The 115343-nt window shown below is 73.1% G+C and carries 95 protein-coding genes, 2 tRNA genes and 3 pseudogenes (1 of these 100 running past the window's edge); 59 read left to right on the top strand and 41 right to left on the bottom strand.

The genetic code is table 11. From position 1 onward, the window contains the following. The first annotated feature begins 121 nt into the window (after positions 1 to 121). Positions 122 to 1567 (top strand): glycosyltransferase 87 family protein, encoded by a 1446-nt coding sequence (locus tag ACVMYR_RS04540; RefSeq protein WP_077935325.1) that lies wholly within the window; start codon positions 122 to 124, stop codon positions 1565 to 1567. Here ACVMYR_RS04540 and ACVMYR_RS04535 read toward each other — a convergent pair. The 4 genes from ACVMYR_RS04535 to moaC form a co-directional block, all read right to left on the bottom strand. Then, on the bottom strand, positions 1554 to 1979 hold the full coding sequence (locus ACVMYR_RS04535; RefSeq protein WP_091276250.1) for a molybdenum cofactor biosynthesis protein MoaE: 426 nt from the start codon (positions 1977 to 1979) through the stop codon (positions 1554 to 1556). The genes ACVMYR_RS04540 and ACVMYR_RS04535 overlap by 14 nt on opposite strands. A gap of 20 nt (positions 1980 to 1999) precedes the next feature. After that, positions 2000 to 3262 carry a molybdopterin molybdotransferase MoeA gene (locus tag ACVMYR_RS04530; protein WP_431892921.1) on the bottom strand — a complete coding sequence of 421 codons (1263 nt, stop codon included), beginning with the start codon at positions 3260 to 3262 and terminating at the stop codon, positions 2000 to 2002. 68 nt (positions 3263 to 3330) lie between these two features. Next, positions 3331 to 3801, bottom strand: coding sequence for a MogA/MoaB family molybdenum cofactor biosynthesis protein (locus tag ACVMYR_RS04525; protein WP_043963628.1), 471 nt, complete (start codon positions 3799 to 3801; stop codon positions 3331 to 3333). Continuing rightward, the gene (moaC, locus tag ACVMYR_RS04520) at positions 3798 to 4289 is read right to left on the bottom strand and encodes a cyclic pyranopterin monophosphate synthase MoaC (RefSeq protein ID WP_431892919.1); all 492 of its coding nucleotides are present in this window, start codon (positions 4287 to 4289) and stop codon (positions 3798 to 3800) included. Before moaC ends, ACVMYR_RS04525 begins: the two co-directional genes overlap by 4 nt. A gap of 597 nt (positions 4290 to 4886) precedes the next feature. On the opposite strand from moaC, the gene ACVMYR_RS04515 reads away from it, so the two are divergent. The 5 genes from ACVMYR_RS04515 to ACVMYR_RS04495 all read left to right on the top strand — a co-directional run bounded on the left by ACVMYR_RS04515 (position 4887) and on the right by ACVMYR_RS04495 (position 10672). Beyond that, the gene (locus ACVMYR_RS04515; RefSeq protein ID WP_396789194.1) at positions 4887 to 7409 is read left to right on the top strand and encodes a putative bifunctional diguanylate cyclase/phosphodiesterase; all 2523 of its coding nucleotides are present in this window, start codon (positions 4887 to 4889) and stop codon (positions 7407 to 7409) included. Beyond that, the gene (locus tag ACVMYR_RS04510; RefSeq protein WP_457121149.1) at positions 7406 to 8731 is read left to right on the top strand and encodes a glycosyltransferase 87 family protein; all 1326 of its coding nucleotides are present in this window, start codon (positions 7406 to 7408) and stop codon (positions 8729 to 8731) included. Before ACVMYR_RS04515 ends, ACVMYR_RS04510 begins: the two co-directional genes overlap by 4 nt. 58 nt (positions 8732 to 8789) lie before the next feature. After that, positions 8790 to 9425, top strand: coding sequence for a phosphoribosyltransferase (locus ACVMYR_RS04505; RefSeq protein ID WP_228987071.1), 636 nt, complete (start codon positions 8790 to 8792; stop codon positions 9423 to 9425). 22 nt (positions 9426 to 9447) lie between these two features. Next, the gene (locus ACVMYR_RS04500) at positions 9448 to 9846 is read left to right on the top strand and encodes a TFIIB-type zinc ribbon-containing protein (RefSeq protein ID WP_091275929.1); all 399 of its coding nucleotides are present in this window, start codon (positions 9448 to 9450) and stop codon (positions 9844 to 9846) included. Between the two features lie 106 nt (positions 9847 to 9952). Then, positions 9953 to 10672, top strand: a complete 720-nt coding sequence (locus ACVMYR_RS04495; protein WP_077935332.1) for a maleylpyruvate isomerase N-terminal domain-containing protein — start codon at positions 9953 to 9955, stop codon at positions 10670 to 10672. A 55-nt stretch (positions 10673 to 10727) separates the two neighbouring features. On the opposite strand, the gene dnaB is transcribed toward ACVMYR_RS04495, so the two are convergent. After that, positions 10728 to 12947 carry a replicative DNA helicase gene (gene dnaB / locus ACVMYR_RS04490; RefSeq protein ID WP_457121148.1) on the bottom strand — a complete coding sequence of 740 codons (2220 nt, stop codon included), beginning with the start codon at positions 12945 to 12947 and terminating at the stop codon, positions 10728 to 10730. 400 nt (positions 12948 to 13347) lie between these two features. Between dnaB and ACVMYR_RS04485 the strand changes: the two genes are divergently transcribed. Further along, on the top strand, positions 13348 to 15093 hold the full coding sequence (locus ACVMYR_RS04485) for a hypothetical protein (protein ID WP_457121147.1): 1746 nt from the start codon (positions 13348 to 13350) through the stop codon (positions 15091 to 15093). A 220-nt stretch (positions 15094 to 15313) separates the two neighbouring features. Here the strand turns inward: ACVMYR_RS04485 and rplI are convergent, their stop codons facing one another. From rplI to rpsF, 4 genes are all read right to left on the bottom strand, one after another. Then, a complete protein-coding gene (gene rplI / locus ACVMYR_RS04480; protein WP_077935333.1) occupies positions 15314 to 15760 on the bottom strand; it encodes a 50S ribosomal protein L9 in 447 nt (148 codons plus the stop codon). 14 nt (positions 15761 to 15774) lie between these two features. Further along, positions 15775 to 16014: a 30S ribosomal protein S18 gene (rpsR, locus tag ACVMYR_RS04475; RefSeq protein ID WP_007073789.1), complete on the bottom strand. Its 240-nt coding sequence runs from the start codon at positions 16012 to 16014 to the stop codon at positions 15775 to 15777. 41 nt (positions 16015 to 16055) lie between these two features. Beyond that, on the bottom strand, positions 16056 to 16586 hold the full coding sequence (locus ACVMYR_RS04470; protein ID WP_176734099.1) for a single-stranded DNA-binding protein: 531 nt from the start codon (positions 16584 to 16586) through the stop codon (positions 16056 to 16058). Positions 16587 to 16665: 79 nt separating this feature from the next. Next, entirely contained in the window at positions 16666 to 16956 is a 291-nt protein-coding gene (gene rpsF, locus ACVMYR_RS04465) for a 30S ribosomal protein S6 (RefSeq protein ID WP_043960965.1), read from the bottom strand. Positions 16957 to 17523: 567 nt separating this feature from the next. On the opposite strand from rpsF, the gene ACVMYR_RS04460 reads away from it, so the two are divergent. Continuing rightward, complete coding sequence (locus ACVMYR_RS04460) at positions 17524 to 18315, top strand: deoxyribonuclease IV (protein ID WP_431892906.1); 792 nt, start codon at positions 17524 to 17526, stop codon at positions 18313 to 18315. Then, complete coding sequence (locus ACVMYR_RS04455) at positions 18312 to 20429, top strand: hypothetical protein (RefSeq protein WP_457121146.1); 2118 nt, start codon at positions 18312 to 18314, stop codon at positions 20427 to 20429. The genes ACVMYR_RS04460 and ACVMYR_RS04455 overlap by 4 nt, the downstream gene beginning before the upstream one ends. Before the next feature lie 75 nt (positions 20430 to 20504). Here the strand turns inward: ACVMYR_RS04455 and ACVMYR_RS04450 are convergent, their stop codons facing one another. Together ACVMYR_RS04450 and ACVMYR_RS04445 are read right to left on the bottom strand one after the other, a co-directional pair. After that, positions 20505 to 22019 (bottom strand): glycosyltransferase family 87 protein, encoded by a 1515-nt coding sequence (locus tag ACVMYR_RS04450; RefSeq protein WP_396789200.1) that lies wholly within the window; start codon positions 22017 to 22019, stop codon positions 20505 to 20507. A 159-nt stretch (positions 22020 to 22178) separates the two neighbouring features. Further along, a pseudogene (locus tag ACVMYR_RS04445) lies at positions 22179 to 22957 on the bottom strand (transposase family protein). Positions 22958 to 23267: 310 nt separating this feature from the next. On the opposite strand from ACVMYR_RS04445, the gene ACVMYR_RS04440 reads away from it, so the two are divergent. Further along, on the top strand, positions 23268 to 23423 hold the full coding sequence (locus tag ACVMYR_RS04440) for a hypothetical protein (protein ID WP_396789201.1): 156 nt from the start codon (positions 23268 to 23270) through the stop codon (positions 23421 to 23423). A 168-nt stretch (positions 23424 to 23591) separates the two neighbouring features. On the opposite strand, the gene ACVMYR_RS04435 is transcribed toward ACVMYR_RS04440, so the two are convergent. The 3 genes from ACVMYR_RS04435 to ACVMYR_RS04425 form a co-directional block, all read right to left on the bottom strand. After that, the gene (locus ACVMYR_RS04435; protein ID WP_396789339.1) at positions 23592 to 23942 is read right to left on the bottom strand and encodes a peptidase inhibitor family I36 protein; all 351 of its coding nucleotides are present in this window, start codon (positions 23940 to 23942) and stop codon (positions 23592 to 23594) included. A 366-nt stretch (positions 23943 to 24308) separates the two neighbouring features. Then, the gene (locus tag ACVMYR_RS04430; protein ID WP_457121145.1) at positions 24309 to 27224 is read right to left on the bottom strand and encodes a transglycosylase domain-containing protein; all 2916 of its coding nucleotides are present in this window, start codon (positions 27222 to 27224) and stop codon (positions 24309 to 24311) included. A 191-nt stretch (positions 27225 to 27415) separates the two neighbouring features. Beyond that, positions 27416 to 27889 (bottom strand): DUF5318 domain-containing protein, encoded by a 474-nt coding sequence (locus tag ACVMYR_RS04425; protein WP_077935339.1) that lies wholly within the window; start codon positions 27887 to 27889, stop codon positions 27416 to 27418. A gap of 175 nt (positions 27890 to 28064) precedes the next feature. On the opposite strand from ACVMYR_RS04425, the gene ACVMYR_RS04420 reads away from it, so the two are divergent. The 3 genes and pseudogenes from ACVMYR_RS04420 to ACVMYR_RS04410 form a co-directional block, all read left to right on the top strand. After that, complete coding sequence (locus ACVMYR_RS04420) at positions 28065 to 28703, top strand: PadR family transcriptional regulator (RefSeq protein ID WP_043960972.1); 639 nt, start codon at positions 28065 to 28067, stop codon at positions 28701 to 28703. Positions 28704 to 28726: 23 nt separating this feature from the next. Further along, positions 28727 to 29806, top strand: coding sequence for an inositol-3-phosphate synthase (locus ACVMYR_RS04415; RefSeq protein ID WP_077935340.1), 1080 nt, complete (start codon positions 28727 to 28729; stop codon positions 29804 to 29806). Positions 29807 to 29894: 88 nt separating this feature from the next. After that, positions 29895 to 30023, top strand: a pseudogene (locus ACVMYR_RS04410) (XRE family transcriptional regulator); the annotation flags it as partial. A gap of 149 nt (positions 30024 to 30172) precedes the next feature. Here ACVMYR_RS04410 and ACVMYR_RS04405 read toward each other — a convergent pair. Next, positions 30173 to 30658 carry a methylated-DNA--[protein]-cysteine S-methyltransferase gene (locus tag ACVMYR_RS04405; RefSeq protein WP_457121144.1) on the bottom strand — a complete coding sequence of 162 codons (486 nt, stop codon included), beginning with the start codon at positions 30656 to 30658 and terminating at the stop codon, positions 30173 to 30175. 98 nt (positions 30659 to 30756) lie between these two features. On the opposite strand from ACVMYR_RS04405, the gene ACVMYR_RS04400 reads away from it, so the two are divergent. Beyond that, complete coding sequence (locus tag ACVMYR_RS04400; protein ID WP_178066976.1) at positions 30757 to 31278, top strand: SigE family RNA polymerase sigma factor; 522 nt, start codon at positions 30757 to 30759, stop codon at positions 31276 to 31278. Then, a complete protein-coding gene (locus ACVMYR_RS04395; RefSeq protein ID WP_396789206.1) occupies positions 31275 to 32390 on the top strand; it encodes a TolB family protein in 1116 nt (371 codons plus the stop codon). Before ACVMYR_RS04400 ends, ACVMYR_RS04395 begins: the two co-directional genes overlap by 4 nt. Before the next feature lie 29 nt (positions 32391 to 32419). Here ACVMYR_RS04395 and ACVMYR_RS04390 read toward each other — a convergent pair whose 3' ends face one another. Next, the gene (locus ACVMYR_RS04390; RefSeq protein ID WP_431892894.1) at positions 32420 to 33187 is read right to left on the bottom strand and encodes a hypothetical protein; all 768 of its coding nucleotides are present in this window, start codon (positions 33185 to 33187) and stop codon (positions 32420 to 32422) included. A 356-nt stretch (positions 33188 to 33543) separates the two neighbouring features. Between ACVMYR_RS04390 and ACVMYR_RS04385 the strand changes: the two genes are divergently transcribed. Together ACVMYR_RS04385 and ACVMYR_RS04380 are read left to right on the top strand one after the other, a co-directional pair. After that, positions 33544 to 34089, top strand: coding sequence for a hypothetical protein (locus ACVMYR_RS04385; protein ID WP_091276266.1), 546 nt, complete (start codon positions 33544 to 33546; stop codon positions 34087 to 34089). 41 nt (positions 34090 to 34130) lie between these two features. Beyond that, entirely contained in the window at positions 34131 to 35642 is a 1512-nt protein-coding gene (locus tag ACVMYR_RS04380; protein WP_077935346.1) for a flotillin family protein, read from the top strand. Positions 35643 to 35801: 159 nt separating this feature from the next. On the opposite strand, the gene ACVMYR_RS04375 is transcribed toward ACVMYR_RS04380, so the two are convergent. Both ACVMYR_RS04375 and ACVMYR_RS04370 read right to left on the bottom strand, forming a co-directional pair. After that, positions 35802 to 37877: a S8 family serine peptidase gene (locus ACVMYR_RS04375; protein ID WP_228986594.1), complete on the bottom strand. Its 2076-nt coding sequence runs from the start codon at positions 37875 to 37877 to the stop codon at positions 35802 to 35804. Positions 37878 to 38118: 241 nt separating this feature from the next. After that, positions 38119 to 39579, bottom strand: coding sequence for a CCA tRNA nucleotidyltransferase (locus ACVMYR_RS04370; protein ID WP_077935348.1), 1461 nt, complete (start codon positions 39577 to 39579; stop codon positions 38119 to 38121). A 126-nt stretch (positions 39580 to 39705) separates the two neighbouring features. Here ACVMYR_RS04370 and murJ point away from each other — a divergent pair, with 126 nt between their 5' ends. The 7 genes from murJ (at position 39706) to ACVMYR_RS04335 (ending at position 48206) form a co-directional block, all read left to right on the top strand. Next, a complete protein-coding gene (gene murJ / locus ACVMYR_RS04365; protein WP_077935349.1) occupies positions 39706 to 41451 on the top strand; it encodes a murein biosynthesis integral membrane protein MurJ in 1746 nt (581 codons plus the stop codon). A 469-nt stretch (positions 41452 to 41920) separates the two neighbouring features. Beyond that, positions 41921 to 43525: a protein kinase family protein gene (locus ACVMYR_RS04360; protein WP_457121143.1), complete on the top strand. Its 1605-nt coding sequence runs from the start codon at positions 41921 to 41923 to the stop codon at positions 43523 to 43525. Between the two features lie 43 nt (positions 43526 to 43568). Beyond that, a complete protein-coding gene (sigM, locus tag ACVMYR_RS04355; RefSeq protein ID WP_043960985.1) occupies positions 43569 to 44351 on the top strand; it encodes an RNA polymerase sigma factor SigM in 783 nt (260 codons plus the stop codon). Beyond that, on the top strand, positions 44348 to 45319 hold the full coding sequence (locus ACVMYR_RS04350; RefSeq protein WP_457121142.1) for a hypothetical protein: 972 nt from the start codon (positions 44348 to 44350) through the stop codon (positions 45317 to 45319). Before sigM ends, ACVMYR_RS04350 begins: the two co-directional genes overlap by 4 nt. A 212-nt stretch (positions 45320 to 45531) precedes the next feature. Then, positions 45532 to 46485 (top strand): thioredoxin-disulfide reductase, encoded by a 954-nt coding sequence (gene trxB, locus ACVMYR_RS04345; protein ID WP_353900085.1) that lies wholly within the window; start codon positions 45532 to 45534, stop codon positions 46483 to 46485. Between the two features lie 77 nt (positions 46486 to 46562). Then, the gene (gene trxA / locus ACVMYR_RS04340) at positions 46563 to 46886 is read left to right on the top strand and encodes a thioredoxin (RefSeq protein WP_043960991.1); all 324 of its coding nucleotides are present in this window, start codon (positions 46563 to 46565) and stop codon (positions 46884 to 46886) included. Positions 46887 to 47036: 150 nt separating this feature from the next. Continuing rightward, positions 47037 to 48206, top strand: a complete 1170-nt coding sequence (locus ACVMYR_RS04335; RefSeq protein WP_077935353.1) for an N-acetylmuramoyl-L-alanine amidase — start codon at positions 47037 to 47039, stop codon at positions 48204 to 48206. A 54-nt stretch (positions 48207 to 48260) separates the two neighbouring features. Here ACVMYR_RS04335 and ACVMYR_RS04330 read toward each other — a convergent pair whose 3' ends face one another. After that, the gene (locus tag ACVMYR_RS04330) at positions 48261 to 48926 is read right to left on the bottom strand and encodes a GNAT family N-acetyltransferase (RefSeq protein WP_077935354.1); all 666 of its coding nucleotides are present in this window, start codon (positions 48924 to 48926) and stop codon (positions 48261 to 48263) included. Positions 48927 to 49232: 306 nt separating this feature from the next. Here ACVMYR_RS04330 and ACVMYR_RS04325 point away from each other — a divergent pair, with 306 nt between their 5' ends. Beyond that, positions 49233 to 50549 carry an aminotransferase-like domain-containing protein gene (locus ACVMYR_RS04325; protein ID WP_077935355.1) on the top strand — a complete coding sequence of 439 codons (1317 nt, stop codon included), beginning with the start codon at positions 49233 to 49235 and terminating at the stop codon, positions 50547 to 50549. A gap of 7 nt (positions 50550 to 50556) precedes the next feature. Beyond that, on the top strand, positions 50557 to 51555 hold the full coding sequence (locus ACVMYR_RS04320) for a D-alanine--D-alanine ligase family protein (RefSeq protein ID WP_457121141.1): 999 nt from the start codon (positions 50557 to 50559) through the stop codon (positions 51553 to 51555). A 117-nt stretch (positions 51556 to 51672) separates the two neighbouring features. Here ACVMYR_RS04320 and ACVMYR_RS04315 read toward each other — a convergent pair. The 9 genes and pseudogenes from ACVMYR_RS04315 to rpmH all read right to left on the bottom strand — a co-directional run. Further along, positions 51673 to 52270 (bottom strand): annotated as a pseudogene (locus tag ACVMYR_RS04315) (hypothetical protein); the annotation flags it as partial. 2853 nt (positions 52271 to 55123) lie between these two features. Next, positions 55124 to 56152 carry a ParB/RepB/Spo0J family partition protein gene (locus ACVMYR_RS04310; protein ID WP_077935358.1) on the bottom strand — a complete coding sequence of 343 codons (1029 nt, stop codon included), beginning with the start codon at positions 56150 to 56152 and terminating at the stop codon, positions 55124 to 55126. A 27-nt stretch (positions 56153 to 56179) separates the two neighbouring features. Then, positions 56180 to 57523 (bottom strand): AAA family ATPase, encoded by a 1344-nt coding sequence (locus ACVMYR_RS04305; protein ID WP_457121140.1) that lies wholly within the window; start codon positions 57521 to 57523, stop codon positions 56180 to 56182. A 263-nt stretch (positions 57524 to 57786) separates the two neighbouring features. Then, positions 57787 to 58566, bottom strand: a complete 780-nt coding sequence (rsmG, locus tag ACVMYR_RS04300; protein WP_457121296.1) for a 16S rRNA (guanine(527)-N(7))-methyltransferase RsmG — start codon at positions 58564 to 58566, stop codon at positions 57787 to 57789. A gap of 136 nt (positions 58567 to 58702) precedes the next feature. Next, on the bottom strand, positions 58703 to 59293 hold the full coding sequence (locus ACVMYR_RS04295) for a Jag family protein (RefSeq protein WP_077935360.1): 591 nt from the start codon (positions 59291 to 59293) through the stop codon (positions 58703 to 58705). A gap of 213 nt (positions 59294 to 59506) precedes the next feature. Then, entirely contained in the window at positions 59507 to 60490 is a 984-nt protein-coding gene (gene yidC, locus ACVMYR_RS04290; RefSeq protein ID WP_457121139.1) for a membrane protein insertase YidC, read from the bottom strand. A 3-nt stretch (positions 60491 to 60493) separates the two neighbouring features. Continuing rightward, positions 60494 to 60781: a membrane protein insertion efficiency factor YidD gene (gene yidD / locus ACVMYR_RS04285; RefSeq protein WP_077935362.1), complete on the bottom strand. Its 288-nt coding sequence runs from the start codon at positions 60779 to 60781 to the stop codon at positions 60494 to 60496. Beyond that, the gene (gene rnpA, locus ACVMYR_RS04280) at positions 60778 to 61194 is read right to left on the bottom strand and encodes a ribonuclease P protein component (RefSeq protein WP_077935363.1); all 417 of its coding nucleotides are present in this window, start codon (positions 61192 to 61194) and stop codon (positions 60778 to 60780) included. The genes yidD and rnpA overlap by 4 nt, the downstream gene beginning before the upstream one ends. 36 nt (positions 61195 to 61230) lie before the next feature. Then, positions 61231 to 61368: a 50S ribosomal protein L34 gene (gene rpmH, locus ACVMYR_RS04275; RefSeq protein WP_074478258.1), complete on the bottom strand. Its 138-nt coding sequence runs from the start codon at positions 61366 to 61368 to the stop codon at positions 61231 to 61233. 620 nt (positions 61369 to 61988) lie between these two features. Here rpmH and dnaA point away from each other — a divergent pair. From dnaA to ACVMYR_RS04250, 5 genes are all read left to right on the top strand, one after another. Next, positions 61989 to 63884: a chromosomal replication initiator protein DnaA gene (dnaA, locus tag ACVMYR_RS04270; protein WP_457121138.1), complete on the top strand. Its 1896-nt coding sequence runs from the start codon at positions 61989 to 61991 to the stop codon at positions 63882 to 63884. Positions 63885 to 64767: 883 nt separating this feature from the next. Continuing rightward, positions 64768 to 65901, top strand: a complete 1134-nt coding sequence (gene dnaN, locus ACVMYR_RS04265; protein WP_077935364.1) for a DNA polymerase III subunit beta — start codon at positions 64768 to 64770, stop codon at positions 65899 to 65901. A 40-nt stretch (positions 65902 to 65941) separates the two neighbouring features. Next, positions 65942 to 66814, top strand: a complete 873-nt coding sequence (gnd, locus tag ACVMYR_RS04260) for a phosphogluconate dehydrogenase (NAD(+)-dependent, decarboxylating) (RefSeq protein ID WP_077935365.1) — start codon at positions 65942 to 65944, stop codon at positions 66812 to 66814. A gap of 16 nt (positions 66815 to 66830) precedes the next feature. Further along, on the top strand, positions 66831 to 67964 hold the full coding sequence (gene recF / locus ACVMYR_RS04255; RefSeq protein WP_396789212.1) for a DNA replication/repair protein RecF: 1134 nt from the start codon (positions 66831 to 66833) through the stop codon (positions 67962 to 67964). Positions 67965 to 68007: 43 nt separating this feature from the next. Next, entirely contained in the window at positions 68008 to 68640 is a 633-nt protein-coding gene (locus ACVMYR_RS04250; RefSeq protein WP_439709564.1) for a DciA family protein, read from the top strand. Between the two features lie 151 nt (positions 68641 to 68791). On the opposite strand, the gene ACVMYR_RS04245 is transcribed toward ACVMYR_RS04250, so the two are convergent. Continuing rightward, positions 68792 to 69346 (bottom strand): hypothetical protein, encoded by a 555-nt coding sequence (locus tag ACVMYR_RS04245; RefSeq protein WP_043961011.1) that lies wholly within the window; start codon positions 69344 to 69346, stop codon positions 68792 to 68794. 517 nt (positions 69347 to 69863) lie between these two features. Here ACVMYR_RS04245 and gyrB point away from each other — a divergent pair. The 7 genes from gyrB (at position 69864) to ACVMYR_RS04210 (ending at position 78409) form a co-directional block, all read left to right on the top strand. Then, on the top strand, positions 69864 to 71810 hold the full coding sequence (gene gyrB / locus ACVMYR_RS04240) for a DNA topoisomerase (ATP-hydrolyzing) subunit B (protein WP_077935373.1): 1947 nt from the start codon (positions 69864 to 69866) through the stop codon (positions 71808 to 71810). A gap of 237 nt (positions 71811 to 72047) precedes the next feature. Then, positions 72048 to 75722, top strand: a complete 3675-nt coding sequence (gyrA, locus tag ACVMYR_RS04235) for an intein-containing DNA gyrase subunit A (RefSeq protein WP_457121295.1) — start codon at positions 72048 to 72050, stop codon at positions 75720 to 75722. A 3-nt stretch (positions 75723 to 75725) separates the two neighbouring features. Then, positions 75726 to 76640: a DUF3566 domain-containing protein gene (locus ACVMYR_RS04230; RefSeq protein WP_091276030.1), complete on the top strand. Its 915-nt coding sequence runs from the start codon at positions 75726 to 75728 to the stop codon at positions 76638 to 76640. A gap of 152 nt (positions 76641 to 76792) precedes the next feature. Beyond that, positions 76793 to 76866, top strand: a tRNA-Ile gene (locus ACVMYR_RS04225). Between the two features lie 43 nt (positions 76867 to 76909). Further along, entirely contained in the window at positions 76910 to 77038 is a 129-nt protein-coding gene (locus tag ACVMYR_RS04220) for a DLW-39 family protein (protein WP_218107428.1), read from the top strand. Between the two features lie 43 nt (positions 77039 to 77081). Then, positions 77082 to 77154, top strand: a tRNA-Ala gene (locus ACVMYR_RS04215). Between the two features lie 97 nt (positions 77155 to 77251). Further along, the gene (locus ACVMYR_RS04210; RefSeq protein WP_396789216.1) at positions 77252 to 78409 is read left to right on the top strand and encodes an erythromycin esterase family protein; all 1158 of its coding nucleotides are present in this window, start codon (positions 77252 to 77254) and stop codon (positions 78407 to 78409) included. A 9-nt stretch (positions 78410 to 78418) separates the two neighbouring features. Here ACVMYR_RS04210 and ACVMYR_RS04205 read toward each other — a convergent pair whose 3' ends face one another. Further along, entirely contained in the window at positions 78419 to 79186 is a 768-nt protein-coding gene (locus ACVMYR_RS04205; RefSeq protein WP_457121137.1) for an HAD-IA family hydrolase, read from the bottom strand. 103 nt (positions 79187 to 79289) lie between these two features. On the opposite strand from ACVMYR_RS04205, the gene ACVMYR_RS04200 reads away from it, so the two are divergent. Beyond that, positions 79290 to 80255, top strand: a complete 966-nt coding sequence (locus ACVMYR_RS04200; RefSeq protein ID WP_229405847.1) for an L-threonylcarbamoyladenylate synthase — start codon at positions 79290 to 79292, stop codon at positions 80253 to 80255. A 90-nt stretch (positions 80256 to 80345) separates the two neighbouring features. Here ACVMYR_RS04200 and ACVMYR_RS04195 read toward each other — a convergent pair whose 3' ends face one another. Continuing rightward, positions 80346 to 84824, bottom strand: a complete 4479-nt coding sequence (locus tag ACVMYR_RS04195; RefSeq protein WP_457121136.1) for an HAD-IC family P-type ATPase — start codon at positions 84822 to 84824, stop codon at positions 80346 to 80348. Between the two features lie 248 nt (positions 84825 to 85072). On the opposite strand from ACVMYR_RS04195, the gene ACVMYR_RS04190 reads away from it, so the two are divergent. The 5 genes from ACVMYR_RS04190 to ACVMYR_RS04170 all read left to right on the top strand — a co-directional run bounded on the left by ACVMYR_RS04190 (position 85073) and on the right by ACVMYR_RS04170 (position 88999). Further along, positions 85073 to 85333: a hypothetical protein gene (locus ACVMYR_RS04190; RefSeq protein ID WP_176734101.1), complete on the top strand. Its 261-nt coding sequence runs from the start codon at positions 85073 to 85075 to the stop codon at positions 85331 to 85333. A gap of 281 nt (positions 85334 to 85614) precedes the next feature. Then, positions 85615 to 87024 carry an MFS transporter gene (locus tag ACVMYR_RS04185; protein WP_396789344.1) on the top strand — a complete coding sequence of 470 codons (1410 nt, stop codon included), beginning with the start codon at positions 85615 to 85617 and terminating at the stop codon, positions 87022 to 87024. A gap of 185 nt (positions 87025 to 87209) precedes the next feature. Beyond that, the gene (locus tag ACVMYR_RS04180) at positions 87210 to 87995 is read left to right on the top strand and encodes an SDR family oxidoreductase (RefSeq protein WP_457121135.1); all 786 of its coding nucleotides are present in this window, start codon (positions 87210 to 87212) and stop codon (positions 87993 to 87995) included. Between the two features lie 37 nt (positions 87996 to 88032). Next, positions 88033 to 88227, top strand: coding sequence for a hypothetical protein (locus ACVMYR_RS04175; protein WP_074475710.1), 195 nt, complete (start codon positions 88033 to 88035; stop codon positions 88225 to 88227). 211 nt (positions 88228 to 88438) lie between these two features. Then, positions 88439 to 88999 carry a YbaK/EbsC family protein gene (locus ACVMYR_RS04170; protein ID WP_457121134.1) on the top strand — a complete coding sequence of 187 codons (561 nt, stop codon included), beginning with the start codon at positions 88439 to 88441 and terminating at the stop codon, positions 88997 to 88999. A 69-nt stretch (positions 89000 to 89068) separates the two neighbouring features. On the opposite strand, the gene ACVMYR_RS04165 is transcribed toward ACVMYR_RS04170, so the two are convergent. The 4 genes from ACVMYR_RS04165 to ACVMYR_RS04150 form a co-directional block, all read right to left on the bottom strand. Further along, the gene (locus ACVMYR_RS04165) at positions 89069 to 89695 is read right to left on the bottom strand and encodes a DsbA family protein (RefSeq protein ID WP_396789220.1); all 627 of its coding nucleotides are present in this window, start codon (positions 89693 to 89695) and stop codon (positions 89069 to 89071) included. A 20-nt stretch (positions 89696 to 89715) separates the two neighbouring features. Next, positions 89716 to 90144, bottom strand: coding sequence for a SufE family protein (locus tag ACVMYR_RS04160; protein WP_077935383.1), 429 nt, complete (start codon positions 90142 to 90144; stop codon positions 89716 to 89718). A gap of 92 nt (positions 90145 to 90236) precedes the next feature. After that, positions 90237 to 90662 carry a CBS domain-containing protein gene (locus ACVMYR_RS04155; RefSeq protein ID WP_043961031.1) on the bottom strand — a complete coding sequence of 142 codons (426 nt, stop codon included), beginning with the start codon at positions 90660 to 90662 and terminating at the stop codon, positions 90237 to 90239. Positions 90663 to 90720: 58 nt separating this feature from the next. Then, positions 90721 to 92490: a proline--tRNA ligase gene (locus ACVMYR_RS04150; RefSeq protein ID WP_457121133.1), complete on the bottom strand. Its 1770-nt coding sequence runs from the start codon at positions 92488 to 92490 to the stop codon at positions 90721 to 90723. Positions 92491 to 92708: 218 nt separating this feature from the next. Here ACVMYR_RS04150 and ACVMYR_RS04145 point away from each other — a divergent pair, with 218 nt between their 5' ends. From ACVMYR_RS04145 to ACVMYR_RS04130, 4 genes are all read left to right on the top strand, one after another. Then, a complete protein-coding gene (locus ACVMYR_RS04145; RefSeq protein WP_077935385.1) occupies positions 92709 to 93476 on the top strand; it encodes an SGNH/GDSL hydrolase family protein in 768 nt (255 codons plus the stop codon). Between the two features lies 1 nt (position 93477). Beyond that, positions 93478 to 93924: an imidazolonepropionase-like domain-containing protein gene (locus tag ACVMYR_RS04140; RefSeq protein WP_077935386.1), complete on the top strand. Its 447-nt coding sequence runs from the start codon at positions 93478 to 93480 to the stop codon at positions 93922 to 93924. A 46-nt stretch (positions 93925 to 93970) separates the two neighbouring features. Then, a complete protein-coding gene (locus ACVMYR_RS04135; protein ID WP_091276064.1) occupies positions 93971 to 94873 on the top strand; it encodes a sulfurtransferase in 903 nt (300 codons plus the stop codon). A 95-nt stretch (positions 94874 to 94968) separates the two neighbouring features. Beyond that, on the top strand, positions 94969 to 96615 hold the full coding sequence (locus ACVMYR_RS04130; RefSeq protein ID WP_396789224.1) for an esterase/lipase family protein: 1647 nt from the start codon (positions 94969 to 94971) through the stop codon (positions 96613 to 96615). A gap of 9 nt (positions 96616 to 96624) precedes the next feature. On the opposite strand, the gene ACVMYR_RS04125 is transcribed toward ACVMYR_RS04130, so the two are convergent. Next, positions 96625 to 97011 carry a DUF7144 family membrane protein gene (locus tag ACVMYR_RS04125; protein ID WP_396789225.1) on the bottom strand — a complete coding sequence of 129 codons (387 nt, stop codon included), beginning with the start codon at positions 97009 to 97011 and terminating at the stop codon, positions 96625 to 96627. 110 nt (positions 97012 to 97121) lie between these two features. Then, positions 97122 to 97274, bottom strand: a complete 153-nt coding sequence (locus ACVMYR_RS04120; RefSeq protein ID WP_457121132.1) for a hypothetical protein — start codon at positions 97272 to 97274, stop codon at positions 97122 to 97124. 326 nt (positions 97275 to 97600) lie between these two features. Here ACVMYR_RS04120 and ACVMYR_RS04115 point away from each other — a divergent pair, with 326 nt between their 5' ends. From ACVMYR_RS04115 to ACVMYR_RS04105, 3 genes are all read left to right on the top strand, one after another. Then, complete coding sequence (locus tag ACVMYR_RS04115; RefSeq protein ID WP_457121131.1) at positions 97601 to 99388, top strand: HSP90 family protein; 1788 nt, start codon at positions 97601 to 97603, stop codon at positions 99386 to 99388. 9 nt (positions 99389 to 99397) lie between these two features. Then, complete coding sequence (locus ACVMYR_RS04110; RefSeq protein ID WP_457121130.1) at positions 99398 to 102235, top strand: hypothetical protein; 2838 nt, start codon at positions 99398 to 99400, stop codon at positions 102233 to 102235. A 71-nt stretch (positions 102236 to 102306) separates the two neighbouring features. Next, positions 102307 to 102930, top strand: coding sequence for a TetR/AcrR family transcriptional regulator (locus ACVMYR_RS04105; protein ID WP_077935391.1), 624 nt, complete (start codon positions 102307 to 102309; stop codon positions 102928 to 102930). Positions 102931 to 103154: 224 nt separating this feature from the next. Here ACVMYR_RS04105 and ACVMYR_RS04100 read toward each other — a convergent pair whose 3' ends face one another. Then, on the bottom strand, positions 103155 to 103385 hold the full coding sequence (locus tag ACVMYR_RS04100) for a hypothetical protein (protein WP_228986590.1): 231 nt from the start codon (positions 103383 to 103385) through the stop codon (positions 103155 to 103157). Positions 103386 to 103447: 62 nt separating this feature from the next. After that, complete coding sequence (locus tag ACVMYR_RS04095; protein ID WP_457121129.1) at positions 103448 to 103726, bottom strand: hypothetical protein; 279 nt, start codon at positions 103724 to 103726, stop codon at positions 103448 to 103450. 269 nt (positions 103727 to 103995) lie between these two features. Between ACVMYR_RS04095 and ACVMYR_RS04090 the strand changes: the two genes are divergently transcribed. The 4 genes from ACVMYR_RS04090 (at position 103996) to ACVMYR_RS04075 (ending at position 107678) form a co-directional block, all read left to right on the top strand. Next, positions 103996 to 104760, top strand: a complete 765-nt coding sequence (locus ACVMYR_RS04090) for a DUF5753 domain-containing protein (RefSeq protein ID WP_457121128.1) — start codon at positions 103996 to 103998, stop codon at positions 104758 to 104760. Beyond that, entirely contained in the window at positions 104757 to 104942 is a 186-nt protein-coding gene (locus ACVMYR_RS04085) for a DUF397 domain-containing protein (RefSeq protein ID WP_457121294.1), read from the top strand. Before ACVMYR_RS04090 ends, ACVMYR_RS04085 begins: the two co-directional genes overlap by 4 nt. A gap of 231 nt (positions 104943 to 105173) precedes the next feature. Beyond that, the gene (locus ACVMYR_RS04080; protein ID WP_457121127.1) at positions 105174 to 106511 is read left to right on the top strand and encodes an acetyl-CoA carboxylase biotin carboxylase subunit; all 1338 of its coding nucleotides are present in this window, start codon (positions 105174 to 105176) and stop codon (positions 106509 to 106511) included. Positions 106512 to 106757: 246 nt separating this feature from the next. After that, the gene (locus tag ACVMYR_RS04075; RefSeq protein WP_077935413.1) at positions 106758 to 107678 is read left to right on the top strand and encodes a hydroxymethylglutaryl-CoA lyase; all 921 of its coding nucleotides are present in this window, start codon (positions 106758 to 106760) and stop codon (positions 107676 to 107678) included. A 146-nt stretch (positions 107679 to 107824) separates the two neighbouring features. Here ACVMYR_RS04075 and ACVMYR_RS04070 read toward each other — a convergent pair whose 3' ends face one another. Beyond that, a complete protein-coding gene (locus tag ACVMYR_RS04070) occupies positions 107825 to 108400 on the bottom strand; it encodes a snapalysin family zinc-dependent metalloprotease (protein ID WP_396789231.1) in 576 nt (191 codons plus the stop codon). A 217-nt stretch (positions 108401 to 108617) separates the two neighbouring features. Between ACVMYR_RS04070 and ACVMYR_RS04065 the strand changes: the two genes are divergently transcribed. The 3 genes from ACVMYR_RS04065 (at position 108618) to ACVMYR_RS04055 (ending at position 114280) form a co-directional block, all read left to right on the top strand. Then, complete coding sequence (locus tag ACVMYR_RS04065; protein WP_396789232.1) at positions 108618 to 110150, top strand: acyl-CoA carboxylase subunit beta; 1533 nt, start codon at positions 108618 to 108620, stop codon at positions 110148 to 110150. A 165-nt stretch (positions 110151 to 110315) separates the two neighbouring features. Next, positions 110316 to 111470, top strand: coding sequence for an acyl-CoA dehydrogenase family protein (locus ACVMYR_RS04060; RefSeq protein ID WP_457121126.1), 1155 nt, complete (start codon positions 110316 to 110318; stop codon positions 111468 to 111470). A 158-nt stretch (positions 111471 to 111628) separates the two neighbouring features. Then, positions 111629 to 114280 carry an ATP-binding protein gene (locus ACVMYR_RS04055; RefSeq protein WP_457121125.1) on the top strand — a complete coding sequence of 884 codons (2652 nt, stop codon included), beginning with the start codon at positions 111629 to 111631 and terminating at the stop codon, positions 114278 to 114280. 201 nt (positions 114281 to 114481) lie between these two features. Here the strand turns inward: ACVMYR_RS04055 and ACVMYR_RS04050 are convergent, their stop codons facing one another. Further along, complete coding sequence (locus ACVMYR_RS04050; RefSeq protein WP_077935404.1) at positions 114482 to 114982, bottom strand: MarR family winged helix-turn-helix transcriptional regulator; 501 nt, start codon at positions 114980 to 114982, stop codon at positions 114482 to 114484. A 101-nt stretch (positions 114983 to 115083) separates the two neighbouring features. On the opposite strand from ACVMYR_RS04050, the gene ACVMYR_RS04045 reads away from it, so the two are divergent. After that, on the top strand, positions 115084 to 115343 hold the start of the coding sequence (locus ACVMYR_RS04045; protein WP_077935405.1) for a YceI family protein. Its footprint extends 322 nt past the window's final position; the window shows 260 of its 582 coding nt (coding positions 1-260); its start codon is at positions 115084 to 115086; its stop codon lies off the right edge, out of view.

Raw genomic sequence — 115343 nt, 5'->3', positions numbered from 1 at the left:
AAAACCAGTGTGGGATCGGACACGGTCGCATAACGCGGGAGGCATCAACGTGAGGCGCCGTTCTAGGCTCCGTGCTGGACCTGGACGGGCAGGACGACCTTGGTATGGGGGTGGCCACGACGTGCCGGCGACCGTCGGACGACGGATGGACCGCCTCGCTCCGGTCCGTCGCGCGACCCGTGGGGTGGACCGCAGGACGGCGGTGCGCGCCGGTGTGATCGCCACCGTCGCGTACGCGGCGTGGCTCGCGATCGGCGCCTTCGGGCGGCCGTACAACTTCTTCGACATGAAGATCTACCACGGCGCGGTGGTGTGGTGGGCGAACGGCAACGAGCTGTACGAGTTCATCGCCCCCTCCACCACGCTCGGCTTCACCTACCCCCCGTTCGGCGCGCTGGTGATGCTGCCCATGGCGCTGGTGCCCGTCAACGTCGCCGGTTGGCTGAACGCCGTGGCCAGCATCGGCGCGCTGGCCCTCGTCCTGGCCGGTCTGCTGCGGCCGATCGTCGACCGGCTGGGCTGGCCGTTGTGGTACACGGTGGGCATCGCGACGCCGATGGCGATCGCCATCGAGCCGGGGCGCGAGACCCTCGGCTACGGGCAGGTCAACCTGCTGCTGTTCGCCCTGATCATGGCCGACCTGATCGGGCTGCGCTGGCGGGCCCGGCGGGGCACCCGGTTCGACGACGCGGCCGGGCCGCTGCGGCGGTTCGTGTTCAGCGGGGCGTGGGCCGGGGTCGGCATCGGCCTGGCCACCGCCGTCAAGCTGACCCCGGCGCTCTTCGTCGTGTACCTCGTGATCACCCGGCAGTGGCGGGCGGCGGCCACGGCGGTCGGCACCACGATCGGGGTGACCCTCGCCGGCTTCGCGCTGGTCGGCACCGAGTCGCGGGCCTACTTCGGCGGCGTGCTCTGGCAGACCGAGCGGGTCGGCGCGGCCGACATGACCCCGAACCAGTCCCTCGCCGGCCTGCTGGCCCGGCTCTACGACTCGATCGAGACCCCGGGGCTGCTCTGGCTGTCGTTCTCGGTGCTGGTGCTCGCGCTCGGGCTGTCCCGGGCCGTCAGCGCGCGCGCCGACGGCGACGAGCTGACCGCGTTCACCCTGGTCGGGCTCACCGCGAACGTGGTCAGCCCGATCTCCTGGTCGCACCACCTGGTCTGGGTCATCCCGGCGGTCATCGTCCTGGCCGACGCCGCGCTGCGCCGCCGCGAGGCGAGCCGGGGCGTGGCGCAGCGGCCCGGCCAGGCGTCGTCCTACGGCGGGCTGCCCGGGGTCAACGGGCTGCGCCCGCCGATCTGGTATCCGACGCTGACCGGCCTGCGGCACGGCGTGGCGGCGGTGGGGCTCTACCTGCTGTTCCTGATCTCGCCCATCTGGCCGTACGAGCACCAGCTCCCCGAGGTGTCGCACTACCAGGACGGCCTGTTCGGCGCGCTGATGGAGAACTCGCTGGCCGTGGCGCTGATCGTGCTGGTCGCCGCGCTGCCGTGGCGGCCGGGCGCCGAGCCGGCCTTCTACGCCGACCGGTTCGGCCGCGCCGCGAGCGCCGTCAGGGGCAGTTGACCCACTCCTCGGTGCCGTCCGCGAACACCTGCCGCTTCCAGATCGGCAGCCGCGCCTTCACCTCGTCGACGAGCCGGGCGCAGGCGGCGAACGCGGCCGCCCGGTGCGCGGTGCTCACCGCCGCCACCAGGGCCGCGTCGCCGATGACGAGCGGGCCGACGCGGTGCGACACGGCGACCGCGTAGACGTCGGGGTCGGCGGCGATCTCGGCGGCGACCTCCCGGAGCACGGCGGCGGCGCTCGGGTGCCCCTCGTACTCCAGGCTGAGCACCGCGCGACCGTGGTCGTGGTCGCGGACCACGCCCTGGAACGACACCACCGCCCCGGCCCGCCGGTCGGCGACCGCCGCCTCGTGCGCCGCCAGGTCCAGCGGCTCGGTGGTGACCGTGCCGAAGACGGTCGGCTCCTCGATCGTCACCGGGTGCACCCTTCTCACGGACACGACCGCTCCCCGGGCAGCAGCGGCAGCGGCACGACCGGCACCCGCGCGCCCGGCTCGCCGGTGCTGCCGGGGCGGATGACCGCGAAGCCGTCCGCGCCGGCCAGCCCGCGCAGCATGGCCGACCCGACGTGCCGGACCGGGTGGGCGGTGCCGGCGACCCGGTCCAGCCGGACCAGGGCCAGGTGGGTGTAGTCGCCCCGCCCCGGCACGGCCTCGGCCAGCGTGGCGTGCGGCAGCACCGGCATCGGCCGGCCCTGCAGGCCCGCCAGCAGCGGCGCGACCAGCGAGACGAGCGCGACGATCGCGGACTGCGGGTTGCCGGGCAGGCCGGCGACGAAGCGGACCCGGCCGTCCGGGTCGACCAGCCGGGCCAGCAGCATGGGGAAGCCGGGGCGGACCGCGACCGTGTTGACCACGTAGTCCGCGCCGAGCGCCTCCAGGGTGGGGTGCAGGTGGTCGACCGGGCCGTGCATCGTGCCGCCGGTGGTGCAGACCAGGTCGGCGGTGGCCAGTGCCGCGCGCAGGGCCGCCACGTGCGCCGGCAGCGTGTCGGCCACCGGGCCGACGACGTCGGCCGGGCGCACCTGGCAGCCGTACCGGCGCAGCCACGCCGGCACGGCCGGCCCGAGGGCGTCCCGCACCCGGCCGGCGGCCGGCGGCCCCGACGTCAACAGCTCGTCGCCGAAGACCAGCAGCGCGGCGCGGGGCGACCGGCGCACCCGCAGCGTGTCGTGGCCGCAGGAGGCGGCCAGTCCGATCACCGCCGGGTCGACCGGGGTGCCCGCCGGGAGCAGCTCCTCACCGGCGCGTGCCTCCTCGCCGGGCTCGCGCCACTCGGGGCTCGGCCGGGGGGTGCCGGCGACCCGGCCGTCGGCGGTGCGGGTGGACTCCTCGACCCGCAGGATCGCGGTGACCCCCTCGGGCACCATCGCGCCGGTGGCGATCTCGACGGTGGTGCCGTCGTCGGTCAGCGGGGCCGGGCTGCCACCGGCCAGCACCCGGCCGACGACCGACCACGGACCGTCCCCGCGCACCGCCCAGCCGTCCACGCTGGAGGTGGGGAAGGCGGGCAGGTCGGTGCGGGTGGTCAGCGGCTCGGCGAGGGTGTGCCCGTCGGTGTCGGCGAGCGGCCGGCCGACGGCGGGCAGCGCGGCGGCGAGGCCGACGGCGTACACCCGGGAGCGGGCCTCCTCCCAGCCGGCCGGCGGCGGTACGGCGACCTGTTCCGCGGCGGACGCGGTTTCCGTGCTCACCGGCCGAGCCTATCGTCGGCCGGCGGGACCCACCCGGCCAGTGGCGGGCCGTCCCGGGTGCCGGTCGCTCAGTGGTCGCCGCCGCGGAGCTGGTCGACGGCGTGGGTGAGGATCGGGCCGAGGACGGCGAGCCCGTCGCGGGCGCCGCCGGTGGAGCCGGGCAGGTTGACGACCAGCATCCGGCCGACGACCCCGGCGACGCCCCGGGACAGCGCCGCCGTCGGCACCCGGTCCCGGCTGTGCGCCCGGATCGCCTCGGCGATGCCGGGGATCTCGTGGTCGAGCAGCGCGCGGGTCACGTCGGGGGTGCGGTCGGTCGGGGTGATGCCGGTGCCGCCGCTGGTCAGCACCACGTCGACCCCGTCGGCCAGGGCGGCCCGCAGCGCCGCGCCGACCGGCTCGCCGTCGGGCACCACCACCGGGTCGTCGACCTGGCAGCCCAGCTCGCGCAGGCCGGCGACGAGCAGCGGGCCGCTGGTGTCGGCGTAGACCCCGGCCGAGGCGCGGTTGGAGGCGACCACCACCCGGGCGCGGATCACGGTCGGTCCGCCGGCCGCTGCCACAGGCCCGTCTTGCCGCCCTCCTTGCGGAGCACCCGCACCGCGTCGACCGACGCCGCCGGGTCGACCGCCTTGACCATGTCGACCAGGGCGAGGCCGGCGACCGCCACGGCGGTCAGCGCCTCCATCTCCACGCCCGTGCGGTCGGCGGTCCGCGCCGTGGCGGTGATCTCGACGGTGTCGTCGGTCAGCGTCAGGTCGACCGTCACGCCGTGCAGCGCGATCGGGTGGCAGAGCGGGATCAGGTCCGGGGTCCGCTTGGCCCCCATGATGCCGGCGAGCCGACCGACGGCGAGCGCGTCGCCCTTGGGCAGCCCGTCGCGGCGCAGCAGGTCGACCACCTCGGCGGTGGTCCGCAGCCGGCCGGCGGCCACCGCGAGCCGGCCGGAGACCGCCTTGGCGGAGACGTCGACCATGCGGGCCGCGCCCGCCGCGTCGACGTGGGTGAGCTGGGCGGGATCCGTCACGGTCGCGAGCCTATCCTCCGGTACGCCCGGCCCCGGTTCCCACCTTCCCCGACGCGGGGCGGTCCCGTGGACGGGCGTCCGGGCGGACAAAGGAATTGCATCGACGAGACGGCGTTTCCCCGCCGGGGGCATTCGGCGCGACTGCCGGGAGTCGGTCCGTCCCGGTGCGTCACGCTGCGACGGGAGACACCGCCACTTCCGGGGCGAGCGGGAAAGAAACACCCGAAGCGCGGATGAGCCGAGAGGCGGACCTCGCCAGACTGGGTACGGGGACGAGCCGTACTCTTTGCCGACCACGTAGCCGCGCGACACAGAAACGACAAGCGCGACGCAATTCCCTGTAGAGCGCTCCGCACAGGTTCCGTAAACACACCGTGACAAATCATCCCCGGGTTGGCTTATATTGCGCATACCGACATTTATCAGTACAGAATTGGACGGGACCGGCCTTAAGCTTTCCTCCGTCAGACAGGAACGGCAGAAAGGCTGGGGGCTGTGATGAAGTCGCACGAGTGGAGTTGAGAGCACTTCTCGGAGCGGATAAAGGCCAGTACCCTGAGGAACGCATAGCCATCGGTGACAACGCGAGGACGATGGGTGGCCGCTCCGACGAATCGACGGACCGAGACCGATCGGCGACTCCAGTCGCTAGTCGGTCTCGTCGTCGTTTGTGCGTCCGCCGCCCTCGTCGTCTCCACCGACCAGCTCCTGGCCGGGAGCGACCCCGGCAACCTGGCACTCTGGGCGGCGCTCGTCTCGCTGGTCGCCATCGGGGTCACGGTGAAGGTCCGGGTCCGGATCAGAGCCACGAACCACGACATCGCCTGGACCGAGACCGCCATCCTCATCGGCCTGGCCGTCGCCTCAACCCCCATGGTGGTCCTCGCCACCGCCCTCGGCATCGCGATCACCACCTGGCTGGACCGGAAGACCACGCTCAAGACGCTGTTCGGCATCGGCAAGAACACGCTGGTCGCCGCCGTCGCGGGGGCGACCCTGCACGCCGCCGGCTGGCGCACCGGTGACGACCTGATCGTCCATCTCGTCCTGCCGCTCTCCGTCGCCTACCTGGCGGCCGTGGTCCTCGACGAGCTGGTCACCCTCCCGGTCATCGCGATGGCGACCGGCGAGCGGCTGCGGGACCTGTTCCGGGAGGACTGGGGCCTGCGGGCCGCCACCGCCGCCGCCCGGCTCCTGGTGATCATCGGCACCGTCTTCATCCTCCGGGCCGACAGCCGCCTCCTGCTCGCCGTCCCGCCCCTGGTGCTGAGCCTGCACCTGCTCTACAGCAACCGGGTCCGCACCCGCACCGAGCAGCAGGCGTGGCAGCGCCTGGCCCGCACCACCGACGCGCTCAACGTCGTCGACCTCGACAAGGTCCTCACCACCGCCGTCACCCAGGCCGCCGAGCTGTTCTCCGCCGACGAGGTGGAGATCTTCCTGCGCGGGACGGGCCGGACGGTCCGCGGCTCCGCCGGCACCCTCACCTACGACGGGCCGACCGGCCCCGGCGGCACGGCGCACGGGTCGGTGATCTCCGCCCGCCTGGAAGGGCACGACCGCACCGTCGACGTCGGCACGCTCCGCCTGCGGTTCCACGGCCCCGTCCAGTTCTCCGAACGCGAGCAGTACACCCTGCGCACCTTCACCTCGGCGCTGTGCACCGCCGTCCGCAACGCCCAGGCGTACGCCGAACTGGCCCGCGTCGCCGACGAGCACGCGTACGCGGCGACCCACGACACCCTCACCGGCCTGGCCAACCGGCGGCACCTGCTGGACCAGGGCAGCGAACAGCTCAACGCCCGGCACGCCGACGGGGTGACCGCGCTCGTGCTGATCGACCTCAACCACTTCAAGGAGGTCAACGACACCCTCGGCCACGCCGCCGGCGACCAGGTGCTCCTGCAGGTCGCCGACCGGCTGCGCGGCGCCGCCCAGGGCGGCGACCTGGTGTCCCGCCTCGGCGGCGACGAGTTCGCCGTGCTCCTGCGCGGCCTGCCCGCCCCGGCGGTGGCCGCGCACCGCACCGAGGCCCTGCTCGCCGCGCTGCACGAGCCCCTCGACGTCGACGGCATGCGGATCAGCGTGGAGGCCAGCGGCGGCATCGCGATCGCGCCGGCCAGCGGCGGAATGCCGGAGCTGCTGCGCCGCGCCGACGTCGCGATGTACCAGGCGAAGCGCGCCGGCCAGCGGATCGCCACCTACGCGCCGACGCGGGACACCGCCGACCTCGGCCGGCTCACCCTCGGCGGTGAGCTGCCCCGGGCGGTCGCCGACCAGGAGTTCACCGTCAACTTCCAGCCCATCGTCGACCTCGGCACCGGCGAGGTGACCAGCGCGGAGGCGCTGGCCCGCTGGCACCACCCGGTGCACGGCATCATCGACCCGCTGCGCTTCCTGGAGGCCGTCGAGCGCTCCGGCCTGCTCCCCGCGTTCGCCGAGGCGATCCTCGACCAGGCGCTCATCGCCGCCAACAGCTGGCGCGACGCCGGCTTCGACCTGCCCGTGGCGGTCAACGTGTCGCCGCGCAGCCTGCTCGACGCCCGCTTCCCCGGCTCCGTGCTGGCCCGGCTGCGCGCCCACGACCTGCCGCCGGACCGGCTGGTCCTGGAGCTGACCGAAACGCTGACCCTCAGCCAGCTCGACGTGGTCGACCGGGTGCTCAGCCGGCTGCGCGACGAGGGCGTCCGGCTGGCCCTGGACGACTTCGGCACCGGCTACTCGTCGCTGTCCCTGCTCTCCCGCATCCCCGTCCACGAGCTCAAGATCGACCGCAGCTTCGTGTCGGCCATGGAGGGATCGGCCGAGGCCGCCGCCGTCATCCGGTCCACCCTCGACCTCGGCCGCAGCCTCGGGCTCACCGTCGTCGCCGAGGGGGTGGAGAGCGAACCGCAGCGCCGCGCCCTCTGGGAGCTGGGCTGCACCGCCGGGCAGGGCCACCTCTTCGGCCGGCCGGTGCCGGCCGGCACGCTCCTGTCCACCCTGCACCGCGGCTTCGGCGGTCGCACCGGCACCCTCGCCCCGCCGCTGCACGACGCGGGCACCGTGGTCCGGCTTCCCGCCGGGCGGCGGCAGGGTGGCCGCAGCCGGGGAGAGCGTCTGCCACACTTGCCCGCGTGACCGCCGCCGCCGACCGGGCCACCCGCGCCCCCGCACGCTGGCGCAGGATCGACCGGGCCGCCGGCGGCCTCGCCCTCGACCTCGGGCTCTACGGTGCCTCCGCCGCGTTCGCGGCGATCACCGCCGGCACCTCCACCCTCCCGCCGCACCGCGCCTGGGGCACCGTCGCCGCGTTCGGCTACCTGCTCGCCGCGCTCGCCGTCGCCGGCCAGCTCGCCGCCCGCCGCCGGGACGCCGCCGGGACGCTCGCCGCCCTGCCGGCCCGCTGGGCGGTCACCGGGCTGGCCTGGGCCACCACCACGCTGCTGCCGCTGCTGGTGCAGAGCGCGCAGCGGGCCGCCGGCCGCACCGACCGGGCGCAGGAGGAGGTGGTCGTCGTCGAGCACAGCGGCAACCGCCTCGTCGAGACCGGCACGCCCTACCTCGGGCACGACGCGATCGCCGCGCTCCCCGCCGACGAGCGGCTGCTCGGCTACACCCCGTACCAGCCGGGCATGGCCCTGTTCGGCCTGCCGCGCGCCGTCGCCGACGGCTGGTGGACGGACGCCCGGGTCTGGTTCGCCGTCGCCACCGCGCTGCTCCTCGCCCTGGCGGTGGCCGCCCTGCGCACCGGAGCCCCGGCCGCCCTCGGCACCTCGGCCCTCGGCACCTCGGCCGGCGACGACGACCGGGCGGCGGCCGTGCTGCGCGGGATCCAGGCGGCGACCGTGCTGCCGGTCTGCGCCCTCACCCTCGCCACCGGCGGCGACGACCTGCCGGTGCTCGCCGCCTGCCTGCTGGCCCTCGCCCTCGCCGCCAGCGGCCGGCCGGGCCGCGCCGGCCTCGCGATCGGCGTGGCGGGCGCGTTGAAGCTCTTCGCCTGGCCGGTCGCCCTCGTGCTGATCGCCTGGGCGGCCACCCACCGCTGCGCCGGGCGGCTCGCCGCCGGCGCGCTCGGCGTGCCGGCGCTCGCCCTGCTCCCCGCCCTGCTCGTCGACCGCGACGCGCTGGTCGAGAACGTGCTGCGCTTCCCGCTCGGCCACGGCCTGGTGACCAGCCCGGCGCAGTCCCCGTTCCCCGGTCACCTCATCGCCACCGCCCTGCCCGCCGGCCGGGTCGTCGCCGCCGCGCTGCTCGTCGCCGCCGGGGCCGCGATCGCCCTCCGGCTCCTGCGCCGCCCGCCCCGCACGGCCGCCGCCGCCGCCCTGATCTGCGGGTACGGGCTGCTCGCGGCGATCCTGCTGATGCCCACCACCCGCTTCGGTTACCTGCTCTACCCGGTGGCCCTGCTCGCCTGGGCACCCGCCCTGGCCCGCCCCGAGCCGGGCCCCGCCGCCCCCTGACCGGGGGGCTTCGCCCCGACGGCCGGCGCGGTCGACCGGCACGGCGTACACCTGAGATATGACGACGACCTTCCGCGACCGGGAAGACGCCGGCCGGGTCCTCGCCGACCGGCTCGCCGGCCTCGTCGGGCACTCCGACGTCACCGTGCTCGGGCTCGTCCGAGGCGGCGTGCCCGTGGCCCGGGTGGTCGCCGAGCGGCTCGGCGTCCCCCTCGACGTGCTGGTGGTCCGCAAGCTCGGCCTGCCCCTGGCCCCCGAGGTCGCCTTCGGCGCGCTCGGCCCCAACGGCGTGCGGGTGCTCAACGAGACGGTGGCCGCCCGGCTCGACGCCGGGGAGGTGGCCGAGGTGCAGCGCCGTGAGCAGGCGGAACTGGAACGCCGCGAGCAGCGCTACCGGGCCGGGCGACCCCCGCTCGACCTGACCGGCCGCACCGCCGTCGTCGTCGACGACGGCCTGGCCACCGGGGCGACCGCCCGCGCCGCCGTCCAGGTGGCCCGGCACCTCGGCGCCCGCCGGGTGGTCGTCGCGGTGCCCGTCGGCTCGCAGCAGGCGTACGAGATGCTCGCCGCCGAGGCCGACGAGGTCGTCTGCGCCGAGCGGCCTGCCGACTTCGGCGCGGTCGGCGCCTACTACTTCGACTTCCACGAGGTGTCCGACGACGAGGTGACCAACGCGCTAGCGGCGATCGGGTGACCTGACCGGGTACCTTCGGGTAATGCAGCTCACCTGTCCCAAGTGTCACGGAGACATGCGCCAGTACGAGCGCAGCGGAGTCGTCATCGACCAGTGCGGCGAATGTCGGGGGATCTTCCTCGACCGCGGCGAACTGGAGAAGCTGTTCGAGGCCGAGGCGAACTGGAACCGGCAGCAGTCGGCGGGCGCCCCGAACCAGGCCCGGCCGGCGCAGGCACCCGGCGCATACCCGCCGCCTCCACCTCCCGCCCCCCAGCCGGGCTACGGCGCGGTGCCCCCGCCCCCGCCGCCGCCCCCGACGCACGGCTACCCGCCGCCCGCCCCCGCGTACGGCGGGCACGCCCAGCCGCACTACGGCTACCACGGCCACTACCGCCGTAAGAAGCACCACGGCGGCTTCCTCGGCGAACTCTTCGACTGACCCGTCCAGGCGATCGCCATGTCGGCGGCGTGGGGCAGGTCCGATCCCGGTGACCGCCCCACGTCGCCGGCATGCCAGGAGGCGCCCGGCGTGCGAGGCTGCGTCCATGACGGCCGTTTCCCAGCCCGAGGCGCTGGCGCAGGCGTACGCGGGGATCACCGACGTCGTGGTCCCGCTCGACGACGCCGGCCTGCAACGGCCCACCCGGTGCCGGGGCTGGTTCGTCGCCGACCTGCTGTTCCACGTGCTCTGTGACGCGCAGCGGGCACTGGTGGCGCTCGCCAGCCCTACCGACGGGCCGGCCGACTGCGACGACGTCTCCTACTGGCGGGCCTTCACCGTCCCGGCCGAGGGCACCGGGACCGGTCGGCGGGCGGCCCGCGACGAGGCCGGCAGCGGTGACCGGCACGCCTGGTGGGCCCGGCGCGCGGCCGCCGCGTTCGAGCGCCCGAGCGGGGTGGTCCGGGTCTGGGCCGACACGGCCCCCGCCGCCGTGCGCGCCGCCGCCGCGGCCGACCCGGCCGGCTTCGTCACCACGCAGGGCCACGTGCTGCGGGTGCCGGACCTGCTGGCCACCCTCACCACCGAGGCGGTCGTGCACCACCTCGACCTGATCGTCGACCTGCCCGACGCCCCGCCACCGGCCGCGTTGCCCGTCCGGGTCGCGGTGGCGAGCCTCTGCGGGCTGCTCAGCGACGACGCCGTCCGGCCCGTCGGCTGGGACGACCGGGACTTCCTGCTCAGGGCCACCGGCCGGGTGCCGCTGACCGACCGGGAACGATGGGAGTTGGGCGAGGCCGCCGGCTGGTTCCCGCTGATCGGCTGAAGCGACTGCGGCCGGGTCACTGGGGAGCGGCCAGGCCGGAGGGTGCCCCGCCGGCTCAGACGATCGCCATGTCGACGAAGCGGGACAGGTGGAGTTGGGCGGCCACGGTGATCGAATCGGTCGGCCCGTTCCGGTGCTTGGCGACGATGAAGTCCGCCTCCCCGGCGCGCGGCGACTCCTTGTCATAGTAGTCATCCCGGTGCAAAAGGATTACCACGTCAGCATCCTGCTCAATTGATCCTGATTCGCGCAGATCGGACAGCTGCGGTCGCTTGTCCGTACGCTGCTCCGGGCCACGGTTCAGCTGACTCACCGCGATCACCGGGCACTCGACCTCCTTGGCGAGCAGCTTGAGGCCACGGGACAGGTCCGCGACCTCCTGCTGCCGGCTCTCGGTGCGCTTCGGCGACGTCATGAGCTGGAGATAGTCGACGACGATCAGCTTCAGGTCGTGCTTCTGCTTGAGCCGACGCGCCTTCGCCCGGATCTCCATCAGGTTCATGCTCGGCGTGTCGTCGACGAAGAGCGGCGCCTCGCTGATCTCACCCATGCAGCGGGCCAGCTTGGTCCAGTCGTCGTCGGAGAGCTGGCCGCTGCGCAGCACGTGCAGCGGGACGCGGGCCTCCGCCGAGAGCAGTCGCATGACGATCTCGACCTTGCTCATTTCGAGCGAGAAGATCGCCGACGCCTGGTTGGCCCGGATGGCCGCGTTCCGGGCGAAGTCCATGCTCGCGGTGCTGTTGTGCGTCGGGATCATGGACCGGCCGGCCAGGTAGAGGTGGTCCGGGTTGTCCACCGTCACGCAGCGGACCGGGACGCTCGGCACCGGCCGCACGTCGACGATGAACCGGGCGCGGGCGTCCGGGGCCGTCCGCTGCCGCGCGGCGTGCGCCGCCCGCCTGTCCGCCAGGCGGAAGACGGTGTCGGGCGTCGAGAAGTCCACGGTGTACGCGACGGGCGAGCCCTCCCGTGCCGGCTGCTCGTCGACGGTGCACTGGTAGCCGAGGCCGACCACGAGTTCCCGGACGCAGCCGGTCAACCGACGGGAGGTCGAAACGTACCGGAGGGTCCCGTCGGGGCGCACCGTCCCGGCGGCGTCCATCAGGCCCGCGAGCAGTTCCCGGCGCTGGTCCTCCGACGCGCGGAGGTACTCCGGCGGGAGGTGCGGCTCGGCGCTGCCCTCGCCGACGCCCACCCCGAGGGCGTACGGCGCTACGGCGAGCTCCCGCTCGGGCAACCGCAGCGGCGCGCAGTTGCCGACGGCGTGGCGGGGTTGCCGGCCCGCCGCGTCGGTGTGCAGCGTGGCGGCGATCCGGGCGGTCGTCACCGCGTCCTGGGCGGCGGTGGTCCGCCACAGGTGCTCGGCGTCGGCCACGACGACCGAGCCGTCGGAGAACTCGACCTCGTAGCAGGGGCGGTCGTGCCGCACCTCGAAGGCGGCCGTGACGGTGGTCGGTGTGCCGTCCGCAGCGAGAAGCCGGTCACCGACCGTCACCTCGCCCATCGTGGTCCAGCCGTCGGGGGTGGGCAGCGGGGTGTCGAGCGCGAGCGCCTTGCCCAGACCGGGCCGGCCGGCCACGATGATCAGCTGGCCGGGGTGCAGGCCGTTGAGCAGCCGGTCGAGGTCGGTGAAGCCGGTCGGCACGCCGGTCATGACGCCGCCCTGGGCGCCCACCGCCTCGATCTCGTCGAGGGTCGGCTGGAGCATGTCCGCGAGGATGGCGAAGTCCTCGCTGACCCGGCGCTCGGTGATCTCGTAGACCGCCTGCTGCGCGAGGTCGACGATGTCGTCGACGTCGCGGCTGCCGTTGTTGCCGGTACCGTACCCGAGCTGCACGATCTTGGTGCCGGCCTCGACGAGGCGGCGGAGCACGGCCCGCTCCCCGACGATGCGGGCGTAGTAGGCGGCGTTGGCGGCGGTGGGGACCGTCGCGATGAGGGTGTGCAGGTAGGGCGCGCCGCCGATGCGGGCGAGGTCGCCCGAGTCGGCCAGGGCGGCGGCCACCGTGATCGCGTCGGCGGGCTCGCCCCGGCCGTAGATGTCGAGGATGGCGTCGAAGATCGTGGCATGCACCGGTCGGTAGAAGTCGGTGGACTTCAGGATCTCGACGACGTCGGCGATGGCGTCCTTGGACAGCAGCATGCCGCCGAGGACGCACTGCTCCGCGGCGACGTCCTGGGGTGGGGTCTTCTCGAACTGGCCGTCCCGCTGCGCGGGTGCCGGTGGCTGGCCGCCGCCCCGTGGTTCCGTCCGCATGTCGTCGGTGACCGACACGGGATCCCCCCTCCGCTGCGTCGGCATGGACTACCGCTCCGCCGCCGGGCACGACGACGTCCGATCGGACCGGTCGGGTCGATCGGGGGGTCATCGCACCGTCGGTCGAGAGGCAACCATACGGAACCCGAGGTCAGCGACTCAACCAGGCCGGTGGACGAGCCTTGGGACAACCTGTGGACGCCGGTGGACAACATGTGCGCAGGGTGTGCACAGGTTGTGGATAACTGTTGGGGAATTCTGGCGCGAAACGCCGTGACCTGCACGAACGTCGTCCCCACCCTGTGGAGGAGAAATTTCTGGTGAGCTTCCCGGGCGCTTCGTCCCGTACTATCTCCTGCAAACGGCTACACCTGGACAGCGGATTGCACTTTCGGTTCAGAAGGGTCACGCTCCGGCCGTGAGACACCGGGACTGGGGACGCGGGGAGGGCAGCCCGCGCGAGTGGCAGGCGAGCCTCCCGTGGGACGCCTCCGGCGACCAGCCTCCGGTCGACCCGCCCAGCTCGGCCGTCGAGCGCTACCGCACCCCGAGCCGCCGCCGGGCCGCGCGCCGTGGTCAGCAGGAGCCGGTCGAGACCTACCTGCCGCGGTGGGCGCTGGACTCGGGTGTCGAGCGGGCCGACGGCGGGGGTCGACACGCGGCCCCCGACGACGATGACGACGACGTCCGGCCCCACTCGGGCTCGGGCTGGCGCACCACCGAGACGACCACCAGTTGGCGGCGCGTCAGCGAGACAACGTGGCGGGACGTGCCCGCGATCGAGGCGGCCCCCGAGCGGGAGCGGCCCGGTGGCTGGCGCGACGTGCCCGCGATCGGCGCGGCCCCGGAGCCCGAGCGGCCCGGTGGCTGGCGCGACGAGGCTTCCCGCGACGAGGGTTACGTGGGCAGCAGGCGGGCCGACGAGGACGATCCGGTGTCGGGCGCGGCGCGGGCGGCCCGCCCCCGTCGGTCGTCGTCGCGCCGTCCCCAGGTGGTCTGGTCGGGCCTGGAGGACGTGGGCACCGCGACCGGCGCGGACGCGACGGAGGGCGAAGGGCGGCGGACCCGCCGCAGCCGCCGGGCGGGCGCGGATTCCTGGTCCACCCGACCGGCCGTGGATCCGTGGGAGCGGGGCTCCGCGGACACGCCGGAGACCAGCGGCGAGGCGCCGTCCTATCAGCCGGCGGTGGACCCGTGGGACGCCTCCGGCGTGCACGCGTGGGACCGGTCGGCGGTCGAGGGCCGGTGGGAGTCACCCGACGGCGCGGCCCGCTGGGACCAGACCGGCGAGATCGGCGACATCGGCGACATCGGGCGATGGGACCGCACCGGGGAGATCGGCCGGTGGGAGGAGACCGGGGACGTCGGCCGGTGGGACCAGACCGGGGAGATCGGCCGCTGGGACCGGGCCGGGGAGACCGGGCGGCGGGAACGGTCGACCACCGAGACGGGGCAGTGGGGCCGGGTCGACGATGGGCAGCGGTGGGATCGGGCGGTGGAGCCCCGGTCCGGGGACGGCTCGATCGAGGGATGGTCCTGGCCGGAGCACGTGGAGGGGTTCTGGTCGGGCACCCGGCTCGCGGGCGACGATCCCCGGTGGATGGACGCGCCGGCGTCCGCGCCGCGGTCACCGGTGGTGCCGTACACCGCCCCCCGGCCGCGGTCGGCGCCACGGCGCCGGGCGGAGCCGGCCCGGCGGAGGGGCGAGCCGGTCGGCGGCGCGCGGACGGTGGACGTGCCGTCCCGTCGGCGGGCGGAGTCGGCAACCGCCAGGTCCTGGAGCCGTCGTCTCGAGGACGACCTGCTCGACCCGGATCCGGGCGGGCCGTTCCGGCCGTTGGTCTACACGGCGGCGTGCTATCTGCTGCCGGCCGTGCTGGTCTTCGTCTGGCTGCTGACCCTGGACGGGCAGGCACCGGCCGGCTGCGTGACGGACATCAGCGGTGGCGGCTGCGACTCGCCACGGTCGCACGCCCTCGGCTCGCTGGTGAACGGGGCACCCCGGTTCGGCCTGGCGCTGGCCAGCAGCCTCCTGGTCGCGCTGCTGCTGCGGCGCGTCGGCACGACGTGGCGGTCGGCGACGGTGGCGCTGGCGGCAGCCGTCGTCGGCGGCGGGCTGTCGACGGTGATGATCAGCGCGGTGACCGGCCAGCCCATCGGCTGACCGAGGCCGCACGCGGCCCTCGGCGACACTCCGCCGCAGAGCGGGCCGTTCGTCTGCTCACGCTCGCCGGGTCGAGCCGGTCCGGCCACGGCCCGCCGGTCCTGGTGGGCCGGCCTGGTCCGCCTGCGTCCGCCGGCCGAGCGAGATCGTCCACCCGTCGAAGGCGGAAGGGCCCGCACCGGCGATCCGGTGCGGGCCCTTCGCGTGGTGCTGTCGGGTGTCAGCCCTGGACGACGTTCAGGTCGAACTTGGCGGTCACCTCGGGGTGCAGCCTGATGCTGACCGGGTACGCGCCGAGCGACTTGATGTGGCCGGACGTCTCCAGCCGACGACGGTCGAGGGCCGGGCCGCCGGCCGCCTTGACGGCGTCGACGATCTCGGCCGGGGTGACCGAGCCGAAGAGCCGCCCGCCGTCGCCGGCGCGGGCCTTCAGGCTGACCTTGAGGCCCTCGAGCTGGGCCTTGACCTCGTTGGCGTGGCCGAGGTCGCGGATCTCGCGGGCCGAGCGGGCCCGCTTGATGACCGTGACCTGCTTCTCCGCGCCCTTGGTCCAGGCGATCGCGAAGCCCTGCGGGAGCAGGTAGTTACGGCCGTAGCCGTTCTTGACCTCGACGATGTCGCCCGGGGCACCGAGGCCGGACACCTCCTGAGTCAGGATGATCTTCATATCGGTGCCTCCTCTCAGCGGGCCGTGGCCGTGTACGGCAGGAGCGCCATCTCGCGGGCGTTCTTGACCGCGCGGGCGATCTGCCGCTGCTGCTGCGAGGTCACGCCGGTCACCCGCCGAGCGCGGATCTTGCCGCGGTCGGAGATGAACTTGCGCAGCAGCGCGGTGTCCTTGTAATCGATGTACGTGATCCCGTCCTTGTCGAGCGGGTTCACCTTCTTCTTAGGTTTGCGAAGTGCAGCGGCCTTGGCCATTGCTCGGGCTCCTGGTTTGCGATCGCGGGCGCTCGGCGCCATTAGAACGGAGGCTCCTCGTCGAAGTTGCCGCCACCCGAACCACCGCGCGAGGGAGCCGGCGCAGCCGAGGCCCAGGGGTCGTCGAAGTTGCCTCCGCCGCCGCCCTGGTTGCCACCACCGCCACCGCCGAAGCCGCCGCCACCGGAGCGGGACATCTTCTGCACCTTCGCCGTGGCGTAGCGCAGGGACGGGCCGATCTCGTCGACCTCCAGCTCGATGACGGTGCGCTTCTCACCCTCGCGGGTCTCGTAGGACCGCTGACGCAGCCGGCCCGACACGATCACGCGGGCACCGCGCTGCAGCGACTCGGCGACGTGCTCGGCGGCCTGCCGCCAGACCGTGCACGCGAGGAACAGCGGCTCGCCGTCCTTCCACTCGCCGGACGCCTTGTCCATGAACCGGGGCGTCGAGGCGACCCGGAACTTGGCGACCGCGGCCCCCGAAGGGGTGAAACGCAACTCGGGGTCATCGGTCAGATTGCCGATGACCGTGATGGTGGTGTCTCCTGCCATGACCATCTCCTCGCGCACTCATCGTTCGCCGTACAGGCTCTCAGGGCCCTACGACAACCTTGATGAGGCTGATCCGGGTGGTGAACCGGGTGGACTGTTAGCGCGTCTCCGGCCGGATGACCTTGGTGCGCAGCACGGACTCGTTGAGCCGCAGCTGACGATCCAGCTCGGCCACCGCCGCAGGCGTGGCCTGCAGGTCGACGACAGCGTAGATGCCCTCGGCCTTCTTGTTGATCTCGTACGCGAGGCGCCGGCGGCCCCATACGTCGGTCTTCTCGACCGAGCCACCCGCGGTCCGGATCACGTTCAGGTACGTGTCGAGCGACGGGGCGACGGTGCGCTCCTCGAGGCTGGGGTCGAGGATCACCATGATCTCGTAATGACGCAAGACGTGCTCACCTCCTGTGGGCTAGGCGGCCACGGTCCTTCCGTGGCAGGAGGTCTGGCGTCGTGACCGCTCCGGACCGGGGGAACCCGACCGGACGCGGACAACCGGACCAGGATACCCGGCCCGGACGATCATGCCCGGGCAGGTCGACGTCGGCGGTTCCCGCGCCGCCGCCGGGCGCGACCCGGCAGCGGACAGGGGCGCGCATAAGGAAACCGGGGGCCGGGCCGACGACGCGCGTCGACCCCGGCCCCCGGTCACGAGGCCGCGGGGCGTCCCGTCCGCATTCCTTGGGTGGGACCTGGGGAGGAACGACCACACCGATGAGGTTGGACCGAAACGCCCCGCGGAGCTTCTTGTGTTGTTATCCGACCGTACAACGATTTCGTCACGTGTGGAGAGAATCAGCACTTTTGCCCGATGATCGGCAGAAGGCCCGTCGTCGATCCCACCCGGACCAACGACCGGCGGGCCGGCCGGGTGACGACCGGTCGACCCGCCGACCGACACCGCGACCCGGCCGCTCCGTCGCCCCGCACGTCGGTGCCTCGACGTAGGCTCGCCTGCATGCGTATCGGAGCCCACGTCGATTCCGCCGACCCGCTGTCCGAGGCCACCGCCCGAGCCGCCGACGCCGTGCAGTTCTTCCTCTCCGATCCGCAGGGCTGGAAGGCCCCGAAACCCAGGGAGGACGCCGACCGGTTGCGCGCCGCCGAGGTCGACCTCTACGTCCATGCGCCGTACGTCATCAACGTGGCGACGCTGAACAACCGGATCCGCATCCCGAGCCGGAAGCTGCTGCTCAGCCACGCGACGGCGGCTGCGGAGATCGGCGCGAAGGGCCTGATCGTGCACGGCGGGCACGTCAACGCGGGCGACGACCTGGCGGTCGGGTTCGACAACTGGCGCAAGACCTTCGCGTACGCGGCGGACGCCGGGGGCTTCGCCCTGCCGGTGCTGATCGAGAACACCGCAGGTGGGGACAACGCCTGCGCCCGACGCCTCGACGCGCTGGCCCGGCTCTGGGACGCGCTCGGCGACTACGAGGTGGGCTTCTGCCTCGACACCTGTCACGCGCACGCCGGGGGTGAGGAGCTGCTCGACCTGGTCGACCGCGTGAAGGCGATCACCGGGCGGATCGACCTGGTGCACGCCAACAACTCGAAGGACACGTTCGGTTCGGGGCGGGACAGGCACGACAACCTCGACGGCGGCACCATCGACCCGGAGCTGGTGGTGGCCGTGATCCGCGCGGCGGGTGCCCCGGCGATCGTGGAGACCCCCGGCGGCGTGGACGGTCAGGGTGCGGACATCACCTTCCTACGCGACCGACTCGCCGTGGGGAGCCCGGCCGCATGACGACCGAGCAGTCCGGCGCCACGGACGAGGCCACCGCCGCGACGAAGCCGACCACGGCCGGCGCCCCCGCGGCGGACGCGGCCGGGCCGGACGCCGCCGGCACGGAGCCGGCCGCGGGCGGGACAGCCGGGACCGAGCCGGCCGTCGGCGAGACCACCGGGAAGGCCACCACCTCCGGCGACCAGGACGCCCGGACGGACGGCGAGTCCGGTAAGGACGGCGAGCCCAAGAAGGACGCCGGCACCGAGGACGCCGGCAGCGCGAAGGGCGGCGACGCCGACGCCGACGGCACCGAGGACGGCGACGGCACGAAGGACGACAGCAGCGGCAAGGAGGGCGGGAAGCCGGACCGCTGGGAGGCGTTCGCCCCCGCCCCGGAGCCGGTGCCGGGTCGACTGCGGCGCGGGCTGCGCGCGGTCGGCCGTTTCGGCGTCCACGAGTGGACCCTGGCCGTGCTGGGCTCGCTGGCGCTGGCCGTCGCGCTCACCTGGCCGACGCTGCGCTACCCGCGCCACACGCTTCCGCAGGACTACTGGGACCCGAGCCTCCAGACCTGGCAGATGGCCTGGTCGGGGCACATCCTGAAGACCAACCCGGCGCAGCTGTGGCACTCCAACACGTTCTTCCCGGAGCCGTGGAGCTTCGCCTTCTCCGACACCCTGCTCGGGTACGCGCCGGCCGGCATGATCGGCACCGGCCCCGAGGCGGCCCTGCTCCGCTACAACATCATGTTCGTGTTGGCCCACGCGCTCGCCACGCTCGGGGCGTACGCGCTGGCGCGGCAGCTCGGGGCGGGGCGCGCGGGCGCGGCGGTGGCCGGGGTCGGCTACGCGTACGCCCCCTGGCTGCTCGCCCAGGCGGGGCACCTGCACATCATCTCCAACGGCGGCATCCCGCTGGCGCTGGCCATGCTGGCCCGCGGGCACGGCTGGTCGCTGCGCCACGGCTACCGCCCCGAGCGGCGGCACGCCGGGTGGGCGTACGCCGGGTGGGTGGTGGCCGCCTGGCAGCTCAGCCTGGGCTTCGGCATCGGGCTGCCGTTCGCGTACGTGCTGGCGGTGGTGACGCTCGTCGCCACCGTGACCTGGTTCGTCCGGCGCCGGTCGGTGCGGCGGCCGTTCGGGGTGCGGCTGCTCGTCGCCGACGTCGTCGGCGCGCTGCTCTTCGCGGGGGTGGGCGCCCTGCTGGCCGTCCCCTACTTCAAGGTCGCCGAGCTGCACCCGAACGCGGCCCGCACCCTCGACGACGTCGGCATCTACTCGCCGCCGCTCTCGGGCTTCTTCACCGCACCGGCCGAGTCCCGCGTCTGGGGCACGCTGCACGAGGGGGCGCGCGCCGGGTTGCCCTGGAACTCCCCGGAGATGACCCTGCTGCCCGGCTTCGTGCTCTACGCGCTGGCGGCGGGCGGGCTGTTCTTCTCGGTGTGGCGGCTGCGGCACCGGCTGCTGCTGCTCGCCGGGGTGGTGGTGACGGCGATCCTGGCCATGGGCACCCGGTTCTTCGGCGGCACCTTCACCTACGGTCTGCTGTTCGAGTATCTGCCGGGCTGGAACGGCCTACGCACGCCGGGGCGGATGATGCTCTGGACGACGCTGCTGCTCGGGCTGCTCGCCGCCGGGGCGGTCAGCGCCTTCGCGATCCGGGTGCGCGAGTGGGCCGCCGAGCGGGTCCCACCGTGGCCGGGCCCGTGGCTGCGGCTGGCCACCGTGCTGCCGCTGCTGCTGGTGATCGCCGAGGGCCTCAACGTCACCCCGCATCCGGTGGTGCCGGTCCAGCCCGCCGCGATGCGGTCGGTGGACGGCCCGCTGCTCGTGCTGCCCAGCGACCAGGGCCCGGACCAGCTGGTGATGCTGTGGTCGACCAGTCGGTTCCAGGACGTGGTCAACGGCGGCAGCGGCTTCACCCCGCAGCGGCAGATCGAGATCCGGAAGGCGACCGAGACGTTCCCGGACCAGGCGAGCGTGACCTACCTGCGTGCCCTGGGCGTGCGCAACGTGGTGGTGCTGCGCGACCAGATCGCCGACACGCCGTGGGCCACCACGATCGACGCCCCGGTCGACGCGCTCGGCATCACCCGCGAGCAGGTCGACAACGCGGTGGTCTTCCGCCTCTGACAGCGGACCCGGCTGCCTCGCCGGGCCCGAGACGCGGCCGGCCCGGGCCGGAAGCCCGGGCCGTGCCGAGCGCCGTCAGGCCGCCGTCGGGGCGGGCACGGCGGCGGGCTCGCTGGGCTCGGGTCGCCGTCGCCACCGGTCCACCCAGGGCGCGTCCGGCGCGCCGTCGAGCACCCCGCCGTCGGGGTCGTCGGCGTAGGTGTCCCGCACCGCGTCGCGCTCGGGGTGCAGGATCTCCTTCACGACCAGCACGCAGAGCAGCGCGACGGTGCCCAGCCGCAGCGTCGCCGCCAGCACGAAGACCCCCTCGGGGAAGACCGGGCGGCTGGTCGCCGAGCCGAGCAGTTCCCCGTAGAAGGCGGCGAAGTAGCCGATCTCGGCGACCTGCCAGGCGATGAAGGCACCCCACCTGGGGCGGGCGAGGACGACCAACGGCAGCAGCCAGAGGACGAACTGCTGCGACCAGACCTTGCTGAAGATGAGGAACGCGGCGACGACGAGGAAGGCGAGTTGGGCCAGCCGGGGCCGCTTCGGCGCACGCAGGGCCAGCACCGCGACGCCGAGGCAGGCCAGCCCGAACAGGGCGTACGAGAGCCAGTTCAGGGTGGGGATGTTGGCGTTGAGCCACTCGAAGGGCCCCATCGAGCCGGGGCCACCGGTGTTGACCTTGCCGTCGAGGTAGCGCCCGATGTACCAGAGCGTGCCCCAGTCGATGGGCCGGGTGGTGTTCAGCTCGAAGAAGCGGTCCCAGTTGTCGCGGTACGGCACGGCCGCCGGCAGGTTGACCGCGACGAGGGCGACGAGGGCCGTACCGACGGCGGTGAGGCCGGCGCGGATCCGGTTGGCGCGCAGCGCGAGCACGAGGATCGGCCCGAGGACGAACAGCGGCCACATCTTGGCCGCGCCGGCCAGGCCGAGCAGCACCCCGGCCAGTGCCGGCCGGCTGCGGGCCCAGGCGAGGAAGCCGAACGCGGCCAGCCCGACGGCGAGCAGGTCCCAGTTGACGGTGGCGGTGAGGAACAGGGCCGGGGCCAGCGCGAAGAGGGCGGCGTCCCAGGGTCGTCGGCGGCGCAGGGCGAGGATGACCGCGACGGTCGCCACGGCGAGGGCGCTGAGCACCAGGGCGTTGGCGTTGTACGCCCACTGCCCCTGGTTGATCTCCGGGTTGTCGACGCCGAGGGCGTGCACCGGCAGCCCGAGGGCACCCATGAAGTAACCGGTCAACACCGGGTACTCGACGGGGTGGTCCCGGTAGGGCACCTTGCCCTCGTTGAGCCCCTCGGCGTAGTAGAGCGCCAGCACGTCGGTGTAGCACATCCGGGTGTACTGGATGTTGTTCTGCCACGCGCCGTCCTGGCAGGGGGACTTCTGCACCCAGTGCAGGGCGAGGGTCAGGCAGGCCAGGGCCAGCACGATCCGGGCGGCCGTCCAGAACCGGCTCTCCCGGTCGGCGGGCCGGTCCAGCGCCACCGCGTGGTCGCCCAGCGGGCCACCGATCAGCTCGGATGCGCCACGGACGAACCCGTCCGACCGGGACGGGTGGTCACCGGGCCCGGCGTCGTCCATGTCTGCCGTCGACTGGGTGCTCATGGATGTATATCTTGCCTCATCTGAGCCTCATCTCGCGCCCTTGACGAGGGCTGAAGGGGGTTGCAAGGCGTGAATCCGAAAGCGCCTCACCCCGTTCCATTTTGGGTCTAAAGGACGTCTCGTAACTCGGTGAACGCCTGGCCAGGCAGGGGCCGGCATTCAGCCGGCGAGGATGATGTTGTGGAGGTGGGCGATGCCGGATGCGGTGTCGGTCAATGTGTGGGCGGCGCGTCGGTAGTCGCGCAGGATCTTGAAGGTCTTCATGCGGGCCAGGGCGTGTTCGACCTGCGCGCGGACGGTGCGGTGGTGCTTGTTCAGGTCCTTCTTCCAGTCGGGTAGTTCGCTGCCGTCGGTGGGTTTGCGGTACGGGATGATCACCTCGGGGTTGCCGCGGTAGGCGCCGTCGGCCATGACCGGCCGTCCGGCCAGCCTCTGGTCGATACCTGAGCTGCGGTAGACGACGGTGTCGTTGCGGTTGCCCGGCTGCGGGTCGCCCAAGGCGACGACCAGGCGGGTGTGGGCGTCGATCGCTACTGCAGGTTCGCCGAGCAGCGGTAGTTCTTGCTCGGGACGGCCAGACGGTGGTCCCGGGTCGGAATCAGGGTGCCGTCGACGATGGCGATCTGGTCGACCCTGCGCCGACGTCCCGGGGCCAGGGCGAGCAGGGGGCCGAGGGTGTCGATGACCCGGTGGGCGGCGGAGTGCGACACCCCGAACAGCGGACCGATCTGCCGCATGGTCAGGTTCGTGCGCCAGTACGCGGCTACCAGCAACACCCGGTCGGCAAGGTCGAGAGAACACTGCCTCCCCGGCCGCCCGTCAGCGATCGCATCCCTGACACGCTCGGCGACCAACCTGACCAGCCTGCGGAACTGGGCGGGCTGCAGCCCGGTGAACGGGAAGATCCACTCCGGGCGGGCCGCCGAGATCACCTGCACCCCGACATGATCCACCATGGACCACCCGGCGAGTTACGAGACGTCCCTTAGGGCGTCAAATCACCGCTCGTTGACGCATGGATCACGTCTCGGATGTAGTTCGCGCCGGACTTGAGCAGGTGCGCGATGTCTGGTGCCGGCTACCCCTGGGCGGCGGACACCAGCACCACTATCGCGCGGCGCAGCCTCACCGGGTCCTTCGCGGTCCAAGTGATCCGCTGCAACCGCTACCCCTCAGCCATCGAAACCTGCCGAACGAACAGCTCCAGGCGTCTACCCCACCCGGCGCCACCTCTCCCAGCCTCATGCGTTGGAGGACGGCCTGGAGCAATGCTCGAAATCTGTGGATGAGCGTCGGGCACCGCACCTGGTCGCCCTCGTTCGCGCCGGCGCCCGCTTCGAACGCGGCAAACTCGTCGAACGGCCCAACACCGAGCTCGTCACGACCGAGGCCGCAGCCGCCTGATCAAGATTTCTCATCCACAAGTCTTGACTATTGCTCACGGCCTGCCCGACACGCACTCAGAATCGGTGGGATTGCACTCCTCAAGGGAGGAGACAGGATTGGTTAGGTCGGACCTGGGAATCGAACGCTTCCCAGGTCCGACCTAGAATCAATACCTACTACAAAGCGCTAGCTGCAAGATCCGGTCTCCCAACGGTGAGAGCGCATCCCACCTTCGGCGTTATACTGGACTCCCCTTTTAGCACAGAACCACTCATAGTTGTAGTCAGTGCCGAGGTAAAGATGAACACCGGGGTAACTCGTGTTCGTTCCGCGATTCCAGAAGGATTTCATCGACGTCGTCTTGGACCAGGAACAGACGATGTCCCCCGACCACCAATCGCTGTCCGCGTTCGACCAAGAGCATCGAGAGCCAGTACCGTTCGAACCCGACCAGACACATAGGTCACCAACAGGGCAGTCCCAGGCTGCACTAGCCGAAGCCTGCACGACGGTGGCGGGCGCACCGAAGAGGATCATTGCGGACAACCCGATCACGCCAACAATCTTCTTTAACACCCCAATGACCTCCTCGACAGAATCACCAACAGGGTGAATTACGCTTCGCGGCGCGCCAACGAACTCACCGTATCGCACTCCATCTATCGGTGCAAAGGTAGAAAATTCCTCCGCTCCATGCAAGCAGCCGCCCCTCCCGGGCTCTCGTAATCGGGACCGACCGACTTCGGCGGGCTACGCCCGCCGTCGACTGCGTGGTGATGGACAGGAATCGTCCCGTACCGGTGGCCCTCACCTGCCCCAGGGCAAACACTCCGATGGACGAAACGCCGTCGGCGGCCGGACGTGGTGTCCGGCCGCCGACGACGGGCGCTCAACTCGGTGCGTTCACTCCCGGGTGCGGGGCGTGATGGTCGGCAGCAGGCCGCCGCCGGTGCCCCCCTCGTTGCCGGGCCCGGGGTTCGTCGGCGTGTCGGGGCCGCCGCCCGGGTTGCCGGGGAGTCCACCGCCCGGGTTGTTCGGGTTGTTGGGGTTATTCGGGTTGGTCGGGGTGTTGCCAGGGTTCTGGCAGAAGATGTCCAGCGGGTTGCACGCCGGCGGGTCCGGGGTGGGCGGCGGGGGCGGCGGGTCGCCGTTGCCCGCCTCCGGGTCGCCGATGTTCGCGGCTGGCGGGAAGCTCTTCTTCGGCTCGCCCTTGAGGGCGTCGTTCATGAACCGCTCCCAGATGCCGCCGGGGAGGTTCGCGCCGCTGACCCTGGTGCCGTCCTTCAGCTTCAGCGGCAGCCGCTTCTGCACGTTGCCCACCCAGACGGCCGTGGCGAGCTGCGGCGTGTAGCCGATCATCCAGGCGTCGCCGTTCTCCGAGCTGTCGGACTTGAGCTCCCAGGTGCCGGTCTTGGCGGTGGCCTCGCGGCCGTCGGCGAGCCGGTGGTTGACCTGGCCCGGGTATTCCTTCAGTACCGAGGTCACGTCGGCCACGACGTCCTTGTCGATCCGCCGCTTGGGGTCGAGCTTCTCGCTGCTGACCTTCTCCCACTTGCCGGTGGTCTCGTTCTGCTTCTCCACCGAGTAGAGGAAGTGTGCCTTGTTGTAAACGCCCTCGTTGGCGAACGTGGCGACGCCGTTGGCGTGGTCGAGGACCGTGATCGGGTACTGGCCGTAGCCGACGACGTGGAAGAACGGCGACGGCGCGATGTCCTTCGGGTCGGTCTTCGTCAGGTCGTACGCCTTGGCGGGGTCGGTGTCCGTGCGCCACATCGTGGTGACGCCGGCCTGCTTGGCCATGTCGATGACCTTGTCCGGCCCGATCTCCTGGGTGACGTGGTAGAACGGCACGTTCAGCGACTTGAGGGTGGAGACCTTCAGGGTGCAGGAGTTGCCGCAGGACGGGTTGTCGACGCCCGCGTTGCTGACCTTGAACTTCGTGCCCTCGGGGGTGAAGCCCCGGCCCTTCCAGCGCGACTCCAGCGCCTTGTCGGCCTTCAGCGCGGCGGCCAGGGTATAGATCTTGAAGCTCGACCCCGGCGAGTGGCCGCCGGTGACGGTGCCGTTGGAGTCGGTGTTCTTGCCGGCGTAGTCGGTGCCGGTGCCGTTGTCGCCGCCGTAGTAGGCGACGACGCGCCCGGTCTGCGGGTCGATGGCGACGACCGCCGCCATCAGGTTCTTGGGCTGGCCGGCGAGCTCCGAGCCCTTCGTCTTGCGCTGGGCGGCCTCGACCGCCGCCTTCTGGATCTTGGTGTCGATCGTGGTGCGGATGCGGTAGCCGCCGGCCATCAGCGCCTGCGAGCAGAGCGGCTTCTTGTCGGTGACGTCCGCCTCCTTGTCGACGCAGAGGCCCTTCTCGCGCATCTCGACCTTGACGTAGTTGATGACGTTGCCGTACGGCGTGTTCACGCCAAAGTCGATGCCGGCGCCGCCGTTCTTGGGACTCTTGATGTTCTTCGGGTATTCGGTCGGGCGCTCCGGCCTGCCGGGGGCGTTCAGCCAGCCCTCCTCGACCATGCCGTTGATGACGTAGTCCCAGCGGGACTTGGCGTCGACCGGGTTGACGGCCGGGTCGTACCCCCTGTGGGTCTCGCTGGCGACCGGCTGCTTGATCAGCGCGGCGAGCACCGCGCCCTCGGCGACGGTCAGGCTCTTCGCCGGCTTGCCGAAGTAGGTCTGGGCGGCCGCCTCGATGCCATACGCGCCCCGGCCGAAGTAGATCACGTTGAGGTAGTGCTGCATGATCTGCGGCTTGCCGTACTTGTCGTTCAACTTGGAGGCGAGGATCGCCTCCTTGACCTTCCGGGCGTAGGTGTCGTCCTTCAGGTTGTCGTACGCGTTGCGGGCGTACTGCTGGGTGATCGTCGACGCGCCCTGCTTGTCGCCGCCGGAGACGTTGTTCCACGCGGCGCGGGCGATGCCCTTGTAGTCCACACCGGAGTGCCGGTAGAAGTTGCGGTCCTCGGCTGCGGCCACCGCGTCCTGCACGTGCTGCGGGATCTGGTCGATGGTGACCAGGGTGCGGTTCTGCTCGCCCACCTTGGCGATGATGGTCTTGTTGTCCATCGCGTAGAGCGTCGTCGCCTGCGGCGGCGTGGTGTCCTCGGGCAGCACGACGTTGGTCGAGTAGTAGGTGAAGCCGACCACGCCGATGCCGGCGAGCATGATGAAGACGGCGAAGCTGGCGATGAGGATGTTCGCCCGCCGGCGCTTGCGGGCCCGCGCCGACTTCGTGCGGCCGTCGGGGCCCCGGCCGCCGGGGCCGCGGTCACCCCCGCCGGGCGGTGCGCCGATGCCGGAGGCCGGGGAGACGCTCGCCCGGGCGACGGAGGCGCGGCCGGCGGGACCGCCGTACGGTGTGGCGCCCACGGACGCGGCGCCCACGCTCGCTCGTCCGGCGGAGCCGACACCAACGGATGCTCGACCGGCCGGGGAGACGGGTGCCGGGGAGACCGGCACCGAGGCGCGGCCCGGGGTGGCCCGGCCGGCTGTCGGCCCGCCCGGGGCCGGGGAGACGGGCACCGAGGCCCGGCCGGCCCCCGCGCGCCCGACCGAGGCAGAGCCCACCGAGGCGGAGCCGGCGGCGGCTGTGCCGCGCGGCGGAACCGCCGCCGAACCACCCACCGAGGCGCGGCCACCCGCAGCCTGGCCGCGGGGCGGCACGGAGGCGCGGCCCGGCTGTGCCGTACCCTCTGACCAGCTGCCGCGGGCGTCGTCGCCGCGACGGTACGCGTCGGCCGGGCCCGCACCCGGGTCGCCGTGGGCTCCCGGTATCTGGGCCCGCCCGCGCGAGGAGCTGGGATCGCCGTACGAGTTCATTCCTCACACCCTGCCGGTCGCGGTGGGACGCGATCGCGCCGCCACCGGTTTGCCGTGAGCTGAAACACAGGACGCCGCCGCCCGAACGAGTCGGGCCGAGGGCATCACTTCCGGATCAATCGGACCTATCGGTCCTAATAGCTGTCGGTTGTCCCGCCTCCTCCACATCGGGCCAACCGAGTCAGCTGGGTTCACCGTTGCGCCTCTCGCCTCCGCCGAACGGCCGGGCCGGCACCCGGGGCCGTGGCGGCCGAAGCACCGGCCGCGCCCTGGTCCGACCCGTCCTCCGCGCCGCCGACCAGCCCGTCCCGGCCCAGCAGGAACTGCTCGACGAGGTGGTTCCAGCCGCAGCCGAGGCACACCTCCACCACGAACACCTGGAACTCACGCAGCGTCATCGCCAGGACGGGCAACTCGGCAAGGGTACGCGCCTGCCCGGCGGACTGCTTGAGCTCGTCCCCGTAAATGTAGTGGACGTGGGTGAGGTTCTCACTGCGGCAGATCGGGCAGCGCTCCTCGGTGGGCTCACCGTGGAAGCGGGCCGCGTTCTTCAGGTACGGCGACGCGTCGCAGACGTCGTACGTGCCCACCCGGCCGGCGAGAAGTTCACGCAGCACCGCTCGCTTCCGGAGCGAGTAGTCGACGACCTGGCGCTGCGTACGCATGCGGAGAAGGGTACGCGGTCCGGCGCGGCGAGGCGACCACCGTCACAATCGGTGACCCCGAGAATTCGGCGTGGGGGTTTGCCCTGATCCTTGGTGAGCGGCTAACGTGCGATGTATCGGTCCGATACATCGCGGTGGTTGAGTCTCCGCGTCGGGGGGTAAGAAGGGGTGGCCCGTGCTCGATCTCGCCATCCTCGGCCTCCTCCAGGAGTCCCCGATGCACGGCTACGAACTCCGCAAGGAGCTCGCGGCCAAGCTGGGTGCGATCCGCGCGGCGATCAGCTACGGCTCGCTCTACCCCACCCTGCGCCGACTGCAGGCGGCCGGGTGGATCACCGAGGCTGACGAGACGCCCGCCACCGCCGAGGAGGTCCCCGCACTGACCAGCCGCCGGGGGCGGGTGGTCTACAAGATCACTGCGGAGGGCAAGGAACGCTTCGCCCAGCTGATCGCGCAGGCCGGCCCCGAGACGTACGACGACACGGGCTTCGGCGTGCACTTCGCGTTCTTCGCCCGCACCGACCAGGCGACCCGGCTGCGCATCCTGGAGGGCCGCCGCCGCAAGATCGAGGAACGCCGCGAAGGGCTTCGCGACGTGCTGGGCCGGGCGGCCGAGCGCCTCGACGCGTACACCCTGGAACTTCAGCGCCACGGCCTCGACGCCTGTGAACGCGAGGTCCGCTGGCTGGAGGAGCTCATCGCCAACGAGCGCTCCGGCCGTGCCCCGACGGTCCCGGACACCGGGACGGCCGGCGGCCGACGAGATAACGACAGCCCGCCTCCGCCTGGAGAGTCCAGGAAAGAGCGGCCGTGATGAAGAAGAAGGAGGCAGACGCTATGGGCTCCGTCCGCGTCGCCATCGTCGGTGTGGGTAACTGCGCCTCGTCCCTCGTGCAGGGCGTGGAGTACTACCGCAACGCCGACCCGAACGACCGCGTCCCGGGTCTCATGCACGTCACCTTCGGCGACTACCACGTCTCGGACGTGGAGTTCGTCGCGGCGTTCGACGTCGACGCCAAGAAGGTGGGCATGGACCTCGCGGAGGCGATCGTCGCCAGCGAGAACAACACGATCAAGCTCTGCGACGTGCCGCCGACCGGCGTCAGCGTGCAGCGCGGCCCGACCTTCGACGGCCTGGGCCAGTACTACCGCGAGATCGTCGAGGAGTCGGACGCCGAGCCGGTCGACGTGGCCAAGGCGCTGCGCGACGCGCAGGTCGACGTCGTCGTCTCCTACCTGCCGGTCGGTTCCGAGCAGGCCGACAAGTTCTACGCCCAGGCCGCGATCGACGCCGGCTGCGCGTTCGTCAACGCCCTGCCGGTCTTCATCGCCTCCGACCCGGAGTGGGCGAAGAAGTTCGAGGACGCGGGCCTGCCGATCGTCGGCGACGACATCAAGAGCCAGGTCGGCGCGACCATCGTGCACCGGGCCCTCGCGAAGCTGTTCGAGGACCGCGGGGTCGAGCTGCTGCGCACGTACCAGCTCAACTTCGGCGGCAACATGGACTTCATGAACATGCTGGAGCGCAACCGGCTGGTCTCGAAGAAGATCTCGAAGACCCAGTCGGTCACGTCCCAGATCCCGCACGAGATGCAGAAGAGCGACGTGCACATCGGCCCGTCGGACCACGTGCCGTGGCTCGACGACCGCAAGTGGGCCTACATCCGCCTGGAGGGCCGCTCGTTCGGCGACACCCCGCTCAACGCGGAGCTGAAGCTCGAGGTGTGGGACTCGCCGAACTCGGCGGGCGTCATCATCGACGCCGTCCGGGCCGCGAAGATCGCCCTGGACCGCAAGATCGGCGGCCCGATCCTGTCGGCCTCGTCGTACTTCATGAAGTCCCCCCCGGTGCAGTACGCCGACCACGACGCGCACGCCGCCGTCGAGTCCTTCATCAAGGGCGAGGTCGAGCGCTGACGCGCTGACGCGGGCTGACCAACAGCACGATCACGGAGGGCCGGGTCCGTCGGGACCCGGCCCTCCGTGGTTCCTTCAGGCCGCCGTCGGGACTGTGGTCGTGGAAGGCGAGAAGGCCGAATCGCTGCACCAGCGCTACGATCGGCTGCGCCGGGCGGCGCTGCGCAACGGTGCCGCGCAGCGGATCCTGTTCGATCTGGAAGCGCGTCTGGAGTGAGCACATGGCGTGATCGTCTGTCGTTTACGGACACGACACACCGTTCCTTCTCTCGGTAGACGTCAGACGATCATGGTCCCAGCCTTGGGTTCACCCTTTCGTAGGCAGTGGCACCACGAGTGGACCGTGCTTCGACGCGCCTACAGCCGTCAGGACCAGGCGCGGCGCAGGGCGACGCCGGCCTCCAGCTCCAGCAGCTTCACCTTGCGCGGCAGGCCGCCGCCGAACCCGACCAGCTTCGCCCCCGCGCCCACGATCCGGTGACAGGGGACGATCACGGGGATCGGGTTGCGGTTGCAGGCCACCCCGACCGCCCGCGCCGCACCCGGATCGCCGCCGCCGATTAGCCGAGCCACCTCGCCGTAGGTCGACGTCTCCCCGTAGGGGATACGGGTCATCTCCCGCCACACCGCGCGCTCGAACTCGGAGCCCCGGCGCACCGCCACCGGCACCGTGAACTCGGTCAACTCCCCGGCGAAGTACGCCCGCAGCTCCGCCACAGCCCGGCCGGACAGTTCGTCGCCGGGGGCGTCGGCGGCGCCCTCCACCCGCCCGAAATGCGTGCCGCACACGGCTTCGTCGTCCGTGGCCACGGAGAACTCGCCGATCGGGGAGTCGAGCACGGTCCAGCGCACGCCCCATTCTCCCCCGTCTGCGCGGCTCGGCCCGATCCGGCCGCCCGGTGAGGCAAACTTCCGGTCCCGGCCGGCGTCTTGACCATCGGAGGTGGACGGTGGCTGAGGTGACCGACGGGGAGTTCACCGCGTTCGTCAACGACCGCGGCGAGGCCCTGCTGCGTGTCGCGTACGCCCTAGCGGGCAGCCAGCACGGCGCGGAGGACCTGCTCCAGAACGCGCTGGCCAAGGCGTACACACGCTGGCCGCAGATCCGGGGTGACGCCGAGCCGTACGTGCGTAGGATCCTCTACCACGATCAGGTCTCCGGCTGGCGTCGCCGGGCCCGGCGGCCCGAGGTACCGCTCGACGCGCTGCCCGAGGTGCCGGCCGAGCGGGACACCGGCCACGACGCCGACCTGCGGATGCTGCTGCGGGACGCGCTGCTGACGCTGCCGCCCCGCCAGCGGGCCGTACTGACCCTGCGCTACCTGGAGGACCTGAGCGTCGAGCAGACCGCCGCGCTGCTGGGCTGCCGGACGGGAACGGTGGCCAGTCAGGCGTCCCGGGCCCTGGCCAAGCTGCGCCGACTCGTGCCGGCCTTCGCCGAGTACGCCGATCGCCCGGAGGTGTCCCGATGAGTTCCCCGGCCGAGGAGGCACTGCGGGCGGCCGTACGTGATCTCGCTCGCCAGGCGCGGCCGGCGCCGGACCTGGCGGTGGGTGCGATGCGGCGCGGCCGACGGCTGCGGGCCCGTCGCCGGGCGGCGGTGGCAGCGGCCGCGGCACTGGTCGCCGTCGCTGCCGTGGCGCTTCCGTTCGTGCTGCTGAGGCCGGAGTCACCGGTCCGGCCGGCGGTGCCCGAGCCGACGGCTACGGTCACCCCGACCCCGGAGCTGCTGCCCACCCCGGGGCCGAGCTGGAGCGCCTCGCCGCTGGCCCTGCCCGGCGGCTGGGTGGTCACCGGCGCCGGCCGGGGCGGCTCCAGCCAGGGCGGCTCCGGCTGGGTGCTTGACCGCAGCCAGGGCCGCTACCGCCCCGTCCAGGGATACGACGGGGTGTGGCCCGCACCGGAGGGCACGCTCACCGCCCTGGCCGACGAGGACCGGCCCGGGGAGATCGGCCTGGCCGACGCGGCCCGGCGGCGGACGGACTGGTTCCGGACCGGAAAGTGGCTCATGCAGCCGCAGTGGTCGCCGGACGGCCGCCGCCTCCTGCTGACCATCCAGGGGGAGGGCGAGCCGATGCGCCTCGGCGTGCTCGACGCCGACGGCGGGGTCCGGACGTTCCCCGTCGACACGGACCGCTACTTCTGCACCGACTACTGCTTCTTCACCTGGGCCGGGGACGGCCGGGAGGTGGCGCTCCAGCAGACCGGCTCGGGCGGGCCGCAGTCGGAGTCCGCCCGGCATCCCCGGCGGGGCGTGCAGCTCTTCTCCGCCGAGGACGGCCGGCCCACCCGGTTCGTCGCGATGCCGGGCGACCCGGCCGGCCCCTGGGCCTGGTCGCCGAACGGGCGACTCGTGGTGGTGCAGGGCCAGCGCGAACCGCTGCTCGTCGAGACCGCCGACGGGCGGGTCGTCCGGTCCCTGCCGGCCGCCGACGCCGCCTTCGTCACCGACGACCGCCTGCTCTACCGACGCCCGTACGGCGACCGGGACTTCGTGCTCGCCGACCTGACCGGGCGGGAGCTGGTGCGGCAGCCGCTCCCGCCCGAACTGGTCGACCGGAACCTCACCGTCGCCCCGAGCTGACGAGGCGAGCGGCCGGAGGAGCGGCGAGGTCAGTTCCCGTAGGAGATGGTCCACTCCTTGCCGTCGAAGACGGCCTTGGCACTGGTCATGCCGTCGGGGTACACCACCTTGGCCGGTTGGGTGAGTTCGGAGACGTCCATCACCTCACTGCTCTCGAAACTCCCGAAGGCGACATAGTAGGTGGGTTTCGGGGTGAACTCGACCCCGGTGTTCGGCACCGTCGGCACCACGAACGTGCCGGCCCCCGACATGCCGATTCCCACGCTTCCCTGGTCGTCGTTCCCCGGCCCCGGTACGGTGTCGTCCTCCTTGATTATCAGACTTGAGCTATTCCCGGATGAGCTGGTCGGGCCGAATTCGAAACCGCCGTCGACGTAGGAGAGGGTGACCAGATTGTTCTGGGTCAGGTCTGCCGAGAGGATCTGGCCTGCCACAAACTGCGTCCCGGGGACGAGCGTGCCGACCTGACCCCAGACGAAGTTGTAGTCGATGCTCCACTTGTATTCGATAGTCGTCGACGGATGGCACATCTTCGACATCCAGGCGAGCGTGACCGCGTCACTCGGAAGCACGGGGTTCTCCTGGAAGAGGATGGCATTCATGCCATCCAGCGCAGAAGCGTTCGAGATCATGATGTTGTAGCCGACCGCGTCCTTCTTCGGCCGGCTGTCGTGGGGCGAAGCCCCGGACGAGGCGGCCCTCGCCTGGTCCGCGAGGCTTGTGCCGAACAGGGCGACACCCAGGCCCGCGCCCAGCGCGACCAGCCCACCCCGTCGGCTGATTCTGATCTCTCTCATCGCTCCTCCTCGCTCACGAAGAATGCCCCTGCCGACAGCCCACAAAGAGGAGAGGCGGCGTCAGGTTTTTGAATCAGAATGACCCTTGATCAATAAATTCGCGAGTGTCAATATGCTATGTAAGAAGTCCGGGCCAGGGCAAGGGCTTCCCCGTGGCGCGATATGGTCAACTCCCACTCGGCGGGAATTCGCGGCTCTCAAGCAGGATGGTTTACGCGGTATGCAGCGGAAGGTGCTTTAGGTGTGATTGACCTCGACGCCTTCGGCTCCGATGGACGCAGCAGCCGGTTCCGCCCGGACCGGCCGACCGGAACAGCCCTCTCGCCCCGGGTGACGGGGCACCCCGGCCACGCCGGATGACCTTGCACGGGGTGGCTACCGTGCAGGTCGTGGCCACCGGAACGCTCATCTTCCTGATCATTGGCGGGGCGGGCGTCGGCGTGCTGGCGCTGGCCCTGCTCGGCACCGAGCTGTTCCACTTCAGCCATCCCGGTGCCGACGGTCCGGTGTCCCTGGAGGCGGTCGCCGGGTTCGCCGGCGCGTTCGGCTTCGGCGCGGCGATCGTCAACGAGCTGCTCGGTGCGCGTACCCCCGGGATGGTGGCGGCGGCCGTGGCCGGCGGCGCGGTCGCTGCGGTGCCCACCGCGTGGGTCGCGGCCCGGATGAGCCGGGCGGCCCGCACCATGCGCACCGACCCCACGCCCACCCGCCACCACCTCGTCGGCGCGCTCGGCCTGGTCGTGACCCCGATCCCCGTGGACGGCTACGGCGAGGTCAGGGTCCGCGTCGCCGGCCAGCCGGTCAAGCTCAACGCCCGCGCCGACCGGCCGATCGGGATGGGCGAGCAGATCTTCGTGGTCGAGGCCCTGAGCGAGACCAGCGTGCACGTCGAGACCTACTGACCCCCACCGTCCTCCTCCCCTTGTCGCAGAGCGGAAGTCGTATGCCCCTTCTCATCGCCATCGGCGGCGCGGTACTCCTCGTCGTCGTCCTCGTCCTGTTCGTGCTGTCCCGGATCAAGGTCGCCGGGCCCAACGAGGCGTTCATCGTCACCGGCCGCAAGGGCCGGACCACCGAGACCGCCGACGGCGGCCGGTCCACCGACATGTCCGGCCAGAAGGTCGTCCTCGGCGCGTCGGTGTTCGTGCTGCCCGTGGTGCAGAAGCTCCAGTCGCTCGACCTGTCCAGCCGCCGCATCGACGTCGGCATCAAGGGCGCCGTGAGCAAGCAGGGCATCCGGGCCGAGCTGCACGGCGTCGCCATCGTCAAGGTCGGCGGCACCGAGGACGCGATCCGCGCCGCCGCGCAGCGCTTCCTGCACCAGCAGGACGAGATCGACAACTTCACCCGCGAGGTGCTGGCCGGCGCGCTGCGCTCGATCGTCGGCCGGCTCACCGTCGAGGAGGTCATCCGGGACCGGGCGGCGTTCGCCAGCGCGGTGGCCGAGGAGGCCGAGCACTCGATGACCAACCAGGGCCTGGTGCTGGACACCTTCCAGCTCCAGGACATCGTGGCCGAGGGCTCGTACCTCCAGGACCTGGGGCGGCCGGAGGCGGCCCGCGTGCTCAAGGACGCGGCGATCGCCGAGGCCCGGGCCCGGCAGCAGGCCGAGCAGGAGCGGCTGCTCGCCGAGGAGGCCATCGCCGAGGCGAACCGGAACCTGTCGCTCAAGCAGGCCGCCATCCAGGCGGAGATCGACGCGGCGAAGGCGAAGTCGGCGGCGGCCGGCCCGCTCGCCCAGGCCGAGCGGGACCAGGCGATCCTCTCGGAGCAGCAGAAGGTCGCCGAGCGCAACGCCGAGCTGAAGCAGCGCCAGCTCGACACCGAGGTGCGCAAGCCGGCCGACGCCGCCCGGTACAAGGTGGAGCAGGAGGCCGAGGCGGCCCGCAACGCGGCGGTGCTCAACGCCGACGCGCGGCGGCAGGCCACCATCGCCGCCGCACAGGCCGAGGCCGAGCAGGCCCGGCTCACCGGTGAGGGCGAGCGGGCCCGCCGGGCCGCGCTGGCCGAGGCGAACGCCATCGAGGGCGCCAAGGAGGGCGAGGCCGAGCAGCGTCGCCGGTCCGCGATCGCCGAGGCCGTCGAGCGGGAGGGCCAGGCCGAGGCCGCGGCCATCCTCGCCAAGGGCCAGGCCGAGGCCGACGCGATGGCGCGCAAGGCCGAGGCGTTCGCCGCGTACGGGGAGGCCGCGGTCCTGGACCTGCTGGTCCGGGTGCTGCCGCAGGTGGTCGAGGCCGCCAGCGCGCCGATCGGCGCGATCGACAAGCTGACCGTCATCTCCACCGACGGGGCGTCGTCGCTGACCAAGTCGGTGGCGAGCAACGTGGCGCAGGGCCTCCAGCTCGGCACCGACCTGACGGGCATCGACCTGGCCGGCCTGCTCGCCAAGCTGGGCGCGGCGCGCAACGCCGGCACCGAGGCGACCACGGTGGACGGGACCGCCGTCGACCGCTGACCCTGATCAGCATCACGAAGCCGGCCGGGCCCGTCGTGGGCCCGGCCGGCTTCGCTTTCGGTACGGAGGATTCGGCCGTCCCGGGAAAGGCCGGCGCCCGCCGGACCACCCCGGTCGTTGGGGGCGGTGCCGACGGGCGCCGGATGTGGTGCGGGATCCTCAGGCGAGGCCGATGGTGAACTGCTCCCAGGCGCCGACCGAGGTGCTCTTGGCGATCAGCGGCTTGCTGCCGCCGCTGTCCGCCTTGACGATCTTGCCGTTCGCGTTCGCGTACAGGTGGACGGTGCCGTCCGGGTGGTGCCAGCCGACGTAGAACGCCTCCCAGTCGCTGATCGAACCGGCCTTCGCCAGCAGCGGCTGGGAACCGCCGCTCTGCGCCGTCACGTACTTGTTGTTGACCAGGGCCCGGAAGGCGATCCAGCCGTAGCCGAGGTCGACCAGCTCGTACTTCTCCCAGGAACCGACCGAGGTGCTGCGGGCCAGCAGCGGCTTGCTGCCGCCACCGTCGGCCGCCACGAACTTGCCGTTCGCCTTGGCCTTCACGCTGACGATCGGGTTGGGCGCCTCGAAGTCGAACTTCTCCCAGGCGCCGATGCTGGCGCTCTTGGCGAGGAGCGGCTTGGTGCCCGCGCCGTCGGCGGCCACGTACTTGCCGTTGACCTGCGCCTTGAGGCTGACGCTGCCGTCGGTGTTGTTGACGAGCTGGAACTTCTCCCACGAGCCGATCGCGGTGCTCTTGGCGATCAGCGGCTTGCTGCCGCTGCCGTCGGCCGCGACGTACTTGCCGTTGGCCTTCGACTTGAGGGCGACCACCCCGCTGCTGACGGAGACGACGTCGAACTTCTCCCACCCGCCGAGCTGCCAGCTGCGGGCGATCAGTGGCTTGGAGCCGCCGCTCTCGGCCACGACGAGGGAGTCGTTGACCCGGGCCCGCAGGCCGACGTTGGTGCGGGCCACCGGGGTCGCGCCGACGTGCGCGAGCCGGTCGATGCTGCCCGCCGGGCCGAGCACCGCGCCGGAGACGCCGTTGGTGACGACGGCGTTGCGCACCTGCTGCGGGGTCCAGTTCGGGTTCTGGGCGAGCAGCTGCGCGGCGATGCCGGCCACGTGCGGCGCGGCCATCGACGTCCCGTTGATGGTCTCCGTCGCGGTGGTGCCGCCGATCCACGCCGAGGTGATGCCCACGCCGGGGGCGAACGTGTCCAGGCAGGTCCCGTAGTTGGAGAAGCCGGCCATCATGTCGACCCGGTCGGTGGCGCCGACGGTGATGGCGGCCGGCGCGCGGGCCGGCGAGTACGCGCAGGCGTCGTCGGCCTCGTTGCCGGCGGCGACGACGTAGGTGATGCCCTGGCCGATGGAGGTGGCGATCGCGTCGTCCAGCACCGGGTCCACGTCGCCGCCGAGGCTCATGTTCGCCACCGCGGGCTTCTGGGCGTTGTTGGTCACCCAGTCGATCCCGGCGACGACCCCCTCGGTCGAGCCGTAGCCCTCGCAGTCGAGCACGCGGACCGCGACCAGGTCGACATCCTTGGCGACGCCGTAGGTCGTGCCGCCCACCGTGCCCGCCACGTGCGTGCCGTGGCCGTTGCAGTCGGCGGCGTCGCCGCCGTCGATCGCGTCGAACCCGGAGCTGGCCCGGCCGCCGAAGTCCTGGTGGTTGATGTTGATGCCGCTGTCGATGATGTACGCGGTGACGCCGCTCGACGACGGGTACGTGTAGGACTTGCTCAGCGCCGGGGTGGTCTGGTCGATGCGGTCCAGGCCCCACGAGGGCGGGTTGGTCTGGGTGCCGCTCGCCGAGACCTTGCGGACCGGCTCGACGTACGCGACGTCCGGGTCGGCCGCCAGCCGCTTCGCCTCGGCGGGGGTGAGCTGCGCGGAGTAGCCGCGCAGGGCCCCGGTGAAGACCTTCCGCACCTTGCCGCCGTTGGCCTTGGTGAGCGCCTTGACGGTGCTGCGGGTGGTGCTCGCGGCGGCCTTGCCGTTCTTCAGCTTGACGATGTAGCGGCCCGGCACGACGCCCTTGGTCAGGGCGTCACGCGCCTGCGACCGCTTCGGCGCGGTCAGGTTCGGCCGCACCGGGTTGCCGGCGGCGTCCAGGCTGGACGCCTCGACGCCGGCCGGCTCCGGGCTGGCCGGGGCGGAGGGTTCGGCCATCGCCGCGCCGCCGGTGGTGGCGAGGGCGATGGAGGTCGCGGAGGCGAGGGCGAGCCCGGCCACCGCAGAGCGGCGCATTACGCCACGACGTGTCAAAGAGATCTCCCCGTTGCAGCATCGGCCGTCCACCTCGGACGGCCGAGAACAATGAATCAGGCCTCACACTGAAATGGACAGGAGGCCACGATGATGTTGCATCATCATGGACGCTGGCCGAAGGGAATTACCTCAGCCGATCGGTCGATACGCTACCGTCGCGTCGTCAGTTTCCCGACAGGACGCGCGATCGGAGCGCCGCGCCGTCCCGGCGGACCCGCGATCAGCCGCCGACGCCCTCTTCGCGGGCCCAGCGCAGCAGCTCCGCCTCGGCCTCGTCGCGGTCCAGCGGGCCGCGCTCCAGGCGCAGCTCCTTGAGGTGCTTCCAGGCCCGACCCACGATCGGCCCCGGCGGCACGCCGAGCAGCTCCATGATGGCGTTGCCGTCGAGGTCGGGGCGGACCCGGGCGAGGTCCTCCTCGGCGGCGATCCGGGCGATCCGCTCCTCCAGCGCGTCGTAGTCGGCCGCGAGGGCCGCCGCTTTGCGCCGGTTGCGGGTGGTGCAGTCCGAACGGGTCAGCTTGTGCAGGCGGGCCAGCAGGTCACCGGCGTCGGTGACGTAGCGGCGGACCGCCGAGTCGGTCCACTCGCCCCGGCCGTACCCGTAGAAGCGCAGGTGCAGGCCGACCAGCTTGACCACCTGGGCGGTGACGTCCTTCGGGTATCGCATGGCCTTCATCCGGGCCTTGGTGAGCCGCGCGCCGACCACCTCGTGGTGGTGGAAGCTGACCCGGCTGTCCGGCCCGACGGCCTTGGTGGCCGGCTTGCCGACGTCGTGCATCAGCGCGGCCATCCGCAGGACGAAGTCACACCCGTCGGTCTCGTACGACACTGCGTTGGCGACCACGGTGAGCGTGTGCTCGTAGACGTCCTTGTGCTGGGCGTGCTCGTCGATCTCCAGCTTCAGCCCGGTCAGCTCGGGCAGGAAGCGGTCGGCCAGGCCGGTGTCGACCAGCAGCCGCAGGCCGGTGATCGGGTCCGCGCCGCAGAGCAGCTTGGTGAACTCGTCGCGGATCCGCTCGGCGGTGATCCGGTCGAGGTCGGCGGCCATGCTGGTCATCGCGGCCCGCACGTCGGGGTGCACCGCGAAGCGGAGCTGGGCGGCGAACCGGGCGGCCCGCAGCATCCGCAGCGGGTCGTCGCCGAAGGACTCGGCGGGGGTGCCGGGGGTGCGGATCACCCGGGCGGCGAGGTCGTCGAGACCGCCGTGCGGGTCGGTGAACCGGTGCGCGGGCAGGCTCACCGCCATCGCGTTGATGGTGAAGTCGCGACGCCTGAGGTCCTCGGTGAGGCTGGTGCCGTACTCCACGACGGGGTTACGGCTGACCTGGTCGTACGCCTCGGCGCGGAACGTGGTGATCTCCAGCCGCAGCCCGTCGCGTTGGCAGCCGATGGTGCCGAACTCCCGCCCGGTCTCCCAGATCGACTCGGCCCAGCCCTTGACGATCCGCAGGGTCTGGTCGGGATGGGCGTCGGTGCAGAAGTCGAGGTCGTCGCCGAGGCGGCCGAGCAGGGCGTCGCGCACCGAACCGCCCACCAGGTGCAGTTCGTGGCCGGCGTCGGCGAACCGGCGGCCCAGCTCGTCGGCGACCGGCGAGACGCGGAGCAGTTCGGCGACGGCGTTGCGCTGCGCGGCGGTGAGTTCGCGGCGGTCGGCGGCGTGGGGTGCGGAGGCTTCGGACATGGGATCGCCAGCCTATCGGTCGGGTCGGGGGCCTGATCCGCCGGGCGCGGGTAACCAGCAGGTGTTGACTATGGTCATGGTGTGCGGGCCGGTGCCCGGCTCCGACGTACCCCTGGGAGGCTGGAGATGAGCGGCGGTCTCTACCGCAGCGCGAACGCCGCGCAGGGCGGCGGCCGGCCCCCCGGCGACGACGCCACCTTCATCTCGGCGGAACCGCTGAACCAGCCCGCGATCGAGTCGACCGCGCCGCCCCAGGAGCAGGTCGCCGAGGCCAGCGCCGCGACGAACAGCGCGGTGATGGCGATCGGCAGCCTGGTCAGCCGGGGCACGGGCTTCCTGCGCACGCTGGCGCTGACCGCCGCGCTGGGCGGGGCGCTGGTCGGCGACGCGTACACGACGGCGCAGATCCTGCCGGGGATGGTCTACGAGTTCCTGCTGGGCGGCATCCTCACCAGCGTCCTGATCCCGGTGCTGGTGCGCCGTCGCAAGGCCGACGCGGACCGGGGGCAGGCGTACACGCAGCGGTTGCTGACGCTCGCGGTGGTCACCCTGGCCGTCGCGGCGCTGCTCGCCGTCGCGGGAGCCTCGCTGCTGACCGCGCTGTACGCGAGCGACAAGTCCAGCGGCGACTACCAGTCGCTGGTCACCAAACTGTCGTACCTGATGCTGCCGATGATCTTCTTCACCGGCCTCAGCGCGTTGATCAGCGCGGTGCTCAACACCCGGGGGCACTTCGCCGCCCCGATGTGGGCACCGATCCTGAACAACCTCGTGGTGATCGGCACCGTCGGCCTCTACATCGCCATCTTCGGCGCGGAGATCGTCGACCCGGAGCAGATGACCACCGGGCGGATCCTGCTGATCGGCGGCGGCACCCTGCTCGGGGTGGCGATCCAGGCGGCCGGGCTGCTGCCGGCCCTGCGCAAGGTGGGGTTCCGCTGGCGGCTGCGGTTCGACTTCCGGGCGCTGGGCCTGGGCGAGCTGGGCCGGCTCGGCGCGTGGATGTTCTGCTACGTGGCGGTCAGCCAGATCGGCCTGATCGTCCTGTTCAACCTGCTCAACCGCGCCGGCCGGGAGAACGCCGCCGGCCCGCTGATCTACAACAACGTCTTCCTGCTGCTGATGATGGCGCACGGCATCATCGCCGTGTCGATCATCACGGCGCTGATGCCCCGGATGAGCGCCGCCGCCGCCGACGGCCGGTACGCCGACCTCGCCGCCGACCTGTCCCGGGGCACCCGGACGGTCACGGCGGTGCTCGCCCCCATCGCGGTCTGCTACGCGGTGCTCGCCGGCCCGCTGTCGGTGACGCTGTTCCGCTACGGCGCGTTCAGCGACGAGAACGCCACCGCCACCTCGCTGGTGCTGCTGGTCGCGGCGCTGGCCCTGGTCCCGTTCGCGGTCAGCCAGTTGTTCACGTTCGCCTTCTACGCGCTCCCGGACACCCGCACCCCGGCCCTGATCAACATTCCGGTGGTGGCGCTGCGGATCGGCGTGCAGATCGCGCTGTTCGCCGCCTTCTCCGCCACCTTCGCGGCGGCGGGGATGATGATCGGCAACGCGGTCTCCTACCTGGCCGCCGCAGTGTTCTCCGCGCTGCTGCTGCGGCCCCGGGTCGGCCGGATCGGGCTGGGCGGGATCCTGCGCACCCTCGGCAAGGTCCTGGTGGCCGCGCTCGGTGCCGCGCTGGCCGGCCTGCTCGTGGTAAACCTGCTGCCGGGCGGCGACACGCTGAGCTGGCCGCAGGCCGTGTTCCGGCTGGTCGTCGGCGGCGCGGTCATCGCGGGGACGTACCTCGGGCTGGCCATGGTGCTGCGGATCGGCGAGATCACCGAGGTGGTCGGGATGGTCCGCCGCCGCCTCGGCCGCTGACCGGGCCCGCTGGCCGCTTCGGGCCGGTCGGTCGAGCGGGCCCTCCGCTTGGCAGACACGGAGCGTGATCGAGGATCACCAGGCTGGGGACAGCCCTGTGGATAACTCAGCGATTCGCCGCTCAGCAGCCATAAGGCCCTGTGGACAACCAACCGTAAGGCTGAGCATGGCGGGCCGTTCGGCGGGGAATCCGTCGCCGTCGCCCGGACGCCACACCGACGCGGCCCCTGCAACGACTACTTGCCGTCAACCTCTAGATTGGCTAGTACATGTGCCAGCAACGCGGCCGACAACGGTCGTAACCGGACAGGCGCGGCCACTCCCGGCACCTCAGCCGGGTACGCCGGGAAGATGACATGTCGGGGAGGCCGGCAACCCGGGTAAGGTCGCTCTCGACGGGTACGGCTGACCCCGGCGCTCCGCGTCGAGACCGTCGGTCGGTTCCTCAACAGGCAGAGCGGGAAGCCAGATGCCCAGCAGCGCGGGTCCATCGATCGACACGATCACCGAGGGAGGACGGGTGACCCAGGTCGGCGAGGGTCAGCAGGCGGAGGAGAGCGCTCCGCCGATCATGACCTTCGGTGCTCCCACGGCCGGTGAGATCCTCGCCGAGCGGTACGAGCTGGTCGAGCACATCAACAACGACAGCGCGGGCCGGCTGGTCTGGCGCGGGGTCGACGTGGTGCTGCGCCGCCCGGTCGCGGTCGTGCTGCGTTACCCGGGCGGCGACTCGGCCACCGAGATGCTCCAGGCGGCCGTCGCGGCCAGCCGGGTGATCCACCCCAACCTGGTGGGCGTGTACGACGCGATCGACGAGGCCGAGCGGGCGTATGTGGTCCGCGAGTGGGTGGACGGCCGGTCCCTGCGGGAGATGGTCGCCGACGGCCCCCTCGACCCGGGCCGGACGACCGCGATCGGCAACGCCGTGGCCAGCGCGCTGGCGGCCGTGCACGCCACCGGCATGGTGCACGGCAACGTGCACCCGGGCACCGTCATGATCAGCGACGAGGGCCGCGTGGTCCTGGCCGACGCCCGCACCGACGGCGCCGACAGCCAGGAGAACGACGTCCGCGCGATCGGCGGCATCCTCTACTTCGCCCTGACCGGGCACTGGCCGCACGCCGAGGCCCCGCTGCACGGCGCCACCGCCGGGCACGGCCGGGCCGCGATCCCCGACGCCGTGCGCGACGCCAGCGGCGCGATCGCCGCGCCCCGCCAGGTCCGGGCCGGCGTGCCGGCCTACCTCGACGACCTCACCATGGACCTGCTCGACGCCGGCATCGCCCCGCCGCCGTCGGACGTGCTCTCGGCCGAGCTGGCCCGGCTGGACATCCCGGTGGAGGACGACGGCTACCTGGAGCCCGCCGGCCCGCTGCGGTTCGCCGCCGACAACGGCGAGGAGCCGTCGCCGCTGGCCTCGGTCGCCGGGCGGAAGGTCGCCGTCGGCATCGCCGGCCTGCTGGCGGTCGCCCTCGTCGGCCTGCTCATCGGCATCAGCATCCTCGGCAACGACGACGAGACGCCGGAGACCGAGCCGGTGGCCCGGCCGTCCAGCAGCGCCCCGGCGACCGAGGCGACCCCCGCCGCCGCCGTGCGCAAGCTGTCGGTGACCGAGGTCCGCATCGTCGACCCGGACAGCAAGCTCCGCGACGAGCTGGGCGGGGCCGAGAAGGTGATCGACGGCGACGCGGACAAGGGCTGGGACACCGACACCTACACCCGGTCGAACTTCGGCAACACCAAGAGCGGCATGGGCGTCTGGATCGACCTCGGCGAGGAGCGCACCGTCAAGTCGGTGCAGGTGAGCCTCTCCGCCACCGGGGCCTCCGCCCAGCTGTTCGCGGGCACCACCGACCCGCCGCCCACGTCGGCGGGCGACAAGGAGCTGTTCGCCAGCTACAAGAAGAACCCGATCGGGCAGCCCTTCGAGCAGCACGACGGCACCACGATGACCTTCAACGGCTTCGACGCCGACGCGAAATACCGCTACCTGCTGTTCTGGATCACCGAGCTGCCCACGAACGACCGGGGCTACCAGGTCGGCGTCCAGGAGATCACGGTCCAGGGGTCGTGAACCGGGGCCCGGCGACGGGGCACCGCAGCGATCGGGCGCGGTGATGGACGCTCACGGCGAGCGCGCGAGCGACGTCGACCTGCTGCGCGCCCACGTCGCCGGTGACCGGGACGCCTTCACCGAGCTGTTCCACCGGCACCGGGACCGGCTCTGGGCGGTCGCCCTGCGGACCCTCGGCGACCGTGAGGAGGCCGCCGACGCCCTCCAGGACGCGCTGCTGTCCGCCCACCGGGCGGCGGCCCGGTTCCGGGGCGACTCGGCGGTGACCACCTGGCTGCACCGGATCGTGGTGAACGCCTGCCTCGACCGGATCCGCCGCCGGCAGGCGCACCCGACCGTCCCGCTGCCCGACGGCACGCACGGCGTCGACGGCGGCCCGTCGACCGGCGGGTTGGAGCCCGCCGCCCCCGTCCAGGACCACGACACCGCCCTGGTGGTCCGGCAGGCGCTCGCCGAACTGCCCGTCGAGCAGCGGGCGGCGCTGATCCTCGTCGACGTGCAGGGCTACCCGGTGGCCGAGGTGGCCCGCATCCTCGACGTCGCCGAGGGGACGGTCAAGAGCCGCTGCGCCCGGGGTCGGGCCCGGCTCGCCGTCGCCCTCGGGCACCTGCGTACGGGCGCACTGCCCGACGGCCCGGCCGGCGACGCCGCAGGGGCGGGCCGACAGCCCGGCCCCGCCGTGCGGCTGGCCTCGCCGCGCGCCGGTGCCGACGGCTCCCACGGCCCGGACGTGCCCGCCGTCACCCAGGGGAACCCCCGGCCCGCCGACGGCGTCCGATCAGGGTCGGGACGCTCCCGGCGCGTCGCCAACCAGGAGGACTCGTGACTGCCGGGGGGTTCAGGGAGGTCGACCTCGACCTGCTCGCCGACTACCTCGGCGGCGCGTTGGACGGCACCCCCGACGAGGCGGTCGTGGCGCGGCTCGTCGCGGAGGACCCGGCATGGGCCGAGGCCCACGACGCGCTGGCGGCGGCCTTGGCCCCGGTCGGCGACGCCCTCGCGGCCTGGGCCGGGCCCGCACCGCAGATGCCGCCGGTGGTCGCCGACCGGATCACCGCCGCGCTGGCTGGTGCCGGCCCCGGCACGCCCGCCGGTGTCACCGACCAGCCCGACCGGGCGGGCCTCGCCGAACCGGTCCGGGTCGGCCGGGTGCCCGCCCAGCCCACCGGCGGTACGCGCCGGCCCGCCGGCGGTCCCGGCCCGGCTACCGGCCGCCCCGGGGGTCGTGGGCGGCGCTGGGCGCGGCTCGCCGGGCCGGTGGCCCTGGCCGCGGCCTCGGTCGTCGCCGTCGGGTTCGGGCTCAACCAGGTGGTCGGCGACAGCGACCAGAGTGGCGGCACGGCCGACCGGGCGATCAGCGCGCAGGCGGAGTCGGGCGGCGGCGCGTTCACCGTCGCCGGCGCGCCGCGGCGCTCGGGCACCGACTGGACGCCGGAGACCCTGGCCGCCGGCGATCGGCCGTCCCCCGGTGCCAGCGAGCCGCCGAGGTCGTTCGGGTCGGGGCCGGACGCGCCCGTCGGGGGCGACAGCGGCGAACGGCTGCCGGCCGTCGGGGACCTGGGCCGACTCACCGGCACCGCCGCCCTGGCCGACTGCCTCACGGCCGTCAGCGCCGAGCACGGGGCCGGTCCGCTCACCGTCGACCTCGTCGACTACGCGCGCTTCCGGGGCGCGCCGGCGCTGGTCGTACGCTTCGTCGACCCGTCCGGGGAGCGCTGGGCGTGGGTGAGCGGCCCCGAGTGCGGGGTGCCCGGGTCCGGTGCCGACACCCGCTACCGGACGCGGGTAGGGTGAGGCCGCGGCCGGCCCGGCGGGCCTCCACCGGCCGCGCCTGATTCACATCTGCCGTTCTTCCACGTGACGTGACCCACCGGATGACCGGCTCGGGAATCCCCACTTCGTACGATGACGTTCTGCAAGTCAGTAGTCGGCGTCTGCGCGGCGTCGACGCTCCGACCGGCATCGGTGCGCGTGCCGATGGCGACCACACACATCGGGAGACGGCAGTGGACGAGGTCCGCAACCTGATCATCATCGGCTCCGGGCCGGCCGGTTACACGGCGGCGGTCTACGCCGCGCGCGCCAACCTCAAGCCCCTGATCATCGAGGGCGTGCAGTCCGGCGGTGCGCTGATGACGACCACCGAGGTGGAGAACTTCCCCGGTTTCGCCGACGGCATCCTCGGCCCCGAGCTGATGGACAACATGCGCAAGCAGGCCGAGCGGTTCGGTGCCGAGTTCCTCACCGACGACGTGACCCGGGTCGAGCTGACCGACACCGGCAGCGTCGGCTCCGACGCGGTGAGCACCGTGTGGGTCGGCGAGACGGCATACCGGGCGAAGGCCGTCATCCTCTCCACCGGCTCCGCCTGGCGCCCGCTGGGCGTGCCGGGCGAGCAGGAATACCTGGGCCACGGCGTGTCGTCCTGTGCCACGTGTGACGGCTTCTTCTTCCGCAACCAGCACATCGTGGTCGTCGGCGGCGGCGACTCGGCGATGGAGGAGGCCAGCTTCCTCACCCGGTTCGCCGAGTCGGTCACCATCATCCACCGGCGCGACTCGTTCCGGGCCAGCAAGATCATGGCCGAGCGGGCGCTGGGCAACGAGAAGATCAAGGTCGAGTGGAACAGCGTGGTCGAGGAGGTCCTCGGCGACGACGGCAAGGTCACCGGCGTCCGCGTCCGCAACGTGCACACCGGGGAGGCCAAGGTCCTCGACGTCACCGGCGTCTTCGTGGCGATCGGCCACGACCCGCGCAGCGAGCTCTTCCGGGGCCAGGTGGAGCTGGACGACGAGGGGTACGTCAAGGTGCAGGCCCCCAGCACCCGCACCAGCATCCCGGGCGTGTTCGCCGCCGGTGACGTGGTCGACCACACCTACCGGCAGGCCATCACCGCGGCCGGCACCGGCTGCGCCGCCGCCCTCGACGCCGAGCGCTTCATCGCCACGCTCGAAGGCTGAGCGCCGCACCCCGGGCTTCCCGGGTGGCGCACCAAACGACTGAAGGAACACATCGCAACCCCCGTAGGAGGGTCATAGTGGGAGCGACAAAGGCGGTCACCGACGCGAGTTTCGCCGTCGACGTGCTGAAGTCCGACAAGCCGGTGCTCGTCGACTTCTGGGCGGAGTGGTGCGGCCCGTGCCGCAAGGTCTCGCCGCTGCTCGAGGAGATCGCCGGCGAGATGGGCGACCAGGTCAGCATCGTCAAGCTCAACATCGACGAGAACCCGGAGACCGCGCGCGCGTACCGGGTGATGTCGGTGCCGACCCTGACCGTGTTCAAGAACGGCGAGCCGGTCCAGTCGATCGCCGGCGCCAAGCCGAAGGGCGAGCTGGTCAAGCTGATCCAGTCCGCGCTCTGACAGCCGCTACGCGAAGCCCCGTACCCCGTTGGGTGCGGGGTTTCGCATTTCGCGGGCCGTGACCTGCGCGGACACCGCCACCCCGGGCGGCCGGACCGCATAGCCTCAACCCGGGAGCCGCCGGCCGGCGACCCTGCGAAGGGGGCGAGCGTGCGTCCGATCCGACCCGGTGACCGTGGACCGGCGGTGCGCGAGATCCGCGCCGTCCTGACCGGTCTCGACCTGCTCGCGGCCGGGCCCTCGGCCGGCGACGAGTTCGACGCCGACACCGAACGCGCCGTGCGGGCGTTCCAGCAGTCCCGGGGGCTCAGCGTCGACGGGCGGGTCGGCGCGGAGACCTGGCGCGCCCTGGACGCCGCCCGCTGGCGGCTCGGCGCGCGCACCCTCTACCACGCGGTGCCGGAGCCGCTGACCGGCGAGGACGTCCGGTCGCTCCAGGAACGCCTGCTGGAGATGGGGTACGACGTGGGACGCGCCGACGCCGTCTACGGCGTACGCACCTCGCGGGCGGTGGCCCAGTTCCAGCGCGAGATGGGGCTCAAGCCGGACGGCTCCTGCGGCCCGCAGACCATGGGGACACTGCGCAGGCTGGGGCGGAAGGTGGTGGGCGGCCGGCCGCAGTGGCTGCGCGAGTCCGACGCGATCCGGCAGGCCGGCCCGACCCTCGTCGGCCGGACCGTGGTCATCGACCCGGGGCACGGCGGCACCGACCCCGGGGTGGTGGTGCCGGACGGCCCGTTGCGCTGGACCGAGGCCGACCTGGTGCACGACCTGGCCAGCCGGCTGGAGGGGCGGCTCGCGGCAGCGGGCGTGCGGGTGCAGCTCACCCGGGGCCCGACGCCGCAGAGCTGCCTGCCGGACGCCGAGCGGGCGCAGCTGGCCAACTCCCTCGGTGCCGACGTGTTCATCTCGCTGCACACCGACGGGCACGCCAACCCGGAGGCGGAGGGGGTGGCCACCTACCACTACGGCACCGGCAACGGGGTCACCTCCGCGACGGGCGAGCGGCTGGCCGGGCTGGTGCAGCGGGAGATCGTGGCCCGCACCGGCCTGCGGGACTGCCGTACCCACGCCAAGACGTGGGAGCTGCTGCGGCTGACCCGGATGCCGGCGGTGCGGGTGGAGGTGGGCTACCTGACGTCGCCCACCGACCGGGGGCGGCTGGTCGACCCCCGGTTCCGGGACCGGCTGGTCGAGGCGATCGTCGCCGCCGTCCAGCGCATGTACTTCCCGATCGAACGGGACGTGCCCACCGGCTCGATCGACGTCAGCGCGCTGCGCGCGGCGGTCGCGGCAGGTCGCCGGGTGGGCGCGAACTGAGCCGCCCGCCCCGGGACAGCCGGTGGCGCGTGTGCGAGGCCGGACGCCGGCCGGTCAGCCGCCGGTGGAGCGGGTCGCCGGGGCGGGCCGGACCGGCCGGAGCAGGGTCTCGGGGCTCATCGACCCGAGCAGCTTCTCCAGGGCGTATTCGACGTCGGACTTCCAGCTCAGCGCGGTGCGCAGCTCCAGCCGCAGCCGGGGAAAGCGGGGATGCGGGCGGACCGTCTTGAAGCCCACCGACAGGAAGAAGTCGGCGGGGGCCACGCACCCGCCCGCCGGGTCGCCCTCGTCGCCGAACTTCGCGTCCCCGAACGCCTCGATCGCCTTGATGCCCCGCTTCGTGAGGTCCCGGGCGACGCCCTGCACCAGCATCCGGCCGAGCCCGCCACCGGCGAAGGGCGCGACCACGTGCGCGGTCATCAGCAGCGCCGCGTCGGCGGAGACGGGGGAGGTGGGGAACGCCATCGACCGGGGCACATAGGCCGGCGGGGCGAACATGACGAACCCGGCGGGCATGCCGTCGACGTACGCGAGCTTGCCGCAGGAGCCCCACTCCAGCAGTGTCTGCGAGACCCAGGCCTCCTTCTCCAGCCCCGGGTCGCCGGCGGCACACGCCCGGTCGGCCGAAACCGGATCAAGCTCCCAGTGGACGCACTGCCGGCACGGCCGGGGCAGGTCCTCCAGGGTGTCGAGGGTCAAACTGACCAGACGTCGCGACATCGGCGCATCCCCACCTTAGGCTCGGAGGCGAGAACGACGCCGCCGCCTTCGGCGCCTCCGACGAGCGATCGTACGCCGCCGGACGGCGGTACGGGAGGGGACGCGCGAAACACCCCGCAGCGCCCATCCGGGCCCGCCGTTGCGCCGCAGGGCCGGTCCGGGATGTGGACGGCCGGCAAATCGATCGGCCCGTCCGAGCGGGAAAGGACTACCATCGGTGGTCTGCGTCCCGTGCCGCCATGGTCTGCGGTGTCCCGGGTACCCCCGGGGGGCGGGAGCCGCCCGACACGCGATCGAGGTGATGTCATGACCGGCACGACGCTCGACGACTACACCGACCGCTACGCCCGGCGCGTCCGGGGCATGACCGCCTCGGAGATCCGCGCCCTGTTCGCGGTGGCCAGCCGGCCCGAGGTGGTCTCCCTCGCCGGCGGCGCGCCCTACATCGCCGCCCTGCCACTGGACGCGGTGGGCGAGATGCTCGGCCGGCTCGGCTCCGAGCACGGCGTCACCACCCTGCAGTACGGCATCGGGCAGGGCACCCTGGAGCTGCGCGAGCGGATCTGCGAGGTGATGGCGCTCTCCGGCATCGACGCGTCCTGCGGGGCCTCCCCGGAGGACGTGGTGGTGACCGTCGGCGGGCAGCAGGCGCTCGACCTGGTGGCCCGCCTCTTCCTGGACCCGGGTGACGTGGTGCTCGCCGAGGGGCCGACCTACGTCGGCGCGCTCGGGGTGTTCCAGGCCGCCCAGGCACAGGTCGTGCACGTGCCGATGGACGACGACGGGCTGATCCCGGAGGCGTTGGAGACGGCGGTCGCCGAGCTGGCCCGGGCCGGGCGGCGGGTGAAGTTCCTGTACACCATCCCGACGTACCAGAACCCGATGGGCGTGACGCTCAGCGAGGAACGGCGCGAACGGGTCCTCGACATCTGCGAGCGCGCGGGCCTGCTGGTGATCGAGGACGACCCGTACGGGCAGCTCGGTTTCGAGGGTGACGCCCCGCGGCCGCTGCGGGCCCGGCGGCGCGACGGCGTCTTCTACCTCAGCACCTTCTCCAAGACCTTCGCCCCGGGGCTGCGGGTGGGCTGGATCCTGGCCCCGCACGCGGTCCGCGACAAGCTGGTCATCGCCAGCGAGGCGAACATCCTCTGCCCCAGCGGGTACGCCCAGGCCGCCGTCTCGACCTACCTGGGGACGATGCCGTGGCGCGAGCAGCTCAAGGTCTACCGGGAGGTCTACCGGGAGCGCCGCGACGCCCTGCTGGCCGCGCTGGAGGACCTGATGCCGGCCGGCACCACCTGGACCAGGCCCACCGGCGGCCTCTTCGTCTGGGCGAGCCTGCCCGACGGCCTGGACTCCAAGGCGATGATGCCGCGCGCGATCGCGGCCAGGGTGGCCTACGTGCCGGGCACCGGCTTCTACGCCGACGGCACCGGCACCGGCAACATGCGGCTGAACTTCTCCTTCCCCACGCCGGAGCGGATCCGGGAGGGGGTGCGCCGGCTGGCCGGCGTGATGGAGCAGGACATCGCCATGCGCCGGGTCTTCGGCGGCACCGTCGGTCGTCCCGGTTCGCGGCGGGGGCAGGCCGGCGCGGACACCCCGGGACCCGACTTGGCATGATTCCGGCATGGCTGCGATCCCTGCCGAGCGAATCACCGTGACCGACCCCAACAGCACCACCGAGCTGCACGTGCTGGTGCTCGCCGGTGGCCTCTCCTACGAGCGGGACGTCTCGCTCCGTTCCGGCCGCCGGGTGCTGGACGCGCTCCGCGCCGTCGGGGTGGAGGCGGAGCTGCGGGACGCCGACGTGGCCCTGCTCCCGGCGCTGGTCGCCGACCCGCCGGACGCCGTGGTGATCGCGTTGCACGGCGCGACCGGCGAGGACGGTTCGCTGCGCGGGGTGCTCGACCTGTGCGACGTCCCGTACGTCGGCTGCGACGCCCGGGCGTCCCGCGTCGCCTGGGACAAGCCGTCGGCGAAGGCGGTGCTCCGCGAGGCCGGCCTGCCCACCCCCGACTGGGTGGCCCTGCCGCACGACCGCTTCTCGGAGCTGGGGGCGGTGGCGGTGCTGGACCGGATCGTCGACCGGCTCGGGCTGCCGCTGATGGTGAAGCCGGCGCAGGGCGGTTCCGGCCTGGGCGCCGCCGTGGTCCGGGACGCCGCGTCGCTGCCGGCCGCGATGGTCGGTTGTTTCGCATACCACTCGACGGCGCTGGTCGAGCGGTACGTCTCCGGCATGGACGTCGCGGTGTCGGTGGTCGACCTCGGGGAGGGCCCGCAGGCGCTGCCCGCCGTGGAGATCGTGCCCCGCAACGGCGTGTACGACTACGCCGCCCGGTACACCGCGGGCCGGACCACCTGGCACACCCCCGCGCGACTCGACCCGGAGGTCGCCGACACGGTGGCCCGCGTCGCCGTGTCGGCCCACACGGCGCTGGGGCTGCGCGACCTGTCCCGGGTCGACCTGATCGTGGACGCCGACGGCCAGCCGCACGTGCTGGAGGTCAACGTCTCGCCGGGCATGACGGAGACGTCGCTGCTGCCGCTCGCCGTCCAGGCCGCCGGGCTGGACTTCGGCCGGTTGATCGGCTCCCTCGTGACCCGGGCCGCCGCCCGGCGCGGCTGACCGGCCGCGGTCACCGGGCCTCGTCGGTCGGCCCGTCCGCCGGCTCCGGGATCTCCTCGGCGGCCTCGATCACGCCGACGCCGTCGTCCTCGCCCACGGCGTCGGAGGACGACTGGGTGCCGATGCTCGACGGCGCCTGCCACTGGATGCGGGGCGGCTCGGCCAGCGGCCGGCCACCGAACTCGGCCAGCCAGGCGGCCACCATGGCCAGGTTCTCCCGCCACTGCTGCTCGGAGATCGGCGGGAGGATGGAGTCCCACAGCGACAGGAACGTGCCCCGCAACTGGAGGCGCCCGTACGGCCGGGCGAGGAACCACAGGTGCAGGTGGGCCGACCCGTCGCCCCACCGGTTCACGTGGACGCGGGCGACGCCGTCGAGGGACCGGATGGCCTTCTCCAGCCGTACCGTCATCACGCCCAGCTCGGCGGCGAGAAGATTGGGCAGGTCGCCCAGGTCGAGGTGGGAACGGGACTCCAGGATCAGCACCATCGGCAGCCCGGTGGGCCGGTCCATGGCGCGGACACGCCACCGCTCGCCAACCCAGATGTACGCGTCGTCGGGCGCGGCGCAGGCAGTGCACTCCCGGTTCCCCTCGCCCTTGCGCGGGGGTTCCACCGGGACGGGATCCTCAAGGTGCTTGACCCGGAGGTCGCCCTCGAAGGGAAAGGAAGGCCAGGAGGTGAAGTCGGGGACTGCGGGAGGGGTGTCGTGCACGACGCTGACCCTAACCGAGCAAGCGGGCCCTGTCCCTACCTGATTCGTCCAGCGTCGAGGGCGGCCAGGCCCCTCGGACCAGGCCCACGCGGTCGCTGGACGGGGCGAGTTCCGCACCCCCGCGCAGTGTCGTCCCGCGCGGTCCACGAGCGTTGTCCACACGTTATCCACAGGCCGTCGAGACCGTCGCCACGGCCCGTCGTCCACAGGCTGACACCGCGTTTCACGCGGGGTTTCACGTGAAACAGGGTGGGGCTGTGGAAAACCGCTGTGGATAACTCCACGCTTCTCGGCGAGGGTTGTGCACAGCCTTCTGTCTCCCTCGTTCCTAACGAGCCGGCGGCCTGCGGGTCGCTGCCTGAGCGCCCGGAGATGGGCCCGACCTGCCGCCGTCTTCCGGGCCCGGGCGACGCCTGCTCCTGGTGCCGCGAGGGTGGGGCGGGCCGTCCGAGGGGCGCACTCCCGCATCGCCCGACGTCCACCGATGGGGCCCCGGCGTCCCGCGCCCTGGCTCTCCGGGCTCCCGAGGCACCCCACCCTCTCCGATGACGGGGAACTGACCATCGGCGAAGGGCTCTACACCTCCCATCAAGCCGACGCCGGTCGCGACCCTCCCGTCATCTCGGCGCGGGCGCTCACAGCGCAGCCGCGTGGTGCCGTCGGTGTGCCCGCTGCCGTCCGGGGCGGCGAAGCGGCGGTAGCCCATTGGGAAGGTGCGGTCGTCATGACCGCCGAAGACCGGCTCCCCTGAGCACCCAACCGAACGGCTACGGGGGCGACGTGCTGATGCCGACCTTGGTGCTGGACCGTCGCGGCTGCTGCTGCACCCGTCGGGGCAAGCGACGCCGTCGGGGTAGTGGCGACCGCCGAGCGCCTCGGGGCCGGTCGAGGACCGCCGAGCGCAACGGGGGCCAGTCGAGGAGCGCCGAGCGCCTCGGGGGCCCCGTTCGAGGACCGCCGACCTGGCCCCGAGGCTCAAGGATCGCCGAGGACGGGCGAGCGGAGAGATCGCCGTTGGCGCGCGGCGAACAACCCGTCGCTTCGCGACCGCACAGGAAAGAGCGGACCAGCCCGCTGAGGAGGCCGTACAGGTCCGAACCGACAAGTGCGGTGCAGTGGGGTCGGATCGCACGCCTGCGCTGGTATGAGGGCCAACTGATGCTCTGCCGCCGCTTCACGGGCGCTGATGGTCTGCCGGCGCTTCACGGGCGACAGCCTTGGCCCGCCCCGTTCTCTCAGGTCGCGCTTGTGAGGGGGCCGCGTCCCCGACAAGGGCTACGGGTTCAGGGCCGGGGTGCCGGAGCCCGGCCGTACTTGCGCCGACCAGAGGAAGCGCCGGAGTCGCCTCGCGCCGCGCACGTCCGGGGCTCGCCATTCCCGGCCGCGGGGCACCGATCGGACGGCCCGAGCGTGCCCCCGAGCGTCCTGCGTCTTCCGCGCCCCGGCCTCCCGATCCCGGCTTCCACGTCCCTTCGTGTCCGATGGCTCCTGGAGCCGTGCGCTCCGGCCGACGGCTGATGCTGCTGGTGCCGGCCCCGGTACGCGGCCCAGGGCCGGCGTGCTGGGTGTCGGCACCAGCATGGCCGAGGGTTTCCCGGCTTCCGGTTCCACGTGAAACAGGGCGGCAGCTCGCCTCCGCACGGGGCCGGGATGGGCCGTTCCCTCGCCGCCCCGGCGGGAGCGAGCCGGAGGGGATCACCGAGCACGGCTACTCGGGCATCGGCCATCACGAGCCACAGACCGCGAGCGAGTTGGAGCGGCTCATCGTCACCAACTCGCCGCCACCGCTCCCCTTGCCGGTCCTGCGGCTGCCGAAGGCCTCGCGGCACGGCACCACCTCTTGGCACGGAGGACCGTTTCACGTGGAACCAGTGGGCGGGACACTCGCGGCATCGGGCGGGCCAGGCGGTGAGTTACGCGGATTCGGCCGGCGGGACCCGAACCTCGACGTCCGGCTCGGACGCTGTCTACGGCGGCTTTGCCGGGGTGAGAGCCGAAGCCGAGGCCTGGTGCTGAGTGGCGTCCGTGCGGATGTCCTCGTTTCACGTGGAACCCGTCCACAGGCTGGTCGCCGAGGAGCGACGCAGCTCGGGGTCGACATGGCGGCCCTCCTCCGTCCGGCGGCCCTCCTTCCTCCGGCACCCGTCGCCATGTCGGCGACATCGCGGTATCCGGGGCCTCGGGATACCCCATGTCGCCGGCATGGCGACCGACGACGCCAGGTCGGCGGTGACCGCCACCGGGCGCCCGGCCAGGGAGAAGCTCAAGTCGGCAGAGGCGTAGGCCCTGCCGGCCCAGCACAGCCCATTCGAGGGAGCGCGTCCGGCGCGGGCGAGCCCGCGAGCCAACGGCGCCGATCCCGCAAGCCGACAGCGGCAAGCCCACGTGCCAACGGCACGATCCCGCGAGCCCGCGAGCCAACGGCGGCAAGCCCGCGTAGCAATGGCGCCGACCCCCCGGGCACTGCGGTGCCCCCGCTCCGCGCCCGGGGGCGTGCTCGGCATTACCTGTCCACCAACGTCTTCGGCGTATGCGATGGGCTCCGAGCCGATCGTCGGCCGAGACGTGTCCCGTCTCCCACCACCATGGGGCGAGTCCGCCTGGCGGTCACCTCCGACGGCGGGCAGCCCACCGGAGACCGGGAGGTTTCACGTGGAACGTGTCGGCGACCGCGGCGCACGGAGGTGGACGGCCCTCGCACCGCCTCACGGAGCCTGGGCCGCATCGTGCCGACCGCCACGGGGCGACGACTGCCGGAGGCGATGCCCCTCGGGACCACCCGGGCAGCAGCCTGAAACGCCGCCGGCCGCGTCGCCCGGGTGGGACGGCGCGGCCGGCGGGCAGGCGCGCAGGTCAGTCCTCGGGGGTGTCCTCTTGACCGACCCCGATGAGGCCGACGATCCGTTCCAGGTCGTCGACCGTGGCGAACTCGATGGTGATCTTGCCCTTGCTCCGGCCGATGTCCACCTTCACCCTGGTGTCGAACCGGTCGGAGAGCCTGTCCGCGAGGTCCGTGAGGGCCGGGGCGTGGGCAGTGGTCCGCCGCTTCGCGGCCGGGGCCTTCGCCGGCCCGTCCGCCAGCGCGAGCGCGACGATCTCCTCGGTCGATCGGACGGAGAGCCCCTCGGCGACGATGCGCGCCGCGAGTTGCTCCTGCGCCTGCGCCTCGTCCAGGCTCAGCAGCGCGCGGGCATGGCCGGCGGAGAGCAGCCCGGCGGCGACGCGGCGCTGCACCTGGGCGGGCAGGTTCAGCAGCCGGATGGTGTTGGAGATCTGCGGGCGGCTCCGGCCGATCCGGCGGGCCAACTCCTCGTGGGTCGCGCCGAACTCCTCCAGCAGTTGCTGGTATGCGGCGGCCTCCTCCAGCGGGTTGAGGTTGGCCCGGTGGATGTTCTCCAGCAGCGCGTCCCGGAGCATGGCGTCGTCGCGGGTGTCCCGGACGATGGCGGGAATGTTCTCCCGGCCGACGGCCTGCGCGGCCCGCCAGCGGCGCTCGCCCATGACGAGTTCGTACTTCTCGCCGTCGAGTGCCCGCACCACGATCGGCTGGAGGAAGCCGACCTCCTGGATGGAGGTCTTCAGCTCCTCCAGGGCCTCCTCGTCGAAGACCTGGCGGGGCTGCTTCGGGTTGGGCACGATCGCGTCGACCGGCACCTCAGCGAACCGGGCACCGGGCACCGGGCTGAGTTGAGGCTCGGACGGCGGCATGACCGCAGGGGCCTCGACGTCGACCGGCGCCACCATCGGGGCCGGCGCCGAGGCCGGGACGGGCGCCTCGCCGTCTTCGGGCATCGCCGTCGTCGTCTCGACGGGCTGGACCGGGCCAGTGGGGATCAGCGCCCCGAGCCCTCGACCCAGACCCCCCCGAGGACGGTTCTTCATACGATGCCTCCCAGCGACTTGTCCGCACTACGCATTCCGGCTCACCGGCTCCTTGACCCCACGCTCGGCGATCTCCTGGGCGGCCTCGAAGTAACTCGTCGCCCCCCGTGAACCGGGATCGTAGGTCATGACCGACTGGCCGTAGCTCGGTGCCTCGGAGACTCGGACGTTCCGGGGGATCACCGCCTGCAGGACCTTGTCGCCGAAGTGGTTCCGGACGTCCTGCTCCACCGCGTCGGCCAGTCGGGTGCGCCGGTCGTACATGGTGAGCAGGATGGTGGAGACGTCGAGCCTGGGGTTGAGGTGCTTGCGGACCAGGTTGATGTTGTTGATCAGCTGGTTCAGCCCTTCCAACGCGTAGTACTCGCACTGGATGGGGATGAGCACCTCCTGCGCGGCCACCAGGGCGTTGACGGTGAGCAGGCCCAGCGACGGCGGGCAGTCGATGAAGACGTAGTCGAAGTGGCCGGGGTAGGCGTCGATCGCCCGGGAAAGCCGCGACTCGCGGGCCACCACGGACACCAGCTCGATCTCCGCGCCCGCGAGGTCGATCGTGGCCGGCACGCACCACAGGTTGGGGATGCCCTCGACGCCCTGGGCCACCTCCTCCAGCGGAACGCTGTTGATCAGGCAGTCGTAGACGTCCGGCACACCGGTGTGGTGCGGGACGTTCAGCCCGGTCGACGCGTTGCCCTGCGGGTCGAGGTCGACCACGAGGACCCGGTTGCCGTGCAGGGCGAGCGCCACCGCCAGGTTCACCGTGGTCGTGGTCTTCCCCACGCCGCCCTTCTGGTTGGCGACGCACATCACCCGGGTCCGCTCCGGACGCGGCATGGTCACCTCGCCACTCGGATTAAGGATCTGCACGGCGCGCATAGCCTCCATAGCCAACGGTGGGTCATCCTCTTCGCGCGTCGGGGTTTCACGTGAAACGTACGCGGCATCGGCCGGTTCGGTGCCATAGGCCCCGGCCTGCGGTGCCGGCGTGTCGACTGGAACGGCGGCTCCCGGGGCCGCGTCAGGCACCACGTGCGGTGCGGGTTGCTGGGGGAGCACGACGGCAGGCCGGGGTGTCGACTCGAAGTGAGCGGAGGGCCCGGGGTCGGAACCGTCGGCCGCCGGAACGCCGGGGCGGCCGGCCCTGCCGTAGACCGTCCCGGACGCCTCCGCCCGGGGGGCGGTGGTGCCGGTACCGGCGGCGGCAGGGGCGTCGCGGCGTGGAGCGGGGCCGCCGCCGATCGGGTGTGCCGCCGCCCCGTAGGCGTCGCCGGGCCAGCCGGGCTCGTCGGTTTCACGTGAAACGGGGCCCGCTGCGGACCGCTCTCCGCGACCGTTCACCCGTGGATCGTCGTACCTGCCGTCGTCATGCACCTGTCATCCCTACCCGCTCCGGATGGTCGGCCCGCACCCCGTCGTCTTGGCCACGCTCGTTCGCATCACGGAGCCTACGGCCCGGCGGGAGCGGCCGGGACCCCCTGAGGGTCAGATGCCGTCCACTCCACACTATCGACGCGCGGTCAGCCTACGGCGGACGGGCGCGGCCGGTCCACGCCGGATTTCCCGCCCGCGCGTGCCCGCACCCGTATCAACGACCCGACCTGCGGCGGGAAGCCGGCGCGCGAGGACAAAGGCGGTCAGCGGCCCCGGCGACGCCCGCTGCGCGAGCGCTTCGCCGCCGACTTGACGCGGGGCTGGTTCACCACCCGCTCGCGCACGATCTCCACCACCGTCGCCGGCGGCTCGATCACACCGACCCCGCAGCGCTGCACGGTCGGCTCGCCCCCGCCCAACTTGGCGACGGCCTCGGCGTGCTCCGCGATCTCGTCGGCGGCGGAAGCGCCCTTCATCGCCACCAGCCGCCCGCCCCGCACGGTCAGGGGGAGACACCAGGCGGCGAGGCGGTCGAGCGGGGCCACGGCGCGAGCGGTGACGATGTCCGCGCTGAAGGGGCCGACGCCGGTCGAGCCGGTCGCCGCCTCCTCGGCCCGCCCCCGGAAGACCCGGACCGTCTTCGCCAGCCCCAGGTTCTCGACCACCTCGATGAGGAAGGAGGTGCGTCGGGCCAGCGGCTCGACCAGCGTGACGGTCAGGTCGGGCCGCGCGATGGCCAACACCAGCCCCGGCAGGCCCGCGCCCGAGCCGACGTCGAGCACCGACGCGTCCGGCGGGATCCGTTCCGCCACCGCGGCGCAGTTGAGCAGGTGCCGGTCCCAGATGCGCGGTGCCTCCCGTGGCCCGATGAGGCCGCGGACCACCCCGTCGGTGGCGAGCAGCTCCGCGTACGCGGCGGCGAGTTCGAGCCGGTCGCCGAAGAGGGCACGGGCGGCCTCCGCCAGCTCCGGCGGCAGCGTCGCGACGGCCGGATCCGGTGCCTCCCCCGTCGGGCGGGGCGCATCGTCGCCGAGGGCCGGCACCGTCACGCTGGTCGGCGCGGCCTCGACGCCGGGCGCTGCTTCGTCGGCCGCCCCGGGCCGGGCAGGCGACGGCCCGGGCGGCGTGCCACCCGGGCCGGACACGGCTGCCGCCGTGGTGTCGTCGTGGGTCACCTGGTCAGTCCGCGGGCCGGACGACGATGCGGCGGTTCGGCTCGACGCCCTCGGACTCGCTCTCCACGCCGCTCATCGCGTTGACGACGTCGTGGACGCACTTGCGCTCGAAGGCGGACATCGGTTCGAGCCGCACCGGCTCCCCGTACTCCTTGACCTTCTCCACCGCGTTCTTGGCGACGGCGGCGAGCTCCTTGCGCCGGGTGGCGCGGTAGCCGCCGACGTCGAGCAGCAGCCGGCTCGGGGTCCCGGTCTGCCGGAACACCGCCAGCCGGGCCAGCTCCTGGAGCGCCTCCAGGGTGGCCCCGCGCTGCCCGACCAGGTTCTGCAGTCGGCCGCCGACGACCTCGACCACCGGACGCCCACCGGACACCAGCTCGTCGATGTCCCCGTCGTAGTCGAGGATGTCGAGCAGCCCTTCGACGTAGTCGGCGGCGATCTCGCTCTGCCGGAACAGCTCGCTCTCGGCCGGCGCCTTCTTCTCCCGGGGAGCGGCCCCGGTCTCGGCCTCCTCCTCGGTGTCGTCGGTGGCCTCGATCGGCGTGCTCTCCTCGTCCACTGACTGGTCAGCGCTGGGGATGCTGGTCTCGGTCACGGTCTCATCTCCGTACTCGCTCGGCCGGACCGTCGGGTCCGCTGGTTCCCCGGGGGCCGGCGGGAGATCACCGGTGCCCACGGGCACGTCTGTACGGGCGGCTGGCGCCCGCGACCGCGCTACGCGCGGTGGGTCGGGCCCGGCGCTGCCCCTCGGGCGGCGGCCAGGGCTCGGTCCCGCCCGTGCCGGGCGGCCGGCGCGGGTGGGGAGGCGTCAGCCCTGGCGCTTGGCCGGGCCGCTCTTCTTCGGGTTGACCGGCTTGGCGCCCGGCTTCGGGCCGGCGACCTTCGGCGTGGCCGGCGCCTGCTTGACCGGCGCGGGGGCGGCCTTGCGGCCGAACAGGCCGGCGGTCTTGGCCGGCTGGACCGGGCTGTTGGACTTGACGCCGGTGCGGCCTGGGGTGGGCGGCGGCGGGTACTTGCGCAGCACCCACTGCTGCTGGCCGAGGGTGAACAGGTTGTTCGTGACCCAGTAAATGATCACACCGATCGGGAAGATCGCGCCGGAGACGAGCAGCGACAGCGGGATGCCGTAGAGCATCAGGCGCTGCACCATCTTCTGCTGCGGGTCCTCCGCCCAACCGGTCTTGAGGATCATCTGGCGGCTGGTGAGGTAGGTGGTGCCCATCATCACCAGGACCAGGATGCCGGCGATCACCTTCACGGTGGTGCCGTTGGCCCCGAGGCGGGCCAGCTCGTCGGCGGTCGAGCCGAACTTGCCGGCGATCGGTGCGGTGAAGAGCTTGGCGCTGGAGGCGCTGTTGAACTGCTCGACCGTCCAGCCGTAGAGCGTCTTGCTGTCCTTGGCCGGGTCGAGGCGGCGCAGCACGTGGAAGAGGCCGAGGAAGACCGGGATCTGGAGGAACATCGGAAGGCAGCCCATGAGCGGGTTGGCCTTTTCCTTCCGGTAGAGCTCCATCATCTCCTTCTGGAGCGTCTCCCGGTCACCCTTGTGCTTCTCCTGGAGCTCCTTCACCTTGGGCTGGAGCGCCTGCATCGCCCGCTGGGACTTGATCTGCTTGACGAAGACCGGGAACAGGATCACCCGGACGGTGACCACCAGGAAGACGATGGCCAGGATCCAGGCCCAGTTCGTCCCGATCACCGCGTCGACCGGTACTCCGATGGCGTCCCAGGCCGAGTGCCAGGTCAGCAGGATCCACGAGATCGCGTAGTAGATCCAGTCCAGACTGAACAATTCTCAGGCTCCAGTCACTTCGGCACGGCGGCGACCGCCCGGCTCGGGCACCGGGTCGTGTCCACCAGGGTGAAAGGGGTGGCAGCGCAACAACCGTCGGACCGTCAGACCGGCCCCCCGAATCGCGCCGTGCCGGGCCACGGCCTCAAGGGCGTACGCACTGCACGACGGGTAGAACCGACAGCGGGCCGGCAGTGCCGGGCTTATCCAACGACGGTACGCGACGATGGGGCCGGTCAGCACCCGGGCACCCAAGCTCGTCGACGGCGACGCCGTGGAATCGCTGCTCATCGGGGCCGCCGCCCCCGGGGGGCACGGGCTGTGGCGATCGCCGCGTCGAGGTCGGTCCCGAGCCGGGAGTATGACGCCTCGGCTGCGGCCGGGAGTGCCCGTACGACCAGGGTGCTGCCCTCGGGCAGGGCCGCGAGCCGCTCGCGGACCAGGTGCCGCAACCGACGCCGGACCACGTTGCGGACGACGGCCGGGCCGACGGCCTTGGACACGACGAAGCCGGCGCGGGTCGCTGCGGAGGTGTGCTCCGCACCGGTGGTCCGCGCCGGCTTCGGCGAGACGTCCGTCGGTGTCCCCGGTGTGCCGGGCAGGGTCAGGTGGACGACGAGCACGCCACGGCCGGCCCGGCGACCAGCCCGGACCGCTGCGGCGAAGTCACTGCTGCGCCGCAGTCGTTGCGCGGCGGCCAGCACGACTGCCCACGTCCCCCGGACCGGCCTCGGTCGGCCTCAGGCCGACAGGCGGGTGCGGCCCTTGGCGCGACGGGTCGAGATGATGGCGCGGCCGGCCCGGGTGCGCATACGCAGCCGGAAGCCGTGGGTCTTCGCGCGCCGGCGGTTGTTCGGCTGGTAGGTGCGCTTGCTCACGTCAGGCTCTCCGTTTTCGTACGCCCCGGGCGCGGGATCGCCGGGGTCGTGTGGTGGTCCAGGCCACCTCGGCGGTGGCCCCCGATCGGTGCTGCCCGGCGGCGCGGAACCTCGGCGATGCGAGGGAGGCGACCGCGGACAGCAAGCACGCACCACCCTAGCAGAGGGCGGCAGAGCAGCCGATCCAGCCTACGCAGAGGGGCAATGAGCGTCAAACACCCCGCCACACCCCCACAGCGCCCCTGACCACGACCGAAGCGCTGCTTTTCACTGATGTCGCCAAGGGTGCCACCGCGTCGACGGTTGATGGCCCCGGCCCCGCGCTGTTAGCGTGCGCGTTTGCGGTCGGCGTCGTCGCCCCGTTCCCGTCGTCGGGCGAGACGGTCGTCGTCGAGCAGGACCGGACTCGGGCAAGACCCGACCAGGCAGTGAATCGTTCGGCACGGTGAAACCCGCTTCAGCGCCCGTTCAGACAGGGGGCAGGTCCCACCCGCTTCGGGCGGGGGGCCACAATCGGTCAGTACACACAGGCTGTGGATAACTTGTGGACGACGGCCGGTGAGCCGTCCGGCTGGACCACCGCGGCGGTCGGGAGCAGAAGCGAGGGGGGTGGCACGACGGTGGCCGGTACGACCGACCTAGCCGCGGTGTGGACGGCGACCACGGACGAACTCGCCGACGAGATCATCTCCGCGCAGCAACGCGCGTACCTGCGGCTCACCCGGCTCCGCGCGATCGTCGAGGACACCGCCCTGCTCTCCGTGCCGGACGCCTTCACCCGCGACGTGATCGAGTCCCGGTTGCGGCCGGCCATCACCGAGGCGCTGACCCGGCGGCTGGGCCGCCCGATCCAGGTGGCGGTGACCGTCCGGGTCGCCGAGGACCCCTCGGGTCGCCCCGCCGGCACGGTCTACCGCAGCACCCCGGACGCCGGGCCGGGCGAACAGCCCGCCCTCGACGGGTCCGTCGGCTTCGACGCCGCAGCGGCGTTCGACGGCCGGGGGTACGACGAGCCCGGCGCGGGCCGACACGAACCCGCGCTCGGCTTCCCCGCCCCGGGCCATCCCGGCCACGACGAGCCGGGCACCGACCACGCGCGGCCACCCCACCCGGGCCAGGACGGCACCGCCGGGCATCCCGGGCACGGGGTGGCGGAGCCGGGGCCCGCGTCCCGGCCAGCCCCGAACGACGACGGGCACCGCCAGGGGCTCGTCCCCGCCGCCCGCGACGCCCAGGAGCCCCTGTTCGGCGACGCCTTCGCCGAACCGCTGGTGCCGGGCGCCGACCGGCGCGGCTTCGAGGAGCGGCCCCGGATCGACGTCGGCGGGGCCCGGCCCTACGAGGGCCGATACGCGGCCGGCGCCGTGCCGGCCCCCCAGCGGTTGCCGCGCGACGGCGGCACCGACAGCGGGCCGGGTCGCAGTGGCATGGATCACCGTCCGGGTGGACGGGACGACCGGCGGCTCCCCGGCGGGGCGGAGACCGGTGGGAACCGGCTCAACCCGAAGTACATGTTCGAGACGTTCGTCATCGGCTCGTCCAACCGGTTCGCGCACGCCGCGTCCGTCGCGGTCGCCGAGTCGCCGGCGAAGGCGTACAACCCGCTGTTCATCTACGGCAGCTCCGGGCTCGGCAAGACGCACCTGCTGCACGCCATCGGTCACTACGCCACCACGCTGGGCAATGCTCGCTCGGTCCGGTACGTCTCGACCGAGGAGTTCACCAACGACTTCATCAACTCGGTGCGCGACGACAAGACGAGTGCGTTCCAGCGCCGCTACCGCGACGTCGACATCCTGCTGATCGACGACATCCAGTTCCTGGAGAACCGCGAGCGGACCCAGGAGGAGTTCTTCCACACCTTCAACACGCTGCACAACGCCAACAAGCAGATCGTCGTCACCTCCGACCGGTCGCCCAAGCAGCTCGCGACGCTGGAGGACCGGCTGCGCACCCGGTTCGAGTGGGGACTGCTGGCCGACATCCAGCCGCCCGACCTGGAGACCCGGATCGCGATCCTGCAGAAGAAGGCGGCCCAGGAGCGGCTCTACGCGCCGCCGGACGTGCTGGAGTTCATCGCGTCGCGGGTGTCGAACTCGATCCGGGAGCTGGAGGGGGCGCTGATCCGGGTCACCGCGTTCGCCAGCCTCACCCGGTCGACCGTCGAGCTGTCGCTGGCCGAGGAGGTGCTGCGGGACTTCATCCCCGACGGTGCCGGCCCCGAGATCACCGCCGACCAGATCATGGTCTCCACGTCGGAGTACTTCGGGGTCAGCCTGGAGGACCTGCGCGGGCACTCCCGCTCCCGGGTGCTGGTCAACGCCCGCCAGGTCGCCATGTACCTGTGCCGGGAGCTGACCGACCTGTCGCTGCCCCGGATCGGGCAGGCGTTCGGCGGGCGGGACCACACGACCGTCATGCACGCCGACCGGAAGATCCGCCAGCAGATGGCGGAGCGCCGCTCGCTCTACAACCAGATTGCCGAGCTGACCAACCGGATCAAGCAGACCACCTGAGGCGTACGCCCACCACGCCCGCGCCCGCAGCGGCGACCGACGCCCGGCCGACCACGACGGCCGGGCGTTTTCGTGTTCCGGGGCGGCGTCGACCCCGGCGCCCGACCACCCGGGTCGACGTGACGCCGGTCACGTCCAGACCCCGGAGCCGTCGTCCACAGGCGTGCCGGGACGCCTCGTGTTGACCCTCGACCCGGTTCAGGCCCCAGGATCGGCACATGCTCGTCCACAGTTTCCACACGCTGTCCACAGCCGGTTGTCCACCGGCGGTGGAAAACTACGCAGGGTCCGACCTCGGTTACCCACAGGCTGTGGACAAACCCTGGGGACGGACCTGTGGATGCCTGTGGACACCTGTGGACGATGCCGCCCGTCGCCCACAGGCAGGAGGACGGCTGTGGGCTTCCTGTTGAAGGTTCTGGGGACAACGACGCGAAGACCGGTGCGGCCCGTCCACAGGACTGGGGAGAAAGTCGGTGGATAACCGGTGGATAACCGGTGGACGGCGGTGGACAACCCGGTGGATCGGCGGGCCTGTGGACGACCGGCCCGGTTTTACCCCGGGTTCTCCACAGGCTAACCACCGGTGGATAACGTGTCTGACCTGCGCAGACGCGGGTTTTCCACAGTTTGCACAGGTGCTACGAAGACGATGAGTTTGTTCTTCTAAGAGAACAAAAACCAATCATCACCGTTGGACTTCCTGTGGATGGGGCCGGAACGGCCGGAGACAGTCGCTCCGGCACCGGCCGGATCCACGGGGTCGGGCGCACAGCCGATGCCCGCGCGCCCTAAGGTGCGATGGGAACCCGCACAGTCGGGCGGGACGGTGGGCAGCGGTCGGCATGAGAGAGTTGTCGCTGACGTCGACGCGGAGGCATTGATGAAGTTCCGAGTGGAGCGCGACGCGCTCGCCGAGGCCGTGGCGTGGACCGCGAAGAGCCTGCCCAACCGGCCGTCCGTGCCAGTCCTGGCCGGCGTGATGCTCCGGGTGACCGACGGCAACCTGCAGGTCTCCGGCTTCGACTACGAGGTCTCCAGCCAGGTGACCGTCGAGGTGCAGGGTGACGCCGACGGGGCCGCCCTGGTCTCCGGCCGGCTGCTCGCCGAGATCACCAAGGCACTCCCCGCGAAGCCGGTGGACATCGCCGCGGTCGGCGCGCACCTCGAACTGGTCTGCGGCAGCGCCCGGTTCACCCTGCCCACCATGCCGGTGGAGGACTACCCCGCCCTGCCCGAGATGCCGGAGAGCACCGGCACGGTCGACGCCGCCGCGTTCGCCGCCGCCGTCGCCCAGGTCGCCGTGGCCGCCGGCCGGGACGAGACGCTGCCGATGATGACCGGCGTCCGCATCGAGCTCTCGGGTGGCAACCTGGCGATGCTCGCCACCGACCGCTACCGGCTCGCCCTGCGCGAGATGGAGTGGCACCCGGACGACCCCGAGGTGAGCATCAACGCCCTGGTGCCGGCGCGCACCCTGCACGACACCGCCAAGGCCCTCGGCCCGCTCGGCGGGCACGTGACGATGGCCCTGTCCCAGGGGGCGGCCGGCGAGGGCATGATCGGCTTCTCCGGCGGCACCCGGCGCACCACCAGCCGGCTGCTCGACGGCGCCAACTACCCGCCGGTGCGCTCGCTCTTCCCCGCCAGCCACAACGCCGAGGCACGCCTCGCCGTCAGCACCCTCATCGAGGTCGTCAAGCGGGTGGCGCTGGTCGCCGAGCGCACCACCCCCGTGCTGCTCAGCTTCAGCTCCGACGGTCTCGTCGTGGAGGCGGGCGGCACCGAGGAGGCGCGGGCCAGCGAGGCCATGGACGCCACCTTCACCGGCGACCCGCTGACCATCGGCTTCAACCCGCAGTACCTCATCGACGGGCTGGCCAACCTGGGCGCCCAGTTCGCGCAGCTCGCGTTCGTCGACGCCTTCAAGCCGGCGGTGATTTCCCCCGCAGGCGAGGATGGCGAGGTCATCCCCGGGTACCGGTACCTCATCATGCCGATCCGCGTCTCCCGCTGATCGCGCATACCCGACCCGGACGCAGCGGAGGTAGGAACACATGCAGCTCGGCCTCGTAGGACTCGGCCGCATGGGCGGCAACATGCGCGAGCGGCTGCGCGCCGCCGGTCACGAGGTGGTCGGCTACGACCGCAACGCCGACCGCAGCGACGTCACGAGCCTGGCCGAGCTGGCCGAGAAGCTCGACGGCCCCCGGGCCGTCTGGGTGATGGTCCCCGCCGGCGTCACCGACACCACCATCGACGCCGTCGCCGAGGTGCTCAGCGACGGCGACATCATCATCGACGGCGGCAACTCCCGGTTCAGCGACGACGCCCCCCGGGCCGAACGGCTCGACACGCGCGGCATCGGATACCTCGACGTCGGCGTCTCCGGCGGCGTCTGGGGCAAGGAGAATGGCTACGCCCTGATGGTCGGCGGCGCGCAGGAGCACGTCGACCGGCTGATGCCGATCTTCGAGGCGCTCAAGCCGGCCGGCGAGCACGGCTTCGTGCACGCCGGCCCCGTCGGCGCCGGCCACTACGCCAAGATGGTGCACAACGGCATCGAGTACGGCCTCATGCACGCCTACGCCGAGGGCTACGAGCTGCTCACCAAGTCCGAGCTGGTCACCAACGTGCCGGGCGTGTTCAAGTCCTGGCGCGAGGGCACCGTCGTCCAGTCCTGGCTGCTCGACCTGCTCGACCGCGCCCTCGACGAGGACCCGGACCTGTCCGACCTGAGCGGCTACACGGAGGACACCGGCGAGGGCCGGTGGACGGTCGACGAGGCCATCCGCCTGGCCGTGCCGCTGAACGTCATCGCCGCCTCGCTGTTCGCCCGCTTCACCTCCCGGCAGGAGGACTCTCCCGCCATGAAGGCCGTCGCCGCCCTGCGCCAGCAGTTCGGCGGCCACGCCGTCCACAAGCGCTGAGCGGCGTCCGCCACCCGTGTACGTCCGCCGGCTCGAACTGGTCGACTTCCGCTCCTACGAGCGGGTCGCCGTCGACCTCGAACCCGGCCCCAACGTCCTGGTCGGCGCCAACGGCACCGGCAAGACCAACCTCGTCGAGGCGCTCGGCTACGTGGCGACCCTGGGCTCGCACCGGGTCGCCACGGACGCCCCGCTGGTGCGGCTGGGCGCCACGTCGGCCGTGATCCGCTGCGCGGTGGCGCACGACGGCCGGGAACTGCTGGTCGAGCTGGAGATCGTCCCCGGCAAGGCCAACCGGGCCCGGCTGGGCCGTTCACCCGCCCGGCGGGCCCGCGACGTCCTCGGCGCGCTGCGCATGGTGCTGTTCGCCCCGGAGGACCTGGAACTCGTCCGCGGCGATCCGGCGGAACGCCGCCGCTACCTCGACGACCTGCTGGTCAGCCGCCAGCCCCGCTACGCCGGGGTGCGCGCCGACTACGAACGGGTCGTCAAGCAGCGCAACGCCCTGCTGCGCACCGCGTACCTGGCCCGCAAGACCGGCGGGTCGCGCGGCGGGGACCTGTCCACGCTCGCCGTCTGGGACACCCACCTCGCCCGGCACGGGGCCGAGCTGCTCGCCGGCAGGCTGGAACTCGTCGCCGCACTCGGCCCGCACGTCACCAAGGCCTACGACGCGGTCGCCGCCGGCAAGGGCGCGGCGGGCATCACGTACCGGCCGTCGGTGGAACTGACGGACCCGGTGGCGGACCGGGCGGCGCTGGCCGAGACGCTGCTCGCGGCGTTGGCCGAGTCCCGGTCCGCCGAGGTGGAGCGCGGCACCACGCTCGTCGGCCCGCACCGCGACGACCTGGCCCTCACCCTCGGCCCGCTGCCCGCCAAGGGGTACGCCAGCCACGGCGAGTCCTGGTCGTTCGCCCTGGCCCTGCGGCTGGCCGGATACGACCTGCTCCGCTCCGACGGCATCGAGCCGGTGCTGGTGCTCGACGACGTCTTCGCCGAGCTCGACGCGGGCCGCCGCGAGCGGCTGGCGGGGCTGGTCGGCGGGGCGAGCCAACTGCTGGTGACCTGCGCCGTGGACGACGACGTACCGACCGGCCTGCACGGCGTCCGCTACCAGGTCGGCGAGGGTGAGGTGCGCCGTGCCGGATGAGCAGGAGCTGCCGCCGGCCCGGCTCGGGCCCCGTACCCCCGCCGTGGGGCCGGCTGGCCGGGACGCCGCAGCCCCGGGCGGCGGCGCACGCCGCGGCGCCGGCCGGGCGGCCGACGGGACCGGACGGTCCGACGGCCCGGCCGCCGCGGGCGGTGGCGACGCGCCCGCCGGGGCGGCGGGGCCGGAACTGGCCCGGGCGGTGCTGGACGCCGCGCGGGCCCGCCGCGAGACGGCGGCCAAGAACCGCCGGCGCAGCGTCGTCTCCGGCGACGGCGAGGGCGGCCGGCGGCTACGCGGCTATTCCGGCCCCGGGCCGGACCCCCGCGACCCGCAGCCGCTGGGTGTCGTGCTGGGCCGGCTGATGAAGGCGCGCGGCTGGGAGCAGCCGGCCGCCGAGGCGACCGTGTTCGGCGCGTGGGAGCGGGTCGTCGGCCCCGAGGTGGCCCAGAACAGCCGCCCGGTCAAGCTGGAGGACGGCGAGCTGACCGTCGAGGCCCGGTCCACCGCGTGGGCGACGCAGCTGCGGCTGCTCGCCGCCTCCCTGCTCCGGCAGATCGCCAGCGAGGTGGGCCACAACGTGGTGCGCAAGCTGCACATCCACGGGCCGGCCGCGCCGTCCTGGTCCCGGGGGCCGCGCCGCGTCCGGGGCCGGGGCCCCCGCGACACGTACGGCTGACGCCCGGGCCCGCGCGGGCTGGCCCGGGCCGCCTCGGGCGGGCCGGCCCGCGCGATGTCGGCGACATGGCGGTATCCCGGCCGCCCGGATACCGCCACGTCGCCGACATGGAGTCGATCACCACGCGCGGGACGGGCCGGTGCCGGTCCCGTCAGGCGTCGGCGTAGACGGCGAAGCCCCGGTCGGCGCAGCGGCGGTAGAAGGCCGCCAGCACACCCAGCTCGGCGCAGGTGAAGTCCCACTGCGGCGGGTCGCCGTTCTCGTCGCGCAGCCCGTCTAGGCGGGTGTCGAGCCAGCGCAACTGCTGCTCGGCGAGGCGGCCGTCGCCGAGCAGCCCACGCAGCACGGTGCTGACCGAGTCGAAGGTGACCGTCTCCCCGTGCGGCCGGTGACCGGCCACGAAGCGCTCGATCCCGCCGGCGATCCAGGCGCAGCCGTCCGGGTCGATCACCGGGTCCTCGTCCTCGGCCGCGTTCTCCGTGGCGTAGAGCACATTCTCCAGCCCGAGCAGCAGGTCGACCAGCTCCGTGTAGGCGGTCGCCCGGACCGTGCCGGTCTTTGCGATGTGTTCGGCGAGAGCCGCCGTCGGCGCGGAGATCCGCGGCAGGTCGACGATCTCGCCGAAGTCGACGAACTCGGCCGGTGCGACCGGATCGTAGAAGCGGCCGGTCCGCGGCCAGTGCACCGCGACGTTGTCCAGCCCCATCTGGCGTCACCCCTTGAGAGCACGTGTCGAAGCGTTCGGGTCGATCGTCCGGTTCCGACCGGAAAAGATCAAGACCGGCCACGCTGGGCGCCGCAAACCTACGCCCACCGTCCCTCCCGCCGCGACCCCCACCCCCCGAGTCCCGGCGGCGGCGCCGCCACCCGATCCGGGGCTCGCCCGTAGGGGGAGTCGTGGGTGGCGCGGATCGGCCGGCTACGGAGTTCTCAGCCGCCGCGAAGGGGTGCCGAGTGGCGGTTCTGTCGTCTGCGCACAGTAAGATTGAGGGCGAGACGAAGACCCGACACGGTGCGACGGACACGGGCCCACCGGCCCGAGATCATTGTCCCACGTCGGGTCGAGCCGATCGCGATCCGCGGGCATCCGCGGCGACCGGCGCTCCGGCCCGTGCCCCGGTTCACGCCCGGTGCCGGTCCGCGCGCCGACGTCGCGTCCTGTCCGCCGAACCCGCGCCCGACTCGCCGCTTGCGGCGCTGGCGGCGCGAGAAAGTGGCCGAGGGTGGCAGCGCAGGACAAGCAGGAGTACGGCGCCGAGTCGATCACCGTCCTCGAAGGGCTGGAGGCGGTCCGCAAGCGGCCGGGCATGTACATCGGGTCGACCGGCGAGCGCGGTCTGCACCACCTGGTGTGGGAGGTCGTCGACAACGCGGTCGACGAGGCGCTTGCCGGCTACTGCGACACCATCGACGTGGTGCTGCTGGCCGACGGCGGGGTCCGGGTCACCGACAACGGGCGTGGCTTCCCGGTCGACCTGCACCCCAAGTTGAAGAAGCCCGGCGTCGAGGTGGCACTCACCGTGCTGCACGCCGGCGGCAAGTTCGACGGCAAGGCGTACGCCGTCTCCGGCGGTCTGCACGGCGTCGGCGTGTCCGTCGTCAACGCCCTCTCCACCAAGATGGCGGTGGAGATCCACAAGTCCGGTTTCGTCTGGCGGCAGCAGTACGCCAACTCCAAGCCATCGCCGCTGGAGAAGGGCGAGACCACCGACCGCACCGGCTCCGCCGTCGCCTTCTGGCCCGACGCCGACGTCTTCGAGACCGTCGACTTCGACTTCCAGACCATCTACCGCCGCCTCCAGGAGATGGCCTTCCTCAACCGGGGCCTCACCATCCACCTGCTCGACGAGCGGGTCCCCGAGGGCGAGGAGGGCAAGACCCGCGAGGTCACCTTCTGCTACAAGGGCGGCATCGCCGACTTCGTCCGGCACCTCAACGCCTCCAAGACCCCGATCCACAAGACGGTGGTCGAGTTCGGCGCCGAGGAGGAGGGCATGTCGGTCGAGATCGCCATGCAGTGGAACGAGTCGTACGGCGAGTCGGTCTACACCTTCGCCAACACGATCAACACCCACGAGGGCGGCACCCACGAGGAGGGCTTCCGCGCGGCGCTGACCAGCGTGGTCAACCGCTACGGCGCGGACAAGAAGCTGCTCAAGGGCGACGAGAAGCTCTCCGGCGAGGACATCCGCGAGGGCCTCGCCGCGATCATCTCGGTCAAGCTGGCCAACCCGCAGTTCGAGGGCCAGACCAAGACCAAGCTCGGCAACACCCCGGTGAAGAGCTTCGTGCAGCGGGTCTGCAACGAGTGGCTGGTCGACTGGTTCGACCGGAACCCCGCCGAGGCGAAGATCATCATCACCAAGGCGTCCCAGGCCGCCCGCGCCCGCATCGCCGCGCAGCAGGCCCGCAAGCTGGCCCGCCGCAAGTCGCTGCTGGAGTCCGGCTCGATGCCGGGCAAGCTCGCCGACTGCCAGTCCACCGACCCGCGCGAGTCCGAGGTCTTCATCGTCGAGGGCGACTCGGCCGGCGGCTCGGCCAAGCAGGGCCGGGACCCGCGCACCCAGGCGATCCTGCCGATCCGCGGCAAGATCCTCAACGTGGAGAAGGCCCGGATCGACCGGGTCCTGAAGAACAACGAGGTCCAGGCGCTGATCACCGCCCTGGGCACCGGCATCCACGACGACTTCGACATGGAGAAGCTGCGCTACCACAAGGTGGTGCTGATGGCCGACGCCGACGTCGATGGCCAGCACATCCAGACGCTGCTGCTCACCCTGCTGTTCCGCTTCATGCGGCCCCTGGTCGAACTGGGCCACGTCTACCTGGCCGCCCCGCCGCTCTACAAGATCAAGTGGAACAAGAAGGGCGACGACGCGCAGTACGCGTACTCCGACCGCGAACGCGACGGGCTGATCGCGCTGCGCCAGCAGAAGAAGCCCAACGCCAAGCCGGACGACATCCAGCGCTTCAAGGGCCTCGGCGAGATGAACTACCCCGAGCTCTGGGAGACCACGATGAACCCGGCGACCCGCACCCTGCGTCAGGTCACGCTCGACGACGCGGCGGTGGCCGACGAACTGTTCAGCGTGCTGATGGGTGAGGACGTCGAGGCGCGCCGCTCGTTCATCCAGCGCAACGCCAAGGACGTCCGCTTCCTGGACATCTGACGGAGCCGGCGGGACCGCCCGGCCGTCCACCGGCGGCCCGCCGATCCACAGAGTTATCCACAGTGTGGCCGGTTTCCACAGCGGTTATCCACAGCACGAAACCGACTCTGATTCTGATAAGGGTTAACAGTGACCGATACCCCCGAGTCCACCCCGAGCGAGCCCGAGGTCCCCGAGACCCCCGCCGCCGCAGTCGTGGCGCACGACCGGATCGAGCCGGTCGGGCTCGAGGTGGAGATGCAGCGCTCCTACCTCGACTACGCCATGAGCGTCATCGTCGGGCGGGCACTGCCGGACGTCCGGGACGGGCTCAAGCCGGTCCACCGCAAGATCCTCTACGCCATGTTCGACTCCGGCTACCGGCCGGACCGCGGGTACGTGAAGTGTTCCCGCGTCGTCGGCGACGTGATGGGTCAGTTCCACCCGCACGGCGACTCGGCGATCTACGACGCGCTGGTCCGGATGGCGCAGCCCTGGTCGCTGCGCTACCCGCTGGTCGACGGCAACGGCAACTTCGGATCGCCCGGAAACGACCCGGCTGCGGCCATGAGGTATTGCCTGGACGGCAATGTCCGCATTCGTACCGCCGATGGTGCGGTCCGGATCGGTGACGTCGTTTCCGACGCCGCGCCGAGCAGCGAGACCGACATCGAGCTGAAGGTTCGCGACCGCAACGGCGACCTGGTCCGCGCCTCCAAGTTCTTCCACTCCGGCGAGCATCCGACGCTGCGGCTGCGCACCCGCGAGGGGTACGAGCTGACCGGCACCCACAACCACCCGGTCCTCTGCCTGGTCGACGTGGCCGGCGTGCCGACCCTGCTGTGGAAGCTGCTCGCCGAGATCGGCCCCGGTGACCGGGTGGTCATCCAGCGGACGGTGCCGGAGGAGATCGGCTACCCGATGCTGGAGCACGTCGAGGCGGCCGTCCTCGCCGGTGCGTTCGTCAGCGAGGGCTGGGTGTCCAAGGGCCGGGCCGGCTTCAACAACACGGACCGCGAGTTCTTCGTCCGGGTCCTCGCGGCCTACGACCTCGCCGTCGGCGGTCCGCGCTACGTCAGCCAGCGCACCATCGCCTCCGGGAGCGTGCTGCACGAGATCGACGTCCAGGACCTCTCCGCGCTGCGGGAGAGCATCCTCGGCGAGCTGGTCGGGGCGCGGAGTGCCGCAAAGTTCGTGCCGGAGTTCGTCTGGCGGGGGCCGGCGGCGATCAAGCGGGCCTTCCTCCAGGCCCTGTTCGAGGGCGACGGCTCGTCGTCGCTGCTGCCCCGCAACACCATCCAGATCTCGTACTCGACCCGCAGCGAGCGGCTGGCACGCGAGGTGCAGCAGCTCCTGCTGGAGTTCGGCGTCATCAGCCGGCAGTGCCCGTACGACAACGGCGAGATCAAGGTGGTGGTGACCAACCGCCGCGACGCCCGGATCTTCGCCCAGCAGGTCGGCTTCCTCGGCCGCAAGCAGGTCAAGCTGGAGTCGGAGCTGGCCCAGGTGCCGGCGAGCAGCACCGCGCTCTCCGGCGACCACGTGCCGCTGGTCGGCGACTTCATCCGCGAGCACGGCGCCACCCGGTGGACCGAGCGGGACTGGCTGCGCCGGCACAACGTCGACCGGATCGAGCGCTGGGAGCGGGACCGCGAGGAGATCGTGGCCCGGATCACCGAGCGCGAGGTGCTCGACGTGGTTGAGCCGCTGGTCGACGGCCGGTTCTACTACGCCGAGGTGGCCAGCGTCACGGACGCCGGGGTGCAGCCGGTCTACAGCATCCGGGTGGACACGGACGACCACTCGTTCGTCTCCGACGGGTTCGTCAGCCACAACACGGAGTGCAAGCTCGACCCGCTGGCGATGGAGATGCTGCGGGACATCGACGAGGACACCGTCGACCTGCAGGACAACTACGACGGCCGGGCCAAGGAGCCCACCATCCTGCCGTCGCGGATCCCGAACCTGCTGATCAACGGTTCCGAGGGCATCGCGGTCGGCATGGCCACGAAGATCCCGCCGCACAACCTGCGCGAGATCGGCGCGGCGGTGCAGTGGTGCCTGGAGAACCCGGACGTCGACGAGGCGACGACCCTCGACGCGCTCATCGAGATCGTCAAGGGTCCTGACTTCCCGACCCACGGTCTGATCGTGGGCACCCAGGCGATCCAGGACGCGTACCGCACGGGTCGCGGGTCGATCCGGATGCGGGCCGTGGTGGAGGTCGAGGAGGACAAGCGGGGCCGCCCGGCGCTGGTGGTCAGCGAGCTGCCCTACCAGGTGAACCCGGACAACCTGGCCGAGCGGATCGCGGAGCTGATCAAGGAGGGCAAGCTCGCCGGCATCGCCGACATCCGGGACGAGTCCTCGGGGCGTACGGGCATGCGGATCGTGCTCGTGCTCAAGCGCGACGCGGTCGCCAAGGTGGTGCTGAACAACCTCTACAAGCACACCCAGCTCCAGGAGACGTTCGGCGCGAACATGCTGGCGCTGGTCGACGGGGTGCCGCGCACGCTGAACCTGGCCCAGTTCATCCGCTACTACGTCGAGCACCAGATCGAGGTGATCCGGCGGCGGACGGCGTTCCGGCTGCGCAAGGCCGAGGAGCGGGCGCACATCCTGCGCGGTCTGAGCAAGGCGCTGGACGCACTGGACGAGGTGATCGCCCTGATCCGGCGGTCGCCGACGGTGGAGGACGCCCGGCAGGGCCTGATCCGGCTGCTGGAGATCGACGAGATCCAGGCGACCGCGATCCTGGACATGCAGCTGCGCCGGCTGGCGGCCCTGGAGCGGCAGCGGATCCTCGACGATCTGGCGAAGCTGGAGCTGGAGATCGCCGACCTGAAGGACATCCTGGCCAAGCCGGAGCGGCAGCGGCGGATCGTCTCGGAGGAACTGGGCGAGATCATCGCGAAGTGGGGCGACGAGCGGCGTACGAAGATCGTGCCGTTCGACGGCGAGGTCTCGATGGAGGACCTGATCGCCCGCGAGGACGTGGTGGTGACGATCACCCGCACCGGGTACGCGAAGCGGACGAAGGTCGACCTGTACCGCTCGCAGCGGCGTGGCGGGAAGGGCGTCAGCGGGGCCACGCTGCGGCAGGACGACATCGTCAGCCACTTCTTCGTGTGCTCGACGCACGACTGGATCCTGTTCTTCACGAACAAGGGCCGGGTGTACCGGGCCAAGGCGTACGAGCTTCCGGAAGCCAGTAGGGTAGCCAAGGGCCAACACGTGGCCAATCTGCTCGCTTTCCAAGCGGACGAGCAGATCGCGCAGATCATCGAAATCCCGAACTACCAGGTGGCCCCCTACCTGGTACTGGCCACGAAGAACGGCCTGGTGAAGAAGACGCGGCTCGAGGAGTTCGACTCCAACCGTTCCGGCGGAGTCATCGCGATCAACCTGCGCGATGAGGACGAGCTGGTCGGTGCTGCCCTCGTCGCCCCGTCCGACGATCTGCTGCTGGTGTCGAAGAACGCGCAGGCGATCCGCTTCAACGCCACGGACGAGGCGCTGCGGCCGATGGGTCGGGCCACGTCGGGTGTGATCGGCATGCGGTTCAGCGACGAGGACGTCCTGCTGGCCATGGAGGTGGTCCGCGAGGGGCTGGACGTCCTGGTGGCCACGAACGGGGGATATGCGAAACGTACCCCGATCGAGGAATACCCGGTGCAGGGCCGGGGAGGTAAGGGCGTGCTGACTGCGAAGATCACCGAGCGCCGCGGTGGTCTGGTCGGCGCTGTGGTGATCCACCCGGACGACGAGCTGTTCGCGATCACCAGCAACGGTGGCGTCATCCGGACTCCGGTGAAGCCTGTACGCCGTACGCGTGACCGGAACACAATGGGGGTCAAGCTGATGGACCTCCCGGACGGCGTGACTATCGTGGCGATTGCTCGCAATGCCGACGAGCCTGACGAACAGGACTAGTTGATGACGGAGACACAGGCGAAGTCGGGGAACAAGGGGACCTCGGCCAACCCGGTCGACGAGGAGGCCGCCGCGAAGGGCGGCGCACCAGCGACCGGCCGCGCGGCCGTGGGCCGGGCAACCGTCCCCGCCGACGCGCCTGCCCCGAAGTTCACCCGGGCGCCCGGGATGGCGCCGCCGCCGGACTCCCCCGGCGACGATTCGGGGGCGAGCGACAAGACCGAGACATCCGGCATCGACGCGCCCACCTCCGCGGCGGCTCCGGCCGCGGCGGCGGGCAGTGCGGCCCGTCCGGCGACGACCCAGCCGATCAGGACCGGCGGCGGGCAGTCGGCGGCCGGCAGCAGCGCCGTCACAGGCACCCTGCCGCGCATCGGGGGTGGCACCGCCACGAAGCCGCAGCCGGACGGTGCCCGTCCGGCCGGTGTCGGCCGTCCCGCCAGTGGCGGCGGGCTGCCGCCGGGGGTGGCCGGTGCGGCGGCCGTCGGGGCGGCCCGCGTGGGTGACGCGGTGCGCTCGGCGCGTACCTCGGTCAGCTCGGCCGCGTCGCGCGGGCCCCGCCGGGCCCGGCTGAACCTCAAGCGGATCGACCCGTGGTCCGTGATGAAGTTCGCGTTCGCGGTCTCCGTCGTGCTGTTCATCGTGGTGGTCGTGGCCACGTCGGTGCTCTACCTGGCGCTGGACGCGATGGGTGTGTTCCAGAGCGTCAACGACAGCCTGACCGACCTGGTGGCCGCCGGCGGGCAGAGCAGCAGCACCTTCCAGATCACCGCCAAGGGTGTGATCCTGAGTTCCGCCCTGATCGGCCTGGTCAACGTCGTCCTGTTCACCGCGCTGGCGACTCTCGGCGCGTTCGTCTACAACGTCTGCGCCGACCTGGTCGGCGGGATCGAGCTGACGCTCGCCGAGCGGGACTGACCGCGTCCGACGCCGGGGCGGGCCGCGTAAAGCGGTCGCCCCGGCGTCGTGCGTCCGGGTAGTTTCGGGGGGTACGGCGGGGCGCGCGGCGCTCGGCGGCCCCCGATTTGGGGCGCGGCGGGCGGATGCGTTAACCTTGGCCGTCGCCACGCGGGGCTATAGCTCAGTCGGTTAGAGCGCAGAGCTGATAACTCTGAGGTCGCTGGTTCGATTCCAGCTAGCCCCACCGCACATCGTTCCGACGGCTGTCGAGCGCAAGGGGTCGCCCCATGTTCAAGAAGCTTCTGATTCTGGCCGGCGTCGTCGGTGTGGCTGCCCTGGTCGCTCGTAAGGTCAAGGCCTCCAACGACGAGCGGGCCCTGTGGCACGAGGCGACCACCGCGCCCGACCTGCGCTGACCGTCACTTCGACTGCCAGCTCCGGGCGGTTCCGCCCGCCTTCGGGGCCCTAGCTCAACTGGCAGAGCACTGCCTTTGCAAGGCAGGGGTTAGGGGTTCGAGTCCCCTGGGCTCCACTCAAAGTCGTGCAGCGTTGTGGTAGCCGTGACTGCTCACCGGCCCGAGGTTCGCAGGCTTGACCTCAACGCACGTTCAACTGTGATGGTTCGTCACATGAGCGAACAGGCAGACGATCTCCAGCGGGCCGGACAGCAGCTTTCCTCCCTCGTCGACGCGGCTACGGTCGTGGGGTTGGGCACCTCCACCCGCGCGGCGCACGAACTCTTCGGCCTTGTCGAACACACGACCCGCGCCCTGATCCGTCGCGGGTTCCGGGTCGTCGCGGTGCTCGACAACCAGCGGGTCGGCGAGCTGTACGACGAGTTCGTCCGGGGCGCGGACATCGATCTCGACGGGGTGCTCGGCCAGGCGTGGGGCCCGTGGCGGACGACCGAGATGCGCGCGGCGCTCGGCTGGCTGCGCCGGCACAACCAGCGGCGGACGGATCCGGTGCGGGTCATCGCTGTCGGCGGGTCGCGGGTGCTGCCCGCCGACTACCACCGCGCCGTGGAGCTGCTCGCCCGGCTGGACGCGCCGACGGCAAGGCGGGTGGGGGAGCTGTTCGACGTCATCCGTACCGCCCACGACAGTGGCGAACACGTCCAACGTGCACACGGCACCCACCCGGGTACGCCGTTCGTCGACCTCGCCCGAACCGCCCGCGATCTGGTCCTCGCACTCGACGGCGGCCCCGATCGCGACGAGGTGCTGCTGATGCTCGACGCGATCGTGGAACACCACGCCAACGCCATCGGTGTGGGGCACGACGTGGCCCGGGAGGAGCGTTCCGCCGCCGATCGGCTCGTGGCGCATCAGCGTCGGACGGGCGAACGCATCGTCCTCTGGGAGGGCAGCGCGCACGTCGCCGCACACCGAGGGGTGATGCTGGGCGCTCATCTTCGGGCTGCCCTCGCCGACAGGTACGCCGCCGTCCATCTCACGTTCGGCCGGGGGCGGATCCCGGGGATGGACCTGCCCGAGCCCAGCCCGAACTCGCTGGAAGGGGCGCTGCTGGCCGGTGGTGCGGGCGGCGTGCGGATCGTGGACCTGCGTTCGCCGGCTGCCACCGAGGTCGCGCCGCTGCTCGGTCGACCTGCGCGGACCCGGGTGGTCTCCGGCGTGTACGACCCTGGGCAGGACGAGAGGCACTACCTCGACCTGCCCTCGCCCCGCGACAGTTTCGACGTCGTTGCGGTCGTCCCCACGATCAGCGCGGTTCGTCCACTTTCGGCGGCCACGGAGCGCGACGTGCCCGGTCGTCGGAACGAATGACGGTGCTGGTCAGCCGACCGGGGCGCTGACTCCGGCGTCGCGGAGCAGCGCGAGCAGGCCGTGGCCGTCCTCGACCACGGCGTCCGGGGCGAGCGCGGGCAGGGGCTCCTCGCGGTCGGTGCGCGGTGAGCACATCAGCACCGCCGCCCCGGCTCCGGCGCGGCGGGCGCAGGCGACGTCGCGGTGCCGGCTGTCGCCGACGAACCAGCAGTCGGCGACCGGCACGCCGAGCGCCTGGGCGGCGAGCCGGGCCAGCTCAGGGTTCGGCTTACGCACGCCCGCCTCGTCGCTGTAGAGCTGCGCGGTGAACAGTGTGCCGAGGCCGGCGGCGGCCAGGAAGTCGCGTGGGGCGGCACCGCAGGTGGTGTTGCTGACGACCGCGAGCGGGAGGCCGGCGCGGGTGGCGGCGGCGAGGGCGTCGGGGATGCCGGGGCGCACGGCCCACTGCTGGTGCCAGGTCCACGCGTACGCCAGCGGGGTTGCCTCCCGGTCGACGGCGGCCCGGGCCGGGGCCGGCCAGCCGCCGGTGACGAACCTGGCCCACACCTGCTGGTGGCCCAGCTCGACGGGGTGCTCCCCGGCGCTCTCCTCGTCCCGCCACCGCCCGTACGCCTGGGCGCCGGCCGTCAGGTCGCGGGCGATCTGCTCGGCGGGGACCGCGCCGCCGACGAGCCGGAACAGCCGTTGCACCAGCTCGGGCGGGTTCGGTGGCTGCGGTGGCGCGTCCGCGAGGACCCCGCCGAAGTCGAGCAGGAGCGCACGCGGTGTCCGGAGCATGCCCGCATCCTCTCGTACCGGTGGGGAGAGGAGAAGGGGCGAGCCGGTGCGCCCGGGACGGGCAGGTTAGCGTCGGGGGGTGAGCACCGGATCTCCGCGCGTCCTGCCCGTCGAGAGCGGCATCGCCGAGGCTGCCTCGGTCCTGCGGGCCGGGGGGCTGGTGGCGTTCCCCACCGAGACCGTCTACGGGCTGGGCGCGAACGCCCTCGACGCCCGCGCGGCGGCCCGGATCTTCGAGGCGAAGCAGCGGCCGAGCTTCGACCCGCTGATCACCCACCTCGCCGACGCGGCCGACCTGGCCGGGCTGGTGGGGCCCGTGCCCGAGGCGGTGGCGGCGCTGGCCGAGCGGTTCTGGCCGGGGCCGCTGACGCTGATCGTGGACCGTCCCGCCGCCATCCCGCCGATCGTCACCTCGGGGCTGGAGACGATGGCCGTGCGGGTGCCGGACGAGGCGTCCGCGCGGGCGCTGATCGCGGCGGCGGGGGTGCCGGTGGCCGCGCCGAGCGCCAACCGGTTCGGGCAGCTCAGCCCCACCCGGGCCGAGCACGTGGTGGCGGGGCTGGGCGGCGCGGTCGACGTGGTGCTCGACGGCGGGCCGACCCGCTGCGGCATCGAGTCGACCATCGTGGACGCCCGGGGCGGGCGGCCGGTGGTGCTGCGGCTCGGCGCGCTGCCGGTGGAGACCCTGGTCGAGGCGGTGGGTCCGGTGACCGTACGCCCGGGCAGTTCCGGCCAGCCGGTGGCACCCGGGACGCTGGCCGCGCACTACGCCCCGCGTACCCCGTTGCGGGTGGCAGGTGGGGCGGAGCCGGCGGCCGGCGACGGCACCCGGCGGGGCCTCCTGGCCTTCCGGGAACGACCGGCGGGCGGCGACTGGGCCGCGGTCGAGGTGCTGTCGCCCGGGGGTGACCTGACGGTGGCGGCGGCCCGGCTCTTCGACGCGCTGCATCGACTCGACGCGGCCGGGGTCACGGAGATCGTCGCGGAGCGGGTGCCGGACGTCGGGGTGGGGCGGGCGGTCAACGACCGGCTGGGCCGGGCGGCGGCGACCTGGCGGTCGGACGCCTGACGCGGTCGGTCCGCCCCCGGCCCCGGCCCCGGCCCGCCCCCGCCCGGCCCGCCCGCCCCGCCCGCCCCGCCCGCCCGTGCGCGCTGCGGTTCAGGTGTGAGAAGGGGACCCTTCTCTACCGGAGGCGTTAACAAGGGGCCCTTCCTTACTCAGCAGGCGGGTGAGGGTGCCGTTGGCCAGGGTCGCGCCGAGCGCCGAGCCCGCCGCGATGCTCCAGCCGACCGGCCCGAGCGGGGTGCAGCCGAAGAACTGGCTGACCCCCGGCGTCTGCACCACGAGCACCAGCGCCCCGACGGAGGCGGCGGTCGACACGAGCACCGTGGGGCTGGTGCCGCCGGCCAACACGGTCTGCCCGAGCTGGGTGCCGACGAGCGAGGCGAGCGCGACCGTACCGGCCCGCCGTTGTCGCCCCGTGTAACGGGCGAGCGTCCAGCCCACCGTCGCGCCCAGCGTGGTGGACGCCGCCCGCAGCGCTATCTCCCGGGTCAGCGTCTCGCCGAGCGAGCTGTCCGGGCCCTCCCGCAGCAGGTGGTCGGCGTGGCCGTCGGCGGGTGGCCGGACGGCGATGGCCAGCGCCGGTGCCAGGTCGGTGAGCAGGTTGACCAGGAGCAGCTGCCGCCCGTTGAGCGCCGACCGGCCGGTGCTGGCGGCGCTGAGCACGCTGAACGCGATCTCGCCGAGGTTGCCGCCGACGAGGATGCTCAGCGCGTGTCGGACGGACGACCACATGGCCCGACCCTCGACGAGGGTGGCGATGATGGTCTCCAGCCGGTCGTCGGTGACCACCAGGTCGGCGGCGGCGCGGGCGGCGGGGGTGCCCCGCTGGCCGAGGGCGATGCCGACGTCGGCGAGTCGGATCGCCGGGGCGTCGTTGGCCCCGTCGCCGGTCATCGCCACGGTCCGCCCGTTGCGCTGCAACGCCTGGATGATGCGTACCTTGTGGGCCGGGGTGCAGCGGGCCACCACGTCAATGCTGGTCAGCCGTTCGGCGAGCGCGTCGTCGTCGAGGCGGTCCAGCTCGGTGGCGGTGGCCACCCGCTGCTCGCCGTGGTCGGGGCTGATGGTGGCGGCGATCGCCTCGGCCGTCGCCGGATGGTCCCCGGTGATCATGATGGTGTGCACGCCGGCCTGCCGGATCCGGCGCACGGCGGGTGCGGCGGACTCGCGTACCCCGTCGGCGATCGCCAGCAGGCCGACGAAGACGAGGCCCGTCACGTCGTCGTCGGTCACGGTCTCGGCGGTGACGGGACGCTCGGCGACGGCCAGGACGCGGTGCCCTGCGCCGGCCCGCTCGGCGAGCATCCGGTGCAGCTCGGCCCGGCCGGCGTCGTCCAGCGGCCGGTCGTGCCCGTCGGCGGTGCGCCGGGCCGCGCAGCGGGGCACCACCGTCTCCGGGGCGCCCTTGACACTGAGCAGCAGCCCGCCGCCGGCCCGGCCGACGGTGGCGTGGTAGCCCCGCGACGGCTCGAACGGCAGGCCGCCCGCCGCCTGCCAGCCGTCGGCGCCGGTCCGCTCGTCGACCCCGGCCGCCGCCGCGCCCCGGCGTACCGCCCGGTCGGTCTGCTGGGGCAGCTCGTCCGGGTCGCCGGCCGGGGTGGCGCGCAGCGCGGCGGCCAGGGTCCGTCGCAGCGCACCGTCCAGCCCCTCCGGCGCGGCGTACCGGGTGCCGCTGCCGTCGCCGACGCCGGCGAGCAGCAACTTGCCCTCGGTGAGGGTGCCGGTCTTGTCGAAGCACAGCACGTCGACGCGGCCCAGCGCCTCGATGGTGCGCGGGTTGCGGACCAGCGCGCCGTGCTCGGCCAGCCGCCGGGCGGCGGCGAGCTGGGCCGCGCTGACCAGGAACGGCAGGCCCTCCGGCACCGACGCCACCGCCAGGTTCGCGGCGGTCGCCGCCGTCTCCGCCAGGGGTACGCCGCGCAGCAGCCCCGCCCCGGCCACCGCCACCGCCGACCCGGCGGCCAACGGGACGGCCGACCTGGTGAGCTTGCCGAGCCGGGCCTCCACGCCGCTGGCCGGGGGCGACTGCCGGGCCAGCGCCAGGCTGCGTCCCGCCTCGGTGTCCGCGCCGGTGGCGACGACGACGGCGGTGCCGTGGCCGGTGGCGATGGTGGTGCCCTCGTACAGCATGGAGTGGCGGTCGGCGACGGCGGCGGCGACCACCGGGTCGGCGGACTTGCCCACCGGCAGCGACTCGCCGGTCAGCGACGACTCGTCGGCCTCCAACCCGTCGGTGGCGAGCACCCGGCAGTCCGCCGGCACGGCGTCGCCGGGCCCGAGGACGATCACGTCCCCGCTGACCAGTTCCTCGGCGGCGACGGTCCGTTCCGTGCCGCCGCGACGGACCAGGGCGGTGACCGCCGAACGGGACAGCAGCTCGGCCAGCGACCGTTCGGTGTTGCGCTGGTGGACGGCCCCGACCAGCGCGGACCCGCCGACCACCCCGCCGACGAGGGCCGCGTCGACCAGCGAGCCGAAGCTCGCGGAGAGCACCGCACCGGCGGCGAGTACGGGGGTGAGCGGGTTGGCCAGCTCGTCGACGAACGCGCGGAGCAGCCCGGACGGGCCCGGCGTGTCCCCGGTGCGGCCGACCAGGCGGCGTTGCGCCTCGGCGTCGTCGAGCCCGTCGGGGCCGGTGTCGAGCTGGCGCAGCACCGCGTCGGTCGGCATCAGGTGCCACGCCGTCGGGGCCGGCGGCGCGGTGTCCGTCCGGTCCGGCAGCCGGCCCGCCCGCCACACCCCGTGCAGGAAGGCCAGCGCGGCGGCCCCGTTCACGGCGGCCAGCGTCCGGCCCGGCAGCTGCCGGGGGTCGGCGGTGAACGCGCCGAGCGCCCCCAGCCCGGTGCCGGCCAGTGACAGCCGGATGTTCTGCGCGGTCATCCGGCGGGCCACCCCCGCCGCCTCGATGATCAGGGCGGCGACCCGCAGGTCGGTGCCCACCAGCAGGTGCGCCCCCCACGGCGGCAGCTCGTCGGGCCCGGCCACCCCGAGCCCGCAGTCGGACGCCCCCAGCGCCGTCCGGTCGGCGGAGAGCAGCAGCACCACCGCGCCGTCGCGCTGCAACTGACGCACGGTGTCGACGGTCCGTGGGCCGCCGGGAAGGACGGCGTCGGCGAAGGCGTACCGGCCGTCGTCGTCGCCGGCGACCACCAGCCGAAGGCCGGCCTGCCGGGTGGCGGTGGGCAGGGCGTCCACGCCGGGGGCGGGCTCCGGTTCGACCCGGAGCAGCGCGACGAGGCGGTCCGCCTCGGCGAGGCCGAGCAGCGTGCCGCCGCCGGAGCGCAGCCGCCGGCTGTCGTCGGTGTCGCCCGGGTCGGTCGCGCCGATGTCTTCCAGCGGGCCGAGCCGCCACCCGTCGGCCTGCTGCACCTGGCCGGGGGCGGCCGGGTCGAACAGCGCGAAGGCGCGGGCGGCCACCTGCCCGGTGTCCGCCCCGGACAGCGGGGCTAGGTCGGCGAGGACCGCCCGCTGCGAGCCGAGCACGGCGGCGTCCAGCACCACCGTGTCGATCCGGTCGAGTTCCCGCAGCACGCTGCGGTCCATGGCGATCACGCCGCGCCGGGCGAGCATGCGACCGAGTTGGGCGGCGTACCCCTCACGGCCGCTGCCCGGTGCCTTGGACAGGCTGGAGAGCCCGAGCGCGGCGGCCCGCTTGCCCCCGACCACCGGGATCGCCGCCGCGCCGGCCGCCGCGCCCGCCGCCAGCATCCGGGCGACGAAGCGTTCGGCGGGACCGTCCGGCTTCGGGTTCGGGCGTTGCGCCGTCGGGACCCGGGCGACGGCCCGGTCCGGGTCGCCGGTGAGCCGGGGCTCCGCCTTCGACCAGGCCGTGAGCTGGGCGCGGGCCTCGCCCCACTGCACGACGCGCTGCGCGCCGTCCAGCACGATCCCGGCCCAGCCGCCGGTGAGGCCCTGCACGACCGCCTCGGCGAGCGGGAAGAGGATGTCGGCGCGGGGGTCGGCGCGCAGTCCCCGGCCGGCGAGGGCGTGCAGCCTGGGGTGCAGGTCGACGGCGGTGAGCAGGCCGGACACCTCGCCCGGGACCGGGGTGAACGGCAGGATCCGGGTGGCCGCCGAGATGGTCAGGCCGAGCGCGTCCGAGGCGAGCGCACCGAGGGTGCGGGGGGTGCGCGGCCCGTCCTCGGGCGGGTGCGGGGGCGGGATCTCCGGGTCGGGCTCGTGGTCGCAGGTGCGTTCGCAGCGGGCGATCGTGGTGATGAGGTCGCGCAGTTTCGGTTCCGGTTCCTCGACGGCCACGACCACGCGGCCGGAGGCCGCGTTCACCCGGGCCCAGGTCACCCCGGGCAGCCGTTCCAGCGTGCGTTCCACCTGGCGGGCGAGCCGGTCGCCGCCGTCCTGGCCGACGCCGTGCACCTCGATGTGGTGCCGACCCGGCCGGGACCAGACCCGGCGACTGGTCAGGCCGGCCGACCGGGCCAGCCGGGTCGCGGCGACGCCGACGCTGCGGGAGGCGTCGCCCACCAGGTGCGGCACCGTCCGGGACACGTCGCCGACCAGGGGCATCGTCACCGACGGCAGGAGGCGGCCGGCGAGCCGGCCCAGCGAGGTCATCGAGCGGTACGGCCGGAGCGCCGCCGGCCGGCTTTCCCCGTGCCGCCGCAGCTCCCGCCGTACGCCATCTCGCCTCCCACGCTCGGTCCCGGCGGGCTGACTTCCCGCCCGCTCGGGCGTCATGCCCTCTTCGTCCGGGAATTTCTCGGCGGTTGCCGGAGAAGTTCCTCCGTCGCTGGCATGGACGGGGCCGACGGTGGAACGCGGCTCGGGTCATGGCCAGCGCGGACGACACAGGGGAGGCCGGGATGAGCACGATCACGCGACACCTCAGCGGGGCGCACGAGATGGTGCGGACGTACAGCCGCCGGGTGGAGGTGCCGATGCTGGGCGAGGTTGCCGTGCCGCCGCCCGACAAGGTGGCCTACTACGCGGGCCTCGGGGTGCTCGCCGCGCTCCAGGTCATCGAGTGGCCGCTCGCGCTGGTCATCACCGCCGGGCACCTGCTCGCCGACCAGCACCTGTCCGGGCTGGCGAGGGGGGTCGGCGAGGCGCTGGAGTCCGCCTGATCCTCTGCGGCGCGTCGAGCAGGGGTGGATGAGGCCCGATCGCGCGGGGTGAGAGCCCGGTCACGTCCGGCTTGACCTGAATCCGGGTTGAGGTCGCAGGCTGGGCGCATGCTGATCGAACTGCTGAGGATCGAGGTGAGCCGGGAACGCCCGGCCGGCGGGCGGCGGCGGAAGCCCCCGGTTGCGCCACCGGCGTGGGTCTTCCGCACGGCCGGTCGGCGGTGACCGCCGTCGCGCCCCCGGCCGCCCCGGGGCACCTGTTCGCCCCCGCGCTGCGCGCCATGACGGTGGGCGTGGTGGCACTGGTGTCGCTGCTGGCCTTCGAGGCGTTGGCCGTCGGCACCGCCATGCCCACCGTCGCCCGCAGCCTCGACGGGCTGTCCCTCTACGGGCTCGCGTTCGGCGGGGCCTTCGCCTCCGGCGTGGTGGGGATGGTCGTCTCCGGGGTGTGGTGCGACGCGCGGGGCCCCCGGGCACCCGTGTGGCACGGGGTGGGCTGGTTCGTGGCCGGGCTGCTCGTCGCCGGCTCCGCGTCGACGATGGGCGTGCTCGTGGCGGGCCGGATGGTGCAGGGCTTCGGCTCGGGCCTGCTGTCGGTGGCCCTCTACGTGGTGGTGGGGCGGGCGTACCCGGAGGCGCTGCACCGGCGGATCTTCGCCGCGTTCGCGGCCGCGTGGGTCATCCCGTCGCTGGTCGGCCCGGCGATCGCCGGGCTGGTCGTCGAGTACCTCGGCTGGCGGTGGGTCTTCCTGGCGGTGCCGGCGGTGGCGGTGCCGGCGCTGCTGCTCGTCCAGCCGGGCCTGCGCAGCCTCGCGCCGTCCGCCGCCGTCCGGCCGTCGACCGGCGCGGCGGCCCGGGTCGGCTGGGCCTTCGGGGCGGGGGCGAGCGCCGCACTGCTGCACTACGGGGGGCAGCAGCGCGGCGTGCTCGCGGTCGGCCTGGTCGGTGCCGCGCTCGCGGGCCTGTTCTGCTGCGCCCCGCGGCTGCTGCCGGCCGGCTTCCTGCGGGCCGGCCGGGGCCTGCCCACGGTGGTGGGGCTGCGGGGGCTGGCCTCGGCCGCGTTCGCCGGTGCCGAGGTGGTGATCCCGCTGATGCTGTCCCGGGAGCGCGGGCTCACGCCGACCGGCGCGGGCCTGGTCCTGACCGTCGGCGCGCTCTCCTGGTCGGCCGGGTCCTGGTTGCAGGGCCGGCTGCCCGCGCCCGGCGCCGCAGTGCCGGGCACCGCGCCGGCGACCCGGCGCGGTTTCCTGGCCGGGCTGCGGGACCGGCTTGCGCCCCGGTCCTCCGCCACGCTGGTCCGCGCCGGGCTCGCCTGCATCACCGGCGGGACCGCCACGGTGGCGCTCGCGGTGTGGCCGGCGGTGCCGCTGCCGGTGTGCGTGCTCGGCTGGGCCGCCGCCGGGCTCGGGATGGGGCTGCTCTACCCGTCGCTGTCGGTGCTCACCCTGGAGCTGTCCGCCCCCGGCGAGCAGGGCCGCAACAGCTCCTCCCTGCAACTGGGCGACTCGCTCTTCGCGGCGACCGTGCTGGCGTTGACCGGCGCGGTGCTCGCGGCGGGCACCACCCCCGGCCGGTCGAGCTACGCGGTGACCCTGGTCCTGGCGGCCGCCCTGGCCGGGCTGGGCGTCCTGCTCGCCGGCCGGGTGGTGCCGGCGGGACGGGCGGCGTTGGCCCCGCGCTCCCCGCAGTGAGATCGCCGGCCGGCCCGGCGGTCCGGCCTGGTGGCCCGGCCGAGCGTTGCGGCCCGGCGCCCGACCCGGTGGCCCGGACCAGCGCTTCGGCCTGGCGTCGCGGCGCGGGTCCGGTCACGAGCCGGCGGGCCGGCTCGTCGGGTCGGTGGACGACCCCACCCGGGGGCGTCGGGAGGGAGATGGACATGAAGGTGCTGGTCACCGGGGCCACGGGCGGTCTCGGGCGGGTCGTGCTGCCCCGGCTGCATGCCGACGGGTTCGCCGTGCGGGCGGCGAGCCGGCGGCCCCGCACCGGAGCGGAGGTCGAGTGGACGGTGGTGGACCTCGCCACCGGGGCGGGCCTCGCCGAGGCGGTGACCGGCGTGGAGGCCGTCCTGCACCTGGCCTCACTGCCTGGGGGCGGGCGGCGTACCCACCAGGTGGACGTCCTCGGCACCCGCCAGCTGGCCGTCGCCGCCGGGCGGGCCGGGGTCGGCCACCTGGTGCACGTCTCCATCGTCGGGGTGGACCGGGTGCCGTTCCCCTACTACCGGCACAAGCTGGCGGCCGAGCGGGTGATCGCCGAGGGCCCGGTGCCCTGGTCGGTGCTGCGGGCCACCCAGTTCCACCCGTTCCTCGACCGCCTGCTCACCATGTCCGGTCGACTCGGCCCCGTGATCGGGGACCGGGCGCTGCTCGTCCAGCCGGTAGACCCCGGCGAGGTGGCGGCCCGGCTCTCCGCGCGGCTTTCCGCCGGGCCGCTGGGCGACATCGAGGAGTACGGCGGCCCGCAGGTGCTCCGCTTCGACGAGGCGGCGTACGCCTGGCGTGCCGCCCGGCGCTCCCGCCGCCCGCTGCTGCCGGTGCGCCTGCCGGGGCGGCTCGGGCGGGCCCTGCGCGCGGGCGGCCTCACCACCGCCGCGACTGTGACGGGCACCCGAACCTGGGCGGACCACCTCGCCGCCACGTACGGGGGAACCGACCGTAGATGAGAAGTCCCCCCGTTCGACGTCTGCCTACCGTGACGCCATGTTGGTCCTCGTCTCCACCGTGATCCTCTACGTCGCCGGCTTCGTCTTCCTCTACGGGGTGATCCGGCTCGCCGTACGGCACGCCCTCGAAGACCTGGAGGCCCGCCGGCCCGGCCTGCTGCGCTCCCAGGAGGTCGCCGCCGCGCAGGACCGGACGTTCGTCCGGGAGAACCCGTTCGTCGCGAACGGCTGACCCGGCACCGGTCCCCACGGGACGGGGCCGGACGACTCCCCCGGCGGGGCGGGGGACGCACCTCGGGGCCGGCCCGGGCACGGGGCTGGGCCGGCCCCGAGGTGGTAACACCGGCGACGTCGGTCCGGCCTCGCCTGGGCGTGGGCCCGGCCACCTGCGGTGGGCGTCCCGCGAGCGGGCGGCGTCCGGGGGTGCGAGGATCGCAGCCGTGATGGGAACGCTGAAGACCGAGCCCGCCCGGAGCCGACCGGACCTGCTGGCACCCCCGGTGGCCGCCGCGCTCGGGCAGTGGCCCGTCGACGCGCCGGTGGACGTCGACCAGGTGCTGGTCGCCCCGATCGACGCGAGCCTCGCGGACACCGCCGAGTTCTGCGCCGCGTACGGGGTGGGACTGGAGGTGTCGGCGAACTGCGTGGTGATCGCCGGGAAGCGCGGGAGCGAGATCCGGTACGCCGCCTGCGTCGTCCTCGCCACCACCCGGGCCGACGTCAACGGGGTGGCCCGCAGGGCGCTGGACGTACGCAAGGCGAGCTTCGCCCCGATGGTCGAGGCGGTGGAGCTGACGGGCATGGAGTACGGCGGGATCACCCCGATCGGGCTGCCCGGGGACTGGCCGATCCTGGTTGACGCGCGGGTGGTCGCCGCTCCGTACGTGATCGTCGGCTCCGGCGTGCGGCACAGCAAGATCGCCCTGCCGGGACCGACGCTCGGCGCGCTCCCCGGTGCGCGGGTGGTGGAAGGGCTGGCCAGGCCCGCCCAGCCCACGGCGTAGATCGATGTCGTTTCACGTGGAACGTGATCGACGCTGATCGTTGGCTGTCCGGATCGTGGCCCTGACGCGTCAGGCTTCGCGCTGCTCGACCTCGCGCAGGGCGGCGAGCAGGGTCTCCGGCTCCTGGGCGCCGGTGACGACGTACTTCCCGGCCAGCACGAAGGTCGGCACGCTGGAGACACCGAGCTCGCGCGCGGTGGTCAGGTCGGCAGCCACCTCGCGGCGGCCGAGGTTCGACTCCAGGTAGTCCCGGGCCTCGACCTCGTCCAGGCCGACCCCGGCGGCCAGCTTGACCAGGACGTCCCGCGCGCCGATGTCGACCCCGTCGGCGAAGTGCGCCCGGTAGAGCGCCTCGACCAGCTCGGCGGAGCGGCCCCGCTCGGCGGCGAACCGGATCAGCCGGTGCGCCTCGAAGGTGTTGGCGTGCACCGCGCGGTCGAAGCGCATGTCGAGCCCCACGCCGGCGGCGACCCGGGTCACCTGGGCGAACATGCCCTCCGCCCGCTCCCGGCCGCCGAACTTCGCGGCCAGCGCCTCCACCAGCGGCTTCGGCTCGGAAACCGGCGACGGGTCGAGCTGGAACGGCCGGTACCGGACGGTCACCTCACCGCCGTACGACTCCAGTGCCTGTTCGAGCCGGCGCTTGCCGATCCAGCACCAGGGGCAGACGACGTCGGCGTAGATCTCGATCTCCATGACCAGCGACAACCCGTCGATCAGGAGATCTGTTCCCGGACCTGGCGCTTGAGCCGGGCCAGGATGGCCGTGCCGCCCCGGACCCGCAGCGGGCTGATCGCCTGCGCCAACCCCATCCGCTGGTAGAGGTCGTCCGGTACGGCGAGCACCTCGTCGGCGCTCGCCCCGGACAACCCCTCGGCGAGGATGCCGGCGAAGGCGCGCGTCGTCGGCGCCTCCGGCGGGCAATCGAACCAGGTGGTCACCGTCCGGTCCGGGTTCACCTCGGCGCGCAGGAAGAACGCGGTCTGGCACTCGGGGACCTGCTCCATGCCCTCCCGGCCGGCGAGTTCCCCGGGCAGCGGCGGGATGACGTCGGCGTATTCCAGCAGCATCTCCAGCACCACGTCGCGGGGGGCTGCCGCGAACTCGTCGACGATCTCGGCCAGCTTGGTCGGCATCTCGGGCATCCGTTCAGGCTACCGACGGGTCGACGCGGTCAACCGCACGGTTAAGAAGGGGCCCCTGCTCTACCGGAGGCGTTAACAGGGGGCCCCTCCTTTCACACGGTCGGGGCCTGCTCGCTGATGTCGCTCAGCGCCGAATTGGGGTCGAGCTGCATGGCCAGGTCGCCGAGGGAGACGATGCCGACGAGCTTGCGTTCGCCGTCGCACACGAGGATGCGCCGGATGCCGCGTTCCCGCATCAGCGACGCCGCCTCCCCGGCGGTCGCGTGCTGCTCGATCATCACCACCTCGCGGGTGATGACCGAACCGATCGTGGTGGTCGCCGGATCGCTGCGCTCGGCCACCGCCCGGACCACGATGTCGCGGTCGGTCAGCATGCCGGCGAGGCTCGCGCCGTCGGTGACCACCACGTCGCCGATGTCCGCCTCCTTCATCACCCTGGCCGCCTCGTCCAGGGTGGTCTCCGCGGGCAGGTAGACCACCTGCCTCGTCATCACGTCGCTGACCCGGTAACCGGTCATGGGAGCCTCCGAATACACACCTGTGCCGATCGGTAACCGGTACCCAGTGCGCCGCCCGCTACACCAGATCGCCCCGGGCACGCAGCGCCTCGTCGCGCAGCCGGTCCACCAGCCCCGCCAGCGGCAGCTCGGTCCGCTCGCCGGTGGCGCGATCGCGCAGCTCGACGTACCCGTCGGCGAGACGGCGACCGACCACGACGGCGCGCGGGACACCGATCAGCTCGGCGTCGGTGAACTTCACCCCGGCGGAGACGTGCGTGCGGTCGTCGACCAGCACCCGCAGGCCGGCGGCGGCGAGGCGTCCGCCCAGCTCCAGCGCCGCGTCGAGCTGCGGCCCCTTCCCGGCCGCCACCAGGTGTACGTCGCACGGCGCGACCGCCGCCGGCCACACCAGGCCCCGGTCGTCGTGGTGCTGCTCGGCGATCGAGGCGACCGCCCGGGACACCCCGATGCCGTAGCAGCCCATGGTGGGGCGGACCGGCTTGCCGGCCGGGCCGAGCACGTCGACGGCGAACGCGTCGGTGTAGCGCCGGCCGAGCTGGAAGATGTGCCCGACCTCGATCCCGCGCCGCATCGTCAGCGCGCCGGAGGCGCACGCCGGGCACGGGTCGCCCGGCCGCACCTCGGCCGCCTCGACGGTGCCGTCCGGGGTGAAGTCCCGGCCGCAGACCACGTCGGTGGCGTGCCGGCCCGGCTCGTTGGCCCCGGTCAGCCAGGCCGTCCCGGGGACCACCCGGGGGGCGACGAGGTAGCGGACGCCCAGCCCGGCCAGCCGCTGCGGCCCGATGTACCCGCGTACCAGCTCCGGGTGGGCGGCCCAGTCGTCGAAGACCGCCACGGTGGCCGGGGCGAGCGCCGCCCCGAGCCGCTTCAGGTCCACCTCGCGGTCCCCGGGCAGCCCCACCACCAGCAGCTCGGCCTCGGCCGCGCCCGGCCGGCGTACGGTCAGCACGACGTTCTTCAGGGTGTCGGCGGCCGTCCAGTCGGCGCGGCCGGCGAGCCGGCGGGTGTTCGCCAGGTCCACCAGCGCGGCGATGGTCGGCGTCTCCGGGGTGTCGTGCACGGCCGACGCCGGCTGCGCGTCGGGGTCGCCGGCCGCCGGGGGCCGGGTGACGACCGCCTCGGTGTTGGCGGCGTAGTCGCAGGCGGTGCAGCCGACGAAGGTGTCCTCGCCGACGTTTGTGGCGGCCAGGAACTCCTCCGACGCCGACCCGCCCATCGCCCCGGACGTCGCGCGGACCACGGTGAAGTCCAGCCCGAGCCGGGTGAAGACGTGTCGGTACGCCTCGCGGTGCCGGTCGTAGGCGGCCTGGAGCCCGGCGTCGTCCAGGTCGAACGAGTACGCGTCCTTCATCAGGAACTCGCGCCCGCGCAGCAGCCCGGCGCGGGGGCGGGCCTCGTCGCGGAACTTCGTCTGCACCTGGAACAGCGTCACCGGGAAGTCCCGGTAGGACGTGAACAGGTCCTTCACCAGCAGCGCGGCCAGCTCCTCGTGGGTCGGGGCGAGCAGGTGCTCGGCGCCCCGGCGGTCGGCGAGGGTGAAGATGTCGTTGCCGTACTCGGCCCACCGGCCGCTGGTGCGGTAGGGCTCGGCCGGCAGCAGCGCCGGGAAGTGCACCTCCTGGTCGCCGATGGCGGTCATCTCGCCCCGGACGATCTCGGTCACCCGGTCCAGCACCAGCTTGCCCAGCGGCAGCCAGGTGTAGCCGCCCGGGGCGGCGCGACGGACGTAGCCGGCGCGCAGCAGGAGCCGGTGGCTCGGCACCTCCGCGTCCGCCGGGTCCTCACGCAGGGTCCGCAGCAGCAGGGTCGACATGCGCAACAACATCAGCGCAGCGTACGGCCGCGGTGACCGGCCGGACGACGCGGTTTACCGGCGCGGCCGACCGGAGGCGTCCTCGCGGTCGATGAACTCCCTCACGTTCCCGGTGCCAGGACGATGCGCGGGGGTGGCCGGTGCCAGACTGTCTGACGTTAAGCAGGGGCCCCTTTACAACCGGATGCGTTAACAGGGGGCCCTTCCTTGCTGGCAAGGCGGAGGGTTCGGTGGGCTGGCGCAGTTTCGTGGCGGTGGGGGACAGCTTCACCGAGGGCATGGACGACGCGTACCCGGACGGCACCTACCGGGGCTGGGCGGACCTGGTGGCCACCCGGCTCGCCGCCGAGGCCGGCCCCGACTTCCAGTACGCGAACCTGGCGATCCGGGGTCGGCTCTTCCCCAACGTGGTGGCCGAGCAGGTGCCGGCCGCGCTGTCGATGAAGCCCGACCTGATCAGCTTCGCGGCCGGCGGCAACGACGTGCTGCGCCGCACCTTCGACCCGGACGCGCTGGTGGCCCGCTTCGACGACGTGGTCCGGCAGCTCCGTTCCGGTGGCGCGGACGTGCTGCTGTTCCGGTTCGCCGACGTGATGGCCCGGCTGCCCGGGCAGCGGCTCGTCGCGCCCCGGGTGCACCTGCTCAACCGGGCCGTCGGGGAGACCGCCGAGCGGCACGGCGCGATCCTGGTCGACCTCTACGCCGACGACACCTTCCTCAACCCGATGCTGTGGAGCACCGACCGGCTGCACCTGTCGGCGGCGGGGCACCGGCGGGTCGCCGGGCAGGTGCTGACCGCCCTCGGCGTCGGCTGCGACGAGGACTGGCTGCTGGTCCCGCCGCACCCCGCGCCGACGCCGTGGCTGGCCGCCCGCGCCGCCGACCTGCGTTGGGCGGGCCGGCATCTGGCCCCGTGGGTCAAGCGCCGGCTCACCGGCCGCTCGTCCGGCGACACCGTCACGGCGAAGCGGCCGGTGCTCGGCCCGGTCGCCGACTGACGTGCGGACCATCCACGCCGCGCCACTGCTGCGGCGCACCCTCGACGACCGGCCGGTGGCCGACACGGCGGTGCTGGTGACGGGGGACCGGATCGAGGCGGTGGCGCCGGCCGGCGAGCTGACGGCCGCGTACCCGGGGGTGCGGGTGCGTCGGTGGCCCGGCGTGCTCGGGCCGGCGCTGGTGCACGACGGGCCGCTGCCGTCCGCCCCCACCCCGCGCGAACGGGTGCACGCCCTGTTCGGGCTCGGGGCCGCCGCGGTGCTCGCCGACCGGGTGACCGACCCGGGGCTGCGGGCCGCCGCCGCCCGCAACGGGGTCGCGCTGCTGGCATCCGCGCGCCCGCCCGCGCTGGTCGTCGGCGGCCGGGCCGACCTGGCTGTCTTCGCCGACGACGGGAGCTGCGTCGCCACGGTGGTCGCCGGCCGCCTCGTGCACCGCCGCGCCTGACCGCGACCGTCACCCTGGGGTGGGGGAACCGGCGTAGGTTGGGCTCATGCCTGTGCCGAGTGATCCGAATCCCCGCCTCCAGTCGTACGCCGACCCGCAGCGGCTCGTCACCACCGACTGGCTCGCCGAGCACCTCGGCGACGAGGGCCTCGTCGTGGTCGAGTCCGACGAGGACGTGCTGCTCTACGACACCGGGCACATCCCGGGCGCCGTGAAGGTCGACTGGCACACCGAGCTGAACGACCAGGTGACCCGGGACTACCTGGACGCGGCCAGCTTCGCCGAGCTGTGCGCCGCCAAGGGCATCGGCCGCGACGACACCGTCGTCTTCTACGGCGACAACTTCAACTGGTGGGCGGCGTACGCGCTCTGGGTCTTCTCGCTCTTCGGCCACGCGGACGTGCGCCTGCTCGACGGCGGCCGGCAGAAGTGGGCCGCCGAGGGGCGGGAACTGACCCGCGAGAAGGTCACCCGGCCGCGCGCCGCGTACCCGGTGCCGGAGCGCAACGACGCGCCGATCCGGGCGTACCGCGAGCAGGTGATGGCGCACGTCGCCGCCGGCCGGCCGCTGGTGGACGTGCGCTCGCCGGGCGAGTACACGGGCGAGATGCTGCACATGCCGGACTATCCGCAGGAGGGCGCGCTGCGCGGCGGGCACATCCCGGGCGCGGTGAGCAAGCCGTGGAAGTCGGCGGCGAACGACGACGGCACGTTCAAGTCGGCCGACGAGCTGCGGGCGATCTACGCCGACCAGCTCGGGCTGAGCCCGTCCGACGACGTGGTGGCGTACTGCCGGATCGGGGAGCGGTCCAGCCACACCTGGTTCGTGCTGCACCACCTGCTCGGCTACCCGCAGGTGCGCAACTACGACGGCTCGTGGACCGAGTGGGGCAACCTGGTGCGGGCCCCCGTCGTGAAGGGCGACCAGCCGGGCGGCCTGGCCGACTGACCTTCTGTGGGCAATGTGCCGGATGCGCCGACACGGAGCCCGCCACCGGTGGAGCCTGCGAGAGGAGCAGGACCCGCGACGGTGGCGAGGAGGCCATGTTGACCCTGGACCGCAGGCTCGTCGCGCTGCTCGTGCTGACCGCCGTGTTCCCGGCGGCCGAGGCCACCGTCCTGGTCGCCATGGACTTCGTGGCGGCCGAGGGGATCGCGCCCCAGGTGAGCGCGGTCTGGCCGTACGACACGTACCACGACCTGAGGTGGCTGTTCGTCTACCACCGGTCGTGGCCGGAGTTCGTCCTCTGGCTGGCCTACGTGGCGCTCACCCGGGGCGCGTTGACCACCGGCCTCGTCGCGCTGTCCTGGCCGGTCGAGGCGCCCCGGCCGCCCGTACGCCAGCTGTTGAAGCGCAACGTCGGTGTCTCCGTGGTGGTCACGGTCCTCGTCGTGCCGTGGGCGGTGATCTCGGTGGCCGCGTCGGTGGTGGCGCTGTCCTGGGTGCTGCTCGCGTCGCTGCTGCCGATGTTCCTGCTCGCGCCGTTCCTGCAACGGGCCGCCGCCGTCGGGCCATGGTGGCGGGGGTTGCCCTCGCTGCCCCTGGTCGGGTGGACGCTGCTGAACTTCGTGGTGCTCACGGTCGCCGGGGCGGTGGCGTGGAGCGTGCCCGGCTGGTGGACGGTGCCGGTGGCAGCGGCGGCGGGCGTGGTCAACGGCGTGCTGTGGAACCGGACGGTACGGGCGGCCGTGCTCGCTCCCCGGCTGCGGTGGGCCCGGGTGCCGGTGGCCCCGATCGTGGCCCTGCTGGCACTCGTCGTGCCGCTGCTGATCCCGACGCTGGTCAGCACGGTGCCCGGCAACCAGCTGCGCACCGAGGACGTGCTGCTCACCCGGCCGCTGCCGCCGGAGGTCACCGAGGCCGTGGTGGTGCTGGCCGGCTACGGCTCCGCGTACGGGGGCGAGCAGCCGCGCGACCCGAGGGTGGAACGTTTCTCCTACCGGGGGCTGGGCTCCGACGGCCGGCCCCTGCCCTACCGGCCACCGGACACCACCATCTCGGTGGCGGACAGCGTCGGGCTGCTCGCCGCGCAGGTGGACCGGCTGCACCGGCGTACCGGCCGGAAGGTGGCCCTGGTCGGGGAGAGCGAGGGGGCGATCGTGGCCCGCACCTACCTCGCCCGGCGGCCCCACCCGGCGGTCGACGCGCTGGTCATGTTCAGCCCGTTGATCAACGCCGGCCGGGCCTACTACCCGCCGCGTGGGCAGGACGACGGGTGGGGCGTGGTCACCGGCTGGATGCTCCGCGCCATGTTCGGGCTGGGGCGTCTCGCCGGTGCGCCGGGCAACGGGCCGGACGAGCCGTTCATCCGCTCGCTGCTCGACGACGCCCCGTTCTACCGCAACCAGCTCATGTGCCCGGTGCCCGGCGTGCGGATGGTGGCCTTCCTGCCGTACACGACGGCCGCCGAGGCGCCGCCCGGCGACTACACCGGCATCCCGGTCTTCCAGACCCCGGGCGTGCACGGCGGCCTGCTCAACCGGTCCCTCGTCCAGGACCGGCTGGTGAACTTCCTCGGCGGCGAGCTGGTCCAGCGGAACCGGCGCGAGTATCCGCTGTTCCAGCGGCTCGGGGCCGCCTGGCAGGCGCCCCCGCTGGCGATCTCGGCCAACCCGGCGTGGGAGGAGAGCGAGCAGCCGGACCCGGCGCTGACCGGCAAGGTCTGCCAGCCGTCCCGGGAACCCCGGTAGCCTGCCTGGTCAGGCGGTGCGCGAGCGCCGCTGCCGCAGCACCAGCCGGGCGGCGGCCAGGGCCAGCCCGAGGACGATCACCGCCCGGATCGGGTGGTACGTCAGCATCAGCAGGTGCGTCGCGACGGCGACGACGACGGCGAGCAGGGCGAGCCGGGTGGACCAGCGCCGACCCAGCGGCACGAGCGCCCCGGCCACCGCCAACAGCGCCCCGGCGGCGAGGTGCAGCCACGCCCAGCCGGTGATGTCGTAGTGGTACATCCCGCCGCCCTCGATGGAGACGTACGGGTCGCCGATCAGGTCGCCGACGCCGGCCAGCACGTCGAAGACGCCCGCCCCGCCGAGCAGGATCCCCGCCAGCACCAGCGGGCGCTCCTTCGTGCCGTCGTCGACCACCGTGCCCCCCGCCCGAACCGTCCGCGAAGGCCACGGCCCGGTAGGTCCCCGGGTCCGGCCCACCCCCTCCGGGCTCCAGGCTAGGGGCCGCCCGGCCGGGTGTCCGCCGATCAGCGGGGCGAGCCGGGGTCGACTCCCCGCAGGGTCCGCCAGCCGACGGCGGCGGCCACCGAGAACACCGAGGCGGCCCCCCAGGCGACGGGCGGCATCCCGTACGTGTGCCCGGCGAGCCCGGCCAGCGTCGCCCCGACGGGCGCGGTCACCAGCCCGGCCACCCGTTGCGCCGCGCCCACCCGGCCAGCCGCCCAGCGGCCAGCGCACCGCCCAGCCCGCCGACGCCGGCCCCGGAGAGGAACAGGCCGTAAGCCGCCTCCGGCACGGCGAGGACGTCGAGCGCCGCTTGGGGGTGGGCGGCGAACCCGGCAGGCGGAGGAGCAGGAGGGTGGAGAGGGCGAAGGTCAGGCGTCCACGGCGAAGGTCAGCGGTACGGGTCACCGGTCGAGGGTCAAGTTCCGGGCGAACGGGGGCAGCCGGGCGTCGGTGATCACCGGTACGGTGAGCGCCGGCATCGGACCGGGGAGCAGCAGCGTTGGACCGCACCTTCCAGGTCGACCTCCGAGGCGTGGTCGACCTGCTCAGTCATCACCTGTACGGCAGCCCACGGGTCTACGTCCGTGAGCTGATGCAGAACGCGGTCGACGCGATCACCGCGCGGCGGGCGAGCGAGCCCGACGCGCCGGCGCTGGTGCGGATCTTCCCACCCGAGCTGACCGGCGACGGGACGCTGCGGGCGCACGACACCGGCATCGGCCTCACCGAGGCGCAGGTGCACGAGCTGCTGGCCACCATCGGCCGCAGCTCCAAGCGCGACGAGCTGGGCTTCTCCCGGCACGAGTTCCTCGGCCAGTTCGGCATCGGGCTGCTCTCCTGCTTCCTGGTGGCTGACGAGATCCGGGTGGTCACCCGGCACGCCGACGAGCCGACGGTGCTCTGGACGGGCTACGCCGACGGCCGGTACGCCGTCGAGGTCGCCCCGGCCGGCCAGCAGCGCCCGGAGCCCGGTACGACGGTGACGCTGGTGCCGCGCCGCGACGCCGACCAGTGGTTCGGCACCGCGACCGTCACCGAGCTGGCCCGGCTCTACGGGTCGCTGCTGCCGGTGACCGTCCGGGTTGGCGACACGGTCACCACCACCGGCGGGCCGCCCTGGCCGACCGCGCCCGGCGCGGGCGTCGACCGGCCGGCCCTGACCCGCTACGCCCGGCAGCTGCTCGGCGTCGACCCGTTCGACGTGGTGCCGCTGTCGGTGCCGGAGGCCGGCCTGACCGGCGTCGCGTTCATCCTGCCGACCCCGGTGAACCCGGCGGCCCGCGCCGGCCACCGGGTCTACCTCAAGCGGATGCTGCTCACCGAGCACGCCGACGGGCTGCTGCCCGACTGGGCGTTCTTCGCCCACTGCGTGGTCGACGCCGGCGAGCTGCGGCCCACCGCCAGCCGCGAGGCGCTCTACGAGGACGCCCTGCTCACCGCCACCCGGGAGGCCCTGGGCGACCAGGTGCGCGGCTGGCTGGTCCGGCTGGCCCGGCACGACCCGCGCCGGCTCGGCGAGTTCCTCCAGGTGCACCACCTCGGCGTGAAGGCCCTCGCCGTGCACGACGACGAGATGCTGCGGCTGGTCGACCGGTGGTGGCCGATGGAGACCAACGTCGGCACCCTCACCCTGGCCGAGTTCCGCCAGCGCCACGGCCTGGTCCGGTACGCGGCGAGCCTGGACGAGTTCCGCCAGCTCGCCGCCGTCGCCGCCGCCCAGGACCTGGCGGTGGTCAACGCCGGTTTCACGTACGACGCGGAGCTGATCGAGCGGCTGCCGGCCGTCGACCGGTCGGTGCTCATCGAGCGGCTGGAGCCGAGCGACCTGACCACCCGCTTCGACGCCCTCGACCCGGCCGTCGAGCTGGCCCTGCGGCCGTTCCTCGCCGGGGCGCAGCGTGCCCTGGAACGGCTCGGCTGCGAGGTGGTGGTGCGGGCGTACGACCCGGTGTCGCTGCCGGCGCTCTACCTGGTCAGCCGGTCGGCGGCGTTCAACGACCAGCTCGCCGCGACCCGGGACGCCGCCGACGAGCTGTGGGGCGGGGTGCTCGACGCGCTCGCCGCGTCCGCCCCGCCGGACCGCCCGCAGCTCGTGCTCAACCACCGCAATCCGCTGGTCCGCCGGGTCACCACCCTCGATGACCCGGAGCTGGTCGGGCTCGCCGTCGAGGCGCTGTACGGGCAGGCCCTGCTGCTCGGGCACCACCCGATCCGCGCGGCCGACGCCGCGCTGCTGAACAGTTCCTTCCTCGGCCTGCTCGGCCGGGCCGTACCGGGACGGGAGTGAGTGGCACCGATGAGTGACGACGAGCTGTGGCGGATGCTGCACGAGAGCAGCGGCATGCCGTACGGCGCGGGGCGCACGGCCGCCCTGGAGCAGCTGCTGCGCCGCGCCGACAGCGGCGACGACCGGCACCTGGCGTTCGCCGTGCGGATGCAGGCCACCACCGCGTACGTCTACGGCGGCGAGCCGGCGAAGTCCTTCGTCACCTTCTCGTGGTGCCTGGCCGAGTTCGACCGGGATCCGCAGCCCTACCACGAGCGCTACGCCCACCAGCTCCTCTGGCACTTCAAGTACATGGTCAACGCCATGTTGAAGTTCCCCGAGCTGCCGCTGGACCGCACGTACGCGGTGCTCGACGACATGCAGCGCCGGTACGCCAACGCGGGGCACAGCCTTCAGGCCGTGCACAAGCACCGCTACCTGGTCGCCGACCACGTGGGCGACGCCGAGGCCGCCGAGCGGTGGTACCAGGAGTGGCTGACCGCCCCGCGCGACGAACTGTCGGACTGCGCCGGCTGCGATCCCACCACCCAGGTCGCCCACCTCGCCCACGTGGGCCGGCACGACGAGGCGGTGGCGCTGGCCGAGCCGGTCCTCGCCGGCCGGCTGACCTGCACGGAGCAGCCGCAGGCGATCCTGACCGCGCTGCTGGTGCCCTACCTCCGCTCGGGGCGGGGCGACGCGGCGCGGGACGCGCACCGGGAGGCGTACCGGCGGCTGCGCGGCAACCTGTCGGACCTGTGGGACATCGGCGACCACGTCGAGTTCTGCACGCTGACCGGCAACGAGGCGCGGGCCGTGGAAATCGTCGAACGGCACCTCGACTGGCTGGACCGCGCGCCCACCCCGGCCGCCGCGATGCACTTCGCGGCCACCGCCGCCGCCGCGCTGCGCCGCGCCGCCGGGGCCGGCGACGTCACCCTGCACCGGCGGGCGGCCGGCGACCGGCCGGCGGGCGAGGTGTCCGCCGCCGCGCTCGCCGCCGAGCTGACCGACACGGCGACCGCGCTGGCCGCGCGGTTCGACGCCCGCAACGGCACCACCCACCAGTCGGAGTGGATCGCCCGGCGGCTGGCCGCCGGCCCCGACGGCGAGCACCTGCCGCTGTCGGCCAGCCTCCGCCGTCGCCCGGCCCGCCGGCCCGAGCCGCCCGCGACCCCGGTTCCGGCGGCCACCGTGCCGGCCGAGGCCACCGCCGACGAGCTGCTCGACCTGGCAGACAACTGCTGGCGTACGCACGACCGGGCGGGGCTGGCCGCCGCGCTGGCCGCCTACGACGGGCGGTTCGGGGCGACCGGGCAACCGCCCCGCACGGCGGCACGGCGGCTGGAGCTGCGGTCCGCCGAGCTGACCGACGCCGACGGCCCGCAGGCGGCGCAGGAGGCGAACCGGGCGGCGCTGGCCGCGTACCGGGAACTGCCGGACCCGGTGCGCGAGCAGGTGGTCGCCGGCCGGCTCGGCGCGCTGCTCTGCCTGACCGGCGACGGTGAGGAGGGGCTGGCGCTGGCGCAGGGGTCCGCCGACTTCTTCGCCGGGCACGACGACGCCCGGGAGCGGGCCGCCGCGTACGACCGGCTCGCTCTCGCGCTGGCGCACCTGCAGCGCTGGGAGGAGGCGCTGGCCGCCGCCGACATGGCCGCCGCCGAGGCCGACGTCGACCCGTGGCTGGCCGCCCGGGTGGCGCTGCACCGCGCGCACGTGCTGGAGGAACTGGAGCGGCCGGAGGAGTTCCGGGCGGCGGCCGAGCTGGCCCGCCGGCTCACCCGCGAGGTGGGCGTGGGCGAGCTGGTCACCGCCGCCACCCTGGCGTACGCGCGGGCGACGGACGACCCGGCCGAGCGGGTTGCCGCCTGCGACGAGGCGCTGGAGACGGCCCCGGCGCAGGCCCGGTTGCCGGTGCGGGTGTTCCGGGCGCGGGCCCTGCTGAGCGCGGACCGGGTGGCCGAGGCGGTGGAGGACTTCGCCGAGGCGGTGACCCTCTGCGTCGAGCAGGGCGCCGACGGGGACGCCTTCCTGCGCTGGGAGCTGGCGAACGCGTACCGGGCGGCCGGGCGGCCTGCGGAGGCGGCCGAGGTGGCGGAGGAGGCGGTGCTCGGGCTGGACCGGCTCGGGGCGCAGGCCGAGGCGGACCGCTGCCGGCACCTGCTGGCCGGGATCTACGTCGACCTCGGTGAGCTGGAGCCGGCGCTGGCCCTGCTGGACCAGCTCGCCCGCAACCTCGACGGGCCGGACAACCTGCCCCACCGGGCGCAGGTGCTGGAGGAGGCCGGCGGGCTGCTCTACGACGCCGACCGGGACGCGCTGGCCGCGCAGCGGTTCGCCGAGGCGGCCACCGCCTACCGGCTGGCCGGTGCGCCGGTCGACGAGCTGCGTGCCCGCCGCCGGGAGGCCGACGCCCTGAACTGGTCCGGGGACGTGCCGGCGGCGGTGCGCGCCGTCGAGGTGGTGGACGGCCTCGCCGCCGCGCTGACCGGTCGGCCGGAGGTGCCGCCGGTGGTGACGTACGAGGCGGCGCTCGCGGCGGAGGTCGGTGCCCGGGTGCTGGCCGCCGACGAACGGCCGGACGATGGCCTGGACCGGCTGGCCGGGGTGCCGGCCCGGCTGCGGTCGATCGAGGCGTTCGGCGAGGCGGCCCGGGTGGAGCTGCTCGGCGGCGAGCTGCTGGTGCGCGCCGGCCGGCCGGGCGAGGCGGAGCCGCTGCTGCGGAACGTGCTCGGCGGCCTGCCCCCGGGCTCCCGGCCGGCGTCCCAGGCGGCGTGGCTGCTCGCCCGGGTGCTCGACGAGCTGGGCCGACCGGACGAGGCGGCGGCGGTCCGCGCGGAGCACGGCCTGGGCGACGACGACGACTGATGGGGCGACGACGGCTGGCGGGGGCCGACCGGCGGGTAACCTAGGCGTCCGGTCGGGTCTAGGCTTGCCGGGTGACGGTGGAACAGCGGGCACGGGGAGCGGCGGGCGGCGTGGCGGGCACTGGCAGGCGACGGTCCCGGCGGGACGAGATCCTGGAGATCGCGGTCGGGCTCTTCGCCGCGCGGGGCTACCACGGCGTGTCGATGGACGACATCGGCGCGGCGGCGGGCGTCACCGGCCCTGCCCTCTACCACCACTTCGCCGGCAAGGAGGCGATGCTGGCCGCCGCGCTGATCCCGGTCAGCGAGGGGTTGCTCGACGGCGGGCGGGAACGGGTCACCGGCCGTTCCGACGACCCGCGCGGGGTGCTGGAGTCGCTGATCGACTTCCACGTCGAGTTCGCGCTGGCCAACCCGGCCGTGATCGCCCTGCACCTGCACGAGCTGGACCGGCTGCCGGACGAGCCGCGCCGCCGCATCCGCCGGCTTCAGCGGCTCTACGTGGAGCAGTGGGTGACGGTGCTGACCGCCCTGCACCCGGGCCTGCCCGACGGCGAGGCGCGGGTGCTCGCGCACGCCGCGTTCGGCCTGATGAACTCGACGCCGTTCCTCGGCGGCGAGGTGGACCGGCAGCGGCGGGCCGCGCTGCTGCGCGCCGCCACGCTGGCCGCCCTCCTGGCCGAGGCCGACGCCTGAGCCCTGCCGGGCCTGAGCAGCGCCGGGGGCCTTTGAGCCCTGCTTGCCTTAGTCGACGACTGAGCGCCATCGGAAAAGCCGCATTTCCGACTAACCGCGACCAATGGGCCGGTCGGGCCGAGCCCTGGCACCCCCACCGCCCGTCGTCGTCGCGTACCACCGGCGATTCTTGGACAGTTGCTGTTCAGTCCTGACGACAACTGTCCAAGATTCTGGGTGGGCGGTCAGTGACGGGGACGGGGCAGGGAAAGCCAGCCGAGGAAACGGGCGTGCATCGCGGCCCTGTCGGGACGGCCGCCGAGTCGGTACATGTCGTCCATGGCGTCCCGCATCGCGGCGGCCAGGTAGAACGCGAGCGCGACGCTGTGGCCGTGGAACTCGGCGGGCAGGTCGAGCCGCGCGGGCGGGCAGGGCCACTGGGCGGCGCAGACCCGGCAGAGCCAGGCGGGACGCATCGGTAGATGCCGGCGGGGCATCACGGCACCAACGCGGGGCACCAGCGCACCCGGGCGGGGCATCAGCGCACCCGGGCCGGGCTCGTGCCCCGGGTGGGCGCGGCCTGCCGCAGGGCGACGGCGAGCCGGTGCAGCCCCTCGCGCAGCACGAACAGTTCGCGCTTGGCGACGGCGTCGCCCCGGGCGTCCAGCTCGTACGCCTCGATCCACGTCCAGCCGTGGTAGGTGTGCCGGTCCCGCACCTCGCGGATGACCCGTACGGTGATCGGCTTGACGAATTGCGGGCTCGCGGCGCGGGTCAGGTGCAGCACGTCGCCCGGGTCGATCGGTTGGCCGGTCACCGCCGCCTGCCGGCCCGGGCGGTTGCCGGCGCGGTGGGTCCTGCTCGGTTCGGCATCTGCTTCCCCTGTCCGTGGCCGTTGGAGAGGGGACCGCCCGCGCTTGGTGCGCAGGACCGACCGGGCGGCCCCCTCGACGAACGCGGGCCGGGGCATTTCGGTCAGCCCGACCCACGCCGTCCCGATGACAGCCTGCCCAGGGTTGCGGCGCAATCACACAGCGTTAGATGATTTCCTTCGGACGTTCCGTTGGTTCCTGAAGGGACTCAGGCATGAATCATGCGTTCGTCACGGCTCTCGCCGAGGCGTCGGAGACCGCCGAGAGTTTGGCAGGTCGCATAGGGATTCACCCGAAGACCGTCGCCCGCTGGGCCAATCCCGGGCGCATTCCGCAGACCCGGCATCGTGCCGAGGTAGCGAGGATCCTCGGGAAGGATGTGGCAGATCTCTGGCCGGATGCTCTGCGCCGTGAGCCGGTGTGGTTCCGGCCGTGGGTCGACATCGAGCGCGAGGCCGTCGCCCTGCGCGCCTTCGAATTGGCATGGGTGCCGGGCCTGTTGCAGACCGAAGCGTACGCCCGCGTCACGTTCCACGGGCAGCCCCTGTCGCCGGTCGAGGTCGACGACCTGGTGGTGGCCCGCATCGCCCGGCAGGGAATCCTCACCTGCGACCGGGCACCCACGACCGTCTTCGTCCTCGACGAGCAGGTGATCCGCCGGGTGCCGGCCGGCGGGCGGGCGATCATGGCGGCCCAGCTCGCCCGCCTGGTGACCTGCGCGGAGCTGCCGACCATCCAGCTGCACATCGTCCCCCGCGACGCCCCGACCTATCCGGGGCTCGACGGTCCCTTCACGATCGCCGAGCTTCCCGGCGGGACGCGGGTGGCCCATGTGGACAGTCAGGCCCAGGCGCAGATCATCGATCAAGCCTCCCAACTTGCTACTCTCGAACGACGGTGGGAGCGGATCCGGGGCGAGGCCCTGTCCCGGTCGCAGTCCCTGGATCTCCTGAGGGAGGCGGCAGCAGCATGGACATGACCGGCGCGCAGTGGCGCAAGAGCACCCGCAGCGGCGGCAACGGCGGCAACTGCGTCGAGGTCGCCGACAACCTGCCCGGCGTTGTCCTCGTCCGTGACACGAAGGACCGCGACGGCGGCACCCTCTCCTTCTCGCCGGCCTCGTGGCGCGGCTTCGTCGAGCTGGCGAAGCGCACCGCCTGACCCGCTCGACCCGCAGCACCCTCGTCGCGCAGCACCCTCGTCGCGCAGCACCCTCGTCGCGCAGCACCCTCGTCCCGCAGGCCCTCCGCATCCGCCGGGGGCCTGTTCTGTGTCCGCAGCAGCTCGACACGGGCCGCTGAATCCGCCCCGCCGCCATGCGCTTGACTCGTGGGCGGCCCGTCACCCATGGTTCCCTGGCATCGTCCCCACCCCTGGACGCTGGAGGAGAACATGATCGAATCGCTGCTGGTGGCCAACCGCGGCGAGATCGCCCGTCGGATCATCCGAACCGCGAACCGGCTCGGAATCCGCGCGATCGCTGTCCACTCGGAGGCCGACGCCGGCCTGCCGTTCGTGACCGAGGCCGACGAGGCCGTCTGTGTGGGGCCGGCGAACCCGGCCCAGAGCTACCGCAACGTCGAGGCCATCCTCGCCGCCGCCAAGTCGACCGGCGCGCAGGCGATCCACCCCGGTTACGGCTTCCTGTCGGAGAACGCCGACTTCGCCCGTACCGTCGAGAGCAGTGGGCTGATCTGGGTCGGACCCGGCGCCGACGCGATCTCCGCGATGGGCGACAAGATCAACGCCCGGAACCTGATGGCGGCGGCCGGCGTGCCGGTCGCGCCCGGCACCACCGACCCGGCCGCCGACCTGGACGCGGCGGTCGCCGCCGCCGCGGAGATCGGCTACCCGGTGATGGTCAAGGCCGCGGCGGGCGGCGGCGGCATGGGCATGGGCGTGGCCGCCGACGAGGCGGCGCTGCGCACCGAGTACGACAAGGTGCGCGCGTTCGCCGAGCGGATGTTCGGCGACGGTTCGGTGCTGATCGAGCGGTACTTCCCCCGGGTGCGTCACGTCGAGGTGCAGATCCTCGGCCTGGCCGACGGCCGGGTGGTGGCGCTCGGCGAGCGGGAGTGCTCGGTGCAGCGGCGCAACCAGAAGCTCGTCGAGGAGTCCCCGTCCCCGGCGGTCTCGCCGGAGCTGCGCGCGCGCCTCCTGGCCGCCGCCGTGCGGGCCGGCGAGGCGGTCGGCTACCGCAACGCGGGCACGGTGGAGTGCCTCTTCGACCCCGCCACGCAGGAGTTCTTCTTCCTGGAGATGAACACCCGGCTCCAGGTCGAGCACCCCGTCACCGAGCTGGTCTACGGCGTCGACCTGGTGGAGGAGCAGCTCCGGGTGGCCGCCGGCCTCGCGCCGACGTTCGACCCGGACGCGCTCGCCCCGCGCGGCCACGCCATCGAGCTGCGGATCAACGCCGAGGACCCGAAGCGCTTCCTGCCCGGCCCCGGCGTGATCACGACATGGCGCGAGCCGGCCGGCGAGGGCGTGCGGGTCGACTCCGGCTACGTCGACGGCAACACGGTCACCCCGTTCTACGACAGCCTGCTGGCCAAGCTGATCGTCAACGGCCGGGACCGGGCGGAGGCGATCGGGCGGGCCCGCGCGGCGGTCGCCGCCTTCGAGGTGGCCGGCCCCAAGTGCAACCTGCCGTTCTTCGCCGAGCTGTTGGAGAACGAGGAGTTCCTCTCCGGCGACTACGACACGGGCATCGTCTCCCGCATGCGCTGACCCCCATTTCGCCTCGGTGATCAAGAGGTTTGCGTCAGGATCCGGCATGCCCGGTGACGCAAACCTCTTGGTCAACTTCGCAGGCCGCCCAGGCGGCAGGGGGGCGGGTCGGCCTGGCGGCGGGGCTCGGGGGTCTGGTTGTCTGGAGGGACCATTGGTCGTCCGGCGTCGTCCCGTCGGCCGCCCTCACGAGGGGCGGTGGCGCGTGCGGCACCCCCGGCGGCCCGACGTCACAGCGAGGTGACCATGAGCCAGATGCCAGCGGCGGTCTCGATCCGGGAGGTCGGGCCGCGCGACGGACTCCAGAACGAGGAGCCCATCCCGACCGAGGCCAAGGTGCGGTTGATCGACGCGCTCTCCGGCACCGGCGTGCACCGCATCGAGGCGGTGTCGTTCGTGCACCCCAAGGCGATCCCGCAGATGGCCGACGCGGACGAGGTGTGGCGTCGGGCGGCGAAGGTCGACGGGGTGCGCTACTCGGCGCTGGTGCCGAACACCCGGGGCGCGCAGCGGGCCCTGGCGGCCGGGTTCACCGAGATCGAGGTGGTGGTCTCGGCCAGCGACACGCACAATCGGCGCAACGTCAACCGGTCCACCGCCGAGTCGCTCGACGACATCGCCGAGCTGATCGACCTGCTGCACGGTGCCGGGGCAACCGCCGAGGTGATCGTGGCGACCAGCTTCGGCTGCCCGTACGAGGGGGACGTCGACCCGGCGCGGGTCGCCGGCATCGTCGACCGCGTGGTCCGCGACGGCGCGGACCGGGTCGCGTTCGGTGACACCACGGGCATGGGCACGCCGCGCCGGGTCCGCGAGCTGATCAGCGCGGTACGCGACCGCAACGCGCACGTCCCCGTGCTGCTGCACTTCCACAACACCCGGGGCACGGCGCTGGCCAACCTGCTGACGGCCCTGGAGCTGGGGGTGACCGAGTTCGACGCCAGCGTCGGCGGCCTCGGCGGCTGCCCGTACGCGCCGGGGGCCAGCGGCAACCTGGCCACCGAGGAGGCGGTGCACATGCTGCACGACATGGGCATCGACACCGGCATCGACCTGGCGGCCCTCGTCGAGGTGGCGGAGCTGGCCGAGGAGCTGCTCGGCAAGAAGCTCCCCTCCGGCGTCCTGCGGGCGGGCCCGCGCACCCGGCTGACCCCCCTGCCGGCCTGACCGACCGGGAGACGCGGCCCTGCCGGGCCGGGTGCGACGGGCCAAGAGGCGGCAGGGCCGGGCGCGACGGGCCAGGAGTCGGCAGGGCCTGCTGGACGCGGCGGAGGGGCCGGCGGTGTGCCGGCCCCTCCGGTGTTTCCGCTCGGTCAGCCCACCGGGGCGAGCGCGGCGGGCCAGCTGTCGCGGAAGACGGCTGCCCCGCTGCTGTCCGTGCCCCGCTCGGTGGCGCTGAGCGTGCCGGCGAACAGGCTGGTCACCCGGCTCGCCTCGGCGCTGCTCGGGTACGGGTTGGTGCAGCTCGTGCCGGCGCTGCCGCCGGACATGAGGATCGCGCAGTTGCCGTTGTAGTTGTCGGGCAGGCCGAGGATGTGCCCGATCTCGTGGGTCATGATCCGCAGCGGGCTGTACTGGGCGGCCTGCTGGGTGTCGATGTAGACCCGCCCGTTGCCGAGGCTGGTCCGCACGGCGTACGAGCCGCCGCCGGTGATCTGGTAGATCCGGAGGTTGGTGCCGCAGTTCGCCGTGAGCGTCAGGTTCGACGTGGCGTTGTTCCAGATCGTGGCGGCCTGGTTGGCGATGCTGGCGTAGCTCGGGGCCTGGCTGGTGTTGTAGCAGATGGTCATGGCAGCGGACGCGGGCGACGGGTTGGCGAGGGTGACGCCGAGGGTCGCACCGGCCGTCGCGACCATCGCGACCAGGGTCCGGCTGATTCGTGAGGCCATCGCTGACTCCAATCCGGGAGGGGGTGTCGGGAGCCTAACGAGAACCATCTACACATTTCAATATGTTGATCACGATCACTCGATTCGTGGCGCGTCGGGCGTTCGGTCCGCCCCGGGGTCGCCGATCGGGTGGCGAGTGGGATACCCTAACGATCGTTCAGGGTGGTCGGCGTGCCCGTGCGGCGGGCCGGCACGGTGGCGGCAATGGGGAGTCGGCGTGACGCTCGACGGTGAGGCACTGGAGCAGCTGCGCAAGCGCGCCCGGGCCGGCGGTGCGGACAAATACCACGCGGCCAACGCGGCCAAGGGCAAGCTCTTCGCCCGCGAACGGGTGGCGCTCCTGGTCGACGAGGGCTCGTTCGTCGAGGACGGCCTCTACGCCAACGCCCTGGCCGACGGCCTGCCCGCCGACGGCGTCGTCACCGGCACCGCCACCATCGACGGCCGGCCGGTCTGCCTGATGGCCAACGACTCCACGGTCAAGGCGGGCAGCTGGGGCGCGCGTACCGTCGAAAAGATCATCCGGATCATCGAGCGGGCCTACTCGACCGGCGTGCCGATGGTCTACCTGGTCGACTCGGCCGGCGCGCGGATCACCGACCAGGTCGACCTGTTCCCCGGCCGGCGCGGTGCCGGGAAGATCTTCTGGAACCAGGTCCGCGCCTCCGGCTCGATCCCGCAGGTGTGCGCCCTGTTCGGGCCGAGCGCGGCCGGCGGGGCCTACATCCCGGCGTTCTGCGACGTGGTGGCGATGGTCGACGGCAACGCCAGCATGTATCTCGGCTCCGACCGGATGGTCGAGATGGTGACCGGCGAGAAGACCACCCTGGAGGCGATGGGCGGGGCGCGGGTGCACTGCGCCGAGTCCGGCGTCGGGCACTTCCTCTGCAAGACCGAGGCCGAGGCGCTCGACGTGGTCCGCCGCTACCTGTCCTACCTGCCGGCCAACTGGACCCAGCCGCCGCCGGCCGCCGAGGCGACGCCCGCGCCGGCCAAGGCCGACCTGGCCGCGCTGGTGCCGGCCAGCGAGCGGCAGGCGTTCGACATGCGCCGGTACGTCAAGGGCCTGCTCGACGACGGCAGCTTCTTCGAGATCCAGGCGCTCTGGGCCAGGGAGCTGACCATCGGCTTCGGCCGGCTCGACGGCGAGGTCGTCGGCGTCGTCGGCAACAACTCGATGTTCAAGGGCGGCGTGCTCTTCGTCGACTCGGCCGACAAGGCGACCCGGTTCGTGCAGCTCTGCGACGCGTTCAACGTGCCGCTGCTGTTCCTGTCCGACGTGCCCGGGTTCATGGTGGGCAGCGCGGTGGAGAAGCAGGGCATCATCCGGCACGGGGCCAAGATGATCACGGCGATCTCCGAGGCGACGGTGCCGAAGATCTGCGTGGTGGTCCGCAAGGCGTACGGCGCGGGCCTCTACGCGATGGCCGGCCCCGGCTTCGAGCCCGACGCGACGATCGCCCTGCCCACCGCGAAGATCGCGGTGATGGGTGCGGAGGCCGCCGTCAACGCCGTCTACGCCAACAAGATCGCGGCCATCGCCGACGAGGCGGAACGGGCCGCCTTCGTCGCCGCCAAGCGCGCCGAGTACGAGCGCGACATCGACGTCGTCCGCCTGGCCAGCGAGCTGGTGGTCGACACGATCGTCGAGCCGCACGACCTGCGCGCCGAGCTGGTCCGCCGGTACGCCGCCGCCCGCACGAAGGACCGGCACTTCTCCCGCCGCCGGCACGGCGTCACCCCGGTCTGACCCGCCGCGCCGGGGCCAGCACCACCACCGCGACCCCGGGCCACCACCGCGACGCCCCCACCAGCACAGCGACGGCCACCACCGACGGCCACCACCGCTACCCAGGACCACCCACCCCGTCGGCGTCACGAGCGTCCGACGGAGGACTGCGTACAGGAGGAACCGATGGACTTCCGGCTCACCGAGGAGCAAGAGGCGCTGCGGTCCAGCGTGCGGGACTTCGCCCGCGAGGTGGTCGCCCCGGTCATCGCCGAGCACTACGAGAAGCACACCTTCCCGTACGAGGTGATCCGGCAGATGGGCAAGATGGGCCTGTTCGGCCTGCCCTTCCCCGAGGAGCACGGCGGCATGGGCGGCGACTACTTCGCGCTCTGCCTGGCCCTGGAGGAGTTGGCGCGGGTCGACTCCAGCGTGGCGATCACCCTGGAGGCGGCCGTCTCCCTCGGCGCGATGCCGATCTTCCGCTTCGGCACGGCCGAGCAGCGGGAGCGGTGGCTGCCGAGGCTGCTCAGCGGCGAGGCGCTGGCCGGCTTCGGCCTCACCGAGCCCGGCACCGGGTCGGACGCGGGCGGCACCCAGACCCGGGCCATCCTCGACGAGTCCACCGACGAGTGGGTGATCAACGGCTCGAAGGCGTTCATCACCAACTCGGGCACCGACATCACCGCCCTCGTGACGGTCACCGCCGTCACGGGCACCCGGCCGGACGGGTCGAAGGAGCTGTCCACGATCATCGTCCCGTCGGGCACCCCCGGGTTCACGGTCGCGCCGGGCTACTCGAAGGTCGGCTGGACCGCCTCGGACACCCACGAGCTGACCTTCGACGACTGCCGGGTGCCGGCGGCCAACCTGCTCGGCGAGCGGGGCCGGGGCTTCGCCCAGTTCCTGCGCATCCTCGACGAGGGTCGCATCGCCATCGCCGCCCTGGCCGTCGGCCTCGCCCAGGGCTGCGTCGACGAGTCGATCAAGTATGCGAGCCAGCGCCAGGCGTTCGGCCAGCCGATCGGCAACTACCAGGCCATCCAGTTCAAGATCGCCGACATGGAGCTGAAGGCGCACACCGCCCGCCTGGCCTACTACGACGCCGCCGCCCGGATGCTGGCCGGCGAGCCGTTCAAGCGGCAGGCGGCGATCGCCAAGCTGCACGCCAGCACGGTCGCCGTGGACAACGCCCGCGAGGCGACCCAGATCCACGGCGGCTACGGCTTCATGAACGAGTACCCGGTGGCCCGGTTCTGGCGCGACTCGAAGATCCTGGAGATCGGCGAGGGCACCAGCGAGGTCCAGCGCATGATCATCGCCCGCGACCTCGGCCTGTGAAAGGAAGGGCCCCCTATTAACGCCTGAGGTAGAGAAGGGTCCCCTTCTCACGCCGGTAAACTCCCGCGTGCAGCGCTGTCGGATATTTGTGCCGGTCAGCGTCGGCAGGGCGACGGTTGGCTGACGACAGTCAGACCCGATCCGTACCCTTCCTGCCCATGGCTCCCGATCATGACCGTCCGCCGGGCGCGGACGGTCGTACCGGATTGTCCGCCCTGCTGCGCGCGCACCGGCACGCCGCCGGCCTCACCCAGGCCGAGCTGGCCGCCCGCGCCGGGGTCGGGGTGCGGACGGTCCGCGACCTGGAGCGGGGCCGGTCCGCGCGGCCGCAGCGGACCACCATCGACCTGCTGGCCGGTGCCCTCGGCCTCGCCGGGCCCGTCCGCGGGGCGTTCGTCGCCGTCGCCCGCGGGACGGCCCCGGCCGACCCCGCCCGCGCGGCCGACGAACCACCCGCCGCCCCGCCGCCGTCGGTTCCCCACCCGGTCGGTGCCGGGCCGCCGTCGGCCGCCCACCCCGGGGGTACGCCGATCGCGCTCCCGCCGCCCGTCGAGCTGATCGGCCGGGAGCGGGACGTCGCCGAACTCGTCGAGCTGCTCACCGCCGACCACGGCCCGCCCGTGGTCAGCCTGGTCGGGCTGGCCGGGGTGGGCAAGACGGCGCTGGCCCTGGCGGTCGCCCACGCCGTGGCTGGGCGGTCGCCGGGCGAGGTCGCCGGGGTGCTCGTCGGGGAGGGCTCGGACCCGGCCGACGTGCTCTCCGCCGCGGCGGCGGCCTTCGGCGCGGCCCGCGCGTCCGACCTCGCGGTGCGACTGGCCGCCCGTCCGGCGCTGCTGCTGATCGACGCGGTGGAGCGGGCGCCCGACCCGGTGGCCGGGGCGCTGCACCGGCTCGCGGGGGCGGTGCCCACGCTGCGGGTGCTGGTCACCGGGCGGCACCCGGTCGGTGTGCCCGGCGAGCGCGTCTGGCCCGTACCGCCGCTGGACGTGCCGCCGCCCGAGCTGGACCCGGCCGGGCCGGCCGTCCTGGCCGGCTACCCGGCGGTGGCGCTGTTCACGGCGCGGCTGGCCCGGGTGCGGCGGGAGCCGCCGGACCCGGCCGAGCTGCCGGCCCTCGCCGCGCTGGCCCGCCGGCTGGGTGGGCTGCCCCTCGCCATCGAGCTGATGGCCGCCCGGGGGCGAATCCTCGACCTCAACGAGCTGCTCGACCGGTACGGCGACCGCGTCCTCGACCTCGCTACCTCGCCGGCCCAGCGGCCCGGGCCCGGGTGGACGCCGGGGGGTGGGGCGACGGTCACCCTGCGGGACGCGGTGGCCGCCAGCTACCGCCTCCTCGCCCCGGACGAGCGGGCCGCCCTGCGTCGGCTCTCCGTGTTCCGCAACCGGTGGTCCGTGGAGCTGGCCGAGGAGATGCTGGCCGACGATGCCGACCCGGAGGGCACGGTCTCGATCGACCCGGTGCCGCTGCTGGACCGGTTGCTCCAGCTCGGCCTGCTGAGCGTCCGGGGGACCGGTCCGTTCCGGTTCCGGCTGCTCGACGCGGTGCGGGAGTTCGCCGCCGAGCAGGCCATCGGCGCCGGGGAACGGTGCGACGTCCGGCGGCGGCACGCGGAGGTCTTCGCGCGGCTGGTGGCCCGGACGGCCCCCGACCTGGCCGGCCCGCAGCTGACCTCGGCGGTGCGCCGGCTGGACGAGGCGACCGCCGACATCACCGCCGCGCTGGCCCACGCCGCTGTCGACGACCCGTCGACAGCGCTCCGGCTGGCCGTCGGGCTGGCCCGCTGGTGGCGGTTCCGGGGCCGGGACGTCGTCGGGCGGCAGTGGCTGCGGCGGCTGCTGGCCGACCCGCGCACCGCCGCCGCCGATCCGGGGCTGCGCGCCCGGGCGGTGCTGGGCGCGGCCCGGCTCGCCGTCGAGCACGGCGCGGCGGAGCAGGAGCTGCCGGCGGCCCGGGACGCCTGGGCCATCCTGCACCGGGCCGGTGACGTGGCCGGGGAGCTGGAGGCGCGGGCGGTGCTCTGCGCGCTGCTGGGCGCGACCGGGGGGCACGACGAGGCGCGCGACCAGGCCGCCGCCGTCCTCGTCCTGGCCACCCGGCACGGGCGGCTGCGCGACATGGCCGTGGCGCAGCACAGCCTCGCCTGGCACGACGTCCGGGTGGGCGACCTGGCCGGGGCGCGGCGTCGCCTGGCCGCCATGGACCGGCTGGCCGCCCAGTCCGGCGAGCGGCGGCTGCGCGTGTTGGCCCGGGCCGACCTGGCCGAGGTCACCCGGCTGGAGGGCCGGTACGCCGACGCCGTGGAGCAGGGTCGCCGGGTGGCCGCCGGGCTGGTGGAGGTCGGCGACCCGGGGCACCGTCGGCGGGCCCTCGGCACGATCGGCCTGGCGCTGGCCCAGGACGGGCGTCCCGACGAGGCGGCCGAGGTGCTGGCGGGTCTGCGCACCTGCGCGGCCGGTGACGCGGCGCTCGGTGCCGAGCCGCTGCGCGGCCGGCCGGGGGAGGCCCGGTTCGAGGACGGGATCTGCGCGCTCATCGAGGCGAACATCGCCCTGCACCGGGCCGACGGTGAGCTGGCGGCCGAGTGGTTCGCCGCCGCAGCGGAGGGGACCGTCGCCGGTCAGGACCGGCGGGACCTGGTGGAGGCGCTCGTCGGGCTCGCGGCGAGCACCCGGGACGCGGGCGTGCTCGACCGCCTCGACGCCGCCTGTCGGCAGAACGGGATCAGCCTGCTGCCCCGGGAGGATGCGCTGCTGGCACCGCTGCGGCGGCCCGGCCGACCCGAGTCGACCGGGCGTGCCCGGGAATGTTGACGCGGGGGCGGCGCGAGCGAAGAAGCCCCCTGGTTTTACCCCTCGCTCATCGCTCGCGCCGGCACCCCCCGGTGCGCCCCCGCTGGGAGAACAGTAGCCACCCTCGGCGGTGTGACTTGTCTGCTTAATCCGGTTTGTTGTCGGCGGGTGGGCGGTTCTGCCGGTCTTTCTGCCGGTGCCTCCGGCCCGTCCGCCGGGCGGTCAGGAGGAGGCGGCTTCCGTCGGGACCGGGTCGGTGCTGCCGGCGGTCGCGCCCGGATGCACCGCATCGCGTACGCGGCGCAGGCCGTGGAGGAGGGTGCGCAGCTCCTCCGGCTCCAGCTGGCCGATGAACCACTCCTCGATGATCCGCAGGTGCCCGGGGAGGGTCTGGTCCAGCCGCTGCAACCCGGCGGCGGTGACCACCGCGTACGAGCTGCGCCGGTCGGACGGGCAGGCCCGGCGGCAGAGCAGGCCGTCGCGTTCCATCCGGTCCACCACCCGGGTCACCCCGCTGGTGGAGAGCGAGGTCTGCGCGGCCAGGTCGGTCATGCGCAGCTGGTTGCCCGGCGAGCGGGCGAGGCGGGTGAGCACCTCGAACTCGACCGGAGAGAGCCCGTGCTCCTCGTACTGGGCGGCGAACCGGGCCGACAGCCCGGCGTGCGCCTCGACGAGGAGACCGACGGCGGTGATCCGGGGGTCGTCGAACACGTTCTGGTCCACGAGTTCATCATAGCAATACTTGACACACGGAATATTGCTCTGTCTATAGTTGCTCGGTCAGTCGTTGGGCCACTGAACAATCTCTCCTGGAGGGCAGCACCATGACCAGCAGCAACGGATCGGTTACCCGCGAGTGGGAGGGCCTCACGATCCCGGCGGCCGGCACCTATCTGCTGGACGTCGCCCACAAGCGGGTCGGGTTCGTCGCCCGGCACATGATGGTCAGCAAGGTGCGCGGTGAGTTCGCCGACGCGACCGCCACCATCACCATCGCCGAGGACCCGATGCAGTCCTCGGTCTCCGCGACCATCCAGGCCGCCAGCATCAGCACCGCCCAGGCCGACCGGGACGGCCACCTGCG

This window comes from Micromonospora sp. PTRAS2 (assembly GCF_054052245.1).
This window is presented reverse-complemented; position numbering and strand designations above follow the sequence as displayed.

Bases quoted from the DNA above. Each gene is read 5' to 3' on its own strand.
- ACVMYR_RS04505 (WP_228987071.1), top strand. From the start codon at position 8,790: ATGACGACGACCTTCCGCGACCGGGAAGACGCCGGCCGGGTCCTCGCC.
- ACVMYR_RS04500 (WP_091275929.1), top strand. From the start codon at position 9,448: ATGCAGCTCACCTGTCCCAAGTGTCACGGAGACATGCGCCAGTACGAG.
- ACVMYR_RS04495 (WP_077935332.1), top strand. From the start codon at position 9,953: ATGACGGCCGTTTCCCAGCCCGAGGCGCTGGCGCAGGCGTACGCGGGG.
- rplI (WP_077935333.1), bottom strand. From the start codon at position 15,760: ATGAAGATCATCCTGACTCAGGAGGTGTCCGGCCTCGGTGCCCCGGGC.
- rpsR (WP_007073789.1), bottom strand. From the start codon at position 16,014: ATGGCCAAGGCCGCTGCACTTCGCAAACCTAAGAAGAAGGTGAACCCG.
- ACVMYR_RS04460 (WP_431892906.1), top strand. From the start codon at position 17,524: ATGCGTATCGGAGCCCACGTCGATTCCGCCGACCCGCTGTCCGAGGCC.
- ACVMYR_RS04455 (WP_457121146.1), top strand. From the start codon at position 18,312: ATGACGACCGAGCAGTCCGGCGCCACGGACGAGGCCACCGCCGCGACG.
- ACVMYR_RS04450 (WP_396789200.1), bottom strand. From the start codon at position 22,019: ATGAGCACCCAGTCGACGGCAGACATGGACGACGCCGGGCCCGGTGAC.
- ACVMYR_RS04435 (WP_396789339.1), bottom strand. From the start codon at position 23,942: ATGATCCTCTTCGGTGCGCCCGCCACCGTCGTGCAGGCTTCGGCTAGT.
- ACVMYR_RS04430 (WP_457121145.1), bottom strand. From the start codon at position 27,224: ATGAACTCGTACGGCGATCCCAGCTCCTCGCGCGGGCGGGCCCAGATA.
- ACVMYR_RS04425 (WP_077935339.1), bottom strand. From the start codon at position 27,889: ATGCGTACGCAGCGCCAGGTCGTCGACTACTCGCTCCGGAAGCGAGCG.
- ACVMYR_RS04415 (WP_077935340.1), top strand. From the start codon at position 28,727: ATGGGCTCCGTCCGCGTCGCCATCGTCGGTGTGGGTAACTGCGCCTCG.
- ACVMYR_RS04395 (WP_396789206.1), top strand. From the start codon at position 31,275: ATGAGTTCCCCGGCCGAGGAGGCACTGCGGGCGGCCGTACGTGATCTC.
- ACVMYR_RS04390 (WP_431892894.1), bottom strand. From the start codon at position 33,187: ATGAGAGAGATCAGAATCAGCCGACGGGGTGGGCTGGTCGCGCTGGGC.
- ACVMYR_RS04385 (WP_091276266.1), top strand. From the start codon at position 33,544: ATGACCTTGCACGGGGTGGCTACCGTGCAGGTCGTGGCCACCGGAACG.
- ACVMYR_RS04380 (WP_077935346.1), top strand. From the start codon at position 34,131: ATGCCCCTTCTCATCGCCATCGGCGGCGCGGTACTCCTCGTCGTCGTC.
- ACVMYR_RS04375 (WP_228986594.1), bottom strand. From the start codon at position 37,877: ATGCGCCGCTCTGCGGTGGCCGGGCTCGCCCTCGCCTCCGCGACCTCC.
- ACVMYR_RS04370 (WP_077935348.1), bottom strand. From the start codon at position 39,579: ATGTCCGAAGCCTCCGCACCCCACGCCGCCGACCGCCGCGAACTCACC.
- murJ (WP_077935349.1), top strand. From the start codon at position 39,706: ATGAGCGGCGGTCTCTACCGCAGCGCGAACGCCGCGCAGGGCGGCGGC.
- ACVMYR_RS04360 (WP_457121143.1), top strand. From the start codon at position 41,921: ATGCCCAGCAGCGCGGGTCCATCGATCGACACGATCACCGAGGGAGGA.
- sigM (WP_043960985.1), top strand. From the start codon at position 43,569: ATGGACGCTCACGGCGAGCGCGCGAGCGACGTCGACCTGCTGCGCGCC.
- ACVMYR_RS04330 (WP_077935354.1), bottom strand. From the start codon at position 48,926: ATGTCGCGACGTCTGGTCAGTTTGACCCTCGACACCCTGGAGGACCTG.
- ACVMYR_RS04325 (WP_077935355.1), top strand. From the start codon at position 49,233: ATGACCGGCACGACGCTCGACGACTACACCGACCGCTACGCCCGGCGC.
- ACVMYR_RS04320 (WP_457121141.1), top strand. From the start codon at position 50,557: ATGGCTGCGATCCCTGCCGAGCGAATCACCGTGACCGACCCCAACAGC.
- ACVMYR_RS04310 (WP_077935358.1), bottom strand. From the start codon at position 56,152: ATGAAGAACCGTCCTCGGGGGGGTCTGGGTCGAGGGCTCGGGGCGCTG.
- yidD (WP_077935362.1), bottom strand. From the start codon at position 60,781: ATGAGCAGCGATTCCACGGCGTCGCCGTCGACGAGCTTGGGTGCCCGG.
- dnaN (WP_077935364.1), top strand. From the start codon at position 64,768: ATGAAGTTCCGAGTGGAGCGCGACGCGCTCGCCGAGGCCGTGGCGTGG.
- gnd (WP_077935365.1), top strand. From the start codon at position 65,942: ATGCAGCTCGGCCTCGTAGGACTCGGCCGCATGGGCGGCAACATGCGC.
- ACVMYR_RS04245 (WP_043961011.1), bottom strand. From the start codon at position 69,346: ATGGGGCTGGACAACGTCGCGGTGCACTGGCCGCGGACCGGCCGCTTC.
- gyrA (WP_457121295.1), top strand. From the start codon at position 72,048: ATGCAGCGCTCCTACCTCGACTACGCCATGAGCGTCATCGTCGGGCGG.
- ACVMYR_RS04230 (WP_091276030.1), top strand. From the start codon at position 75,726: ATGACGGAGACACAGGCGAAGTCGGGGAACAAGGGGACCTCGGCCAAC.
- ACVMYR_RS04220 (WP_218107428.1), top strand. From the start codon at position 76,910: ATGTTCAAGAAGCTTCTGATTCTGGCCGGCGTCGTCGGTGTGGCTGCC.
- ACVMYR_RS04210 (WP_396789216.1), top strand. From the start codon at position 77,252: ATGAGCGAACAGGCAGACGATCTCCAGCGGGCCGGACAGCAGCTTTCC.
- ACVMYR_RS04205 (WP_457121137.1), bottom strand. From the start codon at position 79,186: ATGCTCCGGACACCGCGTGCGCTCCTGCTCGACTTCGGCGGGGTCCTC.
- ACVMYR_RS04195 (WP_457121136.1), bottom strand. From the start codon at position 84,824: ATGACCTCGCTGGGCCGGCTCGCCGGCCGCCTCCTGCCGTCGGTGACG.
- ACVMYR_RS04190 (WP_176734101.1), top strand. From the start codon at position 85,073: ATGAGCACGATCACGCGACACCTCAGCGGGGCGCACGAGATGGTGCGG.
- ACVMYR_RS04185 (WP_396789344.1), top strand. From the start codon at position 85,615: ATGACGGTGGGCGTGGTGGCACTGGTGTCGCTGCTGGCCTTCGAGGCG.
- ACVMYR_RS04180 (WP_457121135.1), top strand. From the start codon at position 87,210: ATGAAGGTGCTGGTCACCGGGGCCACGGGCGGTCTCGGGCGGGTCGTG.
- ACVMYR_RS04175 (WP_074475710.1), top strand. From the start codon at position 88,033: ATGTTGGTCCTCGTCTCCACCGTGATCCTCTACGTCGCCGGCTTCGTC.
- ACVMYR_RS04170 (WP_457121134.1), top strand. From the start codon at position 88,439: ATGGGAACGCTGAAGACCGAGCCCGCCCGGAGCCGACCGGACCTGCTG.
- ACVMYR_RS04165 (WP_396789220.1), bottom strand. From the start codon at position 89,695: ATGGAGATCGAGATCTACGCCGACGTCGTCTGCCCCTGGTGCTGGATC.
- ACVMYR_RS04160 (WP_077935383.1), bottom strand. From the start codon at position 90,144: ATGCCCGAGATGCCGACCAAGCTGGCCGAGATCGTCGACGAGTTCGCG.
- ACVMYR_RS04155 (WP_043961031.1), bottom strand. From the start codon at position 90,662: ATGACCGGTTACCGGGTCAGCGACGTGATGACGAGGCAGGTGGTCTAC.
- ACVMYR_RS04150 (WP_457121133.1), bottom strand. From the start codon at position 92,490: ATGTTGTTGCGCATGTCGACCCTGCTGCTGCGGACCCTGCGTGAGGAC.
- ACVMYR_RS04135 (WP_091276064.1), top strand. From the start codon at position 93,971: ATGCCTGTGCCGAGTGATCCGAATCCCCGCCTCCAGTCGTACGCCGAC.
- ACVMYR_RS04130 (WP_396789224.1), top strand. From the start codon at position 94,969: ATGTTGACCCTGGACCGCAGGCTCGTCGCGCTGCTCGTGCTGACCGCC.
- ACVMYR_RS04110 (WP_457121130.1), top strand. From the start codon at position 99,398: ATGAGTGACGACGAGCTGTGGCGGATGCTGCACGAGAGCAGCGGCATG.
- ACVMYR_RS04100 (WP_228986590.1), bottom strand. From the start codon at position 103,385: ATGCGTCCCGCCTGGCTCTGCCGGGTCTGCGCCGCCCAGTGGCCCTGC.
- ACVMYR_RS04090 (WP_457121128.1), top strand. From the start codon at position 103,996: ATGAATCATGCGTTCGTCACGGCTCTCGCCGAGGCGTCGGAGACCGCC.
- ACVMYR_RS04085 (WP_457121294.1), top strand. From the start codon at position 104,757: ATGACCGGCGCGCAGTGGCGCAAGAGCACCCGCAGCGGCGGCAACGGC.
- ACVMYR_RS04080 (WP_457121127.1), top strand. From the start codon at position 105,174: ATGATCGAATCGCTGCTGGTGGCCAACCGCGGCGAGATCGCCCGTCGG.
- ACVMYR_RS04075 (WP_077935413.1), top strand. From the start codon at position 106,758: ATGAGCCAGATGCCAGCGGCGGTCTCGATCCGGGAGGTCGGGCCGCGC.
- ACVMYR_RS04070 (WP_396789231.1), bottom strand. From the start codon at position 108,400: ATGGCCTCACGAATCAGCCGGACCCTGGTCGCGATGGTCGCGACGGCC.
- ACVMYR_RS04060 (WP_457121126.1), top strand. From the start codon at position 110,316: ATGGACTTCCGGCTCACCGAGGAGCAAGAGGCGCTGCGGTCCAGCGTG.
- ACVMYR_RS04055 (WP_457121125.1), top strand. From the start codon at position 111,629: ATGGCTCCCGATCATGACCGTCCGCCGGGCGCGGACGGTCGTACCGGA.